Source organism: Streptomyces sp. NBC_00510 (genome assembly GCA_036013505.1).
Taxonomy (GTDB): Bacteria; Actinomycetota; Actinomycetes; order Streptomycetales; family Streptomycetaceae; genus Actinacidiphila.
This window is the reverse complement of record CP107851.1, coordinates 7,921,277-8,036,019: the sequence shown is the minus strand read 5'-3', so window position 1 is coordinate 8,036,019 and position 114,743 is coordinate 7,921,277. Positions and strand designations below refer to the sequence as shown.

Below are 114,743 nucleotides of genomic sequence, written 5' to 3'. Positions count from 1 at the left end.
CAGGGTGTAGCCGTACGAGATCAGCGTCAGCGCGCCGCCGCGGGTGTAGGCGGTCAGGGTGCCGGTGTCGCCGTCGGCGGCCTGGCCGCCGCCGAGGTCGTAGTAGTTGCTCTCCGTGGTGTAGTCGTAACGTTGTACGAATCCGGTCGGCGAGACCACGAAGTCGAGGTTCCAGCGCCAGCCCTCGGGCTTGTCGCACGTGGAGGCCTTGCCCTTGGCGCTGTCGTGGCAGGGATCCGAGGAGCGCGGATGCAGCACGGGCACGCCCCAGGCGGAGTGCGTGGAGGGGTCGCCGGGGTTCGAGGGCATGGTGGCGCCGGTGCCCGGGCCGCTCGGCGAGTGGTCCGCGCCGAAGTAGGCCGCGGTGCCGTCGGCGGTCAGGACCCGGTAGTAGACGCCGTCCTGGAGGCCGTTCGCGGCGCCGGACAGTTCCTGGACGAGGGTGCCGTCGTCGCCCTGCAGCCTCCACTGCTTGAGCTCACCGGGCACGCTCGGGTCCGCCCCGTCCGGCACGAGCACACCGGAGTGGGCGCCGAAGGACAGCGTGGCGTTGTCCCCGCCCCAGCACTCGTCCCCCGATCCCTTGAGGATCTTGTCGCCGTCGGAGTCGAGGAGCGAACCGCAGGCGCGGTAGCCGCGCTCCACGTATCCGACCTGGTAACTCCAGCCGTCACCGACCCAGGACGCCTGGGAGTTGCGGGCGGAGGTCTCGCCGTCGACGGACTGCGAGTCGTAGCTGAGGCCGACCGACGGCGCGTTGCCGCCGATCGCGGCGGGCACGGAGATCGGGTAGGCGTAGGTGAAGGAGCCGGTGGCCGAGGCCTGCCAGGTGCCGGCTCCCGACAGTGTGGTGGCCGCGTAGTCACCCTGGGAACCGGAGTTGCCCGAGGTGACGGCGAGCGCCGTGGTGCCGGTGTCCGCGGCCATCGGCGCGGTGTGCGCCGACATGGTCCTCGGCCCGTCCGCGTCCCCGTCCGCGTCCCCGTCCGTCTCGTCTTCCGGTTCGTCGGCGGGCGCGGAACCCAGGGTGACGGTGGCCGTCAGCTGCTCGGCGCCGGCGCGGTTGGTGAACCGCAGGGGGGTGCGCTTCCGGCACGCGGGGAGCGAGGGCGTGGTGAGCGCGCAGGCAGGCAGCTGCACCAACTGCAGCCGTGAACCGAAGCCTCCGCCGTAGGCCCTGGCTATTCCCGCGTAGTCGACGACCACGCGCACCCGGCTGCGTGCGGCGGTCGCACGGGACGGGGTGATGCCCAGCAGCATGCCGTTGGCCCCGGCCCGGAGGGTCTGCGTGTGCGAGGCGGTGCGCACGCGGACTTCGCCGGTACCCTCCCCCTCGCCCGCGGACGCCACCCAGACGGGGAGTTCGCCCGCCTTGACGGGCTTCGCCGCGGAGTGGGAGTCGAGCACGACCGTGGCGGTACCGGGCTTCGGCCACACCGGCGGCTGCGCCCGGTAGTTCCCGAGCGCCTTGTACCCACGGGGCTGACCGGCCACCTTCGCGTGCAGCCCGTGCCCTCCCACAGCCGGGACGTCCGCGACGGCCTTCGGGTTCCACACCGAACCCTCGAAGTGGAACCCGCCGTGCCGGCCGAACGCGTCATCGGTGTGGAGGGGAAAGAATCCGGGGGTGCCCAGACCGGTGGCGATCGTCACGGGAAGAAGCAGCGCGAAAAGGGCAACCGGAATTGTCCAGAGACCCAGCTTGCCGAGGAATGTCCGGTGCCACACACCAGCAAACCAGCGCCGTCTGCCACTCACGGGCAACCCCCCGGGAAAACGGTCCTGATGGACCGTCATGTCTTTGGATCACACGTGCGAGTGATCGACCGGAGGGTATGGGGGGCCATGATCGCGTCTCAATGCCCTTTGCGATCTCGTTGAACAGACCGTGCATCAACTTTGAGGTTCATGTGTATTTTCTGTACGCAAATGATCACTGCCGCGCGGCAACCGGGCTTCCCCCGGCATTGCATGCACTGCCCGACAAAGCCGACCAGGCACGGAACGAGCACAGAGCGCCGTCCGTCATGTCCGCGACCCGAAGGAAGTCCCGTTACGTGTTGAGCCCATCGATCCGCATACGTCACAGACGCGTTGCCCGTCGCCGTCTCACGATGTTCGCCACCGCACTCACCCTCCTGGCCGCCCTTCCCGCGTTGCCCGCGGCCGCTGCCGCTTCCCCCACCCCGGCCGACCCGCTGCTCGCCGCGCGGGGACAGGCCGTGTCCACCGGAAAGCCCGTCGTGGTGGACGCGCTCACCACGGAGACCTCCACCACCGAGGCGCTGCCGGACGGCACCTTCGTCAACACGACCAGCCCTCTGCCGACCCGGGTGCGCAAGGACGGTGCCTGGACCCCGGTGGACGCCACCCTGATCGCCGACGGCGACGGCGGGTACGCGCCCAAGGCCACCCCGAACGCGGTGACGCTCTCCGGCGGCGGCAACGGCCCGCTGGTCACCCTCACCCACGCCGACGGCCCCGGCATGACCCTGACCCTGCCCTTCACCCTGCCCGCGCCGAGGGTCAGCGGCGACACCGCCCTCTACCCCTCCGTGCTGCCCGGCGTCGATCTGTCGGTGTCCGTGACCGACCAGGGCGGCTTCAGCGACATCCTGATCGTCCACAACGCGGCCGCCGCGGCCGATCCGCAACTCAGGAAGCTCACCCTGGCCGCCGACACCCGCGGCCTCACCCTGGCCACCACCGACGCGGGCGACGTGCGGGCCACCGCCGCCGACGGCGACCTGGTGTACACCAGCCCGCAGCCGCTGATGTGGGACTCCGGGACCACCCCGGTGATGCTGCAGGAACTCGGCAGTGCGCCGGACCCGGCAGCGGGCCTGACGTCCTCCGTCGAGGGACCCGGCGCGGGCGCCACCACCGAGCCGGTCGCCGTGGCCGTCGGCAGCGACACCCTGACGCTGACCCCTGACGCGGGCGTGCTCACCGGCCCCGGCACCACGTATCCGGTGTTCATCGACCCCTACACCAATCCGGTCTCCTCCACCGCGGGCCACTACACCGAGGTCTACTCCAGTTCGACCTGCGAGAACTCCCCGCAGTACGACAAGGCGCAGACCAACGGCCAGGGCGTCGGGTACCAGCGCTGGGGCGGTGCCTGCGGTGTCGGCCTGGAGCGCTCGTACTGGGCGATCAACACCGGTGGACTCCACCCTGCGTTCGTCGTCGACAGCGCCTCCGTCAAGATCTCCACCACCTATGCCGCGAGTTGGTCCTGCAGCCAGAACCAGCCGGTCACGCTGCACACGACGAACGCGATCAGCTCCAGCACCGACTGGCTGTCCAGGCCCGGCGCCCACGACACCGCGTTCCCACCGGTGACCGACACCGTGCCCAGCGGCGCCAATTCCAGCAGTTCGTGCAGCAACAGCACCGCGACCTTCAACGTCACCGCCGCGGTCCAGAAGATCGCCGACCAGGACGGCGACGGCTACGACGCGGACGGCACCTTCGGCGCCGCCTCCAACACCTGGACGATCGGCCTGTACGGGAACGAGTCGCAGACTTCGGGCAACGACGACTACCTGCGGATGTCGACCACGCTGACCCTCACCACCAAGTTCGACATACCGCCGGACGTGCCCGACAACCTGCACATGACCCCGGCCGCCACCGGCGCCTCGGCACCCTGCACGACCAGCGGTGTGGGCTGGATCGGCGCCACCACGTACTCCGACGCCGGCAGCAACATCACGCTGCACTCCACCGTCGCCACCCAGATGTCCGGCGAGCACGTCAAGGCGCACTACTACGTCTGGGACCGCACCATCGACCCTGACGGGGACGGGAACGGCGCCGCCGTCTCCACTCCGGACAGCTCCTTCCTCGCCTCCGGAGCGGATGCTCCGATGGGCATCGGCGCCACCCTCAAGGACGGTCACCAGTACGGCTGGGACGTCTACGCCGAGGACGACTCGAGCCAAGGACTCACGTCCGCCAAGTCGGAGCACTGCTGGTTCACCACCGACTTCACCGCCCCGCAGAGCCCGGACGTGACCACCAACCCGTCCTTCCCTCCGGTGGGATCCGGGCCCGTGGACGCCGACAAGGTCGTCTACGCCGGTGTCGGGAAGACCACCGACTTCACCGTGGCCGCCGCGGACAACGCCGCCGCGGACACCACCTGCGACCCGGGTCCCTGCAGGTCCAGCGGAATGGACCACTTCCTGTGGCAGCTGGACTCGGCGCCCACCGCGGCCGACGGCACCAGCGCCGGCATCACCGGCACGGACGCGCAGGGACGGTCCACCGGCAAGGTGACGGTGCCGATCACGGACTGGGGCGTGCACACCCTGTACGTGGCGGCCGTCGACAAGGCGGGCAACATCTCCACCAACGTCTCGGGTTACACCTACACCGTCCCCTGGAACCCGGCGACCAAGATCAAGCCGGGTGACATCTCCGGGGACGGCGTGCCCGACCTGCTCGCCACCACCAAGACCGGCGACCTCAACATGATCCCGGGCAACCTCGACCCCGCGCAGAACACCGGCGCCGTCCAGAGCGGGCCCGTCACCGGCACGCCGCCACCGGTCACCGGCCCGGTCACCGTGGCCACCGCCGCCGATTCACCCGACCACACCGGTTGGAACAACTACCTCATCGCCCACCGGGGCAACCTCCACGGCTCGGATGTCGACGACCTCTTCGCCTACAACAAGGTGAGCAAGCAGCTCTACGTCGTCAAGAACGACCTCGACCCGGTCGACGACGCCTCGTTCCCGAGGATTCCCTACTCCACGTTCGGCGGCTTCATCGGCGAGAGGTTCGACGTCGTCACCAAGGACGCATGCGCGCCGTCCGACGTCGTCGCGGACGACACGCGCTGCCGTGGCACCGACTACAACAGCCAGAGCTGGAACGTCAGCCAACTCATCACCCCGGGCAACGTCTTCGGCAACAGCTACGACTATTCCGCCGTCATCACCGTCGAGAACAAGGAGCTGTGGATCTACCAGTCCGACGGCGGCTACCACCTGAAGAACCCGCTCCTGCTGGGCGACGGCGACTGGACCGGACAGACCCTGATCGCCGCGGGGACCTTCAAGGGCAGTCCCGTCCTGTGGTCCCGTGACAACACCACCGGAGCCCTGTACAGCTACCCGCTCGCCGTGGACGGCGACACCCTGGTACCTGCCCTGCTCCATCCCACGGTCCACACCGCTCTCGGGCTCACCCTCGCCCCGGCGGCCTTCCCGGTCGTGGCTTCTCCGGGAGACGTCAACAGCCCGGTCGCGACCGGCACGAACGGCGGAGGACCGGACGGGATTCCCGACCTCTACACCGTCGACACGTCGGGTCAGCTCATCGAGTACAACTACCGCCAGAGCCCCGTCCTGACCTCACCGCCCACCTACTCCTTCGCCGCCCCGGTCCCGCTGGGTTCCGTGACCGACACCGCGAGCCACTGGTGGAAGCTCGCGGAAGGTACCGGCGGCACGACGGCCGACAGCACCGGCACCCTGGGTACCACTCTGACCGGTGCGTACAACTGGACCACCGACGCCGCCCGCGGCAAGGTGCTCAACCTCAGCGGTACCACGGGTTACGGTGCGGCGTCCGGACCTGCCGTGGACACGTCGAAGAGCTTCACCGTCTCCGCCTGGGTCAAGCTCAATTCGGCCTCCGCCAACAGCACGTTCGTCTCACAGAGCGGCACCATCAACAACGGTTTCCAGCTCTACTACTCCTCCGGCGCCCAAGCCTGGGCCTTCGGACGGTGGAGCACCGACACCACCGGCGCAGTCTGGCGAGCCGCCTACGGCAGCAAGCCGGTCACCGGACAGTGGACCTACCTGGTCGGCGTCTACGACTCCACCGCCAAGGAAGTCCGTCTGTACGTCAACGGCAGGCTCTCGGCGACCAGGGACTGGACCTACGCCCCCTGGAACGCCACCGGCCCGCTCCAGATCGGCCGCAAGATCGCCGCCGGCACCTACGCGGAATACACCAACGCGGCGCTCAGCAGCATCCGTGTCTACCCCACGGCGCTGCCTCCCGCTGACGCCGCCGGCACCGGTGACAGCCCCAAGGTCGTCCAGCTCGACTGAGAGCCTCGGCCGCACCGCCTCCAGGACCCGTTCCGGCCCCACCGCCGGGACGGGTCCTCCCGCGACAGCGTCAGTTGTCGGGGCGCAGGGTCCACACGATGGTCATCTCGCCCGTGACGGCGCCGTCCTCGCGCGCGAGGGCGACGGTGACGGGGAACTCCGGGCGTTCGCCCTTGTCGAGGTCGGCGATGACGTCGGCGGCGGGGCGGCCGAGCTGGGCGGTGGCGGTGACCGGGCCCATGGCGAGCTTCTTGTAGCCGATCTCGGCGCGGACGGCGAGGGGGACGGCGCGGGAGAGCTGGTCGGCGAAGGCGGCCAGGACGACGGCGCCGCTGGCGGTCTCGGCGAGGGTGAACATCGCGCCGGCGTGGGGGCCGCCGACGTGGTTGTGGTAGGCGGGCTGGTCGGGGAGGCGGACCACGGCGCGCTCGGCGGTGGTCTCCAGGAACTCGATGCTGAGGGTGGCGGCCATCGGCACGGTGGCCGCCATGAGCTCGCCTATCTGGGGCTGGTTCTCGGACATGGCCGGATGTTACCAGCAAGTAATCAGCACTTCCGTGGAACCGCGGCCGCTCAACCCCTAGTGTTTCCAGCCATGTGGCCAGGACAGCAGCAGCCGGGGGAACCGCAGTATCCGCAGCAGCCCCCACAGAACCAGCCCCAGTGGGGGCAGCAGCAGCCCGCCCCGTACCAGCCGCAGCAGCACCCGGCCTACCAGCAGCCTCCGCAGATGTGGGGGCCGCCGCCGGGGCCGAGTGGGCCGAAGCCGCCCGGGGGGCGGCGGGGCGCGGTGGTCGCGGTGTCGGTGGTGGCCGCGGTCGCGGTGGTCGCCGCCGGTGTCCTGGTCGCCGTGAAGCTCACCGGCGACGACAAGAGCCCGCAGGCCGGCCCGTCCGGCAGCGGCTCGCCGGTCGCCTCGGAAAGCGCCCCGGACTCCCCCGCCCCCACGCCCTCCACGTCCGGGAGCGAGGAGGGTGAGCAGGGCCCCGGCCCGGACGACGCCCGCGGCAACCCCGGTGAGGACACGATCAAGCCCGTGGTGCCCGACTGGCAGACCGTCGTGCGCAGTGACATGGGCGTCGCCTACGACGTCCCCAAGGGCTGGACGGTCAAGCCGCAGGGCCTGCTCATCGGCTACGAGTGGGACGACAACCGCGTCGTCACCGGGGGCGCCGCCGTCCTCGACGAGAAGTGGTGCGGCACCGACGAGCGCGGTCTGGCGGGCGTGAAGGGCGGCAAGGGCGCCAAGAGCCTGAAGTCCGAGGCCGCCAACGAGGCCTACAACTGGGCGTACGGCAAGTACAACAAGGAGGGCCGCACCAAGCTCACCGAGGCCGCCCCCCGCGCCTACACCAACGCCCAGGGCGTGCCCGGCTGGATCGCCTCCACGCGCGCGACCGGGATGAAGGGCTCGTGCGCGGCCGACGGCACCTCGTACAGCTTCACCTTCCTCGGCAAGGACAAGGAGGTCCGCTCCTGGCTGCTGGTCGTGGACAGCGGCTACGCGGGCGCGGTCGACGCCGGGACGGTGGCCAAGGTCCGCGACAGCGTCCGGCTGGTCGGCTGAGGCCGAGGCCGTAGCCCGATCCGGCCGGCTCGGGCTACGGCCCGGCCGTCGGCCGGAAATGGGTTTGCCAAAGACCGGCCCAGCGACGATAGTCCCCGGGTGAAACGCCACGTCTCCCACCGGCCGCGCTTCCCGGACTGGGCCGGCCGCAACTTCCGGCTCCTCGCCGCCTCCGCCTTCGTGACCGGGCTCGGCGCCTCGGGCGCCGTCGTCGCGTCGGCGTTCGCGGTCCTGCAGGCGGGCGGCGGCGGTACGGAGATCGGGCTGGTCGCCGCAGCGCGGACGGTGCCCCTGGTCGTCTTCCTGCTCATCGGTGGCGCGGTCGCGGACCGGCTGCCGCGGCACCGGGTCATGGTCGCCGCCAACTGCCTGAACACGGTCTCGCAGGGCCTGTTCGCGGTCCTGGTGCTGACCGGCCGGGCCGAGATCTGGCACATGGCCGTGCTGTCCGCGCTGGGCGGCACCGGGCAGGCCTTCTTCGCCCCCGCCAACGAGGGGATGCTGCTCTCGACCGTCGACTCCGCCCACGCGGGCCGCGCCTTCGCGGTGTTCCGGCTCGGCGTCAACGGGGCGAACGTCGGCGGCGCCGCGCTCGCCGGGGCGCTGGTCGCCCTCGCCGGACCGGGCTGGGTCCTCGCGGTGGACGCGACGTGCTTCGCGGTCGCGGCGGGGCTGCGCGCGCTGCTGCGGGTGTCCCCGGCGACGCTGCGCGACCGCGCGGAGCGGCGCGCGGGCGGTCTGCGCGGCGGTCTGCTGGGCGATCTGCGCGACGGCTGGCGGGAGTTCGTCTCACGGCGCTGGCTGTGGGGCATCGTGGTGCAGTTCTCGGTCGTCAACGCCGTGATCACGGCCGCCGACGCGGTGTACGGGCCGCTCGTCGCCCGGGAGCACCTCGGCGGTGCCGGGCCGTGGGGCGCGGCGCTGGCCGCGTTCGGCGTCGGGAACCTGCTGGGCGGGCTGCTGATGCTCCGCTGGCGGCCGCGCCGCATCCTGCTCGCCGGAGTGCTCTGCGTCTTCCCGTTCTCGCTGCCCGCCGCCGCGCTGGCCCTGGCGCTCCCGGTGCCGCTGCTGGCCTGCGCGATGCTCGTCGCCGGCCTGTCGATCGAGGTGTTCGGCGTGGCCTGGATGATGGCGCTGCACCAGGAGATCCCCGAGGACAAGCTCTCCCGCGTCGCGGCCTACGACTGGTTCGGCTCGGTCTCCATGATGCCGATCGGCACGGCGCTGGCGGGCCCGGCCGCGGACGCCTTCGGCCTGAACGGGGCGCTGTGGGGCTGCGCGGGGCTGACGGTGCTGCTCACGGGCGCGGTGCTCACCCTCCCCGAGGTGCGGCGGCTGCGGCGCGTGGACGACCCCGCGGGCGGGCGGACGGTCGCGCGGGGCGGTCAGCCGACGCCGAAGGAACCGTCGGGCGGGATCGGCGAGGGCACCGCGTCCTTGTCGTAGACCGGCCGCGCCCCCCGTCCGAACACCTCCAGCGCGTCGCCGTCCACCACACGGGCGGGGAAGACGTCGGACGCGGTACGCCGCGCGATCCGGTCCACCGGCAGCGGGGCGCTGCTCGCGGCCAGCACGGCGTTGCCGAAACGGCGGCCCCGCAGCACCCCGGGCTCGGCGATCAGGCACACCTGGCCGAACAGCTCGCGCAGGCCCGCGATCTGCGGCCGCAGGAAGTCGAAGGGCGCCGAGTCGGCGAGATTCGCCAGGTACACCCCGCCGGGACGCAGCACCCGGGCCGCCTCGGTGACGAACTCGTACGAGGTCAGGTGCGCCGGCACCCGCGAACCGCCGAAGACGTCCGCCACGACGACGTCCGCCGACGCCTCCGGGGCGGCCTCGAGCCAGGCACGGGCGTCGTCCGTCGTGATCGCCACGCCGTCGCCGCCGCGCCCGAGCGGGAGGCGGACGGCGACCAGCGCGGCGAGCGCCCGGTCGGCCTCCACGACCCGCTGCCGCGAACCGGGCCGCGTCGCGGCGGTGTAGCGGGGCAGCGTCAGGGCGCCGCCGCCCAGGTGGACGACGTCCAGCGGCGCGCCCTCGGGCGCGGCCTCGTCCAGCACGTGGGCGAGGCGCCGCGCGTACTCGAACTCCAGGTAGGTGGGATCGTCCAGGTCCACGTACGACTGAGGGGCCCCGTCGACCGTGAGCAGCCAGCCCGCGGGCCGGTCCACGTCCGGCAGCAGCCTGGCCGCGCCGAAGTCCACGTCCTGGGTCACGGGTATGCGTCCGTCGTCCTCCACTCCGCAATTGTCCCAGCACACCAGGGGGCCCGGGGGCGGAACCCCCGGCCCCCCGCGCTCACTCGGCGAGCGCCGTGACGGTGCCCGCGCCGACGGTGCGGCCACCCTCACGGATCGCGAAGCCGAGCCCCGGCTCCAGCGGCACCGGCCGGCCCAGCTCGACCGTCATCTCGACGGTCGCCCCCGGCAGGGCCGCCCCCACCTCGCCCAGGTCCACGTCGCCGACGACGTCGGCGGTGCGGACGTAGAACTGCGGCCGGTAGCCGCTGGCGATCCCGGTGCGCCGCCCGCCCTCGGCGGCCGGCAGCAGGTAGACCCGCGCCCGGAACCGGCGGCTCGGCGTGACACTGCCAGGCGCGGCCACCACGTGGCCCCGCCGGACCACGTCCCGTGCCACACCACGCAGCAGCAGCGCCACGTTGTCGCCGGCCTGGGCCTCGTCCATCGGCTTGCCGAAGGTCTCCAGACCGGTCACCACGCTCGCCGTCTCCGCGCCGAGCACCTCCACGCGGTCGCCGACCCGCACCGTGCCCCGCTCCACGGCGCCGGTGACGACCGTGCCGCGTCCGGTGATGGTCAGCACGTTCTCCACCGGCAGCAGGAAGGGCGCGTCGGTGTAGCGGTGCGGCATCGGCACGTGGGTGTCGACCGCGTCGAGCAGCGCCTCGATCGCCGACGTCCACCGCGGGTCGCCCTCCAGCGCCCGCAGGCCCGACACCCGGACGACGGGCAGCGTGTCGCCCGGGTACCCCTGGGCGGACAGCAGCTCGCGCACCTCCAGCTCGACCAGGTCGGTGAGTTCGGGGTCGCCGGCGTCGGCCTTGTTGAGCGCCACCACGATGTGCTCCACGCCGACCTGGCGGGCGAGCAGCACGTGCTCGGCGGTCTGCGGCATGACGCCGTCGAGGGCGGAGACGACGAGGATCGCCCCGTCGAGCTGGGCCGCGCCGGTGATCATGTTCTTCACGTAGTCGGCGTGACCGGGCATGTCGACGTGCGCGTAGTGCCGGGTGTCCGTCTCGTACTCGACGTGCGCGATGGTGATCGTGATCCCCCGCGCGGCCTCCTCCGGGGCCTTGTCGATCCGGTCGAACGGCACGAACGCGGCGGAGCCGCGGGCGCTGAGCACCTTCGTGATGGCGGCGGTCAGCGTGGTCTTGCCGTGGTCGACGTGACCCATGGTCCCGATGTTGAGGTGCGGCTTGGTGCGCACGTACGCCTGCTTGGGCATGTTGCTTCCTCGGTAAGTCGATTCATCGCCTCGCGTGCGGGACCCCTGGACCGTGCCGACCCTCCCCCTGCGGGGTCCGCCGGACTGTCCGGGAAGGGTCAGGTTCGGGCGCCGCCGAACGCGTTGGCCGAGAAAGCCTGTGCCGGGGCAGCCTGCAGCGCGTCCGCGACTGCGGACGTATCTGCGCTGAAGGCGTACCGGGACATGCCGTCGATGATCGGGTACGGCACGGCCGTCGGTCGAACTATTTTCCGGCGGGCCGCCTCACGCCCCGCTGACGCGGGCGAGGACGTAGGCGCGCCGGGTCTCCGTCTCCTGCGGGTAGGGGGCCCGCTCCAGCCGCGCCTCCACCTCGAACCCGGCGTCGGTCAGCGCCTCGGTGACCGTCCCGGGGTCGTGGAAGTGGAAGTCGACGTCGACCTCGTGCCCCCACCACTGCGTCACGTGCCGGATCTCCGTCCCGACGTGGAAGGCCACGAGCACCCGCCCGGACGGACGCAGCACGCGCCGCATCTCGCCGAACGCCGCCCGCAGTTCACCGGGCGTCAGGTGGACCACCGCGTAGAGCGCCACCAGCGCCCCGAACTCGCCGTCCGCCGCAGGGAGGCGGAGCAAGTCGCCCTCACGGAACTCGGCCCCGGGGTGCTCGCGGCGGGCGAGCGCGACCATTCCCGGCGACAGGTCGATGCCCACGGTCCGCGCCCCGCGCTCCGCGAGCCACGCCGTGACGTGGCCGGGGCCGCACCCCAGGTCCGCCACGGGCGCGCCGTCCGCGCTCTGCTCGGCGAGGGCCGCCAGCAGGGCCCGGTCCAGCGGCTTGTACGCCAACTCGGTCCCGATGCGCTCCCGGTACTCCTCGGCCACGGTGTCGTAGCTGCGGCGCACCCGGCCGCGTCCGTCGGTCCCGCTCACAGGTGCTTCCCCGCCTCTCGTACCGACAGCGGCGACAGCCGCTCCCCCGCCTCCGCGAGGAACGCCCGCACGGCGCCGGGATCGGTGCGGGCGTACTCGCGCAGTGCCCAGCCGATCGCCTTGCGGACGAAGAAGTCCCGGTGGTCCGCCTGACGCAGGCAGTAGCGGAACAGCCGGCCGGGGTCGGTGTCCGCCTTGTACGTCAACTGGTGCAGCAGCGCGGTGCGGGCGAGCCAGAGGTCCTCGCCGGCGATCCACTCGTCCATCACGTCCACCAGGGCGGGGTCGGCGGCCACGAGCCGTCCGACGACGTGCGCGGCGAGCAGGTCGACGGTGTCCCACCACGGCTCCGTCGTGATCAGGTGCCGGGCCGTGCCGAGGAAGTCCGAGGAGCAGCGCCCCACGTGACGACGCAGGTAGTCCACGGCGAAGTAGCGGTACTCCCGTTCGGGGAGCGCCCAGCAACGCAGGCCGACGGCCGTGCAGTCGGCCTCGCCCGGGCGCGGCGTGCCCGCGAGCACGGCGCGGGACAGGGTACGCCGGGCCGGCGTGGCGATACCGAGGAACGGGAACGCGTCCCGCATGTACGCCGCCGCCGAGGCGGCCCGCACCGGGTCGGCGGCGGCACCGTACGCCGAGGTCAGCCGGGGCAGCACGAGATCGGCGAGGGCGCTGTCCGGCAGGACCGGGGCGGGAGGGGCCATGGCCCTACGGTACGCGGCGGCACCGGAGCGACATCCTCCTCCGCTAGGCTCGCGGGATGTCCGAGGTCACCGTCCTCTCCCGACCGCGCTCGCGACCGGCGTCGTGGGCCCGGCTGGCGCTGCTGGTCGTCCTCCTGTCCGGGGCCGCGGCCTCGGTGCTGGTGTGGGAGCCCCAGCGGCTGCTCGCGCACGGCTGGCCCGCGCAACTCACCGGCGCCGCGGCCGTGGTGCTCTTCGCCGCGGGCTACGGGCTCTGCGCCCTCGCCTTCGTACCGCGCCCCCTGCTCAACATCGGCGCGGGAGCGCTCTTCGGTGCCCAGGCCGGACTGCCCGCGGCCCTCGCCGGCACGGTGCTCGGCGCCGGCCTCGCCTTCGTCCTCGGCCGCCTCCTCGGGCGGGACGCGCTGCGCCCGCTGCTCCGCGGCCGGGTGCTGCTCGCCGCGGACCGCCAGCTCAGCGAGCACGGCTTCCGCACGATGCTGGCGATGCGGCTCTTCCCCGGGGTGCCGTTCGCGGCGGCCAACTACAGCGCGGCGGTCTCGCGGATGCGCCTCGCGCCCTTCCTGCTGGCCACGGCGCTGGGCAGCGTGCCCAACACGGCGGCCTACGTCATCGCCGGCAGCCGCGCCGCGACACCGACGTCGCCGGCCTTCCTCGTCGCGATGGGCTTCATCGCGGTCACCGGCCTCGCCGCCGTCGTCGTCGCCGCCCGCAGCCGCCGCAAGCGCTGACCCTCCGGGGGGCGCGGCACGCGACTGCGCCACCGCACGGCGCGGATCCGTCGTCGGCGAGGGGACCGGCCGGGGGCCGCAGACGCCGGGGCCACCGTCACGGCCGGTAGACCGTGCCGGGGCGCGGTACGGCGGGAGCCATCAGCTCGGAGACGGTCACGAGGACGTAGCCCTGGCGGCGCAGGGCGTCGACGATCCCGGGGACGGCGGGGACCGTGCCCCGGTAGCGGTCGTGGAGGAGGATGATCCCGTCGCGCTGCGTCTGTTCCAGGACCCGCCGGGTGATCAGTGCGGTGTCGGTCGTGGCGTAGTCCTTCGCGGTGACGCTCCACAGCACCTGGGCCAGGCCCAGCTCGCGCATGACCGCCGAGACGTCGTCGTCGGTGCGGCCCTGCGGTGGGCGCATCAGGGTGGGGGCGTGTCCGGTGATCCTTCGGACGTCGTTCTGGACCGGGGTCAGCTCGTCGCTCACCTGCCGCGCGTCCAGTTCCGTGAGCACCTTGTGCGACCAGGTGTGGTTGCCTATTTCGTGGCCTTCGCGCGCCATGCGCCGCAGGGTCTGCGGATAGGTGTCGGTGTGGCCTTTCCCCTGGACGAAGAAGGTGGCGCGGACCTTCTTCTCCGCGAGAATGTCCAGCAGTTCCGGCGTGGTGGCGCCGGGCCCTCCGTCGAAGGTGAGCGCCACGCATTTCTCGACGGTGCAGTCGGGGGCGGGGCGGTGGCTGCCGGCCCGGTCCGCGCGGTGGGCGGCGGCGCGCGCGTCGGCCGGTGACGTCACTCCGTGGAGGGTGCTGCATCCGCTGATCACGGCGACGGAGGCGACGGCGGCCAGTACGACGGCGACCCGGGTCCCCGGCCGCGGTGCGGCGGGAACTCCGGCCCGGGTGAGGCGTCGGGAGAATTTCCTGGAATTCATGGCCGCAAAGGTAAGGACCGCGGGAAACCCGGAATTCGACTGCGGGTATACGCCTTTTCCGTCCGAAGGGACGATGCGCACCGGGCGTCCCCATACTTTGGTATAGAAGTCTATCAAGGGGGCCCGTATGTTTTGATCCGGACCGGGAACGGCGTTTACGGTTGCGTGCGTGATCGATGTGAGACGGGCCCTGCTCGGGCACCCGCGGGTCGTGGACGCGGGCGTGGTGGTCGCGGCCGCCGGGCTGACGCTCTTCGTCGTGCGGGTCCAGCAGTCGGGTCTGCACGTGTACCCGCAACTGTCCAGCGGTGCCTTGCTCACCTCGCTGCTGCCGATCTCCTGGCGGCCGTCCCAGACGGCGCTGATCCCGCTGCTGGCCTGCGCGGCACTGTTCTGGCGCAAGCGTCACCCGGTCGTGCTGGCCTTGGTCCTGGTGGCGCTGTCGGTCGTGTGGCCCGTGGTCGTGCCGTTGCTGGTGGCGCTGTTCACCGTGGCCGCCACGCGCCCCCTGCGCACCACGCTCATGGTCACCGTGGTGGCCCTGCTGCCGGTCCCGGCGCAGTTCGTGCGCGCCTCGTACTCCGGGCCCCTCATCTCCGCCACGGCCGTGTCGGCCGTGGCGTTCGTGGGCGGCGCCGTCGGCTGGGGGCTGTACGTGGCCGGTGTGCGGGAGAGGGCCGAGCGGGCGGAGCGGGACGCGGACCTGCGGGCCGAGCAGGCCCGGCAGCACGCCCGGGAGGAGATCGCCCGGGAGATGCACGACGTGCTGGCCCACCGGCTGACCCTGCTCAGCGTGCACGCCGGGGCGCTGGAGTTCCATCCCACGGCGTCGCCCGCCCAGGTCGCCGAGGCGGCCGGTGTCATCCGGCAGAGCGCCGGACAGGCCCTGGAGGACCTCCAGGACGTGCTGCGCGTCCTGCGCACCCCCACGGTCAACGCGCACACCGAGCCCCCGCAGCCCGCCGTGGCCGACATGGACCGGCTGGTCGAGGAGTCGCGCGCGGCCGGCGCCACCGTCGAGGTGCACCGGGACACGGAGGACCTGGCCACCATGGACCCCACCACGAGCCGGGCCGTGTACCGCATCCTGCAGGAAGCCCTCACCAACCACCGCAAGCACGCGCCGGACGGCCCGCTGCGGCTGTCGCTGACGGGCGGGGCCCGCGAGGGGCTGACCGTCACGGCCCGCAACCCGGTGCCGCGGGAACGCACCGCGCGTCCCGAAGGCGCCGGCCAGGGCCTGGTCGGGATGAACGAAAGGGCGGTCCTGGCCGGCGGCAGCATGCGCCGTACCCTCACCGCCACCGAGTTCGCCCTGGAGATCTGGCTGCCATGGACCAGGTGACCCGCGTCCTGATCGTGGACGACGACCCGCTGGTGCGCTCCGGCCTGCGCATGATGCTGGCCGGGGCGGAGGACGTCGAGGTGGTCGCCGAGGCGGCGGACGGTACGGAGGTCCTGCCGCTGGTCGACGCGCACCGGCCCGACCTCGTCCTGATGGACATCCGCATGCCGCGGATGGACGGCCTGAGCGCCACCGCCGCACTGCGGCGCAGGCCCCGGCCGCCCGAGGTGCTGATCCTGACCACGTTCACCACGGACGGCTACGTCCTGGAGGCGTTGCGGGCCGGGGCGGCGGGCTACGTCCTCAAGCACACGCCCCCGGCCCAGATCGTCGCCGCGGTGCGGAACGTCGTGGCGGGCGAACCGGTCCTGTCACCGGCCGCCGTCAAACAGCTCATCGGCGCGGTCACCGCCGCCGGTGACGAGGGCACCGCCGCGCGCCCCGACGACCGGGGCGAGGCGGAGCGGCTGCTCGGCCTCCTGGGGGAGCGGGAGCGGGAGGTGGCGCTCGCCGTGGCACAGGGCAGGACGAACGCCGAGATCTCGGCGTCGCTGTACATGAGCGTCCCCACGGTGAAGGCACATGTGTCCCACATCCTCACCAAGCTCGATCTGAACAACCGGGTCCAGATCGCCCTGGTGGTGTACCGGGCCGGCCTCGCCTGACGGTGGGTCAGTCCGCCAGGCGCAGCCCGGTGACGAGGAGCCCGACCAGGCGTCGCGCGTCGTAGCGGGGATCGCTGTCCGCGCCGATGCAGAGGTTGCCGACGCCGCGCATGAGCGCGTACGCCTCCAGGTCGGAGCGGATCTCGCCGGACGCGGCGGCGGCGTCGAGCAGCCCGGCGCACACGGGCACGAGGCGGTCGAGGAAGGAGGCGTGCAGCGTCTCGAAGCCGGCGCTGTCGGACTGCAGCACCGAGGCGAGTCCGTGCTTGGTCACCAGGAAGTCGACGAACAGGTCGATCCATCGCGCCAGCGCGGCGTGCGGGGTCGCGCTGCTCGCCAGCAGGGCGGGTCCGGCCTCGGCGCACGCGTCGACCTGGTGCCGGTAGACGGCGATGATCAGATCCGCCCGGGTGGGGAAGTGGCGGTAGATCGTGCCCGTTCCGACGCCGGCCCTCGCGGCGATGTCGCGCACCGGCGCCTCCACGCCCGAGGCGACGAAGGCGGCGGCCGCCGCCTCGAGCAGGGTCTCCTCGTTGCGCCGGGCGTCGGCCCGCTTGGACCGCGGCGCCCGCCCCGTGCCCTTGTCGCCGTCCACCACCGTGCCACTCCTTCCACGACCGGCCTTGCCAACCGGAACCTCGTTCCGTATCGTTAACGGAACAAGGTTCCGTTTGCCCATCATGCCAGGGCCTACGCCCCGGGACCAAGTCGTGCGCGCTTCCGCCGCACGCAGCCACCCCACCCCACCCGCAAGGGAGAACACGGTCATGCAGTACCGCACCCTCGGCCGCACCGGTGTGCAGGTCAGTTCCCTCGCCCTCGGCGCGATGAACTTCGGCAGCATCGGGCGCACCACCCAGGACGAGGCCACCGCCCTCGTCGACGCCGCCCTCGAGGCCGGGATCAACGTCATCGACACCGCCGACATGTACGGCGCCGGAGAGTCGGAGGAGATGGTCGGCAAGGCCCTCGCCGGCCGCCGCGACGACATCGTGCTGGCCACGAAGGCCGGCATGCCGATGGGCGACGAGCGCAACCACCGCGGCAGTTCCCGCCGCTGGCTGGTCACGGCCCTGGAGGACAGCCTGCGCCGGCTCGGCGTCGACCACGTCGACCTCTACCAGGTCCACCGGTGGGACCCGGCCACCGGCGACGAGGAGACCCTGTCGGCCCTGACCGACCTGCAACGCGCAGGCAAGATCCGCCACTTCGGCTCCTCGACCTTCCCCGCGTACCGCATCGTGCAGGCCCAGTGGGCCGCCCGCGAGCACCACCTGAGCCGGTACGTCACCGAACAGCCCGGCTACTCGATCCTGCAGCGCGCCGTGGAGACCCATGTGCTGCCCGTCACCGAGGAGTACGGCCTGGGCGTGCTGGCGTGGAGCCCACTGGCCTCGGGCTGGCTGTCCGGCGCGGTCCGCGAGGGCCGGCCGGTCACCACCAGCCGCTCCACGTTCCTTCCGGAACGCTTCGACACCGCCCTCCCCGCCAACCGGGCCAGGCTCGACGCCGTCGAGAAGCTGGCCGCACTCGCGGCCGAGGCCGGACTGACCATGGTCCAGCTCGCCCTCGGCTTCGTGACGGCGCACCCCGCCGTGACCGCCGCGATCATCGGCCCCCGCACACCGGACCACCTGCGGGCACACCTCGCCGCCGCGGACACCGTGCTCTCCGCCGACGTGCTGGACGCGATCGACGCGATCGTCGCCCCCGGCGTCGACCTCGCCCCGCACGAGAAGTTCGACACCCCGCCCGCACTGCTCGACCCGTCCCTGCGCCGCCGCAACCGTCCGTGACGCCCACGGGCCCGGACCGGTCGTACGGCGGCGCGGACCGGACGACCGGTCCGGGCCGGACGTACGGCGGGACGACGCTCAGCCCTGGGTGACGCCCGGCCAGTCGGCGTAGCGGATGCGGGAGATCTCCAGGACCTCGCCGGTCGTGCCCCATTCGTCCTTGCCGAGGCGGGCCAGCGGGCGGAGCTTGCGCACGTCGGGGTGGCCCTCGAGCATCACGGCCTCGGAGACGGCGGCGTGGACGACGCGCCCGAAGACCACGGTCGAGTCGCCGAGGGTGACCGTGCTGTGCAGTTCGCACTCCAGGGCGACGGGCGAGGCCGCGACGCGCGGCGGCTTGACCGCGCGGCTGGGCTCACGGGCGATGCCGACCGCGTCGAACTCGCTGACGCCGCGCGGGAAGTCGGTGCCGGTGGCGTTGATCTGCTCGAAGAGGTGCTCGGGCGCGAGGTTGACCACGAACTGCCGGGTCTCCTCGATGTTGCGCAGCGAGTCCTTCCGCCCCACCGAGGTGAACTGCACGACCGGCGGGCTGACGCAGGCGACGGTGAAGAAGGAGTGCGGGGCGAGGTTGGCCGTCCCCGCCTCGCTGAGCGTCGAGACCCAGGCGATGGGGCGCGGGACGACCACCGAGGTCAGGAGCTTGTAGAACGGGGTCCGGCCCATGGCCTCGGGATCGAAGTCGATACGCATGGCGCCCAGTATCCCGGTCGCCGTCCGCGCCCGGTCACCAGGACACCTCGCGGATGGTCGCCTTGCTCTGCGGGGTGGTGGTGGCGACGATCTCGGAGCGGTGCCGGTCGCCGGAGAAGGTCACCGTCAGCTGCTGCGCCCCGTCACGCCGGGTGGAGACGGTGAACCCGCTGGCGGGCACGGCGGACACCAGGCACACGGCGTCCTCGCCGAAGCGCACCGAGGCCTGGCCGCCCTGGGACTGGAGGGTGTGGACCCCGGCGCCGCCGGTCCCGCAGTCGACGGGCGTGGCGGACGGGCGGGCGGTGCGGGTGGGGGGCGCGGTGGTGGCCGGCCGGACCGGGGTCCGGGTGGGCCGGCGCACGGTGGGGCTGGGGGTGCGCTTCGCGGCGGGGGACACCGGCGCGGTGCGCGACGGCGAGGGCCGCGCGGGGGACGGGCTGCCGCCGGCGAGCGCGCTCTCGGGGATGTCCCGCGCGACGGGCGGCGTCGGGCGGGTCGAGCCCACCACGAAGCCGACGGTGAGCATGACCGCGGTCACGCTGACCGCGGTGCACGAGAGCCATATGACGACGTAGCGCAGGTACCGGGGCACGCCGCCATCTTTCCCGACCGGCTACTGTCCCTCCACATGGCATCCGTACTCCTGGTCGAGGACGACCCCGCGATACGCGCGCGGCTGGTCGAGGTGCTGACCGCGCACGGCCACATGGTGCACAGCTCGGCCTACGGCTTCGAGGCGTTGCGGCAGGCCGCGCAGCGCCCCCCGGACGCCGTGGTGCTCGACCTCGGGCTGCCGGACCTGGACGGGGTGGACGTGCTGCGGATGCTGCGCGGCATCTCGCGGGTCCCGGTCCTCGTCACGACCGCGCGCGACGACGACAGCGAGGTGATCCGGCTGCTGAACGCGGGCGCCGACGACTACCTGGTGAAGCCGTTCTCCGGGGGCCAGTTGGTGGCCCGTCTGACGGCGGTGCTGCGCCGTTCGGCGATGGCGCCGGCGCAGCCGCAGGGCCCGGCCCCGGAGGGCGCGGCCGGCGCGCTGCGGGTGGGCGGTCTGCTGATCGACGTACCGGCCCGGGTGGCGTACCACGACGGGCGCGAACTGCGGTTGACGCGCAGGGAGTTCGACCTGCTGGCCTACCTGGCGGAGCACGCGGACCGCGTGGTGCCGCGCAGCCGCATCCTGGCGGACGTGTGGCAGCAGGCGTACGTGGAGGACCAGACGATCGACGTCCATCTGTCGGCGCTGCGCCGCAAGCTGGGCGAGCGGGCCTCGCAGCCGCGCTACCTGCACACCGTGCGGGGCGTCGGCATCAAGCTGGTGACGCCGCGATGAGACGCGCCCTGGCCGGGGTGGCGCTGGCGGTGACGTCGATGGTGGCGCTGTCCTTCCTGATCCCGCTGGCGCTGCTGGTGCAGTCCGAGGCCCGTTCGCGGGCGACCACGGTCGCCGAGCAGCGGGCCGCGGCGCTGGCGCCGGTGCTCGCCCTCACCACGCGGCCCGCGGACGTCCAGCAGGCGGTGGCCGGGCTGGACTCGGGGGACCACCTGAGCGTGCGGCTGCCCGACGGGCAGGTCGTGGGAAAGGTGCACGCCTCCCAGGAGGCCCTCGACCGGGCGGCCGACGGACGCCGGACCGTGGCCACGGACACCTCCGCGGGCTGGGTCTACCTCCAGCCGGTGATCCTGGCCCGAGACCGGGTGGCGGTGGTGGAGGCCTTCGTCCCCCGCGCCGACCTGGACCGCGGGGTGACGGCGTCCTGGGCGATGATGGCGTTGCTGGCGCTGGGCCTGGTGGCGGGGTCGGTGCTGGTCGCCGACCGGCTGGGCGCGCGCGTGGTGCGCGCCTCCCAGGGTCTGTCCCGCGCCTCGCGCTCGCTCGGCGCGGGGGAACTGGGCATCCGGGTGGAGCCCAAGGGGCCGCCGGAGCTGCAGGAGGCCGGCGTGGCCTTCAACACGATGGCCGACCGGGTCGTCGAACTGCTCGCCATGGAACGGGAACTGGTCGCCGACCTCTCGCACCGCCTGCGGACCCCGCTGACCCGGTTGCAGCTGGAGGCCGAGCGGATCGCCGCGCAGGTCCCCGGCTACCGGGGCGAGGACCTGGAGGCCGCGATCGCGCACCTGGAGAGCGAGCTGGACTCGATCATCGACGCGGCCCGTACGCCGCTGTCGGCCTCGCCCGAGCGCCCGGGCCGCCTGCAGGAGTGCGACGCGTCGGCCGTGGTGCGCGGCCGGGTCGAGTTCTGGTCCGTCCTGGCGGCGCAGCAGGAGCGCGAGTGCCGGCTGGAGGCGACCGCGGAGGCGACCGCGGTCCCGCTCGGCGAGGACGACCTCGCGGCGGTCGTCGACGCGTTGATCGGCAACGTGTTCCGGCACACCCCGCAGGGCACCGCGCTGGCGGTGACGGTGGAGCGGACCGCCCGGACGGTGCTGCTCACGGTGGACGACGCGGGGCCGGGGATCAGCGACCCGGACACCGCCCGGGCCCGCGGGGTGAGCGTCGGCGGCTCCACCGGCCTCGGCCTGGACATCGTGCAGCGGGCGGCGGCCGCCTGCGACGGCGGCATGGAGATCACCAGGGGCCCACTGGGCGGCACGAGGGTGCGGGTGACGCTCGGGCTCGCCGGCGGGCCGCCTGTGGGGGGAAGGAAAGCGGCCCGACGCGCGAGGCGTCACCCGCACCCGGCCTGAGGCCGACCGGCCGCCCCAGCTGACCGGCCGGTCGGCGGTTCAGCGGGGCGTGCCGAAGTCCTGGGTCCACCAGGGACCGTTGGACGACGTGTTCACGCCGACTCCGATCTGCTCGAAGTTGCAGTTGAGGATGTTCGCCCGGTGCCCCTCGCTGTGCATCCAGGCGTCCATCACGGCGGCGGCGGTCCGCTGGCCCACGGCTATGTTCTCGCCGAGGGCCGACCACTGGTACCCGGCCGCCTCGACGCGCCCGGCCATGGTGGACCCGTCGGGCCCGGTGTGGGAGAGCTCGCCCGAGCGGGCCATCACGTCCGTGTAGTCCTGGGCGGCCTCGGTGAGCCGGTCCTGCAGCGTCACGGGGCGGCATCCGGCGGAGGCGCGCTCCTCGTTGACCAGCCGGACGATCTCCTCGACCACCGACTCGTCGGCGTCGGACCGCGAGGGCTGCGCCGCGACCGTCGTGGAGGCCGGTGACGGGGCCACCGTACGGGTCGGCGTGGCGGAGGGCCGCGGCGTGCGGGTGTGCCGCGAGGCCGGCTTGCGCCGCTCCGGGGTGGCGGAGGCGCTGGGGCTCGCGGCCGTCGGGCTCGGGCTCGCGGTCTCCGGGCGCGCGTCGGACGCGACGGGGTCGTCGGCCTCCCGGTCGCCGGCCGCCAGCGAGGCCTTGTCCTTGCCGCCGTTGTTCCCGTACTGCGCACCGACCCCGACCAGGGCGCCCGCGGCGACCGTCGCCACCGCGGCGGCCAGCGGCCAGGACCGCGCCGAGGGGGCGCGGCGGGCGCGGTGTCGTTTCCTGTGGGAACTCATGCGCGGGGTACCTCCGGACGACGGGAACTGCACCGGGCACGTCCGAACGTGGTGTGCCGGGCACTGTGACCCTAGGCGCCCGAGGCGGAGAACTCGCCGGTCGGGAGCGGATCTTCAAGAACACATAAGGCTGCGCTCAGGTAAGGCACCGGTTCTCCCGGCCTTTTCCGTTCCGGGTGTGGGAACCGTCACACGGGGCCCGCGATGGGTGTCAGCACCCATATCGGCCCGGTTCGCCCGGATGAAAGGATGAGGATCCCTGGGGGACGAAACGGACGAGCAACCGGGCGGCGGCACGCCGTCCGTGAAGGGAACCGAGCTGTGCCTGCTCCGCGGATGAGCACGACACCATTGCCGGGCATCGGTGTCCGGTACGACCTCACCACGCGGGACCGGCGTCATCTGTCGGTGGTCGCCCACCGCGACGGTTCGCGGACGGTGAACGTGTACCGGGCCGACGACCCGGACGCGTGCGCGCAGTCGCTGCGGCTGACCGGGCCCGAGGCGATGTCGCTGATCGACGCGCTGATGCCGACGCACCACAGCCCGAACCTGCTGCACACGACCGACCTCGGTCTGGTCGCGGAGCGCATCGAACTGCCCGTCACCTCGTACTGGAACGGCCGCCTGCTCGGCGAGACGCGGATGCGCACGGACACCGGCGCCTCCATCGTCGCCGTGCTGCGCAGGGCGGACGCGATCCCCTCCCCCGCACCGGACTTCCGCCTGGCCGGCGGCGACACGATGATCGTCATCGGCACCCGTGAGGGTGTCGAGGCCGCCGCCGCGATACTCGGGCGGGAGTGAGTCCTTGCACTCCGCGGTCTTCCTCATCGAATTCGGCGCCATCATCCTCGGTCTCGGCCTGCTCGGCAGGGTCGCCGGGCGGTTGCGCTTCTCCCCCATCCCCCTCTACCTGCTGGCCGGGCTCGCCTTCGGCGAGGGCGGGATCCTGCCGCTGGGCACCAGCGAGGAGTTCGTGGCGATCGGCGCCGAGATCGGCGTCATCCTGCTGCTGCTGATGCTCGGCCTGGAGTACACCGCGAGCGATCTGATCGGGAACCTGCGGACGCAGTACCCGTCGGGCCTGGTCGACATCGCGCTCAACGCCCTGCCCGGCGCGGTCGCGGCGCTGCTGCTCGGCTGGGGCCCGGTGGCCGCGGTGGTGCTGGCGGGCGTCACCTGGATCTCCTCCTCCGGGGTCATCGCGAAGGTGCTGGGTGACCTCGGGCGGCTCGGCAACCGCGAGACGCCGGTCATCCTGAGCATCCTGGTCCTGGAGGACCTGGCGATGGCGGTGTACCTGCCGATCCTCACCGCCCTGCTGGCCGGGGTCGGCTGGGCCGCGGGCAGCGTGACGCTGGCCGTGGCGCTGGGCGCCGCAGGCCTGGTGCTGCTGGTCGCGGTCCGCTTCGGGCGCGTGATCTCCCGGTTCGTCTCCAGCGACGACCCGGAGAAGCTGCTGCTCGTCGTGCTGGGCCTGACGCTGCTGGTGGCGGGCATCGCCCAGCAGTTGCAGGTGTCTGCGGCGGTCGGCGCGTTCCTGGTCGGCATCGCGCTGTCCGGGGAGGTCGCCGAGGGCGCCCACTCGCTGCTGAGCCCGCTGCGGGACCTGTTCGCGGCGGTGTTCTTCGTCTTCTTCGGTCTGCACACCGACCCGGCCAGCATCCCGCCGGTCCTGCTGCCGGCGCTGGCGCTCGCGGTCGTCACCGCGCTCACCAAGATCGCCACCGGTTACTGGGCGGCGCGGCGCGCCGGGGTCGCGGTGCGGGGCAGGTGGCGGGCGGGCGGCGCGCTGGTGGCGCGGGGCGAGTTCTCCATCGTCATCGCGGGGCTGGGGGTCACGGCCGGCATCGAGCCCGCGCTGGGCCCGCTGGCCACGGCGTACGTGCTGCTGCTGGTGGTCTTCGGCCCGCTGACGGCCCGCTACACCGAGCCGCTGGCCCGGGCACTGGCCGGGCGCCGGGCCCCGGCGGCGCGTACGAGCGGCTCCGAGCCGGAGCGCACCCCGTCCGCCGTCGCCGGGGACTGACCTCGCGCGCCCGTCGTCCGTTGCCCGCTTCACCCCCGAGAGGAGGCCCGTGGCCGTGTCGCTGTTCTGGCGGATCTTCCTGCTCAACGCCGTCGTGCTGATGGTGGCGACGATGCTGCTGCTGGGGCCGGTCACCGTCTCCTCCCCCGTCCTGCCGGCCGAGGCGGCGGTGGTCGTGGCGGGCCTGGTCGCGATGCTGGTCGCCAACGCCGTGCTGCTCCGGGTCGGGCTGGCGCCGCTGCGCCGGCTGACCCGGGCCATGGCGGCGGCGGACCTGCTGCGTCCCGGGCGCCGGCCGTCCGCCGCCGGGCACGGCGAGATCGCCGAACTCATCACGACCTTCAACACCATGCTCGACCGGCTGGAGAGCGAACAGGCCGCCGGCAGCGCCCACGTGCTGTCCGGCCAGGAGGCCGAGCGGCAGCGGATCGCCCAGGAGCTCCACGACGAGGTCGGGCAGACGCTCACCGCGGTGCTGCTCCAGCTCAAGCACGTCACCGAACTCGCGCCCGGCCCACTGCGCGAGGAGTTGCACCAGGTCCGCGAGACCACCCGCGCCGGCCTGGAGGAGATCCGCCGCATCGCGCGCCGGCTGCGGCCCGGAGTCCTGGAGGAACTCGGCCTGCCCAGCGCGCTGCGGGCGCTGACCGCCGAGTTCACCTCCCCGGCACTGGCCGTGCGCCACCGCCTCGACCCCCACCTGCCCGCCCTGGACGAGCAGACCGAGCTGGTCCTGTACCGGGTGGCCCAGGAGGGCCTGACCAACACCGCGCGCCACGCGGGCGCCGGCCGGGTCGACCTCCTGCTGGAACGCACCGCCACCGGTGCACGCCTGACCGTGCGCGACGACGGCAAGGGCCTCGGCGCCGCCCCCGAGGGCGCCGGGATCCGGGGGATGCGCGAACGCGCCCTGCTCATCGGGGCGCGGCTCACGCTCCGTCCGGGACCCGACGGCGGCACCGAGGTGCGGCTCGACGTACCCGCCCGCGAGGAGGACCGCTGACCGTGCCCGACGCGGCGAAGACCCGGATCCTGCTCGCCGACGACCACGCGCTGGTGCGCCGCGGCGTGCGGATGATCCTCGACGACGAACCGGACCTGACCGTCGTCGCGGAGGCCGGGGACGGCGCCGAGGCCATCGAGCAGGCCCGCGCCCACGAACTCGACCTGGCCGTCCTCGACATCGCCATGCCCCGCCTCACCGGGCTCCAGGCGGCCCGCGAGCTGTCCCGGCTGCGGCCCGGGCTGCGCATCCTCATGCTGACGATGCACGACAACGAGCAGTTCTTCTTCGAGGCGCTGCGCGCCGGGGCCAGCGGCTACGTCCCGAAGTCCGTCGCCGACCGGGACCTCGTGGAGGCCTGCCGCGCCGCCGTGCGCGACGAGCCGTTCATCTACCCGGGCGCGGTCACGGCGCTGGTGCGCAACCTCCTGGAACGCGCCCGGCAGGGCGAGCCGCTGCCCGCGCGGGCCGTCACCGACCGGGAGGAGGAGATCCTGAAGCTGGTCGCCGAGGGCCACACCTCCAAGGAGATCGGGGACATCCTCTTCATCAGCGCCAAGACGGTCGAGCGCCACCGTGCCAACATCCTGCAGAAGCTGGGCCTGCGCGACCGCTTGGAACTCACGCGGTACGCGATCCGGGCCGGGCTGATCGAACCCTGAGCGGAGGAACGAGGAACGGTGGGCGGTTGGGGCAGCGGCAACTTCGACGAGGACACGGCGGCGGACCATCTGTCCCTGCTCACCGGGCGGCTGGTCCGCGAGGTCGAGGACGCCGTCGCCGGCGCCCCCGGGACGCTGGAGCCCGACGAGTACGGGGGCGTGGCCGTGCCCTGCAACGTGGAGCTGCTGCACCTGATCGCCACCCAGGGCTGGGCGGGCGCGGTGCTCCCCGCGGCCGCGACGGTCCGGCAGTGGAAGGCGGCCCTCCTCGCCGCCTGGGACGGGGCGATCGACGGCCTGGCTCCCTCGCCGGAGTACCGCGCCGAGCGGCGTGCGGTCCTCGTCCGCACCTTCGACGCGTTGGCCGAACTCGCCGAACGCAGGACCTGACCACCGCACGCGCCGAGCGCCGCGTCCAAGCGGGCGGGACAGGCAGGACGGGGCGGGGCGGGGCGGGGCTGGTTGTACGGCGGCTTCGGCGGCGGGGCCGCCTTGCCGGCTCCCGGAACCGCCGCGCAGCGGTCCAAGCCCCGGCTCCGGCCGGAGCAGCCGTCGGACCGCTGCGCTACCGCGAGGGGGCGGTCGGACCCCGCGGGACGTCCACGACACCCGGCCCGCCACGAAGATGACATGGCGTCATGCGACCGCGCCGGCGACCCAGGAGGCCACCGTGCCGCGGGCCAAGCCGCGGGGCTGGACGGCACACCCGCCGGACCGCTGCGCTACCCGCGCCCAGTCGGACCACCGCAAGGGCCACCACAGAGGCCACCACGATCCACGCGGCGAACCCGCCGCCCGGCGGCAAGGGCGGCGTCAGGCGGCCTCTTCCGCGGGCGTCCCCGGTTCCCCTTCACGGGTCGGGCGTGCCGCCGGGCGGTGGGGCAGCGCCACAAGTGCCGCGCCGAGGGCGAACGCGAGGGCGGGCAGGGCGGGGAACCGGCCGTCGGGGGCCAGACCGTGCACCGACCAGTAGGCGAGAGCGGCCGTGCTGCAGGCCAGACCGGTCCACAGCAGGGCGGGGCGGTCGTGGCGGGCGCCGGCCGGCGGGACGACGGCGCCGAACAGGCGGGCGAGCGCACGCTCCAGCGGCCGCAGTGCGACCAGCACGCCCGCCAGGAACACCGCGAGAACCAGCATCCAGGGCACGCGCAGCGCCCACCAGGCGGCGCTGCCGAAGGCGGCGTCGGGGGCGAGGCCGACCAGGTAGAACACGGCGGCGAGCAGCACGGGCAGCATGTGCCACAGGTACAGGGTCATGCTCGCGCCACCCAGGAACCCGACGGCCCGTCCCACGCGTGCGCCCTCCAGTGCCCGCCGGACGGCCGGCGCGGCCAGCAGGCATGCGCCGGCCTGGGCCACCACCCAGGCCAGCATCGCCGGCGACGGGGGGTCGGTGTTGCCGACGGTCTCCCCGGTGACCCGGATCAGGCTCACCGGGTACGGCCCAAGGGTGATCAGCGCCGTGAAGGCCAGCGCGCCGCCGACCGCCATCGCCGCGGCGGGCAGGCGCGTCAACTGCCCGTCGCGCCAGCAGAACCCGAGCTGGTACGCCGCGCCCCAGACCAGGACGTAGTCGACCAGCCCGGTGGAGGCCGGGGCGCCCGCCGTCACCGACGCACCCGCCGCCACCGCGACCGCGCCCATCGCCACCGGGACCCGCGGCCCCCAGCGCCGGTGTGCCGCGTGCAGCACCGGGGTGAGGGCGCTGAGCAGCAGGTACACCGGGAGGAACCAGAACTGCATGGCCATCGCCCATCCCGCGAGCTCGAGCGTGCGCCGGTCCACGCCGGCCGCCGAGCAGATCGCGACCACGAGCAGCACCAGCCCGCAGTAGGCGGCCGCGGGCAGCAGCAGGCGCAGGGCCCGCCGCGCCACCCAGGGGGCCGCCGTGCCTCCCGCCGCCCGGGTGCGGGCCCAGGAGCCGCCCGCCGCGTGGCCCCCGGCGAGGAAGAACAGCGGCATGATCTGGAAGCCCAGGGTCAGCCACTGCGTCCAGGGGATCTCCGCCAGGAGCTCGGGCGCCACGATGCCCCCGCCCGGCTCCCGGACGAGGGCGGTGATCAGCCAGTGGCCGAGCACGACCATGCAGATCGCCAGGGCCCGCAGGAAGTCGACGTACCGGTCTCGCTCCATGCCCGGTCATGCTGCCCCATCCCCGTCCGTGGCGCCGCGGTTGGCCCCGGCCGCAACCGATTCGTACCCGCGGCGCAACCTGACCGGGGTAAATCGCTTGCGGGGCCCGCGGGTCGGGGCGAGGCTGGCCGGTCGGTCGCGAGGAGAGGGAGTTGCTGATGACGGGCGAGGAGCAACGGGACGTGTCCCTGTGGCGGTTGGCGGACCTGGTGACCCCGATGGCGCTGCGCACGGCGGCGACGCTCAAGGTGGCGGACCACCTGGCGGAAGGTCCCCGTACGGCCACCGAGCTGGCGCAGGAGACCGGGACGGAGTCGGGCGCGTTGGACCGCCTGCTGCGGCACCTGACCGGCGTCGGGGTGGTGACCCGCGACGGGGGCGGGCGGTACGCGCTGACGGCCCGGGGCGAGGAGCTGAGGTCGGACCACCCGGGCGGGCTGCGGGAGTGGCTGGACACCGAGGGCGGCCTCGGCCGGGCCGAACTGGCCTTCGTGCAGCTGCCGCACAGCGTGCGCACGGGCACGGCCGCCTTCCCGCGCCAGTACGCCCGCGGGTTCTGGGAGGACCTGGCGGCGGACGAGGAGCGGACCCGCTCGTACGACCGCGCGATGGGGGTCGACGTCGCCGAGTGGGCGAGCGCGCTGGTCCCGGCGTACGACTGGGGCGCGCTCGGGCACCTGGTCGACGTGGGCGGCGGCAACGGGACGCTGCTGGCGGCGCTGCTCACCGCCTTCCCGGAGCTGCGCGGCACCGTGGTGGACCAGCCCGCCACGGCCGGTGCGGCCCGCGCGACGCTGACAGCGGCCGGACTCGGCGACCGCGGCGACGCGGTGGGGGGCAGCTTCTTCGAGGCGCTGCCCAAGGGGGCCGGCGGCTACCTGCTCTGCGCGATCCTGCACGACTGGGACGACGACGCGGCACGGGCCGTCCTGCGCCGCTGCGCCGAGGCCGCGGGCGAGCACGGCCGGGTGCTCGTCGTGGAGAAGGTGGGCGCCGACCACGAGTCGACCGTGGCCGCGATGGACCTGCGCATGCTGGTGTACTTCGGCGGCCGGGAGCGCGGGGTCGCCGCGCTGACCGCGCTCGGCTCGGACGCGGGGCTGCGGGTGTCGTCGGTGCGCACGGCGGGGGACATCGGGATCGTCGAGTTCAGGGCCGCCTGACCTCCGGCGGCGGCCGCGGCACTCCTCGTCTTCCCGCTGAGCCCCGGAAGGGGCGTGGCCCGCACCGCAGCGTCGGTACGGCGCCGCCCTCCGCCCGGGTCACCTCGACCCCGGGAAGGCCGCGGCTCCACGGACCGGTGATCCGGACGAGGGCGGCCGCGTCGGGCGGGGCGGGGCCAAGGCCGATGGCGCAATGGGCTGAACGGAAGGGAGCCGGGCGCGGACGCCGCCCGTGGTGCGGCTCACCCGCAGTCTCGCGTCCTTCGGGGCCCGGACGCGGACCGTGGAAGGGGAGTGGGGTCCTCACCGCAGCGTCGGCACGGCGCCGCCCTCCGCCCATGTCACCTCGGCACCGGGGAGGCCCCGGCTCCACGCGCGGGTGATCCCGGCGAGGCCGCCCGCGTCGGGCGGGGCGGGGCCAAGGCCGATGGCGTAGTGGGCGGAACGGGGGGTGGTGCGGAAGGGGCGTGGCCAGGCGTGGACGCCGCCGGTGCCGGCGTCCTCCAGCGCGGTGAGCAGCGCGCGGACGCGGCCCCTGACCCGGCCGAGGGTGTCCTCGAACTCCTCCTCCGTCGCCCCGTGCACGGCCAGTACCGCCCAGGCCGCGTGGCGGCGGTGGAGCGGGGGCGGGGCGGCGAGGGCGGGCCGGGGGCCAATGCCTGTGCCGTCCGCGGACTCCAGCAGCTCCCAGGCGCGGTAGAGCTCCCGGGCGAGCAGGTCGCGGCCGTCCGGGCCGACTTGCGCGGTGCACGGGCGGACGGGCGCGGTGGGGGTGGCGATGGAGATCGCCGGGCCCGACTGCCCGGCGGCGCCCACCGGTTGACGCCAGTCCCAGGCGGCCCACGTGGCGAAGAAGTGCCGGAGCAGCCCGGCGCCGGTCAGGCCGGGGGCGTCGTGGACGGTGCGCGCGGCGAGCAGCGCCCAGGCCAGACCGGGCAGGCCGCCGAAGGGGGCGGAGTCCAGGCCGCGTGCCCGGGCCCAGGCCTTGACCTCGCGGGCGAGACCCGCGAAGCGGTCATGGTCACCGGCGAGTTCGAGGACCGCGTCGGCGTCGCTGACGGCGCTCAGCGCGACGGCGGCGGCCTCGCCCAGTCCGGCACGGCGGGCCACGGCCTCGGCGGGGTCGAGGCCGCCGGTGGCGACGACGACGAGGTCGACGTCGAGCGCGCCGACGCGGAAGCGCAGTCCCGGCACCCGGGCGCCGGTCACCTGCCGTACGCGGGTGGCCTCCGGCAGCCCGGCGGCCACCTTGGCCCGGACCTCCGCCATGTCCACCGTGCCCGGCAGCGCCGCGACGAGGTCGAGGTCGGCGCCGGGCAGCGCGCACCCCATGCGGCGTGAGCCGGCGAGGTGGACCACGCCGTCGCTCAGGGCGTCGGCGACGCGCCGCGCGGTCTCCTCGGCGTGCGGGACGTCCTCGGCGTCCGGGACCTCGTCGGGTGTGCCGGTGGCGGCGGTGTCGGGCACCCAGCGCAGCTCCCCCGTGCCGAGTCCGACCGTGGCCCGGACCCGCATCGGTTCGTCCCCGCGCCGGGAGAGCAGGACGAGTTCGCCGACCTGTGCCGTCGTCCCGCGCAGCCGGGCCGCGCAGTCGGCGGCCACCCTCAGCGGGTCCCGGGTGCGGCCGAGCGACAGATGCGGGGTGAAGCCCCCGGCGCGCCCCCGGCAGCGGGGGAAACGGCGGGCGAGGGCGTGCTGGAGGACCGCCCAGGAGGTGCCGCCGTCGGCCGCCGGGTCGAGCCAGACGGTGGCGTCCTCGCGGTGCCCGAAGGTGTGCACCCCGTCGAGGCGGGCGGTGAAGGGACGGACGCCGGCCGCGGCCTCGGACAGCTGCGGCGCTGCGCGTTCGAACGCGGCCTCCGGCACGAAGCCGAAGAGCAGGTTGACGTGCGGCGGCCAGCGGTGGATCTGCGGATCGTGGTCGCGGCGGACGGCCTGGACCGCGGGCCACAACTCGTCCGGTGGCAGCCAGGCCACGGCGGTGCGTGCGGTGGGCGGCAGGTCGAGGACGTCTTCGGCCTCGTCCTCCGCGCCCGCCGCGAGGGAGAGGGTGACCTCCACGCCGTAGTGGTCGGAGACGAACAGGCCCTCCGCCGTCGGGGCGTCGCCGCGCAGGGCGGCGCCGGTGACACGGGGTCCGCCTTCGCGCAGCAGGACGCGGTCGAGCCGGGAGGCACGGCCGCTGAGCGAGGAGACCGCCGCCAGCGGGTTGACGGCCGGGTCGAAGGTGGGGGTGCGGTCGTCCGGCCCGTGCGCCTCGGTCCAGGCGTCGCGCAGGCCGAGGGCGAGGGCCGGCCCGTCGCCTCCGTCGTTGAAGTCGCCGAGCAGCAGCAGGTCGCCCTCGACGCCGGCGAGTCCCTCGGCGAGCCGGGCGAGTTCGTCCTGTCTGCGGGCCGGGCCGTCGTCGGAGTGGTCGCTGCTGAGGTGGGTGGCGGCGACCACGAGTGGTCCGGCGGCCGTCTCGACGGTGATCGCGGCGACGGCCTTGTGCGGGCCGAGGGTGTGCCGGGCGGCCTCCCGCACAGGCAGCCGGCTGAGCAGCAGCACCCCGCTGTCGTCGGTGTCACGTCCGTCCGGGTCGGTGCCGAGGGTGTAGCGGGAGCGCACCCAGGGAGCCCGCAGCAGCATGTCGAGCAGCGCGGGCTCGACCTCCTGCAGGGCGATGACGTCGGCGTCCGCCTCCTCCAGGGCGCTCAGCAGCAGGGGGCGGCGGCGGTCGGTGTCGATGCGGTGGCTGTCGTACCGGTCCCACAGGGTGTTCCAGGTCAGGACGCGCAGCGGGCCGCCGCCCGCCGTTCCCGCCCGGCCGGGCGTCGCCTGCCCGGCGGGCCGCCAGCGGTGCCCGACCTCGTCCCAGGCGTGCGGGACGCGGGCGGTGAAGAACGGCGGGCGCAGCAGGCGCGGGTCGCGGACGCGTCCGGCGTCGGTGGCGTCCATGCGGTCGGTGCCGGTGGCCCGGTCCCAGACGAGCTCTCCGTCCGCCTCCACGAACAGCACGCGGTGCCAGGGGATCTCGCCACCGGGCACGAAGGCGGGCAGCGGGATCCGCTTGGGCGCGGCGCCGCGCTGGTGGACGCCGATCACGAAGCGCGCCGGGTCGAACCGGGCGTCCCAGCGGACTCGGTGGTAGATCTCCTCGCTGGTGCGCATGTCACGCCTCCTGTCCGGCCGCGGCGCCGCCGCCGCCGAGCGAGCCGTCGGTGTCCTCGACGGTGCCGCCCGCGCCGACGTACCAGGTGCGGTGTGCCTCGCCGGGGTACGGCGGGGCGAACCGGCGGGCCTGCGCGGTCAGCACGGCGGGGGGCACCGGGTGGGCGCGGCCGGCGTTGCGCCGGGCCAGCTCCTCCTCGTCGACCAGGGTCACCGCGTGCGTGATCAGGGCGTCGCGGCGGCGGGCCACCGCGTGCACCAGGGAGCGCTGGTGCGGATTGAGGGACGTCGCGTCCCACACCACCGTCGCACGCCCGGCCAGGGCGGTGTCGAGCCGGCGCAGCCCCTCGCGCAGGACGTCGGCGTTGGCGCGCTGGTCGGCGCGGGAACCGCGGGCGAGGCGCAGGTCGTCCAGGGCGATGCGGACGGCGGTGCCGGGCAGCGTGCCGGCGAAGGTGCTCTTGCCGCTGCCCGCGGGTCCGGTCAGGTGGATCAGACGGGGGAACTCCGCGGAACGCCACCGCCAGGTGGCGGCCACGGCCTCCTCCGCGCCGCCGATCCGCCCGGCGGCGTACGCCGCGCGGGCCTCCGTCCAGCAGCGGTCGGCGGCGTCGGGGTCGAGCCCGGCGAGGGCTCCGCGCAGTCCGTGGCGCAGGGGGCCGAGCGGGTCGGGGCCGAGCAGGCCGGCCTCCTCGGCGTGCAGCGCCGACCATTCGGTCTGCTCGCGGGCGGCGTCGTCGGGCGCCGCGGCGCCCGCCACGGCGTGCAGGACGCCCAGGTCGGCGGCGAGCGCCATGCGGGCCAGGCCGGCCGCGCGGGCCTCGTCGGGGTACGGGCGGTGCAGCGCGGGGTGCAGTCCGGCCAGGTCGGCGACGCGCCGGGCCTGGGGCATGGTGAGCGGCCCGGCGAGGCGCGCCGCCAGGCGGACGCGGGGGGTGTCGTGCAGCAGGGCGGCGAGGACCCCGGCCAGCCGGGCGTCCCCGGTGCGGCCGAGGACGTCCAGCCGGGCGGAGACGTCGGCGGCACGGTCGGCGGCGCCGGGGCCGGTGACGGTGACGCCCACGGCGGCGGCGAGCGCGCCGGCGTCCGGGGCCGCGCCGGAACGCACCGCCCACAGCGGGGCGGCGGGGCCCAGCCCGTTCTCGACGACGGGGGCGTGCATCCAGTGGGTGCCGGTGGTCACATGGCCTGCGCGTACCCACTTGGCGACGCGGCGGCCGAACTCCTCGTACCGGAAGCCGTCGACGGTGCGGACGACGTAGCCCTCCTGACGTGAGGTGTCCAGGCGCAGGGCGCGCAGCGCGCGTTCGTCGTACGTGCCGCGCCACAGCACGGGGGGCGCCGGGATCCCGAGGCGCCGCAGGAAGCGGACCGTGCGATCCCAGTCCAGGCACCGGTCGCCGTCCCAGACGGAGAAGCCGTAGAACCAGCTGTCCAGGTCTGGGTAAGCGAGGGAGTGGCGGGCGTGCAGGTTCTCCCCGCACACCCGCAGGCCGGGCGGGAGGGAGGGGCCGATCCGCCCCTGGAGAGCCTTGACCCACGCCCGGGAGGGGTGGTGGGCCGAGTCGAGCGACCTGGCGTGCATCCCGTCCCGGTAGAGCGTGGTGTTCTCGCCGTCGAGTTTCTCCGTGACGACGACCTCGCGGCCCCGGAGCGCTCCGGGGTCCCCGGCGCGTAGGTCGTCCGGCGTGGCCCCGGGCGACCAGGGCAGATGCGGTGTGCGTGGATAGTGCGTGCGCATGGTGCCGGATCCCCCGTGACGTTCTGGTGCGCGCTCACTGTAGGAGCGCGGGAACCCGCGAAGCCATCGCTTAATCGGGGGCGCCACCAGGGAGCGGGAAGAGTCCGGGAAACGACGGTCGACGCGGGTGCGGCGCTTCCGAGTCCCCCGGGCCCACCCGCGGACGGTGTCGCCGTCCTCGCCACGGATGTCGGGGGCCGCAAAATGCGTGGTGGCGACGGAGGGTGGGCGCGATGATGGGCGCGTGACGTTCCTGGAGGTCGCCTGCGACGAGTCGGGCTCGGACGGCGAGAACCTGATCAGCGGGAACACGGATGTCTTCGCGCACGCGGGTGTGTGCGTCGCGGAAGAGGCCGCCGCCGGGGCGCTGCGGGAGATACGGGAGCGGATCCGGTCGCCCGCCGAGGAGTACAAGGCCAACCACCTGCTGCGGGAGAAGCACCGCGCGGTGCTGGAGTGGCTGCTGGGACCCGCGGGCCCGCTGCACGGTCACGCGTCCGTACACCTCATCGACAAGTCGTACTTCGTGCTCGTGGCGGTCCTCGACGTGCTGGCCGGCGGGCCTGCCGCGGCGGCCACGGCGGCGGTGCTCTACCGCGAGGGGCGCGGCGCCGTGGAGCCCTCGGGGTGGCAGGCGTTCCTCCGGGCCGGCAACGACCTGGTGCGCAGGAGGAACCACGAGGACGGGGAAGCGCCCGTCGACGCCTTCTACCGGGCGCTGGAGGCGTTGCGTCCGGCGCCCGGCGGGGACGGCGGTTCGTCCGGGGTCCTCGCGGTGCTGCGGCGGGCGAGGCCGCGGGCGCAGGCGTTCCGGGCGCGGCTCGCGGCGGAGCCGGGGGCGGTGGAGCCGTTGGATCCGCTCTTCCCCGCGCTGGAGCGTACGGTCGCGCGGTGGGGTGAGGGCGGGGCGCCGGTGCACATCGTGCACGACCGGCAGAACACGCTCACCGAGGAACGGATCACACGGCTCGGTGCGTCACTGCCCCCAGGCCGTCGTCTGGCGGGGCTCCGGCTGGCCGAGTCGCGTCATGACGCGCGGATCCAGCTCGCCGACTTCCTCGCCGGAGTGGCGCGGAAGCTGGCCTCGGACGAACTCGCGGGCCGCGGTGACCCAGTGCTGACCGGTCTGCTGCGCCCCTACGTGGATCCGCTCTCGGTGTGGGGCGACGAACGGAGCTGGTCGCGCCTGGGGCCCGTGCCGTCCGCGACCGGGCTCCGGCCGACGCCGCCTCAGCCGGCGCCGCTGGGCCTCGTCGCAGGGTACGCGGGCACGGCACCGCCCTCGGCCTCACCGGTGCCCGTGGTGATGCCGTCCGGTGGCCTGCCTTCCGGGCGGGGTCGAGCACGCGAACGCGGGGGGCGTTCTGCGCCGGAGCCCGACGACGGTCGGGGAGCGGTCGTTGACGCACCCGATCTCGTGGCGGCGTTCCGGCCGGGGCAGGACACGGCGGAGGGCCGCGTTCAGCACTGCCAGAGGAAGGCGGCCTCGCCGCAGGGCCGGCAGACGAAGACGTAACCGCGGCCCCCGCCATCGAAGTTCGCCGAGGACGTGTGGTCGGCGCCCTCCTCGAGCTGCGCCGTGAACGTCATCGGCGCGGCGCGGGAGGGGCGGCGCGGGGTCTCGTCTCCCCGCAGCCGGCCGGGCTCGCCGCCCAGCTGCCCGAGTGCCCGCTCCGGGGCGGGACCGCCGTCCGGGGTCGGCGCCCCGGTGAACGCGTACGCGCGGTTGCCTCCGGCCGCGGGGTCCGGCAGAGGAAGACCGCCACGGCGCCGCCGTCGGCGGGCGGGTGCGCGAGGAAAGGCTAGGGCTTGCGCGGTACGCACCGCAGGGCCAGGGCGGCGGCGGTGAGGTAGGCGAGGGCGCCGACGGCCATGGACAGGCGCAGGCCCGTGCCGTAGTCGGCGGCGGTGGCCAGGAGGGTGCCGCCGAGGGCCACACCGGCCGCGCTGCCGATCTGGCGGGCGGTGTTGAACAGGGCGGAGGCGGTCCCGGAGTAGCCGGGGGGCGCGGCCGCCATCACGCTGGTGGTCGTGCCGGTGAGGGCGAAGGAGGTGCCGAAGCCCGCGGCCATCATGGGGGCGACGAGCAGCGCGTAGGCCGGCTCGGGCCCCGCCGCGGCCCAGCCGGCGAGCCCGAGGGCGCCCAGCAGCATGCCGGTGACGACCAGCGGACGGTCCCCGGTCCTGCGGGCCAGCCGCCCGGACAGGACGGAGGCGAACATGGTCGTCGCCACGGCCGGGAAGAGGGCGAGGCCGGTGCCCAGGGCGCTGTAGCCGCGCTGGTGCTGGAAGGAGAGGCTGGCGGTGAACACCATGCCGTAGAAGGCGAAGTTGAAGAGCAGCCCGGTCAGCGAGCCGCCGCCGACCGCCCGGGAGCGCAGCATGCGCGGCGGGATCGCGGGCGAGCGGGCCAGCCGCTCGCGCACCGAGAACGCCGCCGCGGCCAGCAGGGCCAGGCCGGCGCCGGCGAGGACCGCCGGATCGGACCACCCGCGCCGCCCGGCTTCGTTGAGGACGGCGGTCAACAGGGCGACCGCGGCCACGACGGCGCACTGCGCGGGCCAGTCCAGGGCCCGGTCGGCGCGCCGGCGCGAGGGCGCGACGTGCCGCAGCGTCAGCGCCAGGCAGGCGACGCCGACGGGGAGGTTGACCAGGAAGACCCACCGCCAGCCCACCGTGGACACGAGCAGCCCGCCCAGCAGCGGGCCCGCGGAGGCCGCGATGCCGGCCATCGAGCCCCACAGCCCGACGGCTCGCGATCGCGCGGCGGGGGCGGGGTAGGCCTGCTGGAGCAGCGCCAGGGAGCCGGGCACGATCAGCGCCGCGCCGAGTCCCTCGGCCAGCCGCGCGGCGACCAGGGACGGGGCGTCCGGTGCGAGCGCGCAGGCGGCCGAGGAAACGGTGAACACGGCCACGCCGGTGCAGAAGACGCGGCGGTTGCCCAGCCGGTCGCCGAGCGCCCCGCCGGTGAGCAGCAGCCCGGCGAACACCATCGTGTAGCCGTCGGTGATCCACTGGATCCCGGTGAGCGAGGCCGACAGCTCCCGGCCCACCACGGGCACGGCGACGTTGATGACGGTCACGTCCAGGATCACCATGAAGTAGCCGGCGCACACCGCCAGCAGCGGTGCCCGTGACCACGGCCGGGCGTCCGGGCCCGGCTCGGCGGCGGGCCCGGGCCCGTCACCGGCGGCCGCCTCCGCGAACGGCACGTCCTCGACCTCATCCCGTACGCAGGGGTTCAGTACCGGATGTCACAGTAAGGGCTGGTAAGTCCGTATCACGGGACCGATCGGCGCGTGCTGCGCGTGGCTCAGCCCGGCTCGCCGGTGCGGCGGCGCAGCAGGTAGGTGTCCATGATCCAGCCCTTGCGCTCGCGGGCATCGGTGCGCGCCCGGAGGATGCGCTCGGAGGTCTCGGCGAGCGGGCCGGAGACGAGGATCTCGTCCTCGGTGCCGAGGTAGGCGCCGTAGTGGATGTCCAGGCCCTCGGGGTCGAGGCCGGCGAAGGCCGCGCCGCCGTCCAGCATGACCACCACGTCGTCGGCGTCCTCGGGGAACCCCTCGGCGAGGCGGCGGCCGGTGGTGATCTGCAGGGGGCGCCCGACCCGGGTGAGGGTGAGGCGGTGGCGGGCCGCGAGGGCGGCGACGCTGCTGATGCCGGGGACGACCTCGTGGGTGAAGGAACCGGGCCGGCGGGCCAGGACCTCCTCGACGACGGCGATCACGCTGTCGTAGAGGGAGGGGTCGCCCCAGACCAGGAAGGCGCCCGTCTCGCCGGGGCCGAGGTGGGCGTCGAGGAGTCCGGCCACCAGGTCGGCGCGGCGGCGGCGCCAGTCCTCGACGGCCTCGGCGTAGCCGGGGGCGGCGCGGTCGCGCTCGGCGTCGGGGACCTCGACGAGGCGGTGGCCGGGGCGCGCGTGCTCGTCCAGCATCCGCCGGCGCAGGCGGATCAGGTCCTGGCGTTCCTCGGGTTTCCCGAGGACGAGGAAGACGTCCGTACGGCCGATCGCCTTGACCGCCTGAAGGGTGAGGTGTTCGGGATCGCCCGCGCCGATGCCGATGACGAGGATGTGTCGCATGCGGTGATTGTGCCCTGCGGTGTGCCCGTGACGGTCGTCGCGGCAACTGTTCCCGGGGCGTCCCGTGATGTCCCTCACGCTGGATCGGGTGGTTACGGTGCGACTTAGTAGCGGGCGTTCACGCGGCATATAACATCTATCCGTAACGGAATGGGACATAATTCGCACAGGGGGGCGACGGCATCCGATCCGTACGGCGTCATGGGTCTCTCCCGGGGCGGGGAAAGCTTTCTGAGGGCCCATCAGGTCTCTTCCGGACCGTGGATCCGGCGGCGCGGCACGCTCACCCGCCGGGCGCAAGAGGCACCGCGGCTACGAGTCCGCGTAGTACCGATCTTTCATTGCCCGACGTTCGGGACGGTCCACACAATGGCCGGGCCCGCCAGCCATCACGGCAGCTCAGGTGGGTTGTGAACACACACGCCGAACCCTGGAGTGAGGTCACGCAATGACGAAGCACCGCCGGATGAAGCCCTTCCGGAAGATCACCGTCGCCGCCCTCGCCGTCGCCGCCGTGGGTGTGCCCTCGGTGGCCATGGCTTGCGTCGGCGGCCAGCAGGGCCCGCAGTACGACGGGTCCCAGGGCCAGGGTGGCCAGGGCCAGGCCCAGGGCCAGGGCCGCTGGAACCACGCGTCGTGGGGCGGGTCCTGGAACGGGTCCGCCGACGGGACGTGGACGCAGGGCGGCCAGTGGGGCGGGAAGCCGTCCTGGGCACCCTCCGCCGCACCCTCGGCCCCCGCCTCCGCGCCCTCGTCGGCGCCCTCGTCCGCGCCCTCGTCGGCACCTTCGTCGGCACCGTCCGCCGCACCGGCCTCCCCGGCCGCGGGTTCGGGCGCCACGCTGACGGGAGCCTCGGCCACCGTGCTCGACCTGGTGAACCAGGAGCGGGCCAAGGCCGGCTGCACGGCCCTGAAGGTCAACGCCAAGCTGAACGAGGCCGCGCAGGACCACAGCAAGGACATGGCCTCGCACCAGAACATGTCGCACACCGGCTCCGACGGTTCGTCACCCGCCGACCGCATCTCCTCGGTGGGCTACAACTGGAGCAGCTACGGCGAGAACGTGGCCTACGGCTACTCCTCCGCCTCCAGCGTGATGAGCGCCTGGATGGCCAGCCCCGGTCACAAGCGGAACATACTGGACTGCTCCTTCAAGGAAATAGGGATCGCGCTGACGCAGCCCGGCAACTACTGGACGCAGGACTTCGGCGCCGCGCGCTGAAGCAGAACGCCGGGAGGACCGGCCGCCCCCGTGGCGGCCGGGCCTCCCGGCGTACGTGCGGTGGGATCAGCGCAGGCCGCGGCCGAGCGCGTTGATCAGCTCACCCTTGGTGGTGTCCCCGCTCAGCTCCCAGAAGAAGGCGCCGCCGAGGCCCTGTGACTTCGCCCAGGCCGCTTTGCCCCGGAGGGTGAGCGGTGTGTCGTAGCTCCACCACTCGTCGCCGCAGCGGGCGTACGCGGTGCCGGCGACCACGCGCGTGGCCGGGCAGCGGGTCTTGAGCACCTTGTAGTCCTCGCTGCCCGCCTCCCAGGTGCCGGGGGCGGGGCCGGTGGCGTCGCCGCCGGGCGCCGTCTGCGTCACACCGGTCCAGCCGCGGCCGTAGAAGCCGAGGCCCAGCAGGAGCTTGCGGGCCGGGATGCCGAGGCCGCGCAGCTTGTGGATGGTCGCCGCCGCGTTGGAGGTCTTCTCCGGGATGCCGCGGTAGGAGGTGAGCGGCGAGTGGGGGGCGGTCGGGCCGGTGGCCGACCACGTGCCGAAGTAGTCGTAGGTCATCGGGTTGTACCAGTTGACGTACTTCGCGGCGCCCGCGTAGTCGGCGGCGTCGATCTTGCCGCCGTCCGAGGCGTCGGCGGTGATGGCGGCGGTGACCAGGTTCTTCTTGCCGAAGCGGTGGCGCACCGCGGCCATCAGGTCCTTGTACGCGGTCGGGCCGCTGGTGTCGCAGGACATGCCGCAGGCGTTGGGGTACTCCCAGTCGATGTCGATGCCGTCGAAGACGTCGGCCCACCGCGGGTCCTCGACGAGGTCGTAGCAGGAGTCGGCGAAGGCCTTCGGGTCGGCCGCGGCCTGGGTGAAGCCGGGCGACCAGCTCCAGCCGCCGAAGCTCCACAGGACCTTGATGTCCGGGTACTGCTTCTTGAGCTTGCGCAGCTGGTTGAAGTTGCCGTGCAGCGCGCCGTCCGCGGTGCTGTCGGCGACGCCGTCGACGCTGCCGGCCGCGTCGTAGGGCTTCTGGTAGTCGGCCCACTCGTCGCCGACGGCGCACTTGCCGTCGCTCACGTTGCCGAAGGCGTAGTTGATGTGGGTGAGCCGCGAGGCCGCGCCCGAGGTGACGATGTTCTTGACGTGGTAGTCGCGGGCGTAGACGCCCCAGTCGATGAAGTAGCCGACGACTTTCGACGTGGCTCCCGTGGTGTGCGGGGCGTGGTGGCCGTGGGACGCCGCCGCGGGTGCCGGCTGGGCCGCGGCGGGGCCGGTGACCAGGCTCGCGGTGAGCAGCGCCGTGCCGGCGGCGACGAGGCCGACCAGGGTTCTGCGGAACCGTGATCCCTGCTGTCTGGGCATGGAGTCACCTCTGGTGAGGAAGCGGTCGTGAGCGCGCGTGGATGCGGGGACACCCTAGAAGGACTAGACCAATGGGGTCAATGGTCTGCACCAATTTGGAAGTCCCCGCTCCGCGCGTCGTGTTGACCGCCCGTCAGAGCGGCTGCAGCGTCCAGGACCAGCGGTGGGTACCCGGGCCCACCCGGTACGCCGGCAGGGTGTCGGGGCCGCAGGAGGCGGTGCCGACCCCGCGGTGGGCGGCGTCCAGGTGGACCACGCACGCGGCGCGCGGCACGAGTTCGTCGTGGTGGGCGGCGGCCGTGAGGTCCGCGGCACGGTAGCGGGTGACGCTCACCTGGCGCGGCACGTCCAGATGGACGGCGATCCCCGGCGCGGCCGCGGCCCCGGTGAGGGTGAAGCGCCGCACGTCGTGCCGCCCGCCGCTCTCCTGCGGCCTCAGGTACGGCGTGAACAACGCGTCCACGTCCGCCCGGTGGAGCCCCACGGTCGCACCCGCGCACCGGTCGGGGTACGTCTCGCCGGGGCCCCGCCCGAACCATTCCAGTGTGTCGAGCCCCGCCACGGTCTCGAAGACCGTGCCGACCCGCGGCAGGTCGGTCAGCGCCTCCGGCAGCACCGCGGTCTCGTCGACGAGCAACCCTCCGTTCGGCAGCGGCGTGAGGACCTGCTCGTGGCCGACGGTGCCCGCGCCGTCCGTCGCGTACGCCGAGCGCACCACCACGCTCGCGCCCTCCCTGCCGACCGACACCAGGGTGCGTTCCAGCGCGTGCAGGCCCCAGGCGCGCCAGCGAGCGGCGATGCCGCCCCACTCGTCGTTGTCGGTGGGGGCCCGCCACAGCGTCAGCACGGGCGGGGCGGTGAGCAGCGGATGCCGGAGCAGTCCGGCGTCGTCGAGCTCCACGGCCCCGGCCCCGTCCGCGGCGAGCACGGCGCCCGCCCGGCTGAGCAGGTCCCGGTGGTCCTCGGCGAGCACCACCTGCGGGGCGCACACGAGCGTGCCGCGCGGCGCCCACGGCAGGTCCTGCGCCGTCGTGACGCGCAGCGTCAGGTGCGAGTCGCCGTGCGGCAGCAGGCTGGTGGGCAGCGGCACCACCGCGCTCTCCCCCGGCGCGAGGTCCGGGAGCCGGGCGGGGGCGGTGCCGGAGTCGCCGATGTGCCACCGCGCGCTCAGCCACGCCAGGCCCGCGAAGTGCTGCCGGTTGGTGATCCGCGCCTCGCGGCGGTCGGGGGTGAGCTCCAGCCGCAGCGGGGCGGCGATCTCGCGGTGCTCGGCCATCGCGGGCTTGGGCGTCCGGTCGGGCAGGACCAGGCCGTCGGCGCAGAAGGCGCCGTCGTGCGGCGTGTCGCCGAAGTCGCCGCCGTACGCCCAGCGGTAGCCGGGGGCGGTCACCCCGTCGGCGTACGCGTCAGCGGGGGCGTCGGGCCCGGCCGGGCGGCCGGCCCCCTCCCCGGTGAGCCGCTGGAGGATGCCGTGGTCCCGGAACTCCCAGACGAAGCCGCCCTGCAGGCCCGGGGTGGACTCGATGGCCCGCCAGTAGTCGGCCAGGGAGCCGTTGCTGTTGCCCATCGCGTGCGAGTACTCGCACAGGATCAATGGCTTGGAGTGCGGACCGGCCGTGATCTCCTCGATGGAGGCGTACATCGGGCAGATGATGTCGCTCGCGGACTGCGCCTCCTCCCAGGCGTCCTTGATCGCGCCCTCGTACTGCACGGGCCGGGTCGGGTCGGTGCGCCGCAGCCAGCCCGCGGCGGCGTCGTGGTGGGCGCCGTAGTCGCTCTCGTTGCCCAGCGACCAGACGACGACACTGGGGTGGTTGCGGTCGCGCAGCACCATCCGGGCCACCCGGTCGGTGAACGCCCCCAGGTAGCGGGGGTCGTCGGCCAGTTCGTGGGCGTGGTCGTGGGTCTCGATGTCGGCCTCGTCCACGACGTACAGGCCGAGTTCGTCGGCGAGGGAGAGCAGGGCCGGGTCGGGCGGGTAGTGCGCGGTGCGCACCGCGTTGAAGCCGTGCCGCTTCATCAGGCACAGGTCGGCCCGCATCTCCTCGGCGTCGACCACGCGCCCGGTCAGGGGGTGGAAGTCGTGCCGGTTGACCCCGCGGAAGTAGACCCGGACGCCGTTGACCAGCAGGTCGGCCCCGGAGATCTCCACGCGGCGGAACCCGACGCGGTGGCGGGACTCGTCGGCCACGCTGCCGTCCGCCCGGTGCAGCCGCACGGTCAGGTCGTACAGGTGCGGCGTCTCGGCGCTCCACGGCCGGACACCGGGCACCGTGGCCCGGATGCGGGCCTCGCCGAGGAAGTCCGAGACGCGCTCGCTCGCGACGTTGGCCCGCGCGAAGGCCTCGTCGGCGGGGAGCCGCAGGATGCCGTCCGGGGTGCACAGCAGTCCGGACACGCTCCAGCCCGCCGGGAGGGCGCCCTCCCCGCTGCGGACCCGGACCGCGACGTCGAGGGTGCCGCCGGGCACGGCCGTGATCCCCACGTCCGCCAGGTGGAGCGGGTCGGTGGCGTAGAGGTGGACGGAGCGGGTGATGCCGCCGTGCCACCACTGGTCCTGGTCCTCCAGGAAGGTCGCGTCGGACCACTTGACGACCGTCAGGCGCACGGTGTTGCGCTCCCCCGGGCGCACCGCGTGCGTGACGTCGAACTCCGAGGCGAGGTGGGAGTCCTTGCCCACCCCGACGGCGGTGCCGTTGACGTGCGCGATCAGCACGCTCTCGGCGGCCCCGACGTGGAGCACGACCCGCCGCCCCGCCCAGTCGGCGGGTACGTCGGCCTCCCGCTCGTACACTCCGGTCGGGTTGCGCCCCGCAGGCGGTGAGGGCGGCAGGTCGGGGAAGGGCATCGTCACGTTGGTGTAGTGCGGCAGGTCGCGCACGCCGTGGATGTCGTCGAAGTCCTGGACGGTCCAGCAGCCGGGCACGTCCGTCTCCGCCCAGCGGCCGGCGAGCGGGGTGCGCGGGGTGGGCAGCAGCTGGAAGCGCCAGCGCCCGTCCAGCGGTACGCGGGGCGCGTCGGGGCGGACGACGGCGTGCATGGGCAGCCGACGCCATCCGGTCAGCTCGGGGGCGTCCCACGGGTCGATCGGAACGGCGGGCTCTGCGCTTGCGGGGCGGCGGTCCTGCATGGGGGTTCCCTCCCGGGAGCGGTCGGTTCGCGGTGGGGCGCGGTGACGGCGGGCCGCGTGGGGACGAGGACCGGGGCGGCGTCGCCGGGGGTGGCCCGGCGGCCGCGGGTCGGGGCCCGCGGTGCGGCGCGATCGGCGCCGGGGAGGACGGGGGTCCGCTGCGACGGCACGGGGGTGACGGCCGGGCGGTACGTCGTCCGGGGCGGGCGTGGTGCGCGCGCCCCGGACGGCCCGGAACGGTCGGGCGGGTGGCCGGTGGCCGGACCGTTCCGGGCGGTGGGGCGGCTACGCGCGCGGCGTCAGACGCAGGGTGAGGATCTGGAACGGCCGCAGGGACACCCGGATCCCTCCGTCGGGCCCGAGCTGCGCGCTCTCCCCCTCCAGCGGGCGTTCCAGCAGGTCGGTCACCTGCACCCGCTCCACCGGGAACGAGGCGCGCAGGGTGGTCGCGGCGCGCCCGCCGAGCGACTCGTACAGCCGGACGACCACGTCGCCGGAGCGGTCGTCGGCGAGCTTGACCGCCTCGATCGCGGCCCGCGTGCCGTCGAGGGTCACCAGGGGCGCGGCCGGCCCGGCGCCCGCGGCCCCGGCGGTGACGCGCAGCGGCAGGTTGAGCTCGTAGCCGCCCGCCACGGCGTCCTCCACGGCCGCGCCGGGCAGCAGCGCGTACGTCATGCGGTGCGTGCCCTGGTCGGCGTGCGGATCGGGCACGCGGGGCGCCCGGACCAGGCTGAGCCGCAGCGTCGTGGTGGTGCCGCCGTCCTCGCGGGAGGCGCGGCCGACATCGTGCCCGTAGGTCGAGTCGTTGAGCACGGCCACGCCGTACCCGGGCTCGGCGACGTGCACCCAGCGGTGGCAGAAGACCTCGAAACGGGCCGCGTCCCAGCTGGTGTTGGTGTGCGTGGGCCGGAAGACGTGCCCGAACTGGATCTCGGCGGCGCTCCGGTCGGCGTGCACGTCCAGCGGGAAGGCCGCCTTGAGGATCTTCTCGCTCTCGTGCCAGTCGATCTCCGTCTCGAAGTCGATCCGCGGGCTGCCGGCGCGCAGCCGTACGGTCTGCGCGAGGCGGGAGGCCCCGAAGGACCGCTCGACGCGGATGGCGCCGACGAGCGGGCCCTCCTCCACGACGGTGATCGCGTCCGCGGCCGTCAGGTCGGTGTACTGGCGGCGGTAGTGCCGGTCGATGTCCCAGGCGTCCCACTGGTTGGGCAGGTCGGTGTGGAGCCGCAGCAGGTTGCCGCGCGCGCCGGGGGCGAGCACCTCGCGGCCGGCGGTCAGGTCGAACACCGAGGTGAGCAGCCCGTCGTCGTCGAGTTCGACGCGGACCAGCCCGTTGTCCAGGACACGGCCGGTGACGGTCACCTTGCCGCCCGGCTCACCCGCCACGACCGGCCCCGCCCCGGAGGCCGGAAGCTCGGCGAAGACCGCCACCCGCCCGTCGGCAAGCGGCTGGCCTCCGGCTCCGTCCGGCGCCGCCGGCACCGCGACGACCTCCGCCCGGGGCCGCGGTGAGGTGTTGAACACCCACGGCGCCGACGGCCCCGTGCCGGGGTCGCCGGCCACCACCGCGGCGGCGGTGGCGGTGATCGCCTCCAGCTCCTCCTTCAGGCGGGCGTAGGTCGCCTCGGCCTCGCGGTGCACCCAGGCGATGGAGGAGCCGGGCAGGATGTCGTGGAACTGGTGGAGCAGGACCGTCTTCCACAGCCGGTCGAGGTCCTCGTACGGGTAGGCGTACGAGGGGTCGCGCAGCGCGGCCGTGGCGGCCCACAGCTCGGCCTCGCGCAGCAGGTGCTCGCCCCGCCGGTTGCCGGACTTGGTGCGGGCCTGGCTGGTGTAGGTGGCGCGGTGCAGCTCCAGGTAGAGCTCGCCGGACCACACCGGGGCGTCCTCGTACTCCTCCCGGGCCTCGCGGAAGAAGGTGTCCGGGTCCTGGACGACGACCTTGGCCGAGCCCTCCAGGTCGCGCAGACGCCGGGCCTTCTCCAGCATCTCGCGGGTGGGGCCGCCCCCGCCGTCACCGTGGCCGAAGGGGACCAGGGAACGCGTGCCGCCGCCCTTGTCGGCGTAGTTGCGCACGGCGTGGGCCATCTCCTCGCCGGAGAACACCGCGTTGTAGGTGTCGACGGGCGGGAAGTGCGTGAAGATGCGGGTCCCGTCGATGCCCTCCCACCAGAAGGTGTGGTGCGGCATCTTGTTCGTCTGGTTCCACGAGATCTTCTGGGTGAGGAACCAGTCCATCCCGGCCAGCCGGGCGATCTGCGGGTAGGCGCCGGTGTAGCCGAAGGAGTCGGGCAGCCACACACCCCGGCACTCGACGCCGAACTCCTCGGCGAAGAAGCGCTTGCCGTGGATCAGCTGGCGGGCCATCGCCTCGCCGCCCGGCAGGTTGCCGTCGGCCTCCACCCACATGCCGCCGACCGGCACCCAGTTGCCGGCCTTCGCCGCCTCCTGCATGCGGCGGTACACCTCGGGGTTGCGCTCCTTGACCCAGGCGTACTGCTGGGCCTGGGAGCAGGCGAAGACCAGCTCCGGGTAGTCGGCGGCGAGCGCGGTGACGTTGGAGAAGGTGCGGGCGGTCTTGCGCTTGGTCTCACGCAGCGGCCACAGCCATGCGCTGTCGATGTGGGCGTGGCCGACCGCGGACAGCGTGTGGGCGCTGGCGTGGGCGGGCCGGGACAGCGCCCCGGCGAGTTCCGCGCGGGCCGCGGCGGCGGTGCCGGCGACGTCCGCGATGTCGAGGGCGTCGAGCATCCGCTCCAGGGCGCGCAGCAGTTCGTGGCGGCGCGGCTCGGCCGTGGACAGCTCACGCATCAGTTCGCCCGCGACCTCGATGTCGAGGACGAGGTGCCACACGTCCTCGTCGAGCACGGCGAGGTCCGCGCGGGCCATCGTGTACAGCGGTTCCGCGGGCGCGGTGAGCCGGTCGCCGAGCGGGGTCGGCAGGAAGCCCTTGGCCAGGATGTCGGGATTGGCGGCGGCCTCCAGCAGCAGTTCCACCGGCTCGCCGCCGGCCGCGGGGTTCGCGACGGGCACGTACTGGTTGCGCGGCTCGATGCCCTTGACCGGGGTGCCGGAGGCGTCGTGCACCAGGGCCTCGGCCTGGCCGCCGGGCCAGTCGCCGATGAAGCCGAGGTCGAAGACGGCCTCGACGCGCCGGCCGGCCCATTCCGCGGGGACGGTGCCCTGGGCGCGTATCCAGCTGGTCGACCAGGGGGTGCCCCAGCGGTCGCCGACCGCGAAGGGCACGTACCCGGCGGCCAGCGCCTCGCCCACCGGCACCGGTTCGCCGTCCACGTGCCACGCGGTGAGCGTCAGCGGCACCGACGCGGCGTACACCGCGGGGCGGATGCGCTGTTCGAGGACGCGGTCGAGGCGCGCCTCGACCTGCTTGCGGTCGTCGTGCATGGGTGCTGTTCCCCTCAGTCCCGGAGGTAGGCGAGGTCGGGTACGTGCTTGCGGTAGCCGTCGAGCAGACGCTGGGCGACGGCGACGGAGTCGACGAGCGGGTGGAGCGCGAAGGCGCGCAGGGCGGCGGCGCGCTCGCCGGTGGTGGCGGCACGGATGACGTCGCGCTCGACGGCCTTGACGGAGGTGACCAGGCCGACGGCGTGGCCGGGCAGCGGATCGCCGACGATCGGGCGGGCGCCGTTGGCGTCCACGTGGCAGGGCACCTCCACGACGGCCTCGGCGTCGAGCGGCTCCAGGGCGCGGCGGTTGCGGACGTTGAGGATCAGCGTGGTGCGCTCGTCGAGGGCGATGGCCCGCATCAGGGCGAGGGCGACCTTCTCGTAGCCGCCGGACTCCAGGTCGCACGAGTCGCGTTCGCCGGCTCCCGCGGCCTCCCGCACGTCGGCGCCGTAGGTGGTCTCGCGCTCCAGGCGGGTGGCGTCCCAGGCCGCGAAGGGCTCGGTGCCCGGGGCGCGCATCGTCTCGTAGAAGCGCTGCTGCTGCTCCAGGAGGAAGGCGCCGCGGGTGTGCTCGGCGTCGCGCGCGGCGGCGACGGTCTCCCGGTTGGAGTAGTAGTAGTTCAGGTACTCGTTGGGCACCGAGCCGAGGGTGCGCAGCCAGTCGGCGCCGAAGAGCTTGCCCTCCTCGAAGGAGGTGAGCGCCGCCTCGTCGGCCAGCAGGCGCGGGAGCAGGTCGACGCCGTCCACGCGCACCGCCCGCAGCCAGCCGAGGTGGTTCAGGCCCGCGTAGTCGAACCAGGCGCGGCCGGCGTCGACGCCCAGGGCGCGCGCCACCCGCCTGCCGAGGCCGACGGGCGAGTCGCAGATGCCGATGACGCGGTCGCCGAGGTGGTGGGACATGGCCTCGGTGACCATGCCGGCGGGGTTGGTGAAGTTGATGACCCAGGCGTCGGGCGCCAGCCGCGCGATGCGGCGCGCGATGTCGACGGCGACAGGGATGGTGCGCAGCCCGTACGCGATGCCGCCGGGGCCGACCGTCTCCTGGCCGAGGACGCCCTCGTCGAGGGCGACGCGCTCGTCGACGACCCGTCCGGCGAGGCCGCCGACGCGGATCGCGGAGAACACGAAGTCGGCGCCGGTGACGGCCGCGTCGAGGTCGGTGGTGACGGTGACCCCGGGCGCGTCGGGGTATCCCTGCGCCTGCTGCCGCAGCACCCGGACGATGGCGTCCAGGCGTCCGGGGTCCAGGTCGTGCAGGGTCACGTGGGTGACGCGGCCCGCCGCACGGTCCTCCAGCAAGGCGCGGTAGACCAGCGGGACGCGGAAGCCGCCACCACCGAGAATCGTGAGCCTCATACCTCGACCACCTCCACCCCCGCCTCGCGCAGCGAGGTCCGGGTCGTCGCGTCCGCCGGGGCGTTGGTCACCACGACGTCGATGTCCTCGGGCCCGCACACACGGGCCATGCCGGTGCCGGGGAACTTCCCGGCGTCCGCCGCGAGCACCACCTGGTCGCTCGCCGCGATCATGGCCCGTTTGACGGGCACCTCCACGGCGGTCGTGTCCAGTATCTGCCCGCCCGGGCGGATGCCGCTGGTGCCCAGGACCAGCCGGTCGGCCCGGACCTGGCGCAGGTTGTCCTCGGTGAGGAAGCCGACCAGGGAGCGGTACTCGCGGCGCACGACCCCGCCGAGCAGCACCAGCTGGACGTCCTTCTCGTCCTGCAGCTCCTCGTAGACCGCGAGGTTGCTGGTGATCACCGTGAGCGAGCGGCCGCGCAGGTGCCGGGCGACCCGCAGTGCGGTGGTCCCGATGTCCAGCAGCACGGTCTCGCCGTCCTTGATGATCTCGGCGCAGCGGACGGCGATGGCGTCCTTGGCCTCGACGCGGACGGCGGCGACGTCCGGGAACGGGTCGTCCTCGCCGGTCAGCGGGACCGCACCGCCGTAGACCCGCTTCAGCAGGCCCTCGTCCTCGAGCTGGATGAGGTCGCGGCGGATCGTGGCCTGGCTGGCGCCGATCCGCTCGGCCAGCACGGTCACCGAGGTGGGGCCGTCCGCCCGCAGCGCACGGAGGATCAGCTCATGTCGTCGGTCGGGGAGCATGACACGAACCCTACCCGGGCTCTCTGCAAAGTCAATCAAAGTCGAGCAGGTTTGTGATTGACCCTTGTCAAACCACTGCACAGCATGCAAGCTCTTGCCTACTTCAGGCCGGGGCGTCCCCCCGTCCGGGCCTGGACCGGGGGGACACGAAGCACCGGGCGCCCCGCGCCGGTGCCCCTGGAGAGGTAGGTCGCAATGCCGCGGTCGACACACGCCGGCAGCACCCGGGAGGAGGCAGCCGATGTCTTCCTGTCAGGGCTGCTCTTCTTCGACCTGGGTTTCACCGGGCTCCCCTCGGCTCCCACCCCGGGCGCCGAGGTGTGGACCAAGGGCATGGGCACGTCCCCCGGCGGGATCGCCAACTTCGCGGTCGCGCTGAGCAGGCTGGGGCTGCGCACGTCGCTGTCCGCGGCCTTCGGCGAGGACCTGCTCGGCACGCACCTGTGGCACGAGCTGTCCGTCACCGAGGGCGTCGACCTCTCCCGCTCGCGCCGCTTCGCCGGGTGGCCGACCCCGGTGACCGTCTCGCTCGCGTACGACGGCGACCGGGCGCTGGTCACCCACGGCCAGGAGCCGCCGCTCGGCCCGGACGCGATGATCGGCGAACCGCCGCCCAGCCGGGCCGCGATCGCCCACATCGGCGCCGAGCCGCTGGAGTGGGTGGGGCGCGCGCACGCGGCGGGCACCCTAGTCTTCGCCGACGTCGGCTGGGACCCCTCGGAGCGCTGGAGCCCGGCGGTGCTGGAACAGCTCGCCCTGTGCCACGCCTTCATGCCCAACGCCGAGGAGGCGATGGCCTACACCCGCACCGGCACCCCGCGGGCGGCGCTGTCCCGGCTGGCCGACCTGGTACCGCTCGCCGTGGTCACCGACGGCGCCGGGGGCGCGCTGGCGGTGGACTCCACGACGGGCGAGAGCGCGTCGGTGGCCGGACTGCCGGTGGACGCCGTCGACACCACCGGCGCCGGCGACGTCTTCGGGGCCGGGCTGGTCGCCGCCACCCTGGCCGGCCGGCCGCTCGCCGACCGGCTGCGTTTCGCCAACCTCGTCGCCGCGCTGTCCGTGCGGCGGATCGGTGGCGCCGCCGCCGCACCGGACGTGGCCGCCGTCGACCGCTGGTGGCGGTCCGTGCGCGACTCCCCCGGCAACGACGACCTGCGCTCCGCCTACGCCTTCCTCGACCACACCGTGCCGGCCGCCGCGACGACCGCCGCCGGCCCGCACCACGCCGATCAGCCCGAGCAGTAGGAGAACCCCGTGGACCTTTCCCGCAGACGATTCCTGCAGGCGACCGTGCTCACCGCCGCGGCCGCCGGCCTCACCGCCGCGTGCGGTGGCGGCGGAGCGGGCGGCACCAGGAACGGCAAGAACCTCACGCTCTGGTACTGGGGCGGCGGGCTGAGTGACAAGGTTGTCAAGGACGCCGAGGCGCACTTCACCGAAGTGACCCTGAAGTCCGCGCAGATAGGCGGCGACTTCAAGCAGAAGCTGCTCACGACGCTGACCGGGGGCCAGTCCGTGCCCGACATCACCGGCATCAAGGGCGAGGACATGGCCTCCTTCCTGCCCAATGCCAACCGCTTCCTGGACCTCAACGACCTGGGCTTCAAGGACGTGGCCCCGCAGTACCTGGAGTGGAAGACCAAGCTGGCGCGCAGCGAGGACGGCCGGCAGATCGGCTTCCCGATCGACATCGGCCCCACCGCGATGTTCTACCGCGCGGACTTCTTCGAGCAGGCCGGGCTGCCCTCCGAGCCGGAGCAGGTCGCGGCGCAGATCAAGACCTGGGACGACTGGCTGGCCGCGGGCCGGGAGCTGCACAAGGCGGTGCCGTCGGCGTCGCTGATCAACAGCGCGAGCGCGGTCTTCGACATCGCCGTCGGCCAGGGCACGCAGCGCTTCATCGACACCGGCAACCACTTCGTCGGCGACCAGGACCACATCCGTGCCGCCTGGGACCTGGCCGTGCGGCCGTACGAGCTCGGGCTCGACGCCAAGATCAACGACAACAGCTGGAACGCGGCCATCGCCAAGGGCACGCTGGCGACCGAACTCGGCGCCGCCTGGCACGCCCTGGACATCTCCTCCGCCGCCCCCGACTCCAAGGGCAAGTGGCGCGTGGCCCCGATGCCGGGCGGCCCGTCCAACCTCGGCGGCTCGTTCCTGGCGCTGCCCCGCCAGTGCCGCAACCCCGAGCAGGCCTTCAAGGTCGTGAGTTGGCTGCTGAGCCCCGCCAACGACGCCCGCGGCTTCGCCGACGCCGCGATCTTCCCGGCCGCCCCCGCGGCCTACGCGATGCCGCAGATGACCGCCGGCGATCCGTACTTCGGCGGCCAGAAGACCATCGACGTCTTCGGGCCGGCCGCCAAGGCGATCCCGGCGGCCTACGAGGCCCCGGCGGACGCGGCCCTGATGGCGACGTACAAGACCGAACTGACCAACGTCGAGACCAAGGGCAAGAAGCCGGACGACGCCTGGAAGGACGCCGTGGCCCAGGCAAAGCAGATCGCGCAGCGGCAGGGCGTGCGCTGACATGGCGGCGCCTCCGACCACCGGCCCCGGCTCCGTCGCGGTGGACGCCACCGGCGGCGGCCCGGGGCGGCCGCGCCTGCGTCCACGCCGCTCCGCGCCCGCGCACCACCTGCCGCAGCCGGCGGCGCGGGCCGCCCGGCGCGGTGCACTGTCCTTCTGGCCGCAGTACCTGGCGATCTCGCCGTTCTACCTGGTCTTCGGCGTCTTCATGCTCTGGCCGGTGTTCTACTCGCTCTACCTGGCCTTCCACCGCTGGGACGGCATCGGCGAGATGCAGTTCGTCGGGTTGCAGCAGTTCCGCTTCCTGATGGACGACCCGGTCTTCTGGCTGTCGATCCGCAACACCCTGGCCATCTGGGTGCTGTCGACGGTGCCGACGCTCCTGGGGGCGCTGGTGCTGGCCACGCTGCTCAACTCCGTGCGGCGCTTCAAGTCCTTCTACCGGATCGCGCTCTTCCTGCCGAACGTCACCTCGATCGTCGCCATCGCGATCTTCTTCGGGGCGGTCTTCAGCAACAACTTCGGCCTGGTCAACGCGATCCTGCACATGGCCGGCCTGCCCGAGGTCCAGTGGATGAGCAATCCGTGGACCATCAAGCTGGTCATCGCGCTGCTGATGACCTGGCAGTGGACCGGGTACAACATGATCATCTACTTGGCGGGGATGCAGGCCATCCCCGGCGAGGTCTACGAGGCGGCGCGGATCGACGGGGCCGGGCCGGTGCGGACCTTCCTGCGCATCACGATCCCGATCCTGCGCCCGGTCATCCTGTTCACGGTCGTCATCTCGACCGTCAACGGCCTGCAGAGCTTCACCGAGCCGCAGGTCCTCTTCGGGAGCAACGCGGCCAACGCCAATCTCGGCGGCCCCGGCCAGGCGGGTCTGACCACCTTGCTCTACTTCTACCAATCGGCGTTCTCCAACAACGACTTCGGCTACGGGGCCGCCATCGTCTGGGCGTTCTTCGTGCTCATCCTCGTGCTCGTCGTCGTCAACTGGCGCCTCGTACAGCGCGGGAGGAAGTCATGACGCGCACCACACGGTCGCTGCGCCCCAAGGGGCTCACCGCGCACCTCGTGCTGATCGTCGCGGTCCTCGTCTCGGTCTTCCCGTTCTACTGGACGATCGTCATGGCGACCAACACCACCCGCGACATCTACCGCACGCCGCCCAAGGTCTCCTTCGGCCCGCACCTGCTGGACAACGTCCGCACGGTGCTCGACAGCATCGACTTCTTCGGCTCGATGCTCAACACGCTGGCCGTCGCCTGCGTCTCGACCGTGCTCGTGCTCCTCGTCGACTCGATCGCGGCCTTCGCCTTCGCCAAGTTCGACTTCCCCGGGCGCAAGTGGCTCTTCGGGGTGCTGCTCGTCTTCATGATGCTGCCGCTGCAGCTGGCGATCATCCCGCAGTACCTGATCATGATGCACCTGGGCTGGCTGGGCACGCTCAAGGCGCTCATCCCGCCCGCGCTGGCCAACGCCTTCGGCATCTTCTGGCTGCGCCAGTACGTCAGCGGGGGCGTCCCCGACGAACTCCTCGACGCCGCCCGCATGGACGGCTGCGGCTTCCTGCGCCAGTACTGGCACGTGGTGCTGCCGATGATCCGCCCGGCGCTGGCGTTCCTCGGCATCTACGCCTTCGTCAACGCCTGGAACGACTACGTCTGGCCGCTGATCGCCCTGGTCAACCCCGAGCACATCACGCTCCAGGTCGCCCTGGCCCAGCTCAACGTCGGCCGCTCCACCGACTACAGCGTCGTGATGGCCGCCGTGCTCATCGCCTCCGCACCCCTGGTGCTGGTCTTCGCGCTCTTCGCCCGGGGTTTCATCGCGGGCGCGACCGAGGGGGCCGTCCGCGGCTGACCCGTCACCGGTCCCGGGGCGCGCCGCCCGGCGCCCCGGGCGGGCGGTCAGCCCGTCTGCACCGTGACCATGCCGTTCTCGGTGGTGGCGGTGATCCTGCGGGACGACGACGGATCGGTCGGCACGCTCACCTGCCTCATGCCGACGCCGGTCCGGGCCCGCACGTCGTAGGCGGTTCCGGGCGGCACGGTGACGGTGACCATGCCGTTCTCGGTCGTGGTGGTGACCTCCTGCGGTGCGACCGCGAAGGTCGCCTCGACCGTGCCGTTCTCGCTCGTCAGGGACGCCCGGCGGGCGCCCAGCGCGGTGCCGGTGACGCTGCCGTTGCCCGTGCCGAGGTCGACCGCGCCGGTGACGCCGTCCGCCTCGACCTCCCCGTTGTCCACCCTGACGGTGACGGGCGTCGCGGGGGGCACCCTGACGACGTAGTCGACCTTGCACGGCCGGCTGTTCCCGCACCCGGAGCCGACCAGCCTCAGGGTGCCGCCTTCGACCCGATGACGGGTGGCCGGCTTCACGGCGCCGTACTCCAGGGTCTCGGTCACCGACATCGGCCCGCTCCCCACGGTGATCCGCACGGAGCCGTTCTCATTGCGCACGTCGAGCGCCTTCGCGCCGGAGATCTCGTAGGAGTGCGGGGAGGACCCGCCCGTCGCGCCGCCGGGCGACCCTTCCCCCGAGGGGACGACGCGGCCGGTGACGTCGGCACCGGGTGCCCCGTCGCCGCCCGCGTCGCAGGACACCAGGAACCCCGCCGCCGCAAGCACCAGGACGACCGCCACCGCGCGCCAACTCTTCACCACTGCCTTCTCCTTGCACGTCGTCAACCATCGCCCCACGGGGAGCATATCGCTGCAAAGGCGGCATTCCCGATCCTCCGATGGGGTGACCGGCCCGCCGGCGGGCGTCTGCACCGGGGCTGCCCGGGGACTCCGTCGCCCGGCTGGCGGTCGGCGTCGCCGTGCTGCTCGTCGCCTTCGGCGAGCAGGGGATGACGCGTGGCGGTCGCACCGGCCGCCCGCCTCCGGCCGTTACGGTCCGTGCATGGGACCGGGTATCGCCTTCGCTCTGTGTGCCGCCGTCCTGATGGGGACGGCGACGGTGATACAGGCCATGGGCGCGCGCCGGGCCGCCGCCGGCTCGCCCGGGGCGCCGTGCTCGGGCGCGCGGACGCTGCTGGCGGCACTGCGGTGCTGGCCGTTCGTCGCGGGCGTCGGGATGGACGCGCTGGGCTTCGCGGCGGAGCTGGTCGCGCTGCGGTCCCTGGCGCTGTTCGTGGTCGAGGCGGCGCTGGCGTCCTCGCTCGCGGTCACCGCGGTCGTGGCGGCGGTGCTGCTGAAGGTGCGGTTGCGTGCGGCGGAGTGGACGGCGGTCGGCGCGGTGTGCGTCGGGCTCGCGGTGCTGGCGGTCTCCGCGGGCCGGGACGGCGGGGGCGAGGGGGACCTGCGGCTGCGGCTGGCGATCCTCGTCACGGCGGTCGTGCTGGCGGTCGCCGGCCGGATCGTGGACCGCCGTGTGACGCGGAGCAGGGCGGCGGTGCTCGGCGCCGTGGCGGGGCTCGGCTTCGGCGTCGTGGCGGTCGCGGTACGGATGCTGATCGGGTTCGAGGTGGGCGAACTGCTCGCGGACCCGGCGACGTACGCCGTCGTCATCTCGGGGATCACCGGCTTCGTCTTCCTCGTCGACGCCCTCCAGGCGGGCTCGGTGACCGCCGCGACGGCGGCGATGGTCATCACCGAGTCCCTGTGGCCCGCGCTGTTCGGGGTGGTGTGGCTGGGGGACTCCACTCGGCACGACCGGGCCCCGCTCGCCGTGCTCGGCTTCGTGCTGTCGATCGCGGGGGCACTGGTCCTGGCGCGGTTCGGGGAGGCGGAGCAGGGCGCGCCGCCCGCGTCGGCCGCGGGCGGCGCGCCGTGAAGGACGGCTGACGGTCGCCCGCGGGTCAGCCGGTCACCGTCCCGGCCACGTCCACTCGGTGACCTCGGGCAGGTCCACGCCGTGCTCGCGGATCCACGCGTGGTGCCGCAGCCGGGCGTCCTCCATCAGCTGGCGTACCGGCGCGGCCCGCACCGCGAGTCCCGGCACGCGGTCGATGACGTCCATGACCAGCCGGAAGCGGTCGAGGTCGTTGCGGACGACCATGTCGAAGGGCGTGGTCGTGGTGCCGATCTCCTTGTAGCCGCGCACGTGCAGGTGGGCGTGGCCGGTGCGGCGGTAGGCGAGCCGGTGGATGAGCCACGGGTAGCCGTGGTAGGCGAAGATCACCGGCTTGTCGCGGGTGAAGAGCGCGTCGTACTCCGGGTCCGCCATGCCGTGCGGATGCTCGTCCTTGGGCACCAGCCGCGCGAGGTCGACCACGTTGACCACCCGTACGGCCAGCTCGGGCAGATGACGGCGGATCAGTGAGGCGGCGGCCAGCACCTCCTGGGTGGGCACGTCCCCCGCGCAGGCGAGGACGACGTCCGGTTCGCGGGTGCCGTCCTCGGTGCCCGCCCACTGCCAGACTCCCGCGCCGCGGGCGCAGTGGGCGCGGGCGGCGTCGAGGTCGAGCCAGTCGAAGCAGGGCTGCTTGCCGGCGACGACCACGTTGACGTAGTCGCGGCTGTGCAGCACGTGCTCGGCGGTCGACAGCAGGGTGTTGGCGTCCGGCGGCAGGTAGACCCGCACGACCTCGGGCGCCTTGTTGAGGATGTGGTCGATGAAGCCGGGGTCCTGGTGGGAGAAGCCGTTGTGGTCCTGCCGCCACACGTGCGAGGTCAGCAGGTAGTTCAGGGAGGCGATGGGGCGGCGCCAGGGCAGCGCCCGCGTGGTGCGCAGCCACTTGACGTGCTGGTTCACCATGGAGTCGACGATGTGGACGAAGGCCTCGTAGCAGGAGAACAGCCCGTGCCTGCCGGTGAGGAGGTAGCCCTCCAGCCAGCCCTGGCAGGTGTGCTCGGACAGGATCTCCATGACGCGGCCGTGCCGGTCGAGGTTCTCGTCGACCGGGAGCACCTCGGCCTGCCAGGCCTTGCCGCTGGCCTCGTAGACCGCCTGGAGCCGGTTGGAGGCGGTCTCGTCGGGGCCGACGAGCCGGAAGTCGCGGCGCTCGGCGGTGTCGGCCATGACGCGTTCCAGCAGGTCGCCGAGGATCCGGGTGGGCTCGTGCAGGGTCACGCCCGGCTTGTCGACCTCGACGGCGAACCGCTCCAGGGGCGGCACGGGCAGGTCGCGCAGCAGCAGCCCGCCGTTGGCGTACGGGGTGGCGCCGAGCCGCAGGTCGCCCTCGGGGACGCAGGCCAGCACCGCGGCGGTGGGCGCGCCGTGCTCGTCGAACAGCTCCTGCGGCCGGTACGAGCGCATCCACTGCTCGAGCTGCCGCAGGTGCTGGGGGTTGTCGCGGACCGCGGCCAACGGCACTTGGTGGGCGCGCCACGTGCCCTCCACGGGCAGGCCGTCGACCTCGGCCGGGCCGGTCCACCCCTTGGGCGTGCGCAGCACGATCACGGGCCAGCGCGGGCGCCCGCTCTCCCCGCCCTCGCGGGCGGCGGCCTGGATCTGCGCGATGCGGTCCAGGGCGGTGTCCATCGCCTCGGCCATCGCGGCGTGCACGGCCATCGGGTCGTCCCCGGTGACGTGCAGCGGCTCGTGTCCGTAGCCGCGCAGCAGTTCGTCGAGCTCGCCCTCCGGGATGCGGGCCAGTACGGTCGGGTTGGCGATCTTGTAGCCGTTCAGGTGCAGCACGGGCAGGACGGCCCCGTCGTGGACGGGGTCGAGGAACTTGTTGGAGTGCCAGGACGCGGCGAGCGGCCCGGTCTCGGCCTCGCCGTCGCCGATGACGCAGGTGACGACGAGTTCGGGGTGGTCGAAGGCGGCACCGTAGGCGTGCGAGAGCGAGTAGCCCAGCTCACCGCCCTCGTGGATCGAGCCGGGGGTCTCCGGCGCGACGTGGCTCGGCACGCCCCCGGGGAAGGAGAACTGCCGGAACAGCCGGTCCATGCCCGCGGCGTCACGGGGGACGTCCGGGTAGGTCTGCGAGTACGTGCCCTCCAGCCACGCGTTCGCCAGGACGGCCGGGCCGCCGTGCCCCGGGCCCCAGACGGCGAGCTCCCGCTGCCCGCGGGCCTTGATCACCCGGTTGAGGTGGGTGTACACGAGGTTCAGGCCGGGCGAGGTGCCCCAGTGGCCGAGCAGCCGTGGTTTCACGTGTTCGGGGCGGAGCGGTTCGGCCAGGAGCGGATTGCCCATCAGGTAGATCTGGCCGACGGCCAGGTAGTTCGCGGCGCGCCAATGGGCGTCGAGGGCACGGAGCTCCTCGTCGTGCATGGCTTCCTCCGAAACGTCGGGTACGGGAGACCTCTCCTTCCCAGACTCGGCACTCCCGATGACGGTCCGCTAGGGCCGGATGGGGCCTCTTCCGGTGGTCCGGACGCCGACGGGATGTCCGACACGGGCCGTGATCTGGAGCGCGCGTGCCGCAGGAGGGGGCAGGGAAGATCGCGGATTGAGCGGATTCGGGCGAACCGGACCGGTTTCGGCGCATCCCCGGCACGGCCCGCCGCCAGGCCCTACGGTCCCGGAATCGGCCCCGAACGGACCCGGATGGACAGGGGGACCACGATGCACGAGACCAGGACCGACACGCCGGCCCCGGCGGTCGGCGACCCGGCCGCCGAGGAGATGTTCCGCGCGCTGCTGGAGGCGGCCCCGGACGCGATGGTCATCGTGGACGGCACCGGTGTCATCAGACTGGTCAACGCCCAGACCGAGTCCCTGTTCGGCCACACCCGGCAGGAACTGCTGGGCCGCCCCGTCGAGGTGCTGGTCCCCGATCGCTTCCGCGGCCACCACCCCGCCTACCGGCACGGCTACGCGCACAACCAGCAGGTACGGCCGATGGGCGCCGGGCTGGAGCTGTACGGGCTGCGCAAGGACGGCCGGGAGTTCCCCGTCGAGATCAGCCTGAGTCCGCTGCAGACCGCCGACGGCCTGCTGATCTCCGCGGCGGTGCGCGACGTCAGCGAGCGCAAGGCCGCCGAGGAGCGCATCAACGAGCTGGCGGTGCTCGTCGAGTCGTCCCAGGACGCGATCCTCGCCAAGACCCTCGACGGCCGCATCACCTACTGGAACGCCGCGGCACAGCGGCTGTACGGCTACGCGGCGGAGGAGGCCATCGGCCGGCACGTGTCCATGCTGGCCCCGGCGCACCTGAAGGAGGAGATCGCGACCCTGCTGGAGCGGCTCGGCCGGGGCGAGCGGGTGGAGCACTTCGAGACGCTGCGGGTGACGAGCACCGGGCACCTGCTCGACGTGGACGTGACCCTCTGGCCGATCCGCGACCGCGACGGGGCCATCGTGGGCGCCTGCTCCATCGTGCGCGACATCGCCGACCTCAAGCGTGCCGAGGAGGAGCTGACGGAGCTGTACCGGCAGCAGCGGCACATCGCGCTGACCCTGCAGCGCAGCCTCATGGGGTCACCGGTCGAGCCGCCCGGCATGCGCACCGCCAGCCGCTACTTCCCCGCCACGCAGGGCGCGGGCGTCGGCGGTGACTGGTTCGACCTCATCCCGCTGGGCGGCGGTCAGGTGGGTGTGCTCATCGGCGATGTGATGGGGCGTGGCCTGGAGGCAGCCGCGGTGATGGGGCAGTTGCGGTCGGCGGCCCGCGCGCTGGCCAAGACCGGGATACCCCCGCGGCAGTTGATGCAGGCGCTCGACGCCTTCGTCACCGACCTGCCCGACCAGCTCGTCACCTGCTGCTACCTGGTGGTGGACCCGGACGCGGGCGAGGTGACGGTCTGCTCTGCGGGCCATCTTCCGGTGCTGCTGGTGGATCCCGGCCCCGAGGCCGCCGTGCGCGAACTGCCCGCGCCGATCAGCGTGCCGCTCGGCGTCGGCGACGTGCCGCACCAGCAGGTGTGCCTGCCCGTCCCCGCCGGGTCGACGCTCGTGCTGTACACCGACGGGCTGGTCGAGACGCCGCGCTCCGACATCGACGCACAGCTCCGCCGGCTCGGCACGGAGCTGCGCACCGCCTTCGCCCGCTCCCCCGGGCTGGAGGAGGCCGCCGACACGGTGCTGGCCTCGCTCCGCCCCGACGCCGACGGCCACGCCGACGACGTCACCCTGCTGCTCGCCCGGCTGCCCGAGGCCCCGCTCGCCGCGACCGCCATGGAGGTCACGGCCGTCCCCTCGGCGGTCGCCGACGCGCGCGGCTTCGTCCGCGGGACCCTGGCGCAGTGGGGCTGCGAGGAGATCTCGGACGCCGCCTGCCTGCTGGCCTCGGAGGTCCTCACCAACGCCGTGCGGCACGCCCAGGGGCCGTTGCGGCTGCGGCTGCACCGTACCGACCGGGAGATCACCGTCGAGGTCACCGACCACAGCACGCACATCCCGCAGCGCCGTCCGGCCGAACTCGGCGACGAGTCGGGGCGCGGTCTGCTGCTGGTGGAGGCCCTGGCCACGGGCTGGGGCACCCGGCCGTCCAGCGACGGCAAGACGGTCTGGTTCACCCTCCCGCTGGCGCACCGGTGACGCTCCGGCCGGCGCCGCCGGTCACCTCGGCCACCTCCACGAAGTGCGGGTTGTACATCACGCCGAGCAGGTTGCCGAAGGGGTCGAGCGCCGCGCCGGCGACGAAGCCGTGGCCGTAGTCGCGCGGTGCCTCGTGCGGGCGGGCCCCCAGGGCGAGGAGCCGCTCCCAGACCGCCTCGACGTCGTCGACGTGCCAGTAGGCGACGACGCCGGCGGGCGCGGAGGGCGTGCGGGAGACGCCCAGCTCCTGGCTGTGGTCGCCGAGGCGGAACTCGATGTAGTCCGGGGTGTCGAAGTAGGGCTCGATGCCGAGCAGTTCGGTGTACCAGGCCTTGGCGGCCGCGAGGTCCTGTGCGTGGTAGCGGATGGTGGCCACGCCACGGAATGTCGTCGTCATGCCGTCATGCTCGCCTGCCTTGCGGTCAGTTCCGGTCCGCATGGCGCGGGACCGGGCCCGGACGGCGGTGCGGGCACGGCCACGGCCGCGCGCCGCTGGTCCCGGCCCGCGGGCCGTCCGTAGCATCGGGTCCATGGCAACCCTGTGGGAGCTCATGCGCGACTGCATCCCCGACGACCACGCCCGCCAGGTCACGTCGCGCTTCTACCTCGACGAGGCCATGACCTCCGCCCACGCGCCGGACCAGGTGGTGGACCTCGGCTGCGGCCGCGGCACCTCGGCCGCGCGCTTCCGCCGGCACAACCCGGAGGTGCGCTGGGTGGGCGTCGACATCGGCGACTCCCCCGAGGCACGGCAGCGCACCGCCGGCGGGGACCCGGTCGTCCACTACGACGGCGTCCGGCTGCCCTTCCGCACCGGCGCCGTCCCGCTGATCTACTCGCACCAGGTGTTCGAGCACGTCTCCCGTCCGAGGGAGCTGCTGGCCGAGATCGGCCGCGTGCTGCGGCCGGGCGCGGTCTTCATCGGCAGCACCTCGCAGTTCGAGCCGTACCACTCCTTCAGCCTCTGGAACTACACGCCCTACGGCTTCCGGGTGCTGGTCGAGGAGGCCGGGCTCGCCCTGGAGGAGATCCGGCCCTCCCTGGACGGGGTGACCCTCATCATGCGCTCGTACCACGGCCGGCCGCCCGAGTACGGCCGGTACTGGGACGAGGCGTCGCCCCTGAACGCCGAGATCGACACCTGGGCGCAGCGGACGAAGCGGGGCGCCGCCCTGGCGAACCTCCGCAAGCTCACCTACTGCGGGCAGTTCGCCTTCCGCGTCCGCAAGCCGGCCGGCGCCCCTGCCTGACGCCCTGTCACGACCCCAAGGACAGCGCCTCCGGACCCAGGTCCCCCGGGCGGGAGTGGCCCGACAGGGCGAGGGTGAGGTCGAACTCGGCGAGCAGGCAGCGGATGACGTGCTCGACGCCCGCCTGGCCGTCGAGGCCGAGGCCGTAGGCGTAGGGGCGGCCGACGAGGACGGCGTCGGCACCGAGGGCGAGCGCCTTGAGGACGTCGTCGCCGGTGCGGATGCCGCTGTCGAAGAGGACGGCGAGTCGGTCGCCGACGGCGCGGGCCACGGCGGGCAGGGTCTCGGCGGCGCCGATCGCGCCGCCGACCTGGCGGCCGCCGTGGTTGGAGACGACGACGCCGTCCATGCCGGCGTCGGCGGCCAGACGGGCGTCGTCGGGGTGTTGCACGCCCTTGAGGACGATGGGGCCGTCCCAGTTCTCGCGCAGGAAGGCGAGGTCGGGCCAGGTCTTGCCGGGGTCGGCGAACATGCCGACGAAGTGCAGGACGGCCGCGTTCAGGTCCTCCTCGACGGGCTTGGCGAGGCCCGCGAGGAAGGCCGGGTCGGTGAAGTAGTTGGCGGTGCCGATGCCCTTGAGGAAGGGCAGGTACGCCTGGTCCAGGTCGCGGGGGCGCCAGGCGAGCAACGGGGTGTCGAGGGTGACGAGCAGCGCGGTGTAGCCGGCGGCCCTGGCACGGCCCAGGAAGCTCCGCGTGACCTCGCGGTCCTTGGCCCAGTACAGCTGGAACCAGCGTTCCGCGTCGCCCATCGCCTCGGCGACCTCCTCCATGGGCGTGCTGGACGCCGAGGAGAGCACGAAGGGCACCCCTTGCGCGGCGGCGGCACGGGCGGCCGCGCGCTCGGCGTCGGGGTGCACGATCGACAGCACGCCGACCGGGCCCAGCGCGAGCGGGGCGCTCAGCGTGCGGCCGAGGACCTCCACCGTCAGGTCGCGCGCGGACACGTCGCGCAGCATGCGCGGCACGATCCGCAGCCGGTCCAGGGCCTCCCGGTTGGCGCGTTCCGTGCGGCCGCTGCCCGCGCTGCCGGCGACGTAGCCGAAGGGGCCGGGCGCCAGGCGCTCGGCGGCCAGTCCCTCCAGCCGCGTCAGGTCGGTGGGGAGCGCGGGCAGCACGCCCGCGAGCCCGTTGAGGTAGATCTCGTACTGGTGGTCCGCCCGGTCGCCCATCCCTGTCCCGTCTCTCGGTGCCGAGAGCAGGACTGTGTCAGGACCGGACCGCCGCGTCCACCGTCCGGTCAGGGCTGCGGCAGTTCGGCCGCCATGTCGGCGCGTACGGCGGCGTTGCGGCGGGAGATCACCACCGCCGCGGCGACGGCACTGGCCGCGAAGGAGGCCACGACCGTCCAGGAGCAGTCCAGTACGTCGCCGGTCAGATGGTCCAGGGAGTAGCGGCCGGGCCCGGCGATGCCGATCGCGGCGGCCGTGAAGCCGAGGAAGGCCGGGTGCTCGAAGCCGCCCGAGGCGGAGAAGAAGCCGGCCGGCAGGTGCACGGAGACGGCGCCGGCCATCCCGCCGGCGGCGGCCGCGCCCGCGGCCGGGGTGGCCAGGCCGAGCGCCAGCAGGGTGCCGCCGCCGGCCTCGGCGAGGCCCGAGGCGAGCGCGCTGCGCCGGCCGGGCCGGAAGCCCATGGACTCCATCGCCTCGCCCGTGCCCTCCAGGCCGTGGCCGCCGAACCAGCCGAAGAGCTTCTGGGCGCCGTGCGCGAAGAGCACCGAGCCGGTCCCGAGGCGCAGCGCGAGCAGTCCGAGGTCCTTGCGGCGGTTGGTGGGCATGGCGGGGTCCTTCCGGGGCGGTGCGGGCGCGTACGGCCAGTCTCGGCGCCCGCCGCGGGGGGCGCCGCCCGCGGTGGGCCGTCCGGGCGGTCAGGAGCTGATGGCCACCGCCCGCCGTACGCAGTCCTCGGAGCCGAGGGCACGGAGCATGAAGTCGGCGACGTCGGCCCGGCTGACCCGGGAGGCGAGACCGAGCCGCAGGTCGGATCCGGTGCGGTAGACACCGGAGTAGCGGCCGCCGGTGACGACGGCGGGCCGCACGATCGTCCACAGGTCGCCCTCGGCGCGGATCAGCTCCTCCTGGCGGTCCTTGTCCCGCATGATGGCCGGGATGACCAGCGAGGTCGCGGCCCGGTACACACCGCGCCGGCCGGGTCCCGACCCGTAGGCGCCGACGGCCACCAGCCGCCGTACGCCGAGCGCCCGCATGGCGGGGAGGATGCGCCGCATCCCGTCGGCGCAGACCGTCCCGCCGCGCGGGGAGCGGGTGCCGAGGGCGCTGAGCACCCCGTCGGCGCCCGCGATCACGCGGCCGACGGCCTCGGGGTCCCGGACGTCGCCGGGTACGACCGTCAGCCGTTCGTGCGGAGGGAGCGCTGCGGGGTCGCGGGCCAGGGCGGTGACCTCGTGGCCCGCGTCGAGCGCCTGCGCCACGAGTTCGCGTCCCACGTGGCCGGTGGCTCCGAAGATCGCGATGCGCATGTCAGCGGTGCTCCGGGTTCGCGAAGTCGGGGCGGCAGCCGGCGTCCCAGGCGCTCCGCTGGTTGCCGTGGCCCGGGATGCCGCCGGAGCGCTTGAGCAGGGCGGCCAGGTGCATCAGGTTCCAGGTCATGAAGGAGAGGTTCCGGTTGGTGAAGTCGTTCTCCGGGCCGCCGGAGCCCGGGTCGAGGTAGGAGGGCCCGGGGCCGGCCTCGCCGATCCAGCCGGCGTCGGCCTGCGGCGGGACGGTGTAGCCCAGGTGCTGGAGGCTGTAGAGGAGGTTCATGGCGCAGTGCTTGACGCCGTCCTCGTTGCCCGTGACGAGACAGCCGCCGACCCGGCCGTAGTAGGCGTACTGGCCGCGGTCGTTGAGCAGGCTGGAGCAGGCGTAGAGCCGCTCGACGACACGCTTGGTGACGGAGGAGTTGTCGCCGAGCCAGATCGGGCCGCACAGGACGAGGATGTCGGCGGCGAGCACCTTCTCGTACAGGGCGGGCCAGGCGTCGGTCCGCCAGCCGTGCTCGGTCATGTCGGGCCAGACGCCGGTGGCGATGTCCTCGTCGACGGCGCGGACGACCTCGGTGCGGACCCCCTGCGCCTCCATCAGGGCGCGGCTGCGGTCGATGAGCCCCTCGGTGTTGCTGACCTCGGGGGAGCGCTTCAGCGTGCAGTTGAGGAACAGCGCACCCAGCTCGTCATAGCGGTACCCGGTGGAATCGGACATGGCGCACCCTTTCGATCACCAGTCATCCTGGGTCACCGCCCGCCGGGCGGCTACTTCAGCAGCCGCGACATCCTCCGGTCGGCGAGCGGCTTCCCGCCGGTCTGGCAGGTGGGGCAGTACTGCAGGGATGAGTCGCTGAAGGAGACCTCGCGGATCGTGTCGCCGCAGACGGGGCACGGTTCGCCGGTGCGCCCGTGCACCCGCAGCCCGGTCTTCTTCTCGCCCTTCAGGTCTCCCGCGGCCAGGCCGCGGGAGCGTTCGACGGCGTCCCGGAGGGTGGTGAGCAGCGCTTCGTACAACCGGCTGACCTCCTCCGCGGAGAGGTTCGCGGCGAGCGCGTACGGCGACATCCTGGCGGCGTGCAGCACCTCGTCCGAATAGGCGTTGCCGACACCGGCGATGACGCCCTGGTCGCGCAGGACGCCCTTGATGCGGCGGCGTTCGCCGGAGAGCAGGGCCGCGAAGACCTCGAGGGTGAAGGCGGCATCGAGCGGTTCGGGGCCGAGGCGGGCGATGCCGGGGACGTCCGCGAGGTCCCGGACGCAGTGGACGGCGAGCCGTTTCTGCGTCCCCGCCTCCGTCAGGTCGAAGCCGGCGCCCTCCGGTTCCGCCATCAGCAGCCGCAGTGCGAGCGGGCCCTTGCCGGGGCGGGGCGGGGTCGCGGGCAGGTCGTCCTTCCAGCGCAGCCAGCCGCCCCGGGCCAGGTGGACGGCGAGGTACGGGCCCGCGCCCTCGTCGGTGGTGAAGACCAGGAACTTGCCCCGGCGCCCGACGGAGATCACGGTGCGCCCGTGCAGCGCGTCCAGCGGGGGGTCGTAGGTCTTCAGGACGCTCACCGCCACCGGCAGCACCCGGGCGATGGCGTGGCCGGCCATGCGGCCGGTGAGGAAACCGGCCAGGGCTTCGACTTCGGGCAGCTCCGGCATGCGACCAGTGTGCGCCCCGGGGCGGCGGGGTGCGAGCGGCGACGGGACGGTTCCGCCCGGTTTCGGCGTCAATACCGCACCATGAACAGACAGTTGGATCTTCGGGAGAACTGGACATCGGGCCGCCGGATGTGAATGATCGCAGCCATGGCCGATTCTCTCCCCCTGCCCGCCGAGGCACCGAGCCACCCCGACCCGGGTGCGCTGGACCCCACCGAGGTGATACCCCGGCCGCAGCCGGTGGAGGCGGGTGAGGCCGCGGAGGTCAAGGTCATCAGCGGAGAGGTCGTCGGCGGCCGCCACCGCGGGCAGCGCGGCGGTCCCGGCCGCGCCTCGCTGGGCACCGCCGTGCTGACGGCGACCGGCGCCATCGCGGGACTGTCCATGCTCATGCCGCACGGCGGCTCCGGCGGCGTCGCGGAAGCCGCCCAGGGGCCGGCCAGGGCCGTGCCGGACGGGTCCGTCGAGGACGCCATGGTGCCGACCGCCGCGGGCGCGGCCGTCTCCGCCGAGACCACGAAGGCCGACACTGCGGCGGTCACGAAGGCCGCGTCGACGGGTACGGATACGGGTACCGCGGCGAGCACCGGAACGCGCGACACCGCGCGGCCGGACGCCCCGGGCGACGCCCCGGCCCCGGGCCGCCACGCACGCGTCAGCGGCACCTGGGACAGCGAGGACTGGCAGGAGGCCGTGGCCCGCGCCATCGCCGCGCACCGCTCGGGCGAGCAGGGTCACCTCGGCGGCCGGCACCGCACCGGCGGCGGCACCGGCTGGCACGGCGGCCAGTGGAACGGCGGCCGGCAGGGCGACTGGTCCCGCGACGGCTGACGACACTTCAAGGTCGGGCCGATCAGCAGAGGATGACGCCGCGTCGGAGGGTCAGGCCAGTTCCTGCTCGGCCCAGATCGTCTTGCCGGTGGGCGTCTGCCGGGATCCCCAGCGCTGGGTGAGCTGGGCGACGAGCAGCAGCCCGCGGCCGCCCTCGTCGAAGATCCGGGCACGGCGCAGGTGCGGGGCGGTGCTGCTGGTGTCGGAGACCTCGCAGATCAAGGTGGCGTCGCGGATCAGCCGGAGCTGGATCGGGCCGCCGCCGGCGTAGCGGATCGCGTTGGTGACCAGTTCGCTGACGACCAGTTCCGTGATGAACACGGCCTCCCCCAGCCCCCACTCGCGGAGTTGCTCCGCGGTCGTCCTGCGCGCCTGCGCGACGACGGCCGGGTCGTCGGGCAGCTCCCAGGTGGCGACCTGGTGGGCGTCGAGGGCGCGGGTCCGGGCGACCAGCAGCGCGATGTCGTCGCGGGGCCGGTCCGGCAGCAGCCCGTACAGCACGTTGTCGCAGAGTTCGTCCAGGCTCCCCGCCGGCCGGGTGAGCGTCCGGGCGAGCAGCGCGAGCCCCGCGTCGACGTCGTGCCCGGCCGATTCGATCAGGCCGTCCGTGTACAGGGCCAGCAGGCTGCCCTCGGGCAGGTCCAGCTCCGCCGACTCGAAGGGCAGCCCGCCCAGCCCCAGCGGCGGCCCAGCGGGCAGGTCGGGGAAGTCGGCCCGGCCGCCGGGCAGCACCACGGCGGGCAGCGGGTGGCCGGCGCGTGCCATGGTGCAGCGCCGGGTGACGGGGTCGTAGACCGCGTACAGGCAGGTGGCGCCGACCTCCCCGGAGAACTGGTCCGAGCCGCCCTCGATGCCCTGCCCCTCCTCCATGTCGAGGCGTACCACCAGGTCGTCGAGCTGGGTGAGGAGTTCGTCTGGCGCCAGGTCGACGTCGGCGAGGGTCCGCACGGCGGTGCGCAGCCGTCCCATCGTCGCCGAGGCGTGCACCCCGTGGCCTACGACGTCGCCCACCACGAGCGCCACCCGGGCGCCGCTGAGCGGGATCACGTCGAACCAGTCGCCGCCCACGCCCGCCCGGGAGCCGGCCGGCAGGTAACGGGAGGCGACCTCGACGGCGGCCTGCCGCGGGGAGTGCCGGGGGAGCATGCTGCGCTGCAGGGTGAGGGCGGTGGCCCGTTCCCTGGAGTAGCGGCGGGCGTTGTCCACGCAGACGGCGGCCCGGGCGGCGATCTCCTCGGCGAGCAGCAGGTCGTCGGCGTGGAAGGGGTCGAGGGTGCGGTGCCGGATGAAGATCGCCAGCCCGAGGGTCGCGCCCCGGGCGCGCAGCGGCACGACCATCAGCGAGTGCACGCCGTAGTCGACGACGCTCCTGCCGCGGGCGCGGTCGTACTCCGTCCAGCGCCGGATCTCCGGCTCGTGGGTGCGGTGCAGCGACCCCCGCCCGGTGACCAGGGCGCAGGCGGCCGGTGAGTGCTCGGGCACCGTGTCCAGCTCCCCGACCTGGGCCGCGGCCTCGGGACAGCCGGGCAGCACGGACTGCTGGGCGACGCGGCGGAAGGCGAGGGCGCCCGCGGCCGGCAACGGGCCGGGTTCCTCACCGCGGACGACGGAGTCCAGCAGGTCGACGCTGACCATGTCGGCGAACCGCCGTACGGAGACGTCGGCGAGTTCCTGCGCGGTGCGGGTGATGTCCAGGGTGGTGCCGATGCAGGTGCTCGCCTCGTTGACGATGTCCAGGCGGCGCCGGGCGTGGAACTGCTCGGTCGTCTCGTAGACCGCGGCGGACACCCCGGTGACCTGTCCCGACCCGTCCCTGAGCGGGAAGACCAGCATCGCGTACGCGTGGTCGCGGTCGTCGCCGGGCGGGCGGCCGAGGCTCTCCAGGCGCGCGGTCGCGCCGGTCTGCATCACCTCCTCCTGGACGCGGTCGAACTCCTCGAAGGCCGCGCCGGGCATGAACTCGCGCAGCCGCTGCCCGCGCACCTCCTCCACGCTCCTGCCGACCAGGCGCTCCATCGCCGCGTTGGCGGTGCTGAGCCGTACCTCGCGGTCGTAGACGGCGACGGCGACCGGGAGCTGGGCGAGGACCCCGGCGTCCGGTTCCGGTCGCCCGGGGGCGGTCGCGGTGACGGCCCAGTGCGCGGTGCCCGACGCGTCGCTGAGGAGGCGCAGCCCCAGCCGGACCGGCACGTCCCCGCCGTCGCGGTGGCGCAGGACGACGGGGCCCGCCCAGGCGCGTCCGGCGGCGATGCGGCGCAGTGCGGCGAAGGGCAGCGGGGCGGCGAGCAGGGTGCCGGCGGGCCGGCCGAGCACCTCGGCGGACGACCAGCCGAGCAGCCGGCAGGCGTCCTCGCCCCAGGCGGTCAGCACCCCCGTGTCACCGGCAGCGACGGCAGCGGCCGCGGGCGGCCTCAGCCCGTGGCGCTCCTTCCCTCCCCCGTGCTCCCCGTGGCCGGTACGCCTTCCCATGGGTACGTCCTCGTCCTCACGGCCGTTCCCCCTCAGCATGGTCCCCCGCCGGGGCACTCTCAACCGGCGTGCGCGACGGAGGCGGGGCGCGCACGGCACGGGGCCGCCGGTTCACGCGCTGTGGCCCTCTGGGCAAGGCCGTCCGGACGAACGAGACTGAGGCCAGGCGAGTGTGAGGAGTGGCGCAGGTGACGGTGAAGGTCGACGGGCCGCGGACGGCTTCCCCCCGGCTCGCCTCGCCCTGGACGCGCGGCGCGGCGGCCGCGGCGGCGGGGGCGCTGCCCGCGCTGGCGTTCCCCGCGCCGTCGCTGTGGTGGCTGGTGTACGTCGCCCTCGTGCCGTGGATGCTGCTGGCGCGCGCCGCGCCGACGGGGCGGCGGGCCGCCTTGGACGGCTGGCTGGGCGGGGCCGGCTTCATGGCGGCCGTGCACCACTGGCTGATCCCGAGCCTGCACGTCTTCATCGTGCTCATCGCCCTGCTGCTGGGGGCCCTGTGGGCGCCGTGGGGGTGGCTGGTGCGGCGGCTGCTCGGGGGCACACCGGGCCGCCGCACGGTCCTGGCGGCGACGGTGCTGGTGCCGTCCGCCTGGCTGCTGGTCGAGCTGGTGCGGTCGTGGGAGTACCTGGGCGGGCCGTGGGGGCTGCTGGGGGCGAGCCAGTGGCAGGTGGCGCCGGCGCTGCGGCTGGCCTCGATCGGGGGCGTGTGGCTGGTCAGCTTCCTGGTGGTGGCGGTGAACACGGCGCTGGCCGCGCTCCTCGCGGTGCCCTCGTGCCGGGCGGCCGCGGGGTCGGTGCTGGCGGCCGCGGCGGTGGGCACGACGGCGGTGTGGGCCTGGGCGCCGGTCCCGGCCCGCAGCGGGGAGTCCGTGCGGGTGGCGGTGGTGCAGCCGGGGGTGATCGACGGGCCGCAGCCGCGCTTCGACCGCGGGGAGCGGCTGACCCGTGCGCTCGCGGGCAAGGGCGTGGACCTGGTGGTGTGGGGGGAGAGCAGCGTCGGCTTCGACCTGTCGGCGCGCCCCGACCTGGCCGACCGGCTGGCCGCGCTGTCCCGGGACGTCGGCGCCGACATCCTGGTCAACGTCGACGCCCGGCGGGCGGACGGCCTCGGGATATCCAAGACCTCGGTGCTGATGGGTCCGGACGGGCCGGCCGGCCCGGTCTACGACAAGATGCGGCTGGTGCCCTTCGGCGAGTACGTCCCGGCCCGCACCGTGCTGGGCTGGGCCACGTCGGTGGGCAGGGCCGCCGGTGAGGACCGGATCCGGGGCGACCACCAGGTGGTCATGGACGAGGGCTCGGTGCGGCTGGGCCCCCTGGTGTGCTTCGAGTCGGCGTTCCCCGACATGAGCCGGCACCTCGCGGACGACGGGGCGCAGCTGCTGGTGGCGCAGTCCTCCACGTCCTCGTTCCAGGGGAGCTGGGCGCCCGCACAGCACGCCTCGCTGGCGGCGCTGCGCTCGGCCGAGTCGTGGCGGCCGATGGTACACGCGACGCTGACCGGGATCAGCGCGGTCCACGACGCCCGCGGCGAGCGGATCGGCCCGTCGCTGGGGACGTCGCGCAGCGCGGCGCAGGTCTACGACGTGCCGCTGAGTTCCGGGCGCAGCCCGTACGACCGGCTCGGCGACTGGGTGCCCCGGCTGGGGGTGCTGCTGCTGGCCGGGGCGGGCGCGTACGAGGCGGCGCTCAGGAGGTCTGCTCGGTCACGGCGGTGACGACGCGCTCGCACAGTTCATGGGTCTGCAGCGCGTCGCGGGCGTCGAGGGGCTTGCCGTGCCGTACGGCGTCGAGGAAGGCGAGGGCGATCCCCTCTATTCCGCGCTGGCGGGCGACGGGGACCCAGTCGCCGCGGCGGCGGACGGTGGGCTGGCCCTTGTGGTCCACGACCTCGGCCAGGTTGAACACCTGGCGCTTGCTGTCCTGGCCCATGACCTCCAGGACCTCCTCGTTGGAGCCGCTCATGCGGTTCATCACGCCGATCGCGGTGAAGCCTTCGCCGGACAGCTGGAGCGTGACGTGGTGGAGCAGCCCGCCGCGGACCCGTGCCCGGACGTCGGTGTGCTCGACGGGGCCGGGGAGGAGGAAGCGCAGGGTGTCGACGACGTGGATGAAGTCGTCGAAGACGACGGTGCGCGCGGTCTCCGGGTGCCCGATGCGGTTCTTCTGCAGGAGGATCAGGTCGCGCGGGTGGTCGGCACACTGCACGTAGCCCGGAGCGTGGCGGCGGTTGAAGCCGACCGTCAGCCCGACCCCGCGTTCCTCGGCGAGGCGCACCAGGTGCTCGGCCCCGGCCAGGTCGTAGGCGAGCGGTTTGTCGACGTAGACGGGGACGCCCGCGGCGATGAGGCGTTCGGTGATCTCCACGTGCGTCTCGGTGGGGGCGTGCACGAACGCCCCGTCGAGCCCCTGGTCGAGCAGGGCGTCGAGGGTCTCGTGGCGGTGCGGGACCGGGACCCGGTGGGTGTCGCCGACGGCGTCGAGGGTGGCGCGGGTGCGGGTGTGCAGATGGAGTTCCACCCCCGGCTGCGCGGTCAGCACCGGCAGGTACGCCTTGCGCGCGATGTCGCCGAGTCCGATGACCCCGATCCTGAGGGGTTCCATGTGCCGCTCCCGCCTACGCCTGCAGTGCCTGACCTGTGCCGTCGGCAGCATACGGGCCGGCCGGCGGCCGCCAGTCGGCGATCCCGTCGAGGCTGCGCAGCGCCAGGCGCGGGCCGACCCGGTTGACGGTGGCGAACAGGGCGTCGCGCAGCGCGACGGCGGGCGGGGAGGACCAGGTGGTGAGCCTCCCGATGCTCCAGGAGCGGCGTACGACGCCCGTTGTGCGGGGCAGCCGCTGCGCGGTGTAGGCGGCCAGGGCGCGCGCCACGGCCTCGTCCCCGGCGTCGGGGGCGGCGAGGTGGGCGAGGACGACGGCGTCCTCCAGGGCCTGGCAGCCGCCCTGGCCGAGGTTGGGCGTCATGGCGTGCGCCGCGTCGCCGAGCAGGGCGATGCGCCCCTGGTGGAAGGCGGGCAGCGGTCGCACGAGGTGGTGGACGTCGTTGCGGAGCACGGCACCGGGGGCGGCGGAGTCGATCAGCTCGGGCACCGGGTGGTGCCAGTCGCCGAATACCGCCGCAGCTCGGTGCGTTCGTCCCCGTCGGGGGCGCGGCCGCCCGACGGGGTCACGGCGGTGGCGTAGCAGTAGACGCGGCCGCCGGTGAGCGGGACGGTGCCCCACAGCCGGCCGCGCCCCCAGGTCTCGTGCGGGAGGTACGCGGAGGGGGCCGGCACGACCGTGCGCCAGCTGGTGAAGCCGCTGTAGACCGGCCCCGGGTGCTCCGGGAACAGCGCGGCGCGCACGGCTGAGTTGATCCCGTCGGCGGCGACCACCAGATCGGCGTCGATCGTCCCGTCCTCGGTGCTGACCTTCCCCCCGGGGGAGGCGGACAGGACCCGGGTCCCGGTGCGCAGCGCGCCGTCCGGCAGGAGGCCCGACAGCACGGCCACCAGCTCCGCCCGGTGGGCGATCACCACGGGCCCGCCGAACCGCTCGGCGGCGGCCTCACCACTGGTCCGGGAGAGCCAGCGCCCGTCGGGGCGGCGCAGCCCGCCCTCGCCCTGGAAGGCGGCCATGGCGCGCACGGCCTCACCGACCCCGAGCACATCCAGCGCACGCAGGGCGTTGGGCGCGATGCCGATCCCGGCGCCGACGGGTTCGAGCGCCGCGGCCCGCTCCAGGACGGTCACCCGCCAGCCGCGCAGACCGAGTCCCACGGCGGCGGCGAGACCGCCGATGCCGGCTCCGACGACGACGGCGTGCGGCCGATCCGATGTGCGGGTCATGGCTTCCGCTCCCCTCCCGGGACTACAGGTGTAGTGGGGAGCGTACTACACCTGTAGTGCCGGGGGGAATGGGCGCCCATGCCTCCGGCGCCCCTCACCGACCGGCCGCGCGGGGCGGTCGCGGACGAGCGGCGCACGCTCACGGAGCCGGGGCGCGTCGGCCCGGGACGAGGCCGCCGGCACCCTGGAGAGCCCGAGCGCCGGCATCGGTGCCCCACGACCGACGCGGGCGGAGGCAGCGCGCGAAGGGGCGCGGCCGTCGGCACCGAGCCCGCGCCGCCGGCCCTCTCCCGGGCTTTGACCGCGTCCCGGGCGCCGGCGCCTCGAGCCGCGTGAGGGCGGCGGTGCGCGCATCGGCCGCTCCGGCGCGACGGCAGGGACGTGCCCGGGGCGAACCGGCCCGGGACGGGGTCGTCGGCAGTGGTGGGAGCCGCGAGCGCCGGCCCCGGGGCGGGAGCCGGGGTCCGCTGTGGCCCTGGGCGCGTCGCGGACACCCGGCCGCGCCGGGGCCGGATGACGGGGACACCCCTCAGCGGTCCGCGGGCGGACGGGCCGGGGCGGGAGTCGGGGGGCCGGTAGGTTGCCGTCATGAGCACCGCGCAGACGTCCCGCCCCGAGCTGATCGCCGACACCGCACTCGCCTTGCTCGCCGAGCGGGGCATGCGCGGGCTGACCCACCGTGCGGTCGACGAGGCGGCCGGTCTGCCGCAGGGCTCGACGTCCAACCACGCCCGGACCCGCGCGGCCCTCCTGGAGGCGGCGGTCCGCAGGCTGGCCTTCCGCGAGTCGCAGACGGCCCACGCCCCCACGTCCGCGCCCGGGCCGGAGGGGCTGGCCGCGCTGCTCGCGTACTTCCTGCACCGCTCCGTCACCGAGGCCCGTGACCTCACGCGCGCACGCCTGGAACTCGCCCTGGAGGCCACCCGGCGCCCCGAGTTGCGCACGGTCTACGACACCGCGGGCCGCGCCTTCCGCGAGCAGCTGGAGGCGATGCTGCGCGCCGTGGGCTCCGCCGAACCGGAGCGTCACGCGCGGTCGCTCATCGCGTGGTGCGACGGCGTCCTCTTCCACTCCGTCGCGGGCGCCGGGTCCGTGTCGCCCCCGCCCGAGGCCGAGTTGCGGGCGGGCGCGGCCGACCTGCTGCGCGGGATGCTCGGCGGCGGCTCCGGCGGCTCCGGCGGCTCGGCCGGTTAATGCGTCGACGCTGTCAGAGGCCCCCGCCATCATGACGGCCATGACGACGACACCGGAGCGCACCGACCCGCCCTACATCGCCGACGAGCGCACCATGCTGGAGAGCTGGCTGGACTTCCACCGCGACACCCTCGCGATGAAGTGCGCCGGCCTGGACGACGAACAGCTGCGCACCCCCAGCGCGCCCCCCTCCGACCTCACCCTGCTCGGCCTGGTCCGGCACATGGCGGGGGTCGAACGGGGCTGGTTCCGCACCGTGCTCGCCGGAGAGGACGTGCCCCCGCTCTACCTCACCGAGGAGGACCCCGACGGCGAGTTCCACGACCTCGGCCAGGCCGACACCGCCGAGGCGTTCGCCACCTGGCGCGCCGAGATCGCGCACGCCCGCGAGCTGACCCGCCACCGGTCGCTCGACGACACCGGGCTGCGCCGCGGCAGGCACGAAATCTCCCTGCGCTGGATCTACGTCCACATGATCGAGGAGTACGCCCGCCACAACGGCCACGCCGACCTGATCCGTGAACGCATCGACGGGGTCACCGGCGACTGACCCCCGCTCCGGGGCATGGCGCCGCCGCGCCGAGCGTGCGGCCCGGGCCCGGCGACGACCCCCGTGCGTCGCCCGGCCCGGGCACGGACTCAGCGGCCCAGGTCCGGGATGCGCCAGTCCACCGGGTCGTGGCCCTGTGCCTTGAGCGCCTCGTCGATCTGGGTGAAGGGACGGCTGCCCAGGAAGAGCTTGGCCGACAGCGGCGACGGGTGGGCGCCCTGCACGACCGCGTGCCGCTCGGTGTCGATCAGCGGCAGCTTCTTCTTGGCGTAGTTGCCCCACAGGACGAAGACCGCCGGGTCGGGCCGGGACGCGACGGCCTTGATGACCGCGTCGGTGAACTTCTCCCAGCCCTTGCCCTTGTGCGAGTTGGCCTCGGCCTCGCGCACCGTCAGCACCGCGTTGAGCAGCAGCACGCCCTGCTCCGCCCACGGCATCAGGTAGCCGTTGTCCGGGATCGGGTAGCCGTACTCCTCCTTCATCTCCTTGAAGATGTTCCGCAGGGAGGGCGGGGTCTTGACGCCCGGCTGCACCGAGAAGCACAGCCCGTGCCCCTGGCCCTCGCCGTGGTACGGGTCCTGGCCGAGGACCAGCACCTTCACCTTGTCGTAGGGCGTGGCCTCCAGGGCCGCGAAGACCTGCTCGCGCGGCGGGAAGACCTTGTGCTTCCCGCGCTCCTCCTCCACGAACTCGGTGAGCTGGGTGAAGTAGGGCTTCTCCAGCTCCTCACCGAGGACGGCCTGCCAGGACTCGGGCAGCGTGATGGGCACGTCGGGAACCTCCGGTACGCGATCCGTTACTGGGGACGAACGTACCGTTCCGCACTGACAATCCGCCCGGCCGGGTGTCAGACCGTGTCCATCCGGGCCCGCAACTCCGGTTCGGGGTCGGGCAGGACGCGCGGGTCCTCGATGCGGACGCAGTGGACGTCGACGTGGCCGGTGCCCAGCCTGCGCAGGCTTTCCCTCAGGCCCGCCCGGGCACGGGGTGCCGACCCCCGGTCCGGCGACGCCGGCCGATGTGCGTCACCGCGTGCACTCCCCGGATACGGGCGAGTCCCTGGTGCCGCCCGCCGCTACGGCGGCCGGCACCAGGGACCGTGCACGTGGGAGTGCGGGCGGACGCAAGCCTCAGGCGCCGACGCCGGCGTTGAGGAAGATGCCGCCGTCCACGACCAGGGTCTGGCCGGTGATCCAGGCCGCCGCGTCCGAGAGCAGGAAGGCGGCGGCGCCGCCGATGTCCTCGGGCACGCCGAGCCGCCCCAGCGGGTAGGCGGAAGCGGCCTGCTCCTCGCGGCCCTCGTAGAGGGCGGAGGCGAACCTGGTCTTGACGACCGCGGGGGCGATGGCGTTGGCGCGGACGCCGGGCGCCATCTCGGAGGCGAGCTGCAGCGTGAGGTTGACCATCGCGGCCTTGCTCATGCCGTACGCGCCGATGAAGGGGGAGGCGCTGATGCCCGCCACGGAGGCGATGTTGACGATCGCGCCGCCGTTCTCCTTCATCCACGCCTTGTACGTCTGCTGGGCGAAGCCGAGCGCGGAGATGACGTTGGTCTCGAAGACCTTGCGGGCGACGCCGAGGTCGAGCTCGGCGAGCGGGCCGAAGACCGGGTTCGTACCGGCGTTGTTGGCAAGGTAGTCGACGCGGCCGAAGGCCTCCATCGTCCGCTCGACGACCTCGGCCTGGTGCGCCTCGTCGTGGGCCTTGCCGGCCACGCCGAGGGCCCGGTCGGCGCCGAGCCGTTCGACGGCCTCCTTCAGCGCCTCCTCGTTTCGGCCGGTGATGACGACGCGGTCGCCGCGGGCGACGAGCGCCTCGGCGATGCCGTAGCCGATGCCGCGGCTGGCGCCGGTGACGATCGCCACGCGTCCGCCGTCGGGCTGGTTGCTCATGATGCGGGTCTCCTGTCGCGGGTCAGTCGAGCGGTCCGCCGGCCACGTACAGCACCTGGCCGGAGACGAAGCCCGCGGCATCGCCGGTGAAGAAGGCGATGGCGTTGGCGACGTCGTCCGGGTTGCCGACGCGCTGGACGGGGATCTGGGTGGCGGCCGCGGCCTGGAACTCCTCGAAGCCCATGCCGATGCGGGCGGCGGTGGCGGCCGTCATGTCGGTGACGATGAAGCCGGGGGCGACGGCGTTGGCCGTGACGCCGAACTTGCCGAGCTCGTGCGCGAGGGTCTTGGTGAAGCCCTGCAGGCCGGCCTTGGCGGCGGAGTAGTTGGCCTGGCCGCGGTTGCCGAGGGCGGAGGACGAGGACAGGTTGACCACGCGGCCGAAGTTCGCGTCCACCATGTGCTTCTGGACGGCGCGGGTCATCAGGAAGGCGCCGCGCAGGTGCACGTTCATGACCGTGTCCCAGTCGGACGCGCTCATCTTGAACAGCAGGTTGTCGCGGAGCACGCCCGCGTTGTTGACGAGGATCGTCGGCGCCCCGAGCTCCGCGGCGACGCGCGCGACCGCGGCCGCTACCTGCTCCTCGTCGGAGACGTCGGCGCCGATGGCGACGGCCCGGCCGCCCGCCTTGGTGATCTGCTCGACGGTGTCCTTGCACGCGGTCTCGTCGAGGTCCAGCACGGCCACGGCGCGGCCCTCCGCGGCCAGGCGCACGGCGGTGGCGGCGCCGATGCCGCGCGCCGCCCCTGTCACGATCGCTACGCGCTGCTCGGTGGTCGACATCTGCTCTCCTCAGCCCTGTGGGGAGCGGTCGCGCAGGTGAGCGACCGCTTAGTACGTCCCGTAGCCGAAACCGTAGGAGCGCAGTGACCCTGTGTCAACGCCCACCGCGCCGATGTGGCTCAGCGCACCAGAAGATCCAGCAGACGGTCCACCTCGGCCTGCGGGTCCTCGGTCAGCCCGGTGTGGATCGGGCCCGGCTGCACGATGGTGCTGCGCGGCGCCGTCAGCCACCGGAAGCGGCGCCCCGGATCGTCCTCCGCCGCCTGCCCGGCCCGCTCGCCGCCCGCGCAGATGCCCTCGTAGCCGCGCAGCGCCGCCCGTACGCCGGCGACGTCCACGTCGGGGTCGAGGCAGCGCAGTCGGGTCTCGTCCAGGTGGACCCGGGCCCCCACGAAGGACTTGGCACGGCAGTAGACCAGCACACCCGCGTTGATCAGCTCGCCGCGCTCGATCCGCGGCATCACGCGCACCAGGGCGTACTCGAACACATCGCGCCCGCTCGCCGTGCTCACTTGGCGGCCTTCCCCTCGACCCAGGTACGCAGCCACTCCGGCGGCGCCTGCTTCTCCTGCTGCTTCGGGGCGAGGGTGATCCGCTCCCCCACGGTGCCGGCGCGCGCCAGCAGCACCCGCTCGTACGCGCGCCGCACCTCGTCCGGGCCGGCGAAACCGGGCTCGTCCACCAGCCACTCGTCGGGGACCTGGGCGGTGACCTCGCGCAGCAGCGCCTCGTCCACCCGCGGGGCGAGGTCGCGGGCGGCGGCCTCGATGTCCGGGGCGAAGCGGGCGAGGGCGTGGTCGGCGGCGTCGTACGGCTTGTCCGCGGCCTGGTCGGCACCCTTCCAGTTGTGGTGGAAGATCAGCGAGGCACCGTGGTCGATCAGCCAGACGTCCTGGTGCCAGACCAGCATGTTCGGGTTGCGCCACGAGCGGTCGACGTTGCCCACGAGGGCGTCGAACCACACGATCCGGCCCGCCTCGCCGGACTCCACCTCGAAGACCAGCGGGTCGAAGCCGAGCGCGCCGGGGAGGAAGTCCATGCCGAGGTTGAGGCCGCCGCTGGCCTTCAGCAGGTCCTGGATCTCCTGGTCCGGCTCGCCGAGCCCGATCACCGGGTCGAACTGGAACCGCACCAGCACCGGCACCCGCATGCCCAGCCGCCGGGCCAGCTCCCCCGCGATCACCTCCGCGACCAGCGCCTTGCGCCCCTGTGCGGCACCCACGAACTTCACCACGTAGGTCCCCAGGTCGTCGGCCTCGACGACCCCGGGAACCGATCCGCCCTCACGCAACGGCGTGACGTAGCGGATCCCGGTCACTTCCTCCATGGACGCATCCTAATGATCGGTCTCCCATGGCCACGCCGCGCCGTGGTTCCGGCTGAGCAGGTCGACCATGGTGAAGAGCTTGTCGGAGAAGCCGCCGATCTCGTACCGGTGCGGCCGCACGGTGTCGATCGCCGCCGGCGCGTAGCCGCTCGTGTCGACCCCGAACACCGGCACGTCGGCCGGGACCGACTCCGACACCGACAGGCCCCGGTGCCCCTCGCGGCCCCGGTCGAGGGCGCCGCCTCCGTGGCCGGGGTGGTGGAAGGCCTGCATGTCCGACACGATCACCACGCGGTCGTGGGCCCGGTACGCCGCCCTGAGCGCGGCGACCGTCTCCGTGCCGTGGCCGACCTCGCCGATCCGGGCGCAGAACGCCTCCGTCTGCGCCAGGACGGATCCGCCCTTCGACAGCGGGTGCCGGAAGACGCCGTCCGCGTAGCCGTACAGGTCGACCGCGCAGCCCCGTGCGGCCAGGGCCACCGCGAAGAGCGCGCCCACGTCCACGTGCCGGACCGTGGACCTCCACGACACGCGGTCCCGCATCGAGGCGGAGGTGTCCACCAGCACCAGCGTGCGCCCGGGCAGGGCCGGGATGTTCGCCGTGGCCGCGGTCAGCGCCCGTTCCAGCGCGTGGGCCCAGCGCAGGGACGGTGCGGTGCGGTACGCCGACAGGAAGCGGAAGGGGAACTGCCTCGAGCGCCGGACCTCCTCCGGGTCCGCCAGCCGGGCGCACACCCGCTCGGCGACGTCGTCGGGGACCCCGGCCTCGTCGAAGCCGCGCAGGTTCCGCGTGAGGGCCATCAGCCCCATGGACGGGATCATCGCCGACCATGCCGGGGCGTCCATCGCGCCGAGGCCCGAGAGCTGCTCCCAGGTCATGCCGGCCGCGCGCAACCGGACCGGGTCCGCCAGGAACCAGGAGCGCCGCTCGGCCCGGGGCATCCGCATCGCGTCGCGGTACGCCGTCAGGACCGGCAGGCGGTCCGTGACGCGCACGGTCTCCCGCTTCCAGCGGCGGTCGGCGAGGTGGTCGAAGAGGTCGGCCTGCCACGGCCCGGCCGGTACCGGCTTGGCCAGCGCGACGACGTCCGCCATGCGCCACCGCGCGGCTGTGCCGTCGTACTTCAGCGCGGCCCGCTCGGTGTAGAGGCGGGCGACGGCGTCGGCGACTCCGCGCTGGACACCGCCGGGCAGGGTCCTGCGGCCGGTGCGCGCGACCCAGTAAGCGAGGAACTCGGCGGGCTCGTCGGCGCGGAGCATCGCGTCCGCGACCATCCTGCGCACCGGCACCGTCGCCTCGCGCTCGGTGCCCTCCTTGCGGGCGAGCGCCGATTCGGCGGCGACGACGACCGCGGCGGACCGCATGTTCATCTCGCCCCGCAGATACGGCACGAACCGGGCGACCCAGTCGGGGTCCTGCCGTGTGGCGGCGTGCACGAGGTCGCGGAAGCGCCGGTCGCGGTCGCCGGCGGACTCGTAGAACGTGTCCTCGCCCACCATGTTGGTCGCAGCGAACAGGAACAGGTCGCTCTTCGCGTCGCGGGTGAAGCCGGCGCCGCCCTCGAAGGTGGTGGTCACGCCGGTCGTGGTCAGCGGCGACACCGGCGCGGTGCGCGCCGATGCGAACTTGGCCATCTCGTCCGTCTCCTGCAGTCGGGGGGTTCCGGGCCGCGCAGGGGCTGCCGGGCGCCACGAGTACCTGCTCGCAGGAGCCGCATTGTCCTTGGCCGCTGGACGACGGTCCCCGAGGGGACCGGTAGGATTCGAACCCACGGACTGCGTGAGTCAGAAGTAAGCCCCTGCTTCGCTTCGTGGCGCCGGTGCAGCCCCCGGCCCGGCCGCGAGGCGACCGGTCGGGGACGACGGAACCGGACACGGGAGGCCGGCGAGTACCTGACGCGCGAAGTGTGTCTGGTGCTCTGCCGGTTGAGCTACCGGCCGTCCAGTGGACGGCCGGGCGGGACTCGAACCCGCAACCGCCGGATCCGAAGGAACTCCGCGCTGCGCTTCGCCGGCCACCCGTGTCCAGTTGTCGTCCCCGAAGGGTGCGGCGAGTGCCCGCCGCCCGAGGGGCGGCGCTTCGCGGCACCCCTCACCTTAGTGACGGCGATCCGGCGTGCCATGTGAATTTCCGGGGGATGGTTGAACGGCCCACCCATCTCGTCCGTACGACAGGGCAGGGCGTGACCGACGCTCCCGGGCCCCGGCTGGCGGTCCGGAACGGACGAGGCAACAGGATGTGTGACGCATGGCCGAGACGACTGGCACCGCAGGAGCTCCGACCCGCCGCGCCGTGGTCGCCGGGGTGGGTGCGGCGGGGCTCGCGGCCGCGCTGGCCGCGTGCGGTGACTCCAACGACTCCGCGGGCGCCTACAGCCCTGCCGCGCCCCCGCAGGGCGGCGACCAAGGGGCCGGGGGGTCGGCGCCCGCCGGCGGCGGGGCCGAGGCGGCGCTGGCCAAGACCTCGGACATCCCGGTCGGCGGCGGCAAGATCTTCGCGGACAAGAAGGTCGTCGTCTGCCAGCCCGAGGCGGGCTCGTTCAAGGCCTTCTCGGCGATCTGCACCCATCAGGGCTGCGCCGTCAACGAGATCGCGGGCGGCACGATCAACTGCCCCTGCCACGGCAGCAAGTTCAGCATCAAGGACGGCAGCGTGGCCAACGGCCCGGCGACCCAGCCGCTGCCGGCGGCGAACATCAAGGTGGAGGGGGACTCAGTGGCCCTGGCCTGAGCCCCCCCGGGCCCGGCCCGGACCGTTTCCAGCTGCCGATGACCTCGTCGGCGGTGGTGACCGTGGCGACGAGCGCGAGGGTGTGCCGGACCATGTCCGCGGTGTACGACTCCGGCACCCCGGCGATGGCGTCCGCGGGCACGACCGCCTGGTAGCCGAGGTTGACCGCGTCGAAGACGGCGTTGGGAACGGCCACGTTGGCCGACACCCCGGTGACGACGACCGTGCGCACGCCCAGGTTGCGCAGCACGGCGTCGAGGCCGGTGCCGGCGACCGGCGACAGCCCGTGCAGCCGTCGCACGACGAAGTCGCCGGCACCGACCGCTATCTCCTCGGCGACCTCGACCGCCGGTGTGCCCGCGACCTGCAGGACGGGCAGCCGCTCGGCGGCGCGGAAGATCCGCGCGTTGCGGCTGGACCCGCGGCCGTCGGCGCGGCGTTCGGCGACGGCGTGCACCACGGTGGCGCCCGCCGCGTGGGCCGCGGTGACCAGCCGCGCGATGGCGTCCAGCGCCCCGGAGGCCCTTACGGCGGCCGCGAGTTCCGGCAGCGCGCCGCCCGGACCAACCACCCCGCGCTGGCACTCGACGGTGAGCACGGCGGTGGACCGGGGGGTCAGGAGCGCGTCGAGCCTGCGGTGCCGGTTGCCGTCCGTCATGCTTGCCCCCTTGCGCGCGGCTGCCCTACCGTCGTCCCAAGTGACCGTATCTGACGAACCGTCAGGCAGGAAGTGGGGGCGCACATGGCCGTCGCACAGCGGCGCGGACGCCGGATCATGATGACCCCGCAGGAGGCCGACGCCTTCCTCGGCGCGCAGCGCACCTGCCGCGTCGCGACCGTCTCGCCCGACGGCCGCCCGCACGTGGGCGCGCTGTGGTTCGTCTGGGACGGGACGTCCCTGTGGCTGTACTCGATCGTCCGCAGCCGCCGCTGGGCCGACCTGCGGCGTGACCCGCGGGTCGCGGTCGTCGTCGACGACGGCACGGAGTACGGCGAACTGCGCGGCGTCGAACTCTCCGGCACCGTCGAGTTCGTCGGCGAGGCGCCCCGCACCGGTGAGCCCCACCCGGACCTGGAGGTCGTCGAGCGGCTGTTCGCCGCCAAGAACTTCGGCCTGGAGTCCATGCCCCACGACGGCCGCCACGCGTGGCTGCGCCTGACCCCGGACTCCGTCGTCTCCTGGGACTTCCGCAAGATGCCGGGGCTCGGCTAGCGCACGCGCGGCGGCCCCGAGCGCGATCAGCCCTCGGCGGCCGCGACGTCCTCCGCTGCCCGGCGCAGGGCCCCGACGGCGGCGCGGATGGCGGGGCGGCGGTCGGCGTCGGAGCGCCAGACGGCGTAGATGTGGCGCTTCATGGTGTGGCGCACGCGGATGGCGCGCACCCCGCCCGGTAGGGGGCCGCGGCCGAGGCGCGGGACGACGGCGACGCCCAGGCCGGCGGCGACGAGGGCGAGGACGGTGGGGTGCTCCTCGGCGTGGTGGGCGATGCGCGGTTCCACGCCCTTGCCGCGCAGGGTGAACAGCAGCCACTCGTGGCAGAAGCCGCCGTCCGGCCAGGCGATCCAGTCGTCGTCGGCGAGTTCGCCCAGGTCGACCTCGTCGCGGCCCGCCAGGGGGTGGGCCTCGGGGACGACCACGTCGGCGAGGTCGTCGAGCAGCGGCTCCTTGGCCAGGCCCCCGGGCAGCGACAGCGGCTTGTTGTACCAGTCGAGGACGACCGCGAGGTCGATGTCGCCGCGGACGAGCCGGGCCAGCGCGTCCTGGGGCTCCATCTCGTGGACCATCGCGCGCAGCTTGGGGTGGTCGTGCCGCGTCGCCGCGAGCGCCTGCGGGAACAGGCCGCGCACCGCGGTGGGGAAGGCCCCCATGCGCAGCTCGCCGACCGCGGCGCCGCGGTGCGCCTCCAGGTCGGAGTGGGCGAGCTCGACGAGGGAGAGGATGCGGTCGGCGTGCCCGGACAGCAGCCGGCCGGCGTCGGTGAGGCGGACCCCGCGGCCGTTCTTGGCCAGCAGCGTCTGCCCGGTCTCGCGTTCGAGCTTGCCCATCTGCTGGGAGACGGCCGAGGTCGTCACGTGCAGGACGTCCGCCGCGGCGCTCACCGAGCCGTAGGTGGAGATCGCGTGCAGGATGCGCAGGCGCTCGAGGTTCAACATGTAAGCAACACTACGGGATCACTGGCAGGTTTTCTCGCTTGTCCTAAGAGGTTCAATCCGTCATCGTGATGGCCATGAGCGCACCCAGCACCCGCCCCCCGGCCGTCGTGGCCGCCCCCTCCCCCGCCGGCACCACACCCGCCTCCGCCGCCCCCTCGGTCACCACGCGCCGCCGTCCCGTCGTGGACTGGCGCGTCAGCTGGGCCGTGCTCGCGCTCATCTGGGGCTTCAGCTTCCTGTTCATCAAGGTGGGGACCGAGGCGTACGCCCCGCTGCAGGTCGCGCTCGGCCGCATGGTCTTCGGCACCGCCGTGCTGGCCGCCGCCTTCGCCGTGAAGCGGGAACGGATGCCGCGCGGCGCCCGCACATGGGGGCACATGGCGGTCGCCGCGCTGCTGCTGAACACGCTCCCGTTCACGCTCTTCGCGTACGCGGAGCTCACCATCCCCTCCACGCTCGCGGGGATCTGCAACGCCACGACCCCGCTGTGGAGCATGGTGCTGTCGGTGGTGGCGCTGTCGGACGACAAGCCCACCCGGCAGCGGGTCGCGGGGGTCGGCATCGGCTTCGTCGGGGTGCTGACCGTGCTCGGCGCCTGGCAGGGCTTCTCCGGGACGGATCCGGCGGGCACCGCGATGGCGCTGGGCGCCTCCGCGAGCTACGCGGTGGGCTGGATCTACGTGCGCCGCACCCTGAGCGGCAGCGGCAACTCGGCGCTGTCGATGTCCTCCGCGCAGCTGCTGCTCGGCACCGTCCAACTGGCCGTGCTGACCCCGCTGTTCACCTCCACGCCCGGCTCGTTCCCGCTCTGGCCGACGCTGTCGGTCGTGGCGCTGGGCGCGCTGGGCACCGGGATCGCCTTCCTCCTGCAGTACGGGATCGTCGCGGAGAAGGGCCCGACCATCGCCACGATGGTCACCTACCTGATCCCGGTCATCGCGACCGCGGCCGGTGTCGCCCTGCTGGACGAGCACCTGACGTGGAACGAGCCGGTCGGCGCCCTCGTCGTGCTCGCCGGCGCGGCGCTGACCCAGCGCCGTCCGGCGGGCTGACCCCCTCCGGCCCGCGCCCCGTCAGCCGAAGCGCCCGGCGCGGTGCGGCCGGACGGCGGCGGCGACGGCGTCGGCCAGGGCCGGGACCTCGTCCACCGCGACCGGGGAGACGGTGATGCGGATGCCCGGCGGGGAGTCCAGGCGGAAGCGCGCGCCGGGCGCGACCGCCCAGCCCGCCTGCAGGAGCCGGGCGACCGCCCCGGTCTCGTCGGGCACCGGGACCCAGACGTTCATACCGCTGCGTCCGTGCGCCGGGACGCCGCGGTCGGCCAGCGCCCGCACCAGCGCGTCGCGGCGCGCGGCGTAGGCGGCGGAGACGGCCGGGACGTCGACCGCTCCGGTGCGCCAGAGGTGGGCGACGGCGTGCTGCAGCAGATGGCTGACCCAGCCGGGCCCGAGCCGGTAGCGGCCGCGGACCCGGTCGACGGTGACCGGGTCGCCGGTGAGGACGGCCAGGCGCAGGTCGGGGCCGTAGGCCTTGGCGGTCGAGCGGACCAGCATCCAGTGCGGGGTGCTCCCGGCGAGCGGGTGCAGCGGCAGCTCGGTCAGGCCGTTCACATGGTCGTCGTCGATGACGAGCACCTGCGGGTGGCCGCCCAGGACGGCACGGAGTTCGCCGGCGCGCGCCGCGGAGAGCGTGGCGCCGGTCGGGTTCTGGCCGCGGTCGGTGACGATCAGCGCCCGCGCGCCCTGCCGCAGGGCGGCGTCCACGTCGTGCGGCAGCGGGCCGTCGTCGTCCACGCCGACCGGGACCGCGCGCAGCCCGAGGGCCGGGACGAGGTCGAAGACGCTGCCCCAGCCGGGGTCCTCCACCGCCACCGCGTCCCCCGGCCGCAGATGGGCGGTGAGCGCGCGCTCCATGGCGTCGAGCGAACCGGAGGTGAGGCCGACCGGGCCGGCCGGCACCCCGTCGGCGTCGAAGGCGGCACGCGCGAGCGCGGCGAGCTCCTCCTCGACCGGGGACCGCCCGTACAGCGTTGGCTGCCGCGCGTTGCGGGCGGCCGCCTCGGCCAGTGCCTCCCCGAGCGGGGGCAGCAGGGCGGCGTCCGGGTTGCCCGTGGACAGGTCCCGCACCCCGGGCGGCACCTCCAGGCGGATCTCGTCCCGCGCGGTGGTCGCCGGACGCCTGCGCACCCGGCTGCCGCGTCGGCCCGCCGTCTCGATGACGCCGCGGTCGCGGAGCAGGCGGTAGGCGGCGGCGACGGTGTTGGGGTTGACGCCGAGTCCGGCGGCGAGCTCCCGCAGCGGCGGCAGCGCGGCGCCGGGCGCGAGCGCGCCCTCCCCGATGGCCCGTTCGACGCTCGCCGCGATGTCCGCTGCGCCCCGGCCGGTGAACGTGTACTCTCCTAGCACAAAAGGCATTATGCACTAGTGCAAAGGATCGCGCCATGTCCGCCACGCCCTCCGCTGCCGATGCGTACGCTCCCACCGACCGCACGGTCCCGACCCGCAGCCGCGAGCGCGCCTCGTACGACCGCGACCTGGTGCACGCGATCCTCGACGCGGACTACCTCTGCCACCTCGGCTTCGTCCGCGACGGGGCACCGGTCGTGCTGCCGACCCTCTACGCCCGCGTCGGCGAGCGGCTCTACGTGCACGGCTCCACCGGCTCCCGTCCGCTGCGCGACGCAAGCGAGGACACCGGGCTCCCGGTCTGCCTGACCGTGACGCACCTGGACGGACTCGTGCTGGCCCGGTCCGCCTTCCACCACACCATCAACTACCGCTCCGTGGTGGTGCACGGCGTGGCCCGCCAGGTCACCGACCCCGCCGAGCGCTCCGCCGCCCTGGACGCCCTCGTCGACCACATCGTGCCCGGCCGCGCCGCCGACTCCCGCCCCGCCAACGCCAGGGAACTGGCCGCCACCGCAGTCATCGCCCTCGACCTGCACGAGGTCTCGGCCAAGGTGCGCACCGGCGGCCCCGGCGACGACCCCGAGGACCTGACGCTCCCCCACTGGACGGGCGTGCTGCCGGTGACCCGCTCCTACGGGACGCCCGAACCCGCCCACGACCTCGACCCGTCGATCGCCGCCCCCGGCTACCTCACCGCGCGCTGAAAGGAGCCCCGCGCATGCTCGTCCACCCCTGGGACGCCGCCCTCGACGAGGCCGAGTGGCAGGACTGGCTGGCCGCCCACGACTTCGGCCAGCTCGCGGTCAACGGACTCGACGGCGAGCCCCCGTTCGTCCAGCCGCTGCACTTCGCCTACGACGCCGGACGGCACGAGGCGGTCACCCACCTCGCCCGGCCGAACCCGCTGTGGGCCGCGGTCGAGGCCCACCCCCGGGTGACGCTCAGCGTCGTCGACGACTACACCTTCATCCCCGGCCCCTGGCACGCCCCCGCGGGCACCCCGCCCGAGCACGGGACGCCCACCAGCTACTACGCCGCCGTGCAACTGCTGTGCGTGGCCCACCTCGTGGACGACCCCCAGGAGAAGGCGGACCTGCTGCACCGGCAGCTCGCCCACTTCCAGCCGCGCGGCGACCACGCCCCCGTCGTCCCCGGCCAGGCGCCGTTCGGCCGGATGCTGCCGGGCATCCGCGGGCTGCGGCTGGAGGTCACCGACGTACGCGCCAAGTTCAAGTTCGGCGGGAACCGCCCGCGCGAGACGCAGTGGCGGGTGAGCGGGCTGCTGGCCGAGCGCGACGGTCCGGGCGACGACGCCGCCCGGACCCGGCAGTTGCGCCGCCTCGGGCAGCGCGGTTAGTCGTCGATCGCCGCGCCGAACCGGGCGTTCTGGGACGGGGCGCCGAGCGAGCCGCCGCCGTACGTCCAGCTCCCCGGCAGCTTGAGGCCACCGGAGCCGGCCGAGAACACCCACACCACGCCGTCGTTGGTGTTCTCACCCGGGGCCGCGACGAGCAGACCGAAGTAGCCGTCGCGGTTGGGGTCGGTGAAGGAGACCTGGGCGCCGAACTTGTCGGCCTTCTCGGCGGCGCCCGGGACGCCCGCGGTGTTCTGGCTGACGTCCAGGACACCGGCGGTGGTCAGACCCCTGGCCGAGCCGCGCAGCACCCACACGGCTCCGGCATCGGCGACGCGGCCGATGTCCTCTCCGGAGGCGCCGATCGCGACGTCCGCGTACCCGTCGCGGTTGACGTCCCCGACGGAGAGGTCCGAGCCGAAGCCGTCACCGCGCTCCGAGACACCCGGCACACCGGCGTTGTCCTGGGTCCACCACACGGGCGGGCTCCCCGGACCCTCCTGCCCGACCGGCCCGTCCGGGCTGCCGTAGTAGACGCCGACCATGCCGCCGGTCATCGACGCGCCGCCGTCGTCGGGGCTGTGCGGCTCCCCGGTGACCAGGTCGTCGAAGCCGTCGCCGTTGACGTCGCCGGAAGCGACGACGGGGCCGCCGCGCAGGGCGGTGACGGGCAGCGGATCGATGTCGTCGCTGAGGAGGACGTACGACCAGCCGTAGCCCGGCTCGTCGCCCACGCTGAGGCCGGAGACCACGAGGTCGGCCAGGCCGTTGTCGTCGTAGTCGCCGGTCGTCAGCGAGGTGGGCGCGATGCCGGGCCCTTCCGCCTGCCGGGCGAGCGGCGTGCGCCGCCGGTCCTTGAAGGGCGTGAAGGTCCCCGCGTCCCCGCCCTTGCGGGCGGCGGCCTGCGGCACGGACTCGTACTGGAAGATCGACAGCCCCACCTTGTCGATCACGGCGAGCAGGTCACCCGGGACGTAGGTGGTGAAGTGCCCGGCGGCCAGGGCGCTGCCGAACCGGTCGCCCTTCATGGCGCTGACGGACTGCAGCCAGTCGCTCGCGGCGCCGGACAGCCCCTTCGCCGAGCCCCACAGGACCACGATGCCGCCCGCGTCGGCGCCGACGCCGCCCAGGTCCTCGCCGGGGATGCCGACGACGGCGTCGTCGTACCCGTCCCCGTCGAGGTCCCCGCTGGCCACGGCCTGGCCGAAGGCGTCGCCGGTCTCGGCGGCGCCGGGCACGCCGGAGGTGTTCTGGCTGAACACCTTGGCGCTGGTGGTGACCCCCTTGGGCCCGCCGTACTGCACGGTGACGGCACCGGCGCCGGAACGCCCGCCCACGGTGGCGCCGGGCGCGCCGGTCAGCACGTCCTCGTACCCGTCGCCGTTGAAGTCCCGGTTGCGGTCACTTGCGTGGGTGCCGCCGGGGGTCCCGGCGACGGAGGCGGGCGCGGTGGCGATGGCCGCGCCCGTGATGAGGAGAAATGACGCCGCGGTGACCGCAGCCGAGCGGTTCTTGCGCATGAGCGGCTCCTTCGCTCAAGAACGACCGGGCGGTGCGGGGGTGTCCGGAAAGAGCCCGTTTTCCTTCTCCGGCACCGTCTTTGACACGCCGTGGGGAGGAATGGTTGTAGGGGTGATTGCGGAAGCGTGGGCGGAGGAGCGCCGGCAGCGCACGGCACCGGGGGCACCACGACCGCCGCGGCCCGGCCTGGCGGTAGGCCCGGCGGGGCAGCGCGCATGACGTTCCGGACGGGGACGATCACGCTGTGCCGGGGCGGACGCGGCCGCCGCGCCAGCGGGGCCGCGCCACCGACACCACCGCGCGTCACGCGGGCCAACGCGACCGCCGGCGCCGGACCCCGCAGGCAGAACGCCCCGGCCGCCCGCGGCGCGTGGCCGCGACGACGAGCACCCATCGACCACCGGTGACTCCGGCGGACCACGCCGCGCCAACGCCGTCCACGGCACGCGGCCGCCCTACGGGACGTGGCCGGGCCAAGGGGCCGGCGCGCATAGCGACCCGGGCGGGGGGCGGCACAGGCCGCGCAGGTGTCCCGGACGGTCGTGTTGGTCCTCCGCAGCGGCGCGTGGCCGCGACGACGAGCGACAACCACTTACCCGAGACCACCGCAGGGCCGGCGCCGCCAGCGGGAGCGTTACGCGGGTTGCGTCGCGGAAGCGGCGGCCTCCGTGTCGGCCGGGGCACTGGAGGCGACGACCGTGGTCGTGCCCTGCTTCTTGGCGGTCTGGGCGACGAAGGCCCCCGCCAGTACGAGCGTTCCCCCGATGATCTGCGGCAGCGCGAGGTGCTCGCCCAGCAGCACCCACGCGAAGACGGTGCCGACCACCGCCTCCAGGCAGGCCACGACGCCGGCCACCTGCGGCGACAGCCGTCGTACGGCGACCACACCGGTCAGGTAGGCGAGCACGGTGGCCACCAGCACGACCCAGCCGACGAGCAGGACCGCGGGCACGTCGGTCTCGCCGAGGGCCGCCTGCCGGGTGAGCACCGACCAGTCCATCGACCAGGGACGGGAGACCGCGGTGAGCACGACGGCGCCGATGGCCAGGCCGTAGGCGATGACGGCGACCGGGTCCGGCGCGTCGTCGCCGTCGCTGCCGTGGTCGGCCAGGACGAAGTAGCTGACCTGGCAGCAGGCGGCGCCGAAGGCGAGCGCCAGGCCCAGCGGGTCGAAGGCGAGCCCGGACCACACCTCGACCACGGCGGCCATGCCGCCGACGGCGAGCACGACACCGATCGCCGCGGCCTTGCTGACCGCCTTGCGCTGGACGAAGCGCACCCAGCCGAGCAGCAGCGCGGGGCCGAGGAACTCCACGAGGATCGCGACGCCGACCGGGATGCGGGAGATCGCCGCGAAGTAGAGCGTCTGGACGCCGGCGACGCCGAGCAGGCCGAAGCCGAGCAGCAGACCGGGGCGGCGCAGCAGGAGCGCCCGGTGCCGCAGCACCACGGGGAGCATGACGAGTGTGGCGCCGGTGACGCGCAACCACACCACGTGCAGCGGGTCGAGCCCCGCCTCGATCAGCGGCTTGGCCGCCACCCCCGAACCGCCGAACGCGAACGCGGACACCAGCGCGAGCCAGAGCCCGGCGTTCCTCCCCTGAGACACATGCATCGGGCCATGATGTCAGCTCGCGACAGGACCGTCATCCCTGTGGCGACTGTCGCCCTCGGCACGTGGCGGGCGCGGGCGCCCGGTCAGGACCTCCGGTTCGACCCCCGCCGCCCTCAGCACCTGTGCCGCCCGGCTCCCGCGGTCGTCGACGAGCGCGGCGAGCAGGTCGGTGCCCTCGGCCCGCGGCGCGCCCCGGTCCCCGGCGCGGACGGCGGCCGCACGCAGGGCCGCGGCGGCGGCCGGGCTCCAGCCGGGCGCGTCGACGGCGGTGAGCACGCTTCCGGCGCCCGGGTCCTCGACCGCGTCCCGCCAGGCGATGCCGTAGCCGATGGTGCGCTGCGCGAGGTAGCCGAGGACGCGCGCCACCCGCCCGCCGGCGGCGGCACCCGTCGCACCGGCCGCGCCCGCCGCTCCCTCCACGGCTTCCCGCGCCCGCGGGTCGGCCTCGAGGAGGGAGTGCAGGAGGTGCGCGGTGTCGACCTGCCGGTCCCCGTCCCTGGTGGCGCGCCGCCGGGCGGCGGCGGTCGCCGTGCGCAGCTCGGCGCCGAGCCGCGAGTCGTTCCAGTGCACGCGGTCCACCCCATCAGACGGCAGGCCCGGGCGGCATCGCCGCACGGTCCCATTCCGCCGTCCTGCGCTGGACGGGCGCCCGCGTGCGCCGCGTCCTCCTCAGGGATGACGGCGGCCCCAGGACCGGCCCCGGACCAGCCCCGGGCCGGGCGCCGCGGGCGGTTCAGTAGCGGACGTCACTCTGCAGCAGCGGCGGGTACACCGAGGACGCCCGGCCGTCGACCGTGGTGCCCGCGAACTGCAGCATCGCCTGCAACTCGCCGTGCAGGGGCGCCGGGTAGCCCAGCACCGGGGCGGACACCTCGTCCAGCCGCCGCAGGTGCTCCGGGGCGAGGACCGTCCCGAGGCCCGCGAGGTTGTCCTCGAGGTGCTCCAGGCGCCGCGCGCCGACGATCGGCACGACGGTGCCCTCGCGGGCGCGCAGCCACGCCAGGGACACCGCCGCCGAGGTGGTCCCCAGCTCGTCGGCGACGGCGGCGACCTCCTCGATCACCGGGTACTCGTCCTCCCCTGGACCGCCCACGAACGAGGTGCGGACGGAGTCGGCGACCGCGCCGCCGCGCCGGTACTTGCCGGACAGGAAGCCGTTCTTCAGCGGGCTCCACGGCACGAGCGCCATGCCCTGGTCGAGGGCGAGCGGGGCGAGTTCGCCCTCCACGGTGCGGGCCAGCAGTGAGTACTCGACCTGCAGCGCGATCAGCGGGGTCCAGCCCTTCAGCAGCGCGGTGGTCTGGGCCTGCGCGGTCAGCCAGGCGGGGGTGTTGGAGAAGCCGATGTAGCGGATCTTGCCCGCGCGCACCAGGTCGTCGAGGGTGCGCATCGTCTCCTCGATCGGGGTGTGCCGGTCCCAGTTGTGCAGCCAGTACAGGTCCAGGTGGTCGGTGCGCAGGCGGCGCAGGGTCTCGTCGAGCTGGGCGACGATCGAACCGCGGCCCGCGCCACCGCCGTTGGGGTCGCCGGGGAAGAGGTTGGTGAAGAACTTCGACGCCAGCACGACGTGCTCGCGCCGCCCGGGGTGGGCGGCGAACCAGTCGCCGAGGATCCGCTCCGAGTGGCCGTTGGTGTAGAAGTTCGCGGTGTCGATGAAGTTCCCGCCGCGGTCCAGGTAGGTCTCCAGGATCTTCTCCGACTCCTCGACGCTGCACCCGGCGCCGCCGGGGTCCTCGCCGAAGGTCATCGCGCCGAGCGCGAACGGGCTGACCCGCAGCCCGGACCGGCCGAGGGTGACGTAGTGGTCGAGCGCCATGGACGTGCTCCCTTGTGCGTCGGAATCTGTCCACTCCATGCAACGGGAGACGGCTCCGGCGGGGTAGACCGATCCTCGCGGGCTCTTGCCCGATCCTGCCGACTTCGCCCCGATCGGGCTTGCCGGGACCCGGGCGGGGATGCTTCGGTGAGGTGTGCGCCCCCCTCCCGACCTCCTGGACGAGGTCCGCGGCCTCATCGCGACCCACGCCCGGCCCGACCTGCGGACGTCCATCGACGGTCTGCTGCTGTCACGGGTGGCGACGGCCCCGCCGGACTACTCGCTGACCGAACCGCTGCTGGTCGTCATGGCCCGGGGCGGCAAGCGCCTGCTGCTCGGCGACGAGGTGCACGACTACCGGGCGGGGCAGTACCTCGTGGTCACCGCGGTCCTGCCGGTCACCGGCCACTACGTGGACATGAGCCCGCGGCACCCCGCGCTGGGCATGGGGCTGGTCCTGCGCGCGGCCGCCATCGCCCCGCTGCTGCTGGAGGCACCGCCCGGGCGCCGGGCCCGAGCCGCGTCCGCCCCACCCGCGATCGCGACCGGTGAGGCCGGACCCGACCTCCTCGACGCCGTCGTGCGGCTGCTGCGGCTGCTCGACCACCCCGCGGACGCCCCCGTGCTCGCCCCGATGATCGAGCGGGAGATCCTCTGGCGGCTGCTCACCGGCCCCCACGGCACCATGGTCCGTCAGATCGGCCTGGCCGACAGCGGCCTGTCCCACGTCAGCCGGGCCATCCACTGGATCCGTGACCACTACGCCGAGCCCCTGCGGATCGAGGACCTCGCCCGTCTCGCCGGCATGAGCCCCTCCGCCTTCCACCGGCACTTCCGCGCCGTGACGACCATGAGCCCCCTGCAGTTCCAAAAACGCATCCGCCTCCAGGAGGCCCGCTCGCTCCTCGTGGCCCGGCCCGAGGACGTCGCGGGCGTCGGCCATGTCGTCGGCTACGCCAGCCCCACCCAGTTCAACCGCGAGTACCGCCGTCTGTTCGGCGCCCCGCCGGGCCGGGACGCCGCCCGCGTCCGCACCGCTTCCGGCCCGCCGGGGGTGCGGCACCTGCCGTGAGGCCTCAGGGCCAGAGCAGACCTCGTGTCCAGCCGCCGGGGGCGACGGGGTCGCGGGTGTAGCGGAGGCGGACGTGGCCCTGGGCGGGGGCGCCCTGCCAGAACTCGGCCTCGTCGGCGACGAGCCGGTAGACGGTGTGGCCCTCGGGCACGTCGTCGGGGTGGGCGGCGACGTGCTCGGTGGCCCGGCGGCGCGCCTCCTCGTACGCGGCGCGTCCCTGCATCGGGGCGCTCATCACGCCCGTGAAGCCGGCAATCCGGGAGGCCTCGCGGCGGCCGAGGAAGTCGCGGCGGGCGGTGGCGCGGTCCAGGGTCTCGACCGGTCCGGTCACCCGGATCTGCCGGCCGTGCCGCGGCCAGTACCAGGTGAGCGCGGCGTGGGGGCGGTCCGCCAAGTCGCGGCCCTTGCGGCTGGCCGCGTCCGAGGCGAAGTCGAAGGCGGGACGGTCGAGGTCGACGCCGCGCAGCATGAGCACCCGTGCCGAGGGCCGGCCGGCGGCGTCCGCCGTGCCGAGGGTCATGACGTGCGGCTCCGGGACGCCGTCGTCGAGGGCGTACGCCAGCCAGCGGGCGAACAGCGGCCCGGGGTCGGGTCCGGCGGTCGCGGGGTCGAAGGACGGGAGGGGCCCGCCGAGGACGGGCGCGGAGCGCATGCGCTCCCGGAGGGCGTCGGCGGTCACGGGTGCCTGGTCGTCGGTCACGCACCGATCCTGGCATGCGGCCGCCCGGCGCACCGCGGTCGCGCGGTGCGCCGGGCGGCGGCGGTGGGGCCGTCAGGCCGGGAGGTGGAACTGCTGGTTGGTGCCGCCGGCGCAGGTCCAGATCTGCAGCCGGGCGCCGTTGGCGGTGGACTTGTCGGTGACGTCCAGGCACTTGCCGGACGCGGGGTTGACCAGGGTGTCCCCGCTGCCGCGCTGCCAGACCTGGGCGCCGGTGCCGTTGCAGTCGTACAGCTGGACCTTGGTGCCGTTGGCGGTGCCGGCCGCGGTGAGGTCCATGCACTTGCCGAGCGCGCGCAGCGTGCCGTCGGTGCCCACCGTCCACTGCTGCGCGGTGGTGCCGTTGCAGTCGTACATCTGGACGGCGGTGCCGTTGGCGCTGCTCGCGGCGGCGATGTCGACGCACTTGCCGCCGAGGCCGGTGATCTGGCCGGTGGATCCGGTGGGCGGCGGGGTCGTGCCGCCGCCGGTCACGGTGTTGAAGACGGAGGAGAACTGCCAGGCGCTCTGCGGGGTGCCGCTGCAGCTGTCGGAGAGCTGCCCGTTGGTGGCGCAGGCCTTGTCGCGGCCGAGCGCCCAGAAGGCGAGCTCCTGGATGCCCTTGGACTTGGCGAAGTTGGCGAGGGTGGTGGCGTTGCCGGTGGTGAAGATCTCGCTGGTGTCGTCGTTGACCCCGATCATCGGGGTGTTGCCCTCCATCGCCCACAGCTGGGCGTCGGACTTCTCCGGCCAGATGGCGCCGAGCTGGCCGCGCAGGGCGGTGGCGGCGTCGGTGGCCGCCTTGCCCATGTCGCGGGTCCCGTCGTAGTAGTCCATCGTCATGATGTTGACGAGGTTGACGTTCAGCCCGTTGCTCTTGGCGTTGGAGAGCAGCTTCGTCCCGTTGTCGTCCAGGCCGTTCGGCATGGACGGCAGGGTGTACTGGACGTCGAGCTTGCGCCCGGCGGCCGCGTACTCCTGCTGGAGCTGGGCGAGCGCCTTGTTGCGGCGGTCGTTCGCCGCGGTGTTGGCGATCGCGCTGCCCTCGACGTCCAGGTCGACGCGGGTGAGGTTGAGGGCGTCGACGACCTTCTTGTACTGGGCCTTGAGCGCGGACACGGTCGTACAGGAGAGGCCGATCTCGGTGCCGGAGGCGCCGCCGAAGGAGACGATGACGTCGCCGCCCGCGGCCCGCAGGGAGTTGACCGCGGAGGTCCAGCCGGCGTCGGTGACGGGCGTGTCGCCGTTGAACATGGCGTTGCAGCCGCCGCCGTCGATGACGAAGGCGAGGGTGAAGTACTTCAGGCCCGTCGCGTTGCGGGCGTTGGTCATCGCCGAGGTCGAGTTCCAGGTCTCGACGTAGGGCGCGGCGTAGTGGGCGGGGAAGCCGGGGCCGGGGTTGGCGGCGGCGCTCGCGGAGCCGCCGGTGGCGACGACGGCGGTGGCGGCCATCGCGAGGACGGCGGGGGCCGCGGCGAGGGCTCTGACGGCGGATTTCAGCACGGGACGGCTCCTTCGTGTGCGCACCCGGGGTGCACGTCGTGGGGGGCAAGCCGTTGGGGGGTGGGACAGCGGGGTGGGGGGATCTGGACAGCTGTTCATGTAGGTGAACATCTCCTCACTACATGAACAGCTGATGGCCGATGACGGTATGGACTAGACCAGCCTTGCGTCAAGCCCCCCGCGCCACCGGTTCGTTGGGCGCCGCGATGACCGCGGGAGGGCTCGCGGGCATGGCTGGGGGCGGGGTCGCCGCCGCCCGCCGTGCGGACGGCGGCGGCCCCGCCGGTCGTCGTCCGGCCGGGGTCAGGGACCGGAGACGAGGTTGGCCACGTTGTTCGCGGAGTTGGACGGGCCTCCGCTGTTGTTGATCACGTGGATGATCGTGCCCGTGCCGCCGAGGGAGACCGTCACCATGTCGTGGAAGCGGACCCCGGACACCGCGGGGACCTCGAAGGCCCGGTCGGCGACGACGGACGGGTTGACGTTGAAGTAGCAGTAACTGCCCAGGCCCCAGGCCTCGTGGCTGGTCACCGAGGGGCTGACCTTGTAGGCGTCGTAGCCGCGGGTGGAGCCGTTCATCCAGGCGGCCTGGTTGGGCGGGTCGTACGGCATCTCGTTCTGGAAGAAGTACGTGCGGCCGCCGTTGCCGTTCCAGATCACCTGGTGCTGCTGGTAGTGCTCGACGAACAGGCCGTACATCGTCACGTTCGAGCCGTTGACGATCAGGCCGTTGGCGGCGGTGTTGCTGTTCCAGCCCACCCCGCTGCCGTGGTCGGCGCGCCACAGCCACATGTGGTCGCCGATGACGTCCGAGCTGTTGACCACCAGGCTCTGGGTGGCCTTGCCGACGCCCGCACCGCCGATGCGGAAGAAGACGTCGTGCAGCGAGATCGGGTCGGCGGTGTGCCGCGCGGACGAGCCGGCGGGGCCGACCTGCATCAGTGTCTGCGAGTTGGTGGTGCCAGCGTCGATGAGCAGTCCGGCGATCTTGACGCCGTCGACGTCGGCGACGTTCACCGCGGTGATGCCGTTGTCCGGGATGACGGTGGCCAGGCCCAGGCCCAGGACGACGGTGTCGGCACGGTTGATGTTGAGCGTCTGGTTGAGGTGGTAGACCCCGGGCGTGAACAGCAGGTTCTTGCCCTGGGCGAGCGCGCCGTTGATGTCGGTGGCGGTGGCGCCGGGCTTGACGATGAAGAACTGGTCGATCGGCAGCGAACTGCCGGCCGGGCTGCCGCCCGCCCAGGTCGTGCCCTGGGTGTTGGTGCGCAGCGCCGGGACGAAGACCTTGTAGGCGCCGGCCGAGTCCACGTACAGGAACGGCTTCTCACGCGTCACCGGCGACTGGGCGACCGTGGTGTACGGCGGGCTCGGGAAGGTGTTCGCGGGGGCGTTGACGTCACCGACGAAGACCATGTTCCAGTTGGAGCCCGTCCAGCTGCCCCACTGGCTGTTCCGCGACAGCCACTGCTGCTGGGAGCCGGAGCGCACCTGGCCGTCGATCTTGGAGTCGGCGATCAGGCCGCCGCTGGACCAGCCGCCGTCGTCCAGCTGCAGGTTTCCGCGGACGTGCATGCGCCGGTACGGGGCCGCCTGCGAGACCGCCCAGCGGTCGGTGCCGCCGGTCGGGTTGACGGAGAGGTTCTCCGCGGAGCGCCAGAAGTTCTGGGTGGCGTTGCCCTGGAACCAGTCGGCCTCGGCATGGACCGCGCCGTTGATCGTCACGTCGTCCGGCGACAGGCCGAGGCCCGCGACCTGGGTGTAGAAGCCGACGTTGGCGTCGACGCTGTAGCTGCCGGGCTTGAAGAGCAGGGCGTAGCGCTGGGAGCCGAACTGGTTGGACTCCTGCTGGCCGAAGACCTGGCTGAGCCGGCTCTGGATGGCGGCCGAGGACATCGACGGGTCGAAGACCGAGACGTTGGGGCCGAGGTCGGGGGTGCCCGGCGGGTTCTGCGGGGTGTCGGTGGAGCCGAGGCTGAAGGACTGCGCGGCGGTGCCGTTGCAGGTGTACTGCTGGATGCGCGCGCCGTCGGCGGTGGAGGCGGCGGGCACGTCGAGGCACTTGCCGCTGTTGCGGTTCACGAAGTGGTACGTCCCGCCGGTCTCCTCGACCGGCAGCCACTGCTGGTTGGCGCCGCCCGAGTACGACCAGAGCTGGACCGGGGCGCCGTCCGCCGTGGAGACGTCGGTGACGTCCCAGGACTTGGCCGCGTCGTTGCGGTTGTTGACCCGCACGTAGCCGTCGCTCGTCGCCTGGAACTGCCACTGCTGCGCGGTGGTGCCGTTGCACGCGTACTGCTGGACCGCGGTGCCGTCGGCGGTGCCCGCGGCGGCGGCGTCGACGCACTTGCCGCTGTGCTTGGCGGCGACGGTCACCCAGCCGGTGGGGAGGGAGGCGGCCTGGGCCTGCGGGGCGGTCAGCACGACGGCCGACAGGCCCGAGGCGAACAGCGCGCCGAGCGCGAGCGGTGCGACGCGGCGCCGGACCCGGCCGCGTCCGGGGACGCCGCGGGACGGCGCTCCGAGGGTTCTCATGGAGGACTCCTGTGCCGCGCGGGGCGCGGCGCCGTGGGGGGTGTGAGCGGGCATGCCGAAGCGGGCGACGGCATGACGTGGCATGACGGAGGTGGGGGGTGGCCGGGCGCACGCGCCCGGCCATGCGACAGCAGCTCAAAGGTCGGATCGACCTTTCTTCACGGCGTGAAGTTAGGCTTCCGCAGCGGACACGTCAAGAGGTCGCGCTACGGATTTCGAACGCCGCCGGATGCGTGGTAGTGCCACAACCCGGCGCCTGGGCATGGCATTTGCGCAGTTGGCAGCCGATGCGACACGGTGCGGCACGGTGCGGCCGACAGGCTCCGCCGCATCCGGGCCGGACAACACTTGAAGGCGCTGTGCCGGCCGGGCCGCCCCTCGGGACCCGCGCCGCCGGACCCCCCGCCCGGACCTGCTGATCAACGGCGGCCACCTGGGCGGACGGTACTGGTCTGTACCAAAGTCTTGACTGCACCCTTCCTTCACTCCTTAAATCACGAGTTGAACAAGGCCTCCCCACCGCCTCCCCCCACCACCTCTCCCCCACCCCGCTCCCCCACCGGCGCCCCCCACACGCGCCCGCCGACCGGGAAGGACCTCCCCCCATGACCCGTGCCACGAGCGCCGCGAGGCGCGCCGCCGCCCGCCTGTTACTGCTGCTCGCCGTCCTCCTGGGCGCCGTCGCCGCCCCGGCCACGTCCGCCCCCGCCGCCGCCCCCTTCAAGGTGCTGGCGTTCTACAACGGCACCTGGGACGCGGCCCACATCAACTTCGTCAAGGAAGCCAACCAGTGGTTCCCGCAGGCGGGCGCCGCCAACGGCTTCACGTACACCTCGACGACCAACTGGAACCTGCTGACCGACGCGAACGCGCTGAAGCAGTACCAGGTCGTCCTCTTCCTCGACGACGCCCCGCAGAGCGCCGCCCAGCGCTCCGGCTTCGAGACCTACATGCGCGGCGGCGGCGCCTGGATGGGCTTCCACGTCTCGGCCTGGACCGACAACGCGCAGAGCTGGCCCTGGTACTACAACCAGTTCCTCGGCAGCGGGAACTTCCGCTCCAACACCTGGGGCCCCACCAGCGCCGTGCTGCGCGTCGAGGACCGCACCCACCCCTCCACCACGCACCTGCCCGCGACGTTCACCTCGTCGGTGAGCGAGTGGTACAGCTGGAGCAACGACCTGCGCAACAACCCGGACATCGACGTCCTGGCGTCCGTCGACCCGGTCAGCTTCCCCCTGGGCACCGACCCGAACCAGTCGTGGTACAGCGGCTACTACCCGATCCTGTGGACCAACACCAAGTACCGCATGCTGTACGCCAACTTCGGCCACAACGCGATGAACTACGACACCAACACCCCCCTGTCGTCGACCTTCGCCAGCGCCACCCAGAACACCTTCCTCCTCGACGGCCTCAAGTGGCTGGGCACCGGCTCCACGGGTGACCCCGCCCCCACCGACCCGATCTCCGAGACCTCCTGGTACTCCCTGGTCAACGCCGGCAGCGGCCGCTGCGTGGACGCCCGCGCCGCCGCCACGGCCAACGGCACCGCGATCCAGCAGTACACCTGCAACTCCACCACCGCCCAGGACTTCCGCGTGCTGTCCACCGACAGCGGCTACACGCGCCTGGCCGCCCGCAACGACACCACGAAGGCCGTGGACGTCACGGACGTCTCCACCGCCGACAACGCCGCGCTCCAGCTCTGGACGTACGGCGGCGGCGCCAACCAGCAGTGGAAGCCCGTCGCCGAGTCCGGCGGCCGCTACCACTTCACCGCCCGGCACAGCGGCAAGTGCCTCACCGCCCCCACCGGCGACCCGAGCGGCACCCAGCTGGTCCAGCGCCCCTGCGACGGCTCCGCCGCGCAGTCCTTCCAGCTCGTCGTCCGTCCCTGACCCGGGCGACGGGATCACGGTGCCGCCCCGCCCCCACGAGGGCCGGGGCGGCACCTCCGCGTCAGCGGAAGGCCGCCGCGTGGCGGGCGGCCCAGGCGGCGAAGGGCCGCGCGGGACGCCCGAGCACCGCCTCGGCGTCGGGGCCGACCCTCTGTTCGGCGGGCAGCGGCTCGCCCAGGATGTCCAGCGTGCCGTCCGCCACGGGCTCCGGCATGAAGCGCAGCATCCCCTCACGGGCCTGCTCGCGGCTGAGTTCGACGAAGCGCAGCGGGACTGCGAGTTCCCCGCCGAGCACCTCCGCCTGCCGGCGCGGGGAGACCGCTTCGGGCCCGGTCAGCACGTAGGTCCGGCCCACGTGGGACCCCTCGCGGAGGACGACCGCGGCGGCGTCGGCGACGTCCGCGGGATCGACGACCGGCAGCGCCACGTCCGCGAAGGGCGCGGCCACCGTGCGCGCAGTGCGCACCGAGTCCGCCCACGCCAGGGCGTTGGAGGCGAAGCCGCCCGAACGCAGGACCGTCCAGTCCACGCCGGAGTCGCGGACCGCCGCCTCGAAGGCCCGCAGCGGCTCGTGGGAGACCGCGTCCGGCCGGGTCCCCGCCGCCTGCGAGGAGAGCAGAACGATGCGTCGCACCCCGCTGTCCCGGGCGGCCGCCACCAGGTCGTGCGGCCTCGCCCGCGGCCCCAGCAGCTCCCCCGCCACCAGCAGGAACAGCGCCTTCGCACCGGCGAGGGCGGGCCGCAGCCCCTCCGGCGACGCGAGGTCGACGGTTACGTGACGTACGCCGGCGGGCAGCCGGTCGTCCGCGGGGGCCCGGCGTGAGAGGGCCGTCACGGGCTCGCCCGCCGCCGCCAGTGCCCGTACGAGAGGGCGTCCGACGTTCCCGGTGGCCCCTGTAACTGCGATCATTTCCGGCTCCGTTCCGGTCCGTTGGTCAACGACCCGGCGAAGCTAACACCGTGGATATAGTAGGTACCTACAGGATAGTGACTATCCCCCAAGCCCCTAGGAAGCCCCCAGGAAGCCCGCAGGGAGCCGCCATGAACGCCGAGACCGCGCACCGCGACGCCGCCCCCGGCCCGACCCCTCGCGAAGGCCCCTCCCGCACCGCCGACCCGGCACTCGCCTGCCCCATCGGCCCGGTCGTGGACCTCGTCTTCAGCCGCTGGACGACGCCGGTGCTCTGGAGCCTGCACGCCCACGGCCGGCAGCGGTTCGTCGAACTGCAGCGCCGGATCGGCGGGATCACCCCGAAGGTGCTGACGCAGCGCCTGCGCCAACTGGAGCGCGACGGACTGGTGGTCCGCACCTACCACCCGGAGGTCCCACCACGGGTCGAGTACGAGATCAGCGAGCTGGGGCGCAGCCTGGCGCCCCTGTTCGCGACGCTCGCACGCTGGTCGGACGCCCACCTGGACGAGGTGGAACAGGCGCGCGCGGCGTACGACGGCCCGATGCCCTGAGGAACGGCTGACATCCCACAGCAGTTCTGACGTTTCATCAGTATTGAAAGTTCCGGTCCCGGCCGTTACGTTCCGCTCACTCGCCGACGCAAGGGAGTGTGGTCGTATGGCCGAGGTCTCCGCACAGGCCCGCATCGCGGCTCCGGCCGAGAAGGTCTGGCGCACCCTCACCGACTTCAGCTCGCACACGCAGTGGAGCACCACGCACACCGGCTTCCCCGACGGCGGTCCGGAGCCGTTGGAGACGGGCGCGACCTACCGGGAGAACATGAAGCTGATGGGCTTCCCGGCCGAGGTGAACTGGGAGGTCACGTCCGTGGACCCCGGGCGGGGGTTCGAGATCGCCGGCAAGGGCCCGATGGCCGTGGACCTGCTGACCCGCTACAGCCTGACGCCGGACGGCGACCGGACCGACGTCCGCATCGACGGCGCCTTCAACGGCGCGGCCGTCGCCCTCATGGCGGGCAAGCTCAAGGACACCGCCACCGCCGCGCTCAACGAGTCGCTGCGCAAGCTCGCCGGTCTCGTCGAGTAGCCCGGGACGCCCCGGAAGCCGGGGACCGCAGGCGGCGTGGTCGCCGCGGTCCCCGGCGCCCGCCGCCTAACGCAGCACCGCGTCGGCGCTCTTGTCCCCCACCGTGAAGGTGTACGTCCCGCGCTCGACCCGCCGTGTCCCCGCGCCGTCGATGTCGCCCGGCGTCACGGCGAGCGCGCCGCGCGCGAAGTCGAGCCGCACGGTCCGCTTCTCGCCCGCCTTCAGGTGCACCTTGGTGAAGGCGACCAACTTGCGCGCCGGCCACAGCACCTCGCTGACCGCCCGTGACGCGTAGACAGGGACCACCAGGTCGCCGTCCCGCGCGCCGGTGTTGGAGACGGTCACCTTGACGCCCTTGGCGTCGGCGGTGAGGGCGTCGTAGGCGTACGTCGTGTACGACAGGCCCGACCCGAAGGGGTAGAGCGCGTCGTACGACGACTCCAGGCCGCCGTTCGTGCCCGGCAGCTGCTGGTAGTACATGGGCTCGTTGCCGATGTCCTTCGGCCACGAGACCGGCAGCCGCCCGCTCGGGTTGACCTTGCCGAACAGCACGTCGGCGACGGCCCCGCCGCCCTCGGTGCCGGGCAGCCAGGACATCACCAGGCCGTCGGTACCGGCCGCGTCGCCCAGGACCAGCGGACGGCCCGCGACGACCACGGTGACGACCGGCCTGCCGCTCGCCTTCAGCGCCTTGACCAGCGCCTGCTGGTCGGCCGACAGTTCGGGCCGCGGGCTGTCCGCGGCGCCCTCGGCGGCGGCCTTCTCGCCGACCACGACGACGGTCAGGTCCGCGTCCTTGGCCTGTGCCACCGCGTCGTCCGCGGTCGCGGCCCGTACGACCTCGGTGCCGGAGGGGGCCGCCGCGCGGATGCCCTCCAGGATGGTCGTCCCGGGCAGTTCGACGCCCTCGGGCACGCCCTGCCAGCCGATCGTCCATCCGCCGGCCTGGTCGTTGATGTCGTCCGCGTACGAGCCCGCCACCACGATGCGCCTGGCGTCCGCGCGCACCGGCAGCACGCCGCCCTCGTTGCGGAGCAGCACCTGCGACTCGGCCGCGGCCTGCCGCGCGAGGGCGGCGTCCGCACCGAGCACCGCCTTGTCGGCCTTGGCCGGGTCCACGTAGGGGTGCTCGAAGAGGCCGAGCTCGAACTTCATGCGCAGGACGCGCCCGACGGCCTCGTCGATGCGCCGCGTCGGGACCAGCCCGCGGTCGACGGCCGTCTTCAGACCGGTGCTCCACTCCTTGGCGAAGTACGGCTCCATCGCCATGTCGAGGCCCGCGTTGACGGCGAGGGCGATCGCCTCCGGGTAGTCCGCGGCGATCTTGTACCGGGTCTGGAGGGCGCGCACGTCCTCCCAGTCGCTGACGGTGACGCCCTTGAAGCCCCACTGCTGGCGGAGCACCTTCGTGAGCAGGTACTTCGACGCGGTGGCCGGTACGCCGTTGACGGCACCGGAGTTGACCATCACGGTCTTGGCGCCGGCCTGGACCGCCTGCCGGTAGGAGGGCAGGAGGGTGTCCTGGAGGTAGCGGACGGAGACGTCGGCGGGGACGCGGTCGTGGCCGTTGGAGGGCTCGGAGTAGCCGCCGTAGTGCTTGACGCTGGCGGCGACGCGCTTGGAGCCGCCGGCGTGCTCGATGCCCGTCACGGCGGAGGCGGCCAGCGTGCCGGCGAGCAACGGGTCCTCGCCGTAGGTCTCGTAGTAGCGGCCCCACCGCTGGTCGCGGGCGAGGTCGGCGACGGGGGCGAAGTTCCAGTCGATGCCGGTGGCGGCGACGGCGCGGGCGGTGGCCGCGGCGGAGTCCTTCACCGTGCCCGGGTCCCAGGTGGCGCCGAGGCCGATCTGGTGCGGGAAGACGGTGGCGCCGAGCACGTTGTTGTGCCCGTGGACCGCGTCCACGCCGTACAGGACGGGGATGTGCAGGCGCGTGTTGGTGACCGCGTACTTCTGGACGGCGTTGACCATCTTCGCCCAGTCCTGGGGCGTGTTCCTGGCCGGGGTCATGCCGCCGCCGGAGATCACCGAGCCGACGGGGTAGTCGGCGAGCACGGTCTTCATGCAGCTCTCGTTGAGCTCACCGCCGCTCCACTCGCAGTCGCCCTGGATGCGGGCGACCGCGACCTGGTCCATCTGACCGATCTTCTCCTGCAGGGTCATGCGCCCCAGCAGGTCCTTGACGCGCAGTTCGACGGGCGCGCCGGCCCGGGTGTAGACGGGCCCGTCGGCGCGGGCGGGGACGGAGGCGACCGCGGCGGCGCAGGCGGCCGCGGTCGAGAGGACGAGGAGGTTCCGCCACCGGTCGCGGTTTCTCCACCGGTCGCGGGTGAGGCGTGCGCGCGGTTCGTTCGTTGGCATAGCAGGCATCCCGTTCCTGTCCGGGCCCTTCCGGGCACTGGCCGTAAACGTTTCCGGCTGCTGTCGCACCCGACAGACTGACGCTGACATGACATATCGTCAAGACTGTGACCGTGCTGCGAACCCATGAGGACCCCTCGTCCGCACCCCCGCCCGGGACCGGCCCCGCGATCACCCTCCGGGAGCTCGCCCGGCGCAGCGGGGTGTCCACCGCGACCGTCTCGCGCGCGCTCAACGGCCGGGCCGAGGTCAGCCAGGCCACCCGCGAGCGCATCCGGCGGCTGGCCGGCGAACTGGGCTACGCGCCCAACGAGCCCGCCCGCACCCTGGTGCGGCGCCGATCCGACACGATCGGCCTGCTGTGGGACACCGGACACGAGTCGCGCGGCCTCCACCACCCCTTCCTGCAGGGCCTGCTGAGCTCGGTGCGCACCGCCCTGTCCGACGCGGGCTACCACCTCATGCTGCTCACCACGGCCGGGCCCGAGGACCCGCAGACGACGTACGTCCAGGCCGTGCGGCGGCACAGCCTGGAGGGCGTGATCGCGATGGGCCGGCCCGCCGACGACCGCGCCCTGCGCGCCCTGGCGGCCTCGGGCGTCCCCTGCGCCGGTCTCGACGTCGCCCTGGACGGCCCGCGCACGGTCGGCGTCGCCTCCGACAACCCCGGCGGGGCGCAGGCGGCCGTCGCCCACCTGCACTCCCTCGGACACCGCCGGATCGCCACCGTCACCGGCCCGCCGGAACTCACCCCCGCCGCCGAGCGGCTGGCCGGTTTCCGCACCGCCTGCGCACGCCTCGGGCTGGCGGTGCCGGAGGAGTACGTCGTCGCGGGGGACTTCTTCCTGGACAGCGGGCGCCGGGCGGTCCGGCGCCTGCTCGCCCTGCCCGAGCCGCCGACGGCGCTGTTCGCCGCGGGCGACATGATGGCGATCGGCGCCCTGCACGCCGTCGCCGACGCGAGGCTGTCCGTCCCCGGGGACCTGGCGGTCGTCGGCTTCGACGACATCGACGCGGCCACCCTCGTGCGCCCCGCGCTCACCACGGTCGCCCAGGACCACCGCGCCCTCGGCACCGCGGCCGTCGCGGCGCTGTGCGAGCTGCTCGACCCGCAGGCCGTCCGCCCGCTCCCGCCGCGCGTACTGCCGACGCGGCTGGTCGTCCGCGGGACCTGCGGGGCCCGGCCCGGAGCGGGCCCGGGCTCCTGACCGGACGTCACTCATAGGTGGACAGTGCGGCATTGATCCGTTGTGCCCGGGTACGGTACCGCTTGCCCCGGCCAGGCCGGGCCGATGGACCGACAGGGGAGCCCCGCCCATGCAGATCGCCCGCACCGCCGCCGCCCTCGCGCTCGCCGTCCTCGCCGCCGCCACCGCGACGGCCTGCGATCCCGCCGACGGTGGCACCACCGGCGATGGCCGGCCCCCCGCGAGCGCTGCGGCCACGGCCGGACCGGCCGACCTGCCCTCGTTCGCCGGCATGGGCCTGCAGGCCGCCCAGGACAAGGCCCAGACGCTGGGCTTCTACCGCCTGGACTCGCACGACGCGCTGGGCCGCGGCCGCGAGCAGATCTGGGACCGCGACTGGAAGGTGTGCTTCCAGCGCCCGGCCCCGGGAAGCCGGACCACCACCGTCACCGTCGACTTCGGCGCCGTGAAGCTCGCGGAGTCCTGCCCCGCCCGGGACGCTCCCCCGCCCGCCTCGGCGGGCGCCACGATGCCCGACCTCACCGGCACGTCCCTGAAGGTGGCCCGCACGACGCTCACCGCCTCGACCGGCATCACGGCGGAGGACGCCTCCGGGCGGGACCGTTTCATCCTCATGGAGAGCAACTGGAAGGTGTGCTCTCAGTCGCCCGCCGCCGGCACCGGGCTCACGGGGCAGCCGGTGGTCTTCAAGGCCGTCAAGTTCGGCGAGGCCTGCCCGTAACCCGCGGGCACGGCACGGGACACGCCGCCGGCCCGGGACGCGCACGTCCCGGGCCGGCGGCGTCGAGAGGGTCAGTCCTCGTCGGCGAGGATCAGGTAGAGCTTCTTGCGGGCCTCGTTGACCACGGTCAGCGCCTTGTCACGCTGCTCGGGCGTACCGGTCGCCCAGACCTGCCGGAAGGCGTCGACCAGGCCGGCACCCGCCTTGCGGATCTCGTTCATGGCCTCCCAGTCGATGCCGCGCCCGGCCTCCTCCCAGGGGGCGTCGGGCCCCGCCTCGGCCTCGGTACGGCCGGCCTCGGTGAGCGTGAAGAGCTTCTTGCCGCCCTCCGACGCACTGCTGATCAGGCCCTCGTCCTCCAGCAGTTGCAGCGTCGGGTAGACCGAGCCGGGGCTCGGCTTCCACGCGCCGCCGCTGCGCTCGGCGATCTCCTGGATCATCTCGTAGCCGTGCATGGGCCGGTCGGCCAGCAGCGCCAGGATCGAGGCGCGCACGTCGCCGCGCCGCGCCCGGCCCCGCGGACCTCCCCTGCCGCCCCGCCCGCCGTGCCACGGCCCGGGCCCCCAGGGCCCGCCGCCGAACGGCGGTCCGAACGGGCCGAACGCCGCGCGCCGCCCCTCCTCCTCGTGGTCGCCGCGGCCGTGATGGCCGGGCCCAAAGTGTCCATGTCCATGGGAACGCATGGTGACGCTCCTTCCATCATCGTACGGTCGCGATACCTCAACGATATATCGGTAACAGTCGCAAGGCAAGGCCCTCCCACCTGCGACGCAACGTCGCCCGCCCGATACGTAGTGGACGCGAGGCCCTGCGCTGCCTGCTGAAGCCTCGCGGCGTGACGTTCCAGCGGACCAAGACGTGGAAGGAGTCCACCGACCCTGCGCACTTCGGGCCGCTGCGGCAGTTCACCCTCGCCCACTCGAACCGCCCCAACCACACAGTCCAGACCCGCGCGCCGCATCAGTTCGTGCACTGGCGCAACCAGAACGCACGCCATCCAGGCGTCCTGGCCGCGCAGCGCCGGGAACGTGCCCGTGTCCGCAGCGAGAAGGGCATCCGCTGGGGCGGCCGCCCTCTCAACCCAGCGGTCTGACCGCCCGCCCCGCGATCGCCGGCGGTAGAGCCGCGCGGCCTCACCCCGGGAACGAGCCCCGTCAGGGCGTTGCGGGCTTGCGGGCCAGGAGGCAGGCGTGCGGTCTGTTCACGCGCCCGCCGGGCTCCTGCTCCAGCCTCGCGGTGACGACGAGTCCGGCCTGGTCCAGCAGGTCGACCATGCGGTCCAGGGGCAGGAGGTACGACTCGTAGGACACCGGACGGCCATAGCCGTGGGTCGGCTGCAGCCGCTCATTGCCGACATAGTCTCCCCAGAGCAGGTAGCCGCCGGGCGCGAGCGTGCGGTGGAACTCGGCGAACACATCCGGCAGCCACTGCGGGGGCGTGTGATGGGTGGAGTACCAGGCCAGGATGCCGCCGAGCTCGTCGTCCCTCATCTCCAGCGCGGTCATCGAGCCCTCGGTGAACCGCAGGTCCGGATAGGCGTGCCGGGCCAGCCCGACCATCTTCGGCGACAGATCGACGCCGAAGACGGGCACCCCCAGCCCGGCCAGGTGCGCCGTCACGCGTCCGGGGCCGCACCCCAGGTCCGCGACCGGCCCGGGACCCGCCGTCCGCACCAGTTCGGCAAACCCCGCCAGCATCGCGCGTGACAGCGGGTCCATCTCGGCCGGAGGCGGGACGCGCTCGACGTAATCGGCGGCGACCGTGTCGTACGACTCACGGACGGCGGTCAGAAAGGAGGGCTCAGCCATGCGGGCGACCCTAGACCAGGCAACTGACGGACCCTGGCGCGCCCTTCGGCTGACCTGCACGACATCCACCGCTGCCGGCACCCAGCCGTCACACCACGCCGGTGATCGTTTGCGGTCACGGCACTACATCACAGTGACCGACATCATCGAGGCCGTGGTGGGCGGCCGTCCCGTCTCGAGTGATCTGATCCGAAGCCGCGGCTGTGACCCTCGGTGGCCGCAAATCTCAGTTGATCTGGACCCTGGCATATGAATACTGGCTGTCGTCTCAGTTGATCTGGTCTGCCTCCGGCGTCTCGACTTGGACCAGTGGAAGGGCCTGCAAGAATGACCATGCACGATGACCAAGTGGACGTGACCACCGAAACCGTTGCGACCTTGGTCCAGGAACAGTTCCCTCAGTGGACCGGCAAGGCGATCCGACTCCTGTCGTCGACCGGGACGGTCAACGCCATCTTCCGCATCGGGAACGACCTCTCTGCGCGTTTCCCACTGCGTCTGGCCGATGCTGCCGAGGCGCTGGCGGTTCTGGAACAGGAAGCCCGGGCGAGCGCGGAACTGGCGCGGGTGTCTCGGTTCCCCGTCCCGGAACCCGTCGCCTTGGGACAGCCTGGAGCGGGTTATCCCATGCCGTGGTCGGTCCAGACATGGCTGCCGGGAACGGTTGCCTTTGATGCCGACCCGAGCGGGTCGGACGCTTTTGCCGAGGACCTTGCGGCCTTCATCGCAGCCCTCCGGGAGGCCGAGACGCTGGGGCGGCTCTTCAGCGGCGAGGGCCGTGGCGGCGTTCTCGCTCACCACGACGATTGGATGGCGAAGTGCTTCGAGGAGAGCAATGGGCTGCTCGACGTGCCCCGGCTGCGCCAGGTGTGGAGCCACTTTCGGGAGTTGCCACGCACGGGTGCCGACGTGATGAGCCACGGTGACTTGATTCCCGGCAATGTCCTGGTCGCGGGAGACCGGCTCGGCGGCGTACTCGACACCGGCGGCTTCGGCCCGGCCGACCCCGCGCTGGATCTGGTCAGTGCCTGGCACCTGTTGCAGCCAGGCCCGCGGGAAGTGCTCCGGCAGACACTGGCCTGTGACGATCTGGAGTGGGAGCGCGGCAAGGCATGGGCGTTCGAACAGGCGATGGGTGTTGTCTGGTACTACGTCGAGAGCAATCCGGCGATGAGCAGGATGGGGCGCCGGACACTCGACCGCATTCTGGGGTCGATGGAGTGATGTCGCCCCGATCGTAGGCCGTGATACAGACGATCGCTTGCCGCCCCCACCGGCACCAGCAGCACGAAACCCTTCCGCGACGCGACGCGACGCGAACGGCCTCGGCGAGGGTGGGTGCGAAAACGGCCGGCATCTCGACCGCCTCACCACTCCCCGCCCCCTCTTCACTTGGACTGTGCCTCACGTCGCGATCTGTCTTGCTCGGGTCCGCCTACCGCGCGGGCGCTTCGAGTTGACGGGGCACTGCGGCCGTGCGCAGTCCGCCGACCTGGCAGCGGGTGGGAGGCGTCGGCAGAAGGTCTCGCGCGCCGGACAGCAGCTTCCCGGAAGTCCGCGCGCAATCCCCTTGCGCAATGGTCAAGAGTCGTTGACCATTGCTCGCATGCCTACCGATGACCTTCCCGAGACGTTTCACGTCACCACGGACGAGCAGCTGCGCGCCGTTTCCAATCTCACGCGTCACCGGATCATGGCCGTGCTCCGCTTCGAGCCCGCGACGATCACGCAGATCGCCGAGCGGGTGGGTCTTGCGAAGGGGAGTTCCAGCTACCACGTACGGCTGCTGGAGCGAGCCGGCCTGGTGAAGGTGGTGCGGACGCGGAAGGTCCGGGGGGTCACCGAGCGGTACTACGCAATGGCCGCGCGGGCGATCGTGCTGCCGGATCCGGGCGAGGGAGGGCCGGATGTGCTGATGCGACATGCGGTGGCGGACCTGGAGGCAGCGCCGGCGGATGGCGAGCGGCATGTGGGGATGGCGCATCTGCGGCTCACCGAGGAGCAGTTCGCGGAGCTGGGGGCGCGGCTGCAGGCGCTGGCGGACGAGTACCGGGAGCTGTCCGATCCGTCGCTGCCGGATGCGTCACTCGTCTTCGCACTGTTCCACCCGGCATCGCGCGTGCAGGCCGAAGGGGACGCCAAGTGACCTCAGACGTACGGAATTTGCCGACCGGTTTCGGACGGCTGTGGACCGCACAGACGGTGTCCTCGCTCGGCGACGGGGTGTCGCACGCCGCGCTGCCGCTGCTCGCGTTGACGTTGACGCGGGATCCGATGGCGCTCGCCGTCGTCACGGCCGCCGGAACGCTGCCGTGGCTGCTCTTCGGGGTGCTCGGCGGTGCGCTGGTGGACCGCTGGGACCGCCGGCGCACGATGTGGGTCACGGACGCGGCGCGTGCGGTGCTGCTCGCGATACCGGCGGCGGCGGCCGCGCTCGACGGCTTGAGCATTCCACTGCTCGCGGCCGTCGCCTTCTTCCTCGGCCTCGGCGGACTCTTCTTCGACACGGCCGCCACGGCCTACCTGCCGGATCTGCTCGGCCGCGACCCCGCGTCCCTGGAGCGCGCCAACTCCCGCCTGCGCGGCACCCAGACCGCCGCGTCCGGCTTCGCCGGGCCGCCCGCGGGCAGTGCCTTGCTCGCGCTCGGGCGGGCGGTTCCGCTGCTCGCCGACGCGGTCTCGTTCGCGCTCTCCGCACTGCTCGTACGGTCACTGCCCGCCGCACCCCGGCCCGCACCGCAGGCCCGTGAGTCGCTGCTGCGGCAGGCGCGGGCCGGCGCCTCGTACGTCTTCCGGGATCAGCTGCTGCTCGGGCTCGCGCTACGTCCGGCGGTCGGGAACATCGCCTTCCTCGCCGTGGAGACCGTACTCGCGCTCTTCGCGCACGATCGTCTCGGCATCGACACCTTCGGCTTCGGCCTGCTCCTCACCGCGGAGGCCACCGGCGGTCTGCTCGGCGCAGCCATCGCCTCCCACCTCGGCCGGCGACTCGGCACCGGCGCCGCGCTGACCTGCACGGCCGCAGTCGAGGGACTCGCCATTGCGGGCCTTGCCGCCGCCCCGAACCCGTACGTCGCCGGGCTCGCGCTCGCCGTCTGCGGAGCGGGCATGGGCGCCACGATGGTGCTCGGCCCGTCCCTCCGACAGGCGATCGTCCCCGCCCACCTGATGGGCCGGGTCGCCTCCACCTCCCGCATGCTCGCCATGTGCGCCGCACCGTTCGGCGCCTTCCTCGGCGGCTGGCTGGCCACCACCTATGACGTACGCACCCCGCTCTACACCGCCGCCGGCCTCCTCCTCACTATGACCACCATCACGGCGACCATGACCGGCAATCGCCGGGTCGAGGCGGCGCTGCGTGCCGCCGCCCCGGCCGGTGATCCAATTCACCCGGAAGCCAGGGACCCCGCTCAGGAGCGTGCCGTTCAGGGCTCCGCGAGGTCGTTGAGCCAGCGCTGAGCCCAGCCCGGTGTTCCCCGCCTCGGCCCCAAAGCGTCGGCCGCCCGGCCTCCACGGGATGCAACGAGTGGCCCAGCGGGCCGGGTACGCCGCCGTCCCTCGTCGTCCTCGACAGCCGCCGGGTCAGGGACTCACCGCGGCTGCGGTCAACCTTCGGTGAGACCGGTCAGCGGCGTCGCACGACCCATGCCGGCGCGCGCAGTTACGAGGCCAGAAGCAAGATCGCAGTGAGCGGGCTCCGGTAAGACGACCTCGACGGCGCAGGTCACTTCCTCGGGTGAGCACCGCGCACGGTGCAGCGGCCGAACCCGAAGGCCGGGGCGGATGTCACGTGCACAGGCCGATCAGCCATACTGCCCGCCGTGGAGCAGAGCAGAGGTTCGAACATCCCGCTCGTACAGGCCGCCGGCATCGATCCGGCACACGTCCCCGGCATCCTGGGGCCGGAACCGGATGGAGACGACAGAACCGAGGCCGCGGCCTCCGAGACCGACAGTGCGTCCGACGCCGCGGCTGACGTGACGACCGATGCCGGGCCGTCGCCCGCCGCGGCCGCGGAAGAGTCCGCCGCCGACACCGATGACGACGCCGAAGTCACCGAAGGCTCCGGTGAGGGCCCGGTGTTCGAGGCGGCGGACCGCAGGGGGGCGATCCGGGTGGACCGGGACGGCCTCACTTTCCGGCTGGACGACACCGAGGCCGAGTTCAGTTGGAAAGAGATCGGCGCGGTCGAGGTCGACGTCCCCAAGTGGGGGCATCGCTTCGGCATCACGGTCTACCTGTCCCCGCGCCGCTGGTTCGAGACGTGGGTCGACGCGCCCAGCCGACGCCGGCTGCGGGCCTGGAGCGATGAGTTCGACGCCGTCCTCGACGTCTACTTCGAAGCCGACACCGAGAAGCACGACTCCGTGGAGCACTAGGGGTTGATTCCAGCCGTCGGTTGGGGCTGGTGTTGAGCGTAGTAGTGGGTCTCGTACTCGTGGGGTGGAACGCTGCCGACGCAGTGTGGAGACGCTGGTCAGCGGTGGCGAGTGCGACGTTGGCCAAGCCTCGTCAGGTGCGCCGTGGCTCCGGGCGTCGACGTTCTCGCCCGGGCCGTCGTGCGCTGCTTCGACGAGGTCGCGAAGGTCCACGGTGCCGACGGCTACCGGAACGCCTGGGGCAGAAAGTTCCCGCGGACCGAGCTGGAGGCCCTCCGGCGGCTGTGGCGCGAGCGCGCCTCGTCGACGGCACGATCACCAAGGGCCGCAACGACAAAGGCGAGGAGCACCGCTCCTCGCCACTCTCAACGTATAGCGCATGGGGGGCCTTGCGGCAAGGCCCCCGTCGTGCCGCAGAATCACCGCCCTGAGTCGGAACCTGCGGGGATGGGTGTGTTGATGATCGACGTCATCGTCGTCGGCGGCGGGCCGACCGGCCTGATGCTGGCCGCCGAGCTGCGGCTGCAAGGTGTGCACGCGCTCGTGCTGGAGAAGGCGGCCGAGCCGAGCGTGCAGACCCGCTCGCGCGGGCTGCACGTACGCAGCGTGGAGGTGATGGACCAGCGCGGTCTGCTGGAGCGGTTCCTCGCGCACGGCGAGAAGTTCACGGTCGGCGGGTTCTTCGGCGGCCTCGGGAAGCGGTGGCCCGACGGGCTGGACACCGCCCACTCGTACGTCCTCGCCATCCCGCAGCCGGTCACCGAGCGCCTGCTGGCCGAGCACGCCGGCGCACTCGGCGTGGAGATCCGGCGTGGCTGCGAACTGGCCGGGCTGAGCCAGGACGACGACGGGGTGACCGCCGAGCTGGCCGACGGGACGCGGCTGCGCTCGCGCTACCTCGTCGGCTGCGACGGAGGACGCAGCACCGTGCGCAAGCTGCTCGGCGTCGGCTTCCCCGGCGAGCCCTCCCGGGTCGAGACGCTGCTGGGCGAGATGGAGGTGGCCGCGCCCCCGGAGACGGTGGCCGCCGTGGTGGCCGAGGTCCGCAGGACGCAGGGGCGGTTCGGCGTCATCCCCGAGCCCAGCGGTCGGCACTGTCTCATCGTGCCCGCGGACGGGGTGGCCGAGGACCGTGCGGCGCCGGCCTTCGAGGAGTTCAAGGAGCGGCTGCGGGCGGTCGCCGGCACCGACTTCGGCGTGCACTCGCCGCGCTGGCTCTCCCGCTTCGGCGACGCCACCCGGCAGGCGGAGCGCTACCGGGTGGGCCGGGTGCTGCTCGCCGGCGACGCGGCGCACGTCCACCCGCCGACCGGCGGGCAGGGGCTGAACCTCGGCATCCAGGACGCGTTCAACCTCGGCTGGAAGCTCGCCGCCGCGGTGAACGGCTGGGCGCCGGAGGCGCTGCTGGACAGCTACCACGCCGAACGGCACCCGGTGGCCGCCGCCGTGCTGGACAACACCCGCGCGCAGATGCACCTGCTGTCCACCGAGCCGGGTCCGCAGGCCGTGCGCCGGCTGCTGGCGGAGCTGATGGACTTCGAGGAGGTGAACCGGCACCTGATCGAGAAGATCACCGCGATCGGGATCCGGTACGACTTCGGCGAGGGCCACGACCTGCTCGGCCGGCGGCTGCGGGACGTGGAGCTGAAGCGAGGGCGGCTGTACGGCCTGACGCACGCCGGCCGCGGCCTGCTGCTGGACCGGACGGGCGGGCTGTCGGTGGCCGGTTGGGAGGACCGGGTCGACCACGTCGTCGACGTCGCCGAGGAACTGGACGTCCCCGCGGTGCTGCTGCGCCCGGACGGCCACGTCGCCTGGGCCGGCGAGGACCAGCGGGAGCTGCTCGGCGTCCTCCCCCGGTGGTTCGGCGCCGCCGCCCACTGACCACCCGCGCCCCCGGCGCCCAACGGCCACGCGGCCGCTGGGCTCCGCCCGGGCCGGGTCCGGCGCCCGTCACCAGGGGGTATCACGTTCCGCCGACGCGGAGTTGCCGAAGGTGACGGCCCGGCCGAGTGGCGTCTGCGGCCCCCGGGGCCGAGACTGCGAGTACGACACACACCCGATGCCGGACACAGGGCACACCCACAGCTTCCGGATCGCTCGCTCGGACGTTGGCCGAGGCGGTGTCGCCTCGGTGCTCAGCTCGACCGCACGTGGTCCGCACCTCTCATGGAGCCGCCATGGCGGACATCCCGGTCGACGTCCTGACCCCCGATCCCGACGAGTCCTCTGCCACCGACCGCGAACGGATCCT

General features: G+C 73.7%; 96 protein-coding genes and 2 pseudogenes (2 of these 98 running past the window's edge). 46 read left to right on the top strand and 52 right to left on the bottom strand.

Annotation, left to right across the window (positions count from 1 at the left end; all coding sequences use genetic code 11):
• A protein-coding gene (locus tag OG937_36335) for a polymorphic toxin-type HINT domain-containing protein (protein WUD76777.1) crosses the window boundary here: on the bottom strand, nt 1-1,653 show its beginning. The gene continues 6,705 nt to the left of window position 1, outside the view; the window shows 1,653 of its 8,358 coding nt (coding positions 1-1,653); its start codon is at nt 1,651-1,653; its stop codon lies off the left edge, out of view.
• Between the two features lie 461 nt (nt 1,654-2,114).
• On the opposite strand from OG937_36335, the gene OG937_36330 reads away from it, so the two are divergent.
• Nucleotides 2,115-6,074 carry a LamG domain-containing protein gene (locus OG937_36330; protein ID WUD76776.1) on the top strand — a complete coding sequence of 1,320 codons (3,960 nt, stop codon included), beginning with the start codon at nt 2,115-2,117 and terminating at the stop codon, nt 6,072-6,074.
• A 70-nt stretch (nt 6,075-6,144) separates the two neighbouring features.
• Here the strand turns inward: OG937_36330 and OG937_36325 are convergent, their stop codons facing one another.
• Nucleotides 6,145-6,597 carry a DUF4442 domain-containing protein gene (locus OG937_36325; GenBank protein WUD76775.1) on the bottom strand — a complete coding sequence of 151 codons (453 nt, stop codon included), beginning with the start codon at nt 6,595-6,597 and terminating at the stop codon, nt 6,145-6,147.
• A gap of 72 nt (nt 6,598-6,669) precedes the next feature.
• Here OG937_36325 and OG937_36320 point away from each other — a divergent pair, with 72 nt between their 5' ends.
• Both OG937_36320 and OG937_36315 read left to right on the top strand, forming a co-directional pair.
• A complete protein-coding gene (locus tag OG937_36320; GenBank protein WUD76774.1) occupies nt 6,670-7,641 on the top strand; it encodes a hypothetical protein in 972 nt (323 codons plus the stop codon).
• A 99-nt stretch (nt 7,642-7,740) separates the two neighbouring features.
• Nucleotides 7,741-9,087: an MFS transporter gene (locus OG937_36315; protein WUD76773.1), complete on the top strand. Its 1,347-nt coding sequence runs from the start codon at nt 7,741-7,743 to the stop codon at nt 9,085-9,087.
• On the opposite strand, the gene OG937_36310 is transcribed toward OG937_36315, so the two are convergent.
• The 4 genes from OG937_36310 to OG937_36295 form a co-directional block, all read right to left on the bottom strand.
• Nucleotides 9,027-9,902 (bottom strand): fused MFS/spermidine synthase, encoded by an 876-nt coding sequence (locus OG937_36310; GenBank protein WUD76772.1) that lies wholly within the window; start codon nt 9,900-9,902, stop codon nt 9,027-9,029. The two genes, OG937_36315 and OG937_36310, sit on opposite strands and share 61 nt — an antisense overlap.
• A 37-nt stretch (nt 9,903-9,939) precedes the next feature.
• On the bottom strand, nt 9,940-11,112 hold the full coding sequence (gene tuf / locus OG937_36305; protein WUD76771.1) for an elongation factor Tu: 1,173 nt from the start codon (nt 11,110-11,112) through the stop codon (nt 9,940-9,942).
• A 264-nt stretch (nt 11,113-11,376) separates the two neighbouring features.
• Nucleotides 11,377-12,024: a class I SAM-dependent methyltransferase gene (locus tag OG937_36300; protein ID WUD76770.1), complete on the bottom strand. Its 648-nt coding sequence runs from the start codon at nt 12,022-12,024 to the stop codon at nt 11,377-11,379.
• A complete protein-coding gene (locus tag OG937_36295; GenBank protein WUD76769.1) occupies nt 12,021-12,728 on the bottom strand; it encodes a DNA alkylation repair protein in 708 nt (235 codons plus the stop codon). Before OG937_36295 ends, OG937_36300 begins: the two co-directional genes overlap by 4 nt.
• Nucleotides 12,729-12,784: 56 nt before the next feature.
• On the opposite strand from OG937_36295, the gene OG937_36290 reads away from it, so the two are divergent.
• Complete coding sequence (locus OG937_36290; GenBank protein ID WUD76768.1) at nt 12,785-13,459, top strand: TVP38/TMEM64 family protein; 675 nt, start codon at nt 12,785-12,787, stop codon at nt 13,457-13,459.
• A 97-nt stretch (nt 13,460-13,556) separates the two neighbouring features.
• On the opposite strand, the gene OG937_36285 is transcribed toward OG937_36290, so the two are convergent.
• Nucleotides 13,557-14,375, bottom strand: coding sequence for a polysaccharide deacetylase family protein (locus tag OG937_36285; GenBank protein ID WUD76767.1), 819 nt, complete (start codon nt 14,373-14,375; stop codon nt 13,557-13,559).
• 169 nt (nt 14,376-14,544) lie between these two features.
• Between OG937_36285 and OG937_36280 the strand changes: the two genes are divergently transcribed.
• Nucleotides 14,545-15,720: a histidine kinase gene (locus OG937_36280; protein WUD76766.1), complete on the top strand. Its 1,176-nt coding sequence runs from the start codon at nt 14,545-14,547 to the stop codon at nt 15,718-15,720.
• Nucleotides 15,708-16,385 (top strand): response regulator transcription factor, encoded by a 678-nt coding sequence (locus OG937_36275; GenBank protein WUD76765.1) that lies wholly within the window; start codon nt 15,708-15,710, stop codon nt 16,383-16,385. Before OG937_36280 ends, OG937_36275 begins: the two co-directional genes overlap by 13 nt.
• A 7-nt stretch (nt 16,386-16,392) precedes the next feature.
• Here OG937_36275 and OG937_36270 read toward each other — a convergent pair whose 3' ends face one another.
• Nucleotides 16,393-16,983 (bottom strand): TetR/AcrR family transcriptional regulator, encoded by a 591-nt coding sequence (locus OG937_36270; protein ID WUD76764.1) that lies wholly within the window; start codon nt 16,981-16,983, stop codon nt 16,393-16,395.
• A 169-nt stretch (nt 16,984-17,152) separates the two neighbouring features.
• Between OG937_36270 and OG937_36265 the strand changes: the two genes are divergently transcribed.
• Nucleotides 17,153-18,181: an aldo/keto reductase gene (locus OG937_36265; GenBank protein WUD76763.1), complete on the top strand. Its 1,029-nt coding sequence runs from the start codon at nt 17,153-17,155 to the stop codon at nt 18,179-18,181.
• A 78-nt stretch (nt 18,182-18,259) separates the two neighbouring features.
• Here OG937_36265 and OG937_36260 read toward each other — a convergent pair whose 3' ends face one another.
• Both OG937_36260 and OG937_36255 read right to left on the bottom strand, forming a co-directional pair.
• Entirely contained in the window at nt 18,260-18,874 is a 615-nt protein-coding gene (locus tag OG937_36260; protein WUD76762.1) for a flavin reductase family protein, read from the bottom strand.
• Between the two features lie 34 nt (nt 18,875-18,908).
• The gene (locus OG937_36255) at nt 18,909-19,469 is read right to left on the bottom strand and encodes a hypothetical protein (GenBank protein ID WUD76761.1); all 561 of its coding nucleotides are present in this window, start codon (nt 19,467-19,469) and stop codon (nt 18,909-18,911) included.
• A gap of 36 nt (nt 19,470-19,505) precedes the next feature.
• Between OG937_36255 and OG937_36250 the strand changes: the two genes are divergently transcribed.
• Together OG937_36250 and OG937_36245 are read left to right on the top strand one after the other, a co-directional pair.
• The gene (locus OG937_36250; GenBank protein ID WUD76760.1) at nt 19,506-20,213 is read left to right on the top strand and encodes a response regulator transcription factor; all 708 of its coding nucleotides are present in this window, start codon (nt 19,506-19,508) and stop codon (nt 20,211-20,213) included.
• Nucleotides 20,210-21,571: a HAMP domain-containing histidine kinase gene (locus tag OG937_36245; GenBank protein ID WUD76759.1), complete on the top strand. Its 1,362-nt coding sequence runs from the start codon at nt 20,210-20,212 to the stop codon at nt 21,569-21,571. The genes OG937_36250 and OG937_36245 overlap by 4 nt, the downstream gene beginning before the upstream one ends.
• Nucleotides 21,572-21,610: 39 nt before the next feature.
• Here OG937_36245 and OG937_36240 read toward each other — a convergent pair whose 3' ends face one another.
• The gene (locus OG937_36240; protein ID WUD76758.1) at nt 21,611-22,378 is read right to left on the bottom strand and encodes a CAP domain-containing protein; all 768 of its coding nucleotides are present in this window, start codon (nt 22,376-22,378) and stop codon (nt 21,611-21,613) included.
• A gap of 336 nt (nt 22,379-22,714) precedes the next feature.
• Here OG937_36240 and OG937_36235 point away from each other — a divergent pair, with 336 nt between their 5' ends.
• The 5 genes from OG937_36235 to OG937_36215 are packed head-to-tail and all read left to right on the top strand — an operon-like array spanning nt 22,715 to nt 26,465.
• Complete coding sequence (locus OG937_36235; protein WUD76757.1) at nt 22,715-23,185, top strand: potassium transporter TrkA; 471 nt, start codon at nt 22,715-22,717, stop codon at nt 23,183-23,185.
• Between the two features lie 4 nt (nt 23,186-23,189).
• On the top strand, nt 23,190-24,410 hold the full coding sequence (locus OG937_36230) for a cation:proton antiporter (protein WUD76756.1): 1,221 nt from the start codon (nt 23,190-23,192) through the stop codon (nt 24,408-24,410).
• Between the two features lie 55 nt (nt 24,411-24,465).
• Nucleotides 24,466-25,413: a HAMP domain-containing sensor histidine kinase gene (locus OG937_36225; protein ID WUD79001.1), complete on the top strand. Its 948-nt coding sequence runs from the start codon at nt 24,466-24,468 to the stop codon at nt 25,411-25,413.
• Nucleotides 25,414-25,415: 2 nt separating this feature from the next.
• Nucleotides 25,416-26,075: a response regulator transcription factor gene (locus tag OG937_36220; GenBank protein WUD76755.1), complete on the top strand. Its 660-nt coding sequence runs from the start codon at nt 25,416-25,418 to the stop codon at nt 26,073-26,075.
• Between the two features lie 18 nt (nt 26,076-26,093).
• Complete coding sequence (locus OG937_36215; GenBank protein ID WUD76754.1) at nt 26,094-26,465, top strand: DUF4259 domain-containing protein; 372 nt, start codon at nt 26,094-26,096, stop codon at nt 26,463-26,465.
• 423 nt (nt 26,466-26,888) lie between these two features.
• On the opposite strand, the gene OG937_36210 is transcribed toward OG937_36215, so the two are convergent.
• Nucleotides 26,889-28,208, bottom strand: coding sequence for an acyltransferase (locus tag OG937_36210; protein WUD76753.1), 1,320 nt, complete (start codon nt 28,206-28,208; stop codon nt 26,889-26,891).
• Nucleotides 28,209-28,366: 158 nt separating this feature from the next.
• Here OG937_36210 and OG937_36205 point away from each other — a divergent pair, with 158 nt between their 5' ends.
• Nucleotides 28,367-29,371 (top strand): acetylserotonin O-methyltransferase, encoded by a 1,005-nt coding sequence (locus tag OG937_36205; GenBank protein WUD76752.1) that lies wholly within the window; start codon nt 28,367-28,369, stop codon nt 29,369-29,371.
• 303 nt (nt 29,372-29,674) lie between these two features.
• Here OG937_36205 and OG937_36200 read toward each other — a convergent pair whose 3' ends face one another.
• Together OG937_36200 and OG937_36195 are read right to left on the bottom strand one after the other, a co-directional pair.
• A complete protein-coding gene (locus tag OG937_36200) occupies nt 29,675-32,521 on the bottom strand; it encodes an RNA repair domain-containing protein (GenBank protein WUD76751.1) in 2,847 nt (948 codons plus the stop codon).
• A gap of 1 nt (nt 32,522) precedes the next feature.
• On the bottom strand, nt 32,523-34,262 hold the full coding sequence (locus OG937_36195; protein ID WUD76750.1) for an AAA family ATPase: 1,740 nt from the start codon (nt 34,260-34,262) through the stop codon (nt 32,523-32,525).
• Nucleotides 34,263-34,449: 187 nt separating this feature from the next.
• Here OG937_36195 and OG937_36190 point away from each other — a divergent pair.
• Nucleotides 34,450-35,454, top strand: a pseudogene (locus OG937_36190) (DUF3800 domain-containing protein).
• 610 nt (nt 35,455-36,064) lie between these two features.
• On the opposite strand, the gene OG937_36185 reads toward OG937_36190, so the two are convergent.
• A complete protein-coding gene (locus OG937_36185; protein WUD76749.1) occupies nt 36,065-37,474 on the bottom strand; it encodes an MFS transporter in 1,410 nt (469 codons plus the stop codon).
• Between the two features lie 101 nt (nt 37,475-37,575).
• Entirely contained in the window at nt 37,576-38,343 is a 768-nt protein-coding gene (gene cobF, locus OG937_36180) for a precorrin-6A synthase (deacetylating) (GenBank protein ID WUD76748.1), read from the bottom strand.
• A gap of 448 nt (nt 38,344-38,791) precedes the next feature.
• Here cobF and OG937_36175 point away from each other — a divergent pair, with 448 nt between their 5' ends.
• Entirely contained in the window at nt 38,792-39,565 is a 774-nt protein-coding gene (locus OG937_36175) for a CAP domain-containing protein (GenBank protein ID WUD76747.1), read from the top strand.
• Between the two features lie 66 nt (nt 39,566-39,631).
• Here the strand turns inward: OG937_36175 and OG937_36170 are convergent, their stop codons facing one another.
• The 5 genes from OG937_36170 to OG937_36150 all read right to left on the bottom strand — a co-directional run bounded on the left by OG937_36170 (nt 39,632) and on the right by OG937_36150 (nt 49,551).
• Nucleotides 39,632-40,909, bottom strand: coding sequence for a glycoside hydrolase family 18 protein (locus OG937_36170; protein WUD76746.1), 1,278 nt, complete (start codon nt 40,907-40,909; stop codon nt 39,632-39,634).
• A 133-nt stretch (nt 40,910-41,042) separates the two neighbouring features.
• Nucleotides 41,043-44,039 carry a DUF4981 domain-containing protein gene (locus OG937_36165; GenBank protein WUD76745.1) on the bottom strand — a complete coding sequence of 999 codons (2,997 nt, stop codon included), beginning with the start codon at nt 44,037-44,039 and terminating at the stop codon, nt 41,043-41,045.
• Nucleotides 44,040-44,324: 285 nt separating this feature from the next.
• Nucleotides 44,325-47,444, bottom strand: coding sequence for a glycosyl hydrolase-related protein (locus tag OG937_36160; GenBank protein ID WUD76744.1), 3,120 nt, complete (start codon nt 47,442-47,444; stop codon nt 44,325-44,327).
• A gap of 14 nt (nt 47,445-47,458) precedes the next feature.
• Complete coding sequence (locus OG937_36155; GenBank protein ID WUD76743.1) at nt 47,459-48,802, bottom strand: 6-phospho-beta-glucosidase; 1,344 nt, start codon at nt 48,800-48,802, stop codon at nt 47,459-47,461.
• Nucleotides 48,799-49,551, bottom strand: coding sequence for a DeoR/GlpR family DNA-binding transcription regulator (locus OG937_36150; GenBank protein WUD76742.1), 753 nt, complete (start codon nt 49,549-49,551; stop codon nt 48,799-48,801). Before OG937_36150 ends, OG937_36155 begins: the two co-directional genes overlap by 4 nt.
• A 195-nt stretch (nt 49,552-49,746) precedes the next feature.
• Here OG937_36150 and OG937_36145 point away from each other — a divergent pair, with 195 nt between their 5' ends.
• From OG937_36145 to OG937_36130, 4 genes are read left to right on the top strand one after another with little or no spacing between them, the layout of a single operon-like run.
• Nucleotides 49,747-50,799: a carbohydrate kinase family protein gene (locus tag OG937_36145; GenBank protein WUD76741.1), complete on the top strand. Its 1,053-nt coding sequence runs from the start codon at nt 49,747-49,749 to the stop codon at nt 50,797-50,799.
• Between the two features lie 9 nt (nt 50,800-50,808).
• A complete protein-coding gene (locus OG937_36140) occupies nt 50,809-52,083 on the top strand; it encodes an extracellular solute-binding protein (protein WUD76740.1) in 1,275 nt (424 codons plus the stop codon).
• A 1-nt stretch (nt 52,084) separates the two neighbouring features.
• The gene (locus OG937_36135) at nt 52,085-53,113 is read left to right on the top strand and encodes a sugar ABC transporter permease (protein ID WUD76739.1); all 1,029 of its coding nucleotides are present in this window, start codon (nt 52,085-52,087) and stop codon (nt 53,111-53,113) included.
• On the top strand, nt 53,110-53,949 hold the full coding sequence (locus tag OG937_36130; protein WUD76738.1) for a carbohydrate ABC transporter permease: 840 nt from the start codon (nt 53,110-53,112) through the stop codon (nt 53,947-53,949). The genes OG937_36135 and OG937_36130 overlap by 4 nt, the downstream gene beginning before the upstream one ends.
• Before the next feature lie 47 nt (nt 53,950-53,996).
• Here the strand turns inward: OG937_36130 and OG937_36125 are convergent, their stop codons facing one another.
• Nucleotides 53,997-54,749 carry a hypothetical protein gene (locus OG937_36125; GenBank protein ID WUD76737.1) on the bottom strand — a complete coding sequence of 251 codons (753 nt, stop codon included), beginning with the start codon at nt 54,747-54,749 and terminating at the stop codon, nt 53,997-53,999.
• A gap of 244 nt (nt 54,750-54,993) precedes the next feature.
• Between OG937_36125 and OG937_36120 the strand changes: the two genes are divergently transcribed.
• Entirely contained in the window at nt 54,994-55,866 is an 873-nt protein-coding gene (locus OG937_36120) for a hypothetical protein (GenBank protein ID WUD76736.1), read from the top strand.
• Nucleotides 55,867-55,899: 33 nt separating this feature from the next.
• Here OG937_36120 and OG937_36115 read toward each other — a convergent pair whose 3' ends face one another.
• Entirely contained in the window at nt 55,900-58,254 is a 2,355-nt protein-coding gene (locus OG937_36115) for a phosphoketolase family protein (GenBank protein WUD76735.1), read from the bottom strand.
• 294 nt (nt 58,255-58,548) lie between these two features.
• Here OG937_36115 and OG937_36110 point away from each other — a divergent pair, with 294 nt between their 5' ends.
• A complete protein-coding gene (locus OG937_36110) occupies nt 58,549-60,462 on the top strand; it encodes an MEKHLA domain-containing protein (GenBank protein ID WUD76734.1) in 1,914 nt (637 codons plus the stop codon).
• Here OG937_36110 and OG937_36105 read toward each other — a convergent pair.
• Nucleotides 60,437-60,859 (bottom strand): VOC family protein, encoded by a 423-nt coding sequence (locus OG937_36105; GenBank protein WUD76733.1) that lies wholly within the window; start codon nt 60,857-60,859, stop codon nt 60,437-60,439. The genes OG937_36110 and OG937_36105 overlap by 26 nt on opposite strands.
• 133 nt (nt 60,860-60,992) lie before the next feature.
• Here OG937_36105 and OG937_36100 point away from each other — a divergent pair, with 133 nt between their 5' ends.
• The gene (locus OG937_36100) at nt 60,993-61,712 is read left to right on the top strand and encodes a methyltransferase domain-containing protein (protein ID WUD76732.1); all 720 of its coding nucleotides are present in this window, start codon (nt 60,993-60,995) and stop codon (nt 61,710-61,712) included.
• 7 nt (nt 61,713-61,719) lie between these two features.
• Here the strand turns inward: OG937_36100 and OG937_36095 are convergent, their stop codons facing one another.
• From OG937_36095 to OG937_36075, 5 genes are all read right to left on the bottom strand, one after another.
• Nucleotides 61,720-62,883, bottom strand: coding sequence for a lactate 2-monooxygenase (locus OG937_36095; GenBank protein ID WUD76731.1), 1,164 nt, complete (start codon nt 62,881-62,883; stop codon nt 61,720-61,722).
• A 68-nt stretch (nt 62,884-62,951) separates the two neighbouring features.
• Entirely contained in the window at nt 62,952-63,488 is a 537-nt protein-coding gene (locus tag OG937_36090; protein WUD76730.1) for a DoxX family protein, read from the bottom strand.
• Nucleotides 63,489-63,578: 90 nt separating this feature from the next.
• Nucleotides 63,579-64,190 (bottom strand): SDR family oxidoreductase, encoded by a 612-nt coding sequence (locus OG937_36085; GenBank protein WUD76729.1) that lies wholly within the window; start codon nt 64,188-64,190, stop codon nt 63,579-63,581.
• Between the two features lies 1 nt (nt 64,191).
• On the bottom strand, nt 64,192-64,911 hold the full coding sequence (locus OG937_36080; protein WUD76728.1) for a flavodoxin family protein: 720 nt from the start codon (nt 64,909-64,911) through the stop codon (nt 64,192-64,194).
• Nucleotides 64,912-64,961: 50 nt separating this feature from the next.
• Nucleotides 64,962-65,837, bottom strand: a complete 876-nt coding sequence (locus OG937_36075; protein WUD76727.1) for an Fpg/Nei family DNA glycosylase — start codon at nt 65,835-65,837, stop codon at nt 64,962-64,964.
• Nucleotides 65,838-65,984: 147 nt separating this feature from the next.
• Here OG937_36075 and OG937_36070 point away from each other — a divergent pair, with 147 nt between their 5' ends.
• Nucleotides 65,985-66,668, top strand: coding sequence for a hypothetical protein (locus OG937_36070; GenBank protein ID WUD76726.1), 684 nt, complete (start codon nt 65,985-65,987; stop codon nt 66,666-66,668).
• A 51-nt stretch (nt 66,669-66,719) separates the two neighbouring features.
• On the opposite strand, the gene OG937_36065 is transcribed toward OG937_36070, so the two are convergent.
• Nucleotides 66,720-69,137, bottom strand: coding sequence for a SpoIIE family protein phosphatase (locus tag OG937_36065; GenBank protein ID WUD76725.1), 2,418 nt, complete (start codon nt 69,135-69,137; stop codon nt 66,720-66,722).
• A gap of 188 nt (nt 69,138-69,325) precedes the next feature.
• Between OG937_36065 and lnt the strand changes: the two genes are divergently transcribed.
• Nucleotides 69,326-70,852: an apolipoprotein N-acyltransferase gene (gene lnt / locus OG937_36060; protein ID WUD76724.1), complete on the top strand. Its 1,527-nt coding sequence runs from the start codon at nt 69,326-69,328 to the stop codon at nt 70,850-70,852.
• Here lnt and OG937_36055 read toward each other — a convergent pair.
• Both OG937_36055 and OG937_36050 read right to left on the bottom strand, forming a co-directional pair.
• Nucleotides 70,824-71,738 carry a Gfo/Idh/MocA family oxidoreductase gene (locus OG937_36055; protein WUD76723.1) on the bottom strand — a complete coding sequence of 305 codons (915 nt, stop codon included), beginning with the start codon at nt 71,736-71,738 and terminating at the stop codon, nt 70,824-70,826. The two genes, lnt and OG937_36055, sit on opposite strands and share 29 nt — an antisense overlap.
• 13 nt (nt 71,739-71,751) lie before the next feature.
• A pseudogene (locus OG937_36050) lies at nt 71,752-72,962 on the bottom strand (FAD-dependent monooxygenase).
• Nucleotides 72,963-73,550: 588 nt separating this feature from the next.
• Between OG937_36050 and OG937_36045 the strand changes: the two are divergent.
• Entirely contained in the window at nt 73,551-74,156 is a 606-nt protein-coding gene (locus OG937_36045) for a TetR family transcriptional regulator C-terminal domain-containing protein (GenBank protein ID WUD76722.1), read from the top strand.
• Nucleotides 74,157-74,196: 40 nt separating this feature from the next.
• The gene (locus tag OG937_36040; protein WUD76721.1) at nt 74,197-74,706 is read left to right on the top strand and encodes a DinB family protein; all 510 of its coding nucleotides are present in this window, start codon (nt 74,197-74,199) and stop codon (nt 74,704-74,706) included.
• 89 nt (nt 74,707-74,795) lie between these two features.
• Here the strand turns inward: OG937_36040 and OG937_36035 are convergent, their stop codons facing one another.
• The 6 genes from OG937_36035 to OG937_36010 form a co-directional block, all read right to left on the bottom strand.
• The gene (locus OG937_36035) at nt 74,796-75,476 is read right to left on the bottom strand and encodes a uracil-DNA glycosylase (protein WUD76720.1); all 681 of its coding nucleotides are present in this window, start codon (nt 75,474-75,476) and stop codon (nt 74,796-74,798) included.
• 360 nt (nt 75,477-75,836) lie between these two features.
• Nucleotides 75,837-76,598, bottom strand: a complete 762-nt coding sequence (locus OG937_36030; protein ID WUD76719.1) for an SDR family oxidoreductase — start codon at nt 76,596-76,598, stop codon at nt 75,837-75,839.
• Between the two features lie 22 nt (nt 76,599-76,620).
• Complete coding sequence (gene fabG, locus OG937_36025) at nt 76,621-77,382, bottom strand: 3-oxoacyl-ACP reductase FabG (protein ID WUD76718.1); 762 nt, start codon at nt 77,380-77,382, stop codon at nt 76,621-76,623.
• 119 nt (nt 77,383-77,501) lie between these two features.
• Complete coding sequence (locus OG937_36020; protein ID WUD79000.1) at nt 77,502-77,843, bottom strand: DUF3037 domain-containing protein; 342 nt, start codon at nt 77,841-77,843, stop codon at nt 77,502-77,504.
• Nucleotides 77,844-77,890: 47 nt separating this feature from the next.
• A complete protein-coding gene (locus OG937_36015) occupies nt 77,891-78,709 on the bottom strand; it encodes a hypothetical protein (protein ID WUD76717.1) in 819 nt (272 codons plus the stop codon).
• Between the two features lie 9 nt (nt 78,710-78,718).
• Nucleotides 78,719-80,344: a TROVE domain-containing protein gene (locus tag OG937_36010; protein WUD76716.1), complete on the bottom strand. Its 1,626-nt coding sequence runs from the start codon at nt 80,342-80,344 to the stop codon at nt 78,719-78,721.
• Nucleotides 80,345-80,957: 613 nt separating this feature from the next.
• Between OG937_36010 and OG937_36005 the strand changes: the two genes are divergently transcribed.
• Nucleotides 80,958-81,440 (top strand): Rieske (2Fe-2S) protein, encoded by a 483-nt coding sequence (locus OG937_36005; protein WUD76715.1) that lies wholly within the window; start codon nt 80,958-80,960, stop codon nt 81,438-81,440.
• Here OG937_36005 and OG937_36000 read toward each other — a convergent pair.
• Nucleotides 81,406-82,098 carry a cysteine hydrolase gene (locus OG937_36000; protein WUD76714.1) on the bottom strand — a complete coding sequence of 231 codons (693 nt, stop codon included), beginning with the start codon at nt 82,096-82,098 and terminating at the stop codon, nt 81,406-81,408. The two genes, OG937_36005 and OG937_36000, sit on opposite strands and share 35 nt — an antisense overlap.
• Nucleotides 82,099-82,182: 84 nt before the next feature.
• Between OG937_36000 and OG937_35995 the strand changes: the two genes are divergently transcribed.
• Entirely contained in the window at nt 82,183-82,653 is a 471-nt protein-coding gene (locus OG937_35995; GenBank protein ID WUD76713.1) for a pyridoxamine 5'-phosphate oxidase family protein, read from the top strand.
• Between the two features lie 26 nt (nt 82,654-82,679).
• On the opposite strand, the gene OG937_35990 is transcribed toward OG937_35995, so the two are convergent.
• On the bottom strand, nt 82,680-83,594 hold the full coding sequence (locus OG937_35990) for a LysR family transcriptional regulator (protein WUD76712.1): 915 nt from the start codon (nt 83,592-83,594) through the stop codon (nt 82,680-82,682).
• A gap of 68 nt (nt 83,595-83,662) precedes the next feature.
• Here OG937_35990 and OG937_35985 point away from each other — a divergent pair, with 68 nt between their 5' ends.
• Nucleotides 83,663-84,646: a DMT family transporter gene (locus OG937_35985; protein WUD76711.1), complete on the top strand. Its 984-nt coding sequence runs from the start codon at nt 83,663-83,665 to the stop codon at nt 84,644-84,646.
• A gap of 21 nt (nt 84,647-84,667) precedes the next feature.
• Here OG937_35985 and OG937_35980 read toward each other — a convergent pair whose 3' ends face one another.
• Nucleotides 84,668-85,999, bottom strand: a complete 1,332-nt coding sequence (locus OG937_35980; GenBank protein WUD76710.1) for an aminotransferase class I/II-fold pyridoxal phosphate-dependent enzyme — start codon at nt 85,997-85,999, stop codon at nt 84,668-84,670.
• A 35-nt stretch (nt 86,000-86,034) separates the two neighbouring features.
• On the opposite strand from OG937_35980, the gene OG937_35975 reads away from it, so the two are divergent.
• Together OG937_35975 and OG937_35970 are read left to right on the top strand one after the other, a co-directional pair.
• Complete coding sequence (locus OG937_35975) at nt 86,035-86,706, top strand: pyridoxamine 5'-phosphate oxidase family protein (GenBank protein ID WUD76709.1); 672 nt, start codon at nt 86,035-86,037, stop codon at nt 86,704-86,706.
• 14 nt (nt 86,707-86,720) lie between these two features.
• Nucleotides 86,721-87,359: an FMN-binding negative transcriptional regulator gene (locus tag OG937_35970; GenBank protein ID WUD76708.1), complete on the top strand. Its 639-nt coding sequence runs from the start codon at nt 86,721-86,723 to the stop codon at nt 87,357-87,359.
• Here OG937_35970 and OG937_35965 read toward each other — a convergent pair.
• The 4 genes from OG937_35965 to OG937_35950 form a co-directional block, all read right to left on the bottom strand.
• Nucleotides 87,356-88,876 carry an FG-GAP repeat protein gene (locus OG937_35965; protein WUD76707.1) on the bottom strand — a complete coding sequence of 507 codons (1,521 nt, stop codon included), beginning with the start codon at nt 88,874-88,876 and terminating at the stop codon, nt 87,356-87,358. The two genes, OG937_35970 and OG937_35965, sit on opposite strands and share 4 nt — an antisense overlap.
• 635 nt (nt 88,877-89,511) lie before the next feature.
• Entirely contained in the window at nt 89,512-90,492 is a 981-nt protein-coding gene (locus OG937_35960) for an EamA family transporter (protein WUD76706.1), read from the bottom strand.
• Between the two features lie 12 nt (nt 90,493-90,504).
• Nucleotides 90,505-91,062 (bottom strand): peptidase, encoded by a 558-nt coding sequence (locus tag OG937_35955; GenBank protein WUD76705.1) that lies wholly within the window; start codon nt 91,060-91,062, stop codon nt 90,505-90,507.
• A gap of 163 nt (nt 91,063-91,225) precedes the next feature.
• The gene (locus OG937_35950) at nt 91,226-92,308 is read right to left on the bottom strand and encodes an aldo/keto reductase (GenBank protein WUD76704.1); all 1,083 of its coding nucleotides are present in this window, start codon (nt 92,306-92,308) and stop codon (nt 91,226-91,228) included.
• 154 nt (nt 92,309-92,462) lie between these two features.
• On the opposite strand from OG937_35950, the gene OG937_35945 reads away from it, so the two are divergent.
• Nucleotides 92,463-93,380 (top strand): AraC family transcriptional regulator, encoded by a 918-nt coding sequence (locus OG937_35945; protein WUD76703.1) that lies wholly within the window; start codon nt 92,463-92,465, stop codon nt 93,378-93,380.
• A 4-nt stretch (nt 93,381-93,384) separates the two neighbouring features.
• Here OG937_35945 and OG937_35940 read toward each other — a convergent pair whose 3' ends face one another.
• The 3 genes from OG937_35940 to OG937_35930 form a co-directional block, all read right to left on the bottom strand.
• Nucleotides 93,385-94,080, bottom strand: coding sequence for a pyridoxal 5'-phosphate synthase (locus OG937_35940; protein ID WUD76702.1), 696 nt, complete (start codon nt 94,078-94,080; stop codon nt 93,385-93,387).
• Between the two features lie 72 nt (nt 94,081-94,152).
• A complete protein-coding gene (locus tag OG937_35935; protein WUD76701.1) occupies nt 94,153-95,580 on the bottom strand; it encodes a ricin-type beta-trefoil lectin domain protein in 1,428 nt (475 codons plus the stop codon).
• A gap of 303 nt (nt 95,581-95,883) precedes the next feature.
• The gene (locus OG937_35930) at nt 95,884-98,115 is read right to left on the bottom strand and encodes an RICIN domain-containing protein (protein ID WUD76700.1); all 2,232 of its coding nucleotides are present in this window, start codon (nt 98,113-98,115) and stop codon (nt 95,884-95,886) included.
• A 605-nt stretch (nt 98,116-98,720) separates the two neighbouring features.
• Between OG937_35930 and OG937_35925 the strand changes: the two genes are divergently transcribed.
• Nucleotides 98,721-100,016 (top strand): ThuA domain-containing protein, encoded by a 1,296-nt coding sequence (locus tag OG937_35925; protein ID WUD76699.1) that lies wholly within the window; start codon nt 98,721-98,723, stop codon nt 100,014-100,016.
• 61 nt (nt 100,017-100,077) lie between these two features.
• Here the strand turns inward: OG937_35925 and OG937_35920 are convergent, their stop codons facing one another.
• Nucleotides 100,078-100,926, bottom strand: coding sequence for an NAD(P)H-binding protein (locus OG937_35920; protein WUD76698.1), 849 nt, complete (start codon nt 100,924-100,926; stop codon nt 100,078-100,080).
• Nucleotides 100,927-101,057: 131 nt separating this feature from the next.
• Between OG937_35920 and OG937_35915 the strand changes: the two genes are divergently transcribed.
• Together OG937_35915 and OG937_35910 are read left to right on the top strand one after the other, a co-directional pair.
• Nucleotides 101,058-101,480: a helix-turn-helix transcriptional regulator gene (locus tag OG937_35915; protein WUD76697.1), complete on the top strand. Its 423-nt coding sequence runs from the start codon at nt 101,058-101,060 to the stop codon at nt 101,478-101,480.
• A gap of 106 nt (nt 101,481-101,586) precedes the next feature.
• Entirely contained in the window at nt 101,587-102,015 is a 429-nt protein-coding gene (locus OG937_35910) for an SRPBCC family protein (protein WUD76696.1), read from the top strand.
• A 66-nt stretch (nt 102,016-102,081) separates the two neighbouring features.
• On the opposite strand, the gene OG937_35905 is transcribed toward OG937_35910, so the two are convergent.
• Nucleotides 102,082-104,373, bottom strand: coding sequence for a glycoside hydrolase family 3 C-terminal domain-containing protein (locus OG937_35905; protein ID WUD76695.1), 2,292 nt, complete (start codon nt 104,371-104,373; stop codon nt 102,082-102,084).
• A 107-nt stretch (nt 104,374-104,480) separates the two neighbouring features.
• On the opposite strand from OG937_35905, the gene OG937_35900 reads away from it, so the two are divergent.
• Nucleotides 104,481-105,581, top strand: a complete 1,101-nt coding sequence (locus tag OG937_35900) for a LacI family transcriptional regulator (GenBank protein WUD76694.1) — start codon at nt 104,481-104,483, stop codon at nt 105,579-105,581.
• 109 nt (nt 105,582-105,690) lie between these two features.
• A complete protein-coding gene (locus tag OG937_35895; GenBank protein WUD76693.1) occupies nt 105,691-106,302 on the top strand; it encodes a PASTA domain-containing protein in 612 nt (203 codons plus the stop codon).
• Nucleotides 106,303-106,373: 71 nt separating this feature from the next.
• Here the strand turns inward: OG937_35895 and OG937_35890 are convergent, their stop codons facing one another.
• On the bottom strand, nt 106,374-106,985 hold the full coding sequence (locus OG937_35890) for a PadR family transcriptional regulator (protein WUD76692.1): 612 nt from the start codon (nt 106,983-106,985) through the stop codon (nt 106,374-106,376).
• A 152-nt stretch (nt 106,986-107,137) separates the two neighbouring features.
• On the opposite strand from OG937_35890, the gene OG937_35885 reads away from it, so the two are divergent.
• Nucleotides 107,138-107,395, top strand: a complete 258-nt coding sequence (locus tag OG937_35885; protein ID WUD76691.1) for a hypothetical protein — start codon at nt 107,138-107,140, stop codon at nt 107,393-107,395.
• A 61-nt stretch (nt 107,396-107,456) separates the two neighbouring features.
• Here OG937_35885 and OG937_35880 read toward each other — a convergent pair whose 3' ends face one another.
• The gene (locus OG937_35880) at nt 107,457-108,110 is read right to left on the bottom strand and encodes a class I SAM-dependent methyltransferase (protein ID WUD76690.1); all 654 of its coding nucleotides are present in this window, start codon (nt 108,108-108,110) and stop codon (nt 107,457-107,459) included.
• Between the two features lie 327 nt (nt 108,111-108,437).
• Here OG937_35880 and OG937_35875 point away from each other — a divergent pair, with 327 nt between their 5' ends.
• From OG937_35875 to OG937_35850, 6 genes are all read left to right on the top strand, one after another.
• Nucleotides 108,438-109,334 (top strand): aminoglycoside phosphotransferase family protein, encoded by an 897-nt coding sequence (locus tag OG937_35875; GenBank protein WUD76689.1) that lies wholly within the window; start codon nt 108,438-108,440, stop codon nt 109,332-109,334.
• Between the two features lie 382 nt (nt 109,335-109,716).
• Complete coding sequence (locus OG937_35870) at nt 109,717-110,256, top strand: winged helix-turn-helix domain-containing protein (protein ID WUD76688.1); 540 nt, start codon at nt 109,717-109,719, stop codon at nt 110,254-110,256.
• On the top strand, nt 110,253-111,569 hold the full coding sequence (locus OG937_35865; GenBank protein WUD76687.1) for an MFS transporter: 1,317 nt from the start codon (nt 110,253-110,255) through the stop codon (nt 111,567-111,569). Before OG937_35870 ends, OG937_35865 begins: the two co-directional genes overlap by 4 nt.
• 362 nt (nt 111,570-111,931) lie before the next feature.
• Complete coding sequence (locus tag OG937_35860) at nt 111,932-112,489, top strand: hypothetical protein (protein ID WUD76686.1); 558 nt, start codon at nt 111,932-111,934, stop codon at nt 112,487-112,489.
• Between the two features lie 459 nt (nt 112,490-112,948).
• Complete coding sequence (rox, locus tag OG937_35855; protein WUD78999.1) at nt 112,949-114,373, top strand: rifampin monooxygenase; 1,425 nt, start codon at nt 112,949-112,951, stop codon at nt 114,371-114,373.
• A gap of 296 nt (nt 114,374-114,669) precedes the next feature.
• Nucleotides 114,670-114,743, top strand: partial view of a phosphopantetheine-binding protein gene (locus tag OG937_35850; protein WUD76685.1) — the 5' end (the start) only. 2,449 nt of this gene lie beyond the right edge of the window; the window shows 74 of its 2,523 coding nt (coding positions 1-74); its start codon is at nt 114,670-114,672; its stop codon lies off the right edge, out of view.

Bases quoted from the DNA above. Each gene is read 5' to 3' on its own strand.
- OG937_36330 (WUD76776.1), top strand. From the start codon at position 2,115: ATGTTCGCCACCGCACTCACCCTCCTGGCCGCCCTTCCCGCGTTGCCC.
- OG937_36325 (WUD76775.1), bottom strand. From the start codon at position 6,597: ATGTCCGAGAACCAGCCCCAGATAGGCGAGCTCATGGCGGCCACCGTG.
- OG937_36320 (WUD76774.1), top strand. From the start codon at position 6,670: ATGTGGCCAGGACAGCAGCAGCCGGGGGAACCGCAGTATCCGCAGCAG.
- tuf (WUD76771.1), bottom strand. From the start codon at position 11,112: ATGCCCAAGCAGGCGTACGTGCGCACCAAGCCGCACCTCAACATCGGG.
- OG937_36295 (WUD76769.1), bottom strand. From the start codon at position 12,728: ATGGCCCCTCCCGCCCCGGTCCTGCCGGACAGCGCCCTCGCCGATCTC.
- OG937_36290 (WUD76768.1), top strand. From the start codon at position 12,785: ATGTCCGAGGTCACCGTCCTCTCCCGACCGCGCTCGCGACCGGCGTCG.
- OG937_36285 (WUD76767.1), bottom strand. From the start codon at position 14,375: ATGAATTCCAGGAAATTCTCCCGACGCCTCACCCGGGCCGGAGTTCCC.
- OG937_36275 (WUD76765.1), top strand. From the start codon at position 15,708: ATGGACCAGGTGACCCGCGTCCTGATCGTGGACGACGACCCGCTGGTG.
- OG937_36265 (WUD76763.1), top strand. From the start codon at position 17,153: ATGCAGTACCGCACCCTCGGCCGCACCGGTGTGCAGGTCAGTTCCCTC.
- OG937_36260 (WUD76762.1), bottom strand. From the start codon at position 18,874: ATGCGTATCGACTTCGATCCCGAGGCCATGGGCCGGACCCCGTTCTAC.
- OG937_36250 (WUD76760.1), top strand. From the start codon at position 19,506: ATGGCATCCGTACTCCTGGTCGAGGACGACCCCGCGATACGCGCGCGG.
- OG937_36245 (WUD76759.1), top strand. From the start codon at position 20,210: ATGAGACGCGCCCTGGCCGGGGTGGCGCTGGCGGTGACGTCGATGGTG.
- OG937_36240 (WUD76758.1), bottom strand. From the start codon at position 22,378: ATGAGTTCCCACAGGAAACGACACCGCGCCCGCCGCGCCCCCTCGGCG.
- OG937_36235 (WUD76757.1), top strand. From the start codon at position 22,715: ATGAGCACGACACCATTGCCGGGCATCGGTGTCCGGTACGACCTCACC.
- OG937_36210 (WUD76753.1), bottom strand. From the start codon at position 28,208: ATGGAGCGAGACCGGTACGTCGACTTCCTGCGGGCCCTGGCGATCTGC.
- OG937_36205 (WUD76752.1), top strand. From the start codon at position 28,367: ATGACGGGCGAGGAGCAACGGGACGTGTCCCTGTGGCGGTTGGCGGAC.
- OG937_36200 (WUD76751.1), bottom strand. From the start codon at position 32,521: ATGCGCACCAGCGAGGAGATCTACCACCGAGTCCGCTGGGACGCCCGG.
- OG937_36195 (WUD76750.1), bottom strand. From the start codon at position 34,262: ATGCGCACGCACTATCCACGCACACCGCATCTGCCCTGGTCGCCCGGG.
- cobF (WUD76748.1), bottom strand. From the start codon at position 38,343: ATGCGACACATCCTCGTCATCGGCATCGGCGCGGGCGATCCCGAACAC.
- OG937_36175 (WUD76747.1), top strand. From the start codon at position 38,792: ATGACGAAGCACCGCCGGATGAAGCCCTTCCGGAAGATCACCGTCGCC.
- OG937_36170 (WUD76746.1), bottom strand. From the start codon at position 40,909: ATGCCCAGACAGCAGGGATCACGGTTCCGCAGAACCCTGGTCGGCCTC.
- OG937_36165 (WUD76745.1), bottom strand. From the start codon at position 44,039: ATGCAGGACCGCCGCCCCGCAAGCGCAGAGCCCGCCGTTCCGATCGAC.
- OG937_36160 (WUD76744.1), bottom strand. From the start codon at position 47,444: ATGCACGACGACCGCAAGCAGGTCGAGGCGCGCCTCGACCGCGTCCTC.
- OG937_36155 (WUD76743.1), bottom strand. From the start codon at position 48,802: ATGAGGCTCACGATTCTCGGTGGTGGCGGCTTCCGCGTCCCGCTGGTC.
- OG937_36150 (WUD76742.1), bottom strand. From the start codon at position 49,551: ATGCTCCCCGACCGACGACATGAGCTGATCCTCCGTGCGCTGCGGGCG.
- OG937_36145 (WUD76741.1), top strand. From the start codon at position 49,747: ATGCCGCGGTCGACACACGCCGGCAGCACCCGGGAGGAGGCAGCCGAT.
- OG937_36135 (WUD76739.1), top strand. From the start codon at position 52,085: ATGGCGGCGCCTCCGACCACCGGCCCCGGCTCCGTCGCGGTGGACGCC.
- OG937_36130 (WUD76738.1), top strand. From the start codon at position 53,110: ATGACGCGCACCACACGGTCGCTGCGCCCCAAGGGGCTCACCGCGCAC.
- OG937_36120 (WUD76736.1), top strand. From the start codon at position 54,994: ATGGGACCGGGTATCGCCTTCGCTCTGTGTGCCGCCGTCCTGATGGGG.
- OG937_36115 (WUD76735.1), bottom strand. From the start codon at position 58,254: ATGCACGACGAGGAGCTCCGTGCCCTCGACGCCCATTGGCGCGCCGCG.
- OG937_36110 (WUD76734.1), top strand. From the start codon at position 58,549: ATGCACGAGACCAGGACCGACACGCCGGCCCCGGCGGTCGGCGACCCG.
- OG937_36105 (WUD76733.1), bottom strand. From the start codon at position 60,859: ATGACGACGACATTCCGTGGCGTGGCCACCATCCGCTACCACGCACAG.
- OG937_36100 (WUD76732.1), top strand. From the start codon at position 60,993: ATGGCAACCCTGTGGGAGCTCATGCGCGACTGCATCCCCGACGACCAC.
- OG937_36095 (WUD76731.1), bottom strand. From the start codon at position 62,883: ATGGGCGACCGGGCGGACCACCAGTACGAGATCTACCTCAACGGGCTC.
- OG937_36090 (WUD76730.1), bottom strand. From the start codon at position 63,488: ATGCCCACCAACCGCCGCAAGGACCTCGGACTGCTCGCGCTGCGCCTC.
- OG937_36085 (WUD76729.1), bottom strand. From the start codon at position 64,190: ATGCGCATCGCGATCTTCGGAGCCACCGGCCACGTGGGACGCGAACTC.
- OG937_36080 (WUD76728.1), bottom strand. From the start codon at position 64,911: ATGTCCGATTCCACCGGGTACCGCTATGACGAGCTGGGTGCGCTGTTC.
- OG937_36075 (WUD76727.1), bottom strand. From the start codon at position 65,837: ATGCCGGAGCTGCCCGAAGTCGAAGCCCTGGCCGGTTTCCTCACCGGC.
- OG937_36070 (WUD76726.1), top strand. From the start codon at position 65,985: ATGGCCGATTCTCTCCCCCTGCCCGCCGAGGCACCGAGCCACCCCGAC.
- OG937_36065 (WUD76725.1), bottom strand. From the start codon at position 69,137: ATGGGAAGGCGTACCGGCCACGGGGAGCACGGGGGAGGGAAGGAGCGC.
- OG937_36055 (WUD76723.1), bottom strand. From the start codon at position 71,738: ATGGAACCCCTCAGGATCGGGGTCATCGGACTCGGCGACATCGCGCGC.
- OG937_36045 (WUD76722.1), top strand. From the start codon at position 73,551: ATGAGCACCGCGCAGACGTCCCGCCCCGAGCTGATCGCCGACACCGCA.
- OG937_36040 (WUD76721.1), top strand. From the start codon at position 74,197: ATGACGACGACACCGGAGCGCACCGACCCGCCCTACATCGCCGACGAG.
- OG937_36030 (WUD76719.1), bottom strand. From the start codon at position 76,598: ATGAGCAACCAGCCCGACGGCGGACGCGTGGCGATCGTCACCGGCGCC.
- fabG (WUD76718.1), bottom strand. From the start codon at position 77,382: ATGTCGACCACCGAGCAGCGCGTAGCGATCGTGACAGGGGCGGCGCGC.
- OG937_36020 (WUD79000.1), bottom strand. From the start codon at position 77,843: ATGCCGCGGATCGAGCGCGGCGAGCTGATCAACGCGGGTGTGCTGGTC.
- OG937_36015 (WUD76717.1), bottom strand. From the start codon at position 78,709: ATGGAGGAAGTGACCGGGATCCGCTACGTCACGCCGTTGCGTGAGGGC.
- OG937_36010 (WUD76716.1), bottom strand. From the start codon at position 80,344: ATGGCCAAGTTCGCATCGGCGCGCACCGCGCCGGTGTCGCCGCTGACC.
- OG937_36005 (WUD76715.1), top strand. From the start codon at position 80,958: ATGGCCGAGACGACTGGCACCGCAGGAGCTCCGACCCGCCGCGCCGTG.
- OG937_36000 (WUD76714.1), bottom strand. From the start codon at position 82,098: ATGACGGACGGCAACCGGCACCGCAGGCTCGACGCGCTCCTGACCCCC.
- OG937_35995 (WUD76713.1), top strand. From the start codon at position 82,183: ATGGCCGTCGCACAGCGGCGCGGACGCCGGATCATGATGACCCCGCAG.
- OG937_35990 (WUD76712.1), bottom strand. From the start codon at position 83,594: ATGTTGAACCTCGAGCGCCTGCGCATCCTGCACGCGATCTCCACCTAC.
- OG937_35985 (WUD76711.1), top strand. From the start codon at position 83,663: ATGGCCATGAGCGCACCCAGCACCCGCCCCCCGGCCGTCGTGGCCGCC.
- OG937_35975 (WUD76709.1), top strand. From the start codon at position 86,035: ATGTCCGCCACGCCCTCCGCTGCCGATGCGTACGCTCCCACCGACCGC.
- OG937_35970 (WUD76708.1), top strand. From the start codon at position 86,721: ATGCTCGTCCACCCCTGGGACGCCGCCCTCGACGAGGCCGAGTGGCAG.
- OG937_35965 (WUD76707.1), bottom strand. From the start codon at position 88,876: ATGCGCAAGAACCGCTCGGCTGCGGTCACCGCGGCGTCATTTCTCCTC.
- OG937_35960 (WUD76706.1), bottom strand. From the start codon at position 90,492: ATGCATGTGTCTCAGGGGAGGAACGCCGGGCTCTGGCTCGCGCTGGTG.
- OG937_35950 (WUD76704.1), bottom strand. From the start codon at position 92,308: ATGGCGCTCGACCACTACGTCACCCTCGGCCGGTCCGGGCTGCGGGTC.
- OG937_35930 (WUD76700.1), bottom strand. From the start codon at position 98,115: ATGAGAACCCTCGGAGCGCCGTCCCGCGGCGTCCCCGGACGCGGCCGG.
- OG937_35925 (WUD76699.1), top strand. From the start codon at position 98,721: ATGACCCGTGCCACGAGCGCCGCGAGGCGCGCCGCCGCCCGCCTGTTA.
- OG937_35920 (WUD76698.1), bottom strand. From the start codon at position 100,926: ATGATCGCAGTTACAGGGGCCACCGGGAACGTCGGACGCCCTCTCGTA.
- OG937_35915 (WUD76697.1), top strand. From the start codon at position 101,058: ATGAACGCCGAGACCGCGCACCGCGACGCCGCCCCCGGCCCGACCCCT.
- OG937_35910 (WUD76696.1), top strand. From the start codon at position 101,587: ATGGCCGAGGTCTCCGCACAGGCCCGCATCGCGGCTCCGGCCGAGAAG.
- OG937_35905 (WUD76695.1), bottom strand. From the start codon at position 104,373: ATGCCAACGAACGAACCGCGCGCACGCCTCACCCGCGACCGGTGGAGA.
- OG937_35895 (WUD76693.1), top strand. From the start codon at position 105,691: ATGCAGATCGCCCGCACCGCCGCCGCCCTCGCGCTCGCCGTCCTCGCC.
- OG937_35890 (WUD76692.1), bottom strand. From the start codon at position 106,985: ATGCGTTCCCATGGACATGGACACTTTGGGCCCGGCCATCACGGCCGC.
- OG937_35880 (WUD76690.1), bottom strand. From the start codon at position 108,110: ATGGCTGAGCCCTCCTTTCTGACCGCCGTCCGTGAGTCGTACGACACG.
- OG937_35875 (WUD76689.1), top strand. From the start codon at position 108,438: ATGACCATGCACGATGACCAAGTGGACGTGACCACCGAAACCGTTGCG.
- OG937_35870 (WUD76688.1), top strand. From the start codon at position 109,717: ATGCCTACCGATGACCTTCCCGAGACGTTTCACGTCACCACGGACGAG.
- rox (WUD78999.1), top strand. From the start codon at position 112,949: ATGATCGACGTCATCGTCGTCGGCGGCGGGCCGACCGGCCTGATGCTG.